The sequence below is a fragment of the Bordetella flabilis genome (assembly GCF_001676725.1).
GTDB classification, from domain to species: Bacteria; Pseudomonadota; Gammaproteobacteria; order Burkholderiales; family Burkholderiaceae_B; genus Bordetella_C; species Bordetella_C flabilis.
In genome coordinates this window covers 2341746-2455069 of the sequence record NZ_CP016172.1, presented here as the reverse complement: position 1 = coordinate 2455069, position 113324 = coordinate 2341746, and the positions used below count along the sequence as shown (strand labels likewise).

The 113324-nt window shown below is 63.5% G+C and carries 107 protein-coding genes, 4 pseudogenes and 1 other annotated feature (2 of these 112 cut by a window edge); of the genes and pseudogenes, 42 read left to right on the top strand and 69 right to left on the bottom strand.

Going from position 1 to position 113324, the window contains the following annotated elements; genetic code table 11:
- Together BAU07_RS10760 and BAU07_RS10755 are read left to right on the top strand one after the other, a co-directional pair.
- Positions 1-287, top strand: the 3' portion of a protein-coding gene (locus BAU07_RS10760) for a hypothetical protein (protein WP_157122184.1). 94 nt of this gene lie to the left of the window's left edge; 287 of the gene's 381 nt are visible here — the last part of the coding sequence; its start codon lies beyond the left edge, outside the window; it ends in the stop codon at positions 285-287.
- A 154-nt stretch (positions 288-441) separates the two neighbouring features.
- Positions 442-1008, top strand: coding sequence for a DNA-3-methyladenine glycosylase I (locus BAU07_RS10755; protein WP_066657227.1), 567 nt, complete (start codon positions 442-444; stop codon positions 1006-1008).
- A 99-nt stretch (positions 1009-1107) separates the two neighbouring features.
- Here BAU07_RS10755 and BAU07_RS10750 read toward each other — a convergent pair whose 3' ends face one another.
- From BAU07_RS10750 to BAU07_RS10715, 8 genes are all read right to left on the bottom strand, one after another.
- A complete protein-coding gene (locus tag BAU07_RS10750) occupies positions 1108-2001 on the bottom strand; it encodes a hypothetical protein (RefSeq protein WP_066657224.1) in 894 nt (297 codons plus the stop codon).
- Positions 2002-2050: 49 nt separating this feature from the next.
- Positions 2051-2959 (bottom strand): hypothetical protein, encoded by a 909-nt coding sequence (locus BAU07_RS10745; protein ID WP_066657221.1) that lies wholly within the window; start codon positions 2957-2959, stop codon positions 2051-2053.
- Positions 2960-2996: 37 nt separating this feature from the next.
- A complete protein-coding gene (locus BAU07_RS10740; protein ID WP_066657218.1) occupies positions 2997-3470 on the bottom strand; it encodes a hypothetical protein in 474 nt (157 codons plus the stop codon).
- 443 nt (positions 3471-3913) lie between these two features.
- Entirely contained in the window at positions 3914-4909 is a 996-nt protein-coding gene (gene tehA / locus BAU07_RS10735; RefSeq protein ID WP_198168895.1) for a dicarboxylate transporter/tellurite-resistance protein TehA, read from the bottom strand.
- A 113-nt stretch (positions 4910-5022) separates the two neighbouring features.
- Positions 5023-5409 (bottom strand): VOC family protein, encoded by a 387-nt coding sequence (locus BAU07_RS10730; protein ID WP_066657212.1) that lies wholly within the window; start codon positions 5407-5409, stop codon positions 5023-5025.
- A gap of 108 nt (positions 5410-5517) precedes the next feature.
- A complete protein-coding gene (locus tag BAU07_RS10725; RefSeq protein WP_066657210.1) occupies positions 5518-6342 on the bottom strand; it encodes an alpha/beta fold hydrolase in 825 nt (274 codons plus the stop codon).
- Positions 6343-6499: 157 nt separating this feature from the next.
- Positions 6500-6868 carry an ArsR/SmtB family transcription factor gene (locus BAU07_RS10720; RefSeq protein WP_066657209.1) on the bottom strand — a complete coding sequence of 123 codons (369 nt, stop codon included), beginning with the start codon at positions 6866-6868 and terminating at the stop codon, positions 6500-6502.
- A 7-nt stretch (positions 6869-6875) separates the two neighbouring features.
- The gene (locus tag BAU07_RS10715; protein WP_066657207.1) at positions 6876-7391 is read right to left on the bottom strand and encodes an SRPBCC family protein; all 516 of its coding nucleotides are present in this window, start codon (positions 7389-7391) and stop codon (positions 6876-6878) included.
- A 296-nt stretch (positions 7392-7687) separates the two neighbouring features.
- Between BAU07_RS10715 and BAU07_RS10705 the strand changes: the two genes are divergently transcribed.
- Entirely contained in the window at positions 7688-8059 is a 372-nt protein-coding gene (locus tag BAU07_RS10705; RefSeq protein ID WP_066657203.1) for a VOC family protein, read from the top strand.
- A 7-nt stretch (positions 8060-8066) separates the two neighbouring features.
- Here the strand turns inward: BAU07_RS10705 and BAU07_RS10700 are convergent, their stop codons facing one another.
- Positions 8067-10229, bottom strand: a complete 2163-nt coding sequence (locus BAU07_RS10700) for a TonB-dependent siderophore receptor (RefSeq protein ID WP_198168894.1) — start codon at positions 10227-10229, stop codon at positions 8067-8069.
- A gap of 487 nt (positions 10230-10716) precedes the next feature.
- Positions 10717-11898 carry a PepSY-associated TM helix domain-containing protein gene (locus BAU07_RS10695; RefSeq protein ID WP_084025570.1) on the bottom strand — a complete coding sequence of 394 codons (1182 nt, stop codon included), beginning with the start codon at positions 11896-11898 and terminating at the stop codon, positions 10717-10719.
- A 336-nt stretch (positions 11899-12234) separates the two neighbouring features.
- On the opposite strand from BAU07_RS10695, the gene msrB reads away from it, so the two are divergent.
- Together msrB and msrA are read left to right on the top strand one after the other, a co-directional pair.
- On the top strand, positions 12235-12684 hold the full coding sequence (gene msrB, locus BAU07_RS10690) for a peptide-methionine (R)-S-oxide reductase MsrB (protein ID WP_066657199.1): 450 nt from the start codon (positions 12235-12237) through the stop codon (positions 12682-12684).
- On the top strand, positions 12681-13184 hold the full coding sequence (gene msrA, locus BAU07_RS10685; RefSeq protein WP_066657197.1) for a peptide-methionine (S)-S-oxide reductase MsrA: 504 nt from the start codon (positions 12681-12683) through the stop codon (positions 13182-13184). The genes msrB and msrA overlap by 4 nt, the downstream gene beginning before the upstream one ends.
- 10 nt (positions 13185-13194) lie before the next feature.
- Here the strand turns inward: msrA and BAU07_RS10680 are convergent, their stop codons facing one another.
- Positions 13195-14103, bottom strand: a complete 909-nt coding sequence (locus BAU07_RS10680) for a LysR substrate-binding domain-containing protein (protein WP_084025568.1) — start codon at positions 14101-14103, stop codon at positions 13195-13197.
- Positions 14104-14170: 67 nt separating this feature from the next.
- Between BAU07_RS10680 and BAU07_RS10675 the strand changes: the two genes are divergently transcribed.
- The 3 genes from BAU07_RS10675 (at position 14171) to BAU07_RS10665 (ending at position 16269) form a co-directional block, all read left to right on the top strand.
- Positions 14171-15001, top strand: coding sequence for an NAD(P)H-dependent oxidoreductase (locus BAU07_RS10675; protein ID WP_066657187.1), 831 nt, complete (start codon positions 14171-14173; stop codon positions 14999-15001).
- A 210-nt stretch (positions 15002-15211) separates the two neighbouring features.
- Positions 15212-15823, top strand: a complete 612-nt coding sequence (locus BAU07_RS10670) for a superoxide dismutase (RefSeq protein ID WP_066657185.1) — start codon at positions 15212-15214, stop codon at positions 15821-15823.
- 95 nt (positions 15824-15918) lie between these two features.
- A complete protein-coding gene (locus BAU07_RS10665) occupies positions 15919-16269 on the top strand; it encodes a GFA family protein (RefSeq protein WP_066657183.1) in 351 nt (116 codons plus the stop codon).
- 144 nt (positions 16270-16413) lie between these two features.
- On the opposite strand, the gene bdcA is transcribed toward BAU07_RS10665, so the two are convergent.
- Entirely contained in the window at positions 16414-17130 is a 717-nt protein-coding gene (gene bdcA / locus BAU07_RS10660; protein WP_232338281.1) for an SDR family oxidoreductase, read from the bottom strand.
- A gap of 35 nt (positions 17131-17165) precedes the next feature.
- Here bdcA and BAU07_RS10655 point away from each other — a divergent pair, with 35 nt between their 5' ends.
- Entirely contained in the window at positions 17166-17846 is a 681-nt protein-coding gene (locus BAU07_RS10655) for a TetR/AcrR family transcriptional regulator (protein ID WP_232338280.1), read from the top strand.
- 70 nt (positions 17847-17916) lie between these two features.
- On the opposite strand, the gene BAU07_RS10650 is transcribed toward BAU07_RS10655, so the two are convergent.
- On the bottom strand, positions 17917-19380 hold the full coding sequence (locus BAU07_RS10650) for a catalase (protein WP_066657172.1): 1464 nt from the start codon (positions 19378-19380) through the stop codon (positions 17917-17919).
- A gap of 263 nt (positions 19381-19643) precedes the next feature.
- The gene (locus BAU07_RS10645) at positions 19644-20873 is read right to left on the bottom strand and encodes a YbfB/YjiJ family MFS transporter (RefSeq protein ID WP_066657170.1); all 1230 of its coding nucleotides are present in this window, start codon (positions 20871-20873) and stop codon (positions 19644-19646) included.
- Between the two features lie 160 nt (positions 20874-21033).
- Here BAU07_RS10645 and BAU07_RS10640 point away from each other — a divergent pair, with 160 nt between their 5' ends.
- Complete coding sequence (locus tag BAU07_RS10640) at positions 21034-21615, top strand: TetR/AcrR family transcriptional regulator (RefSeq protein ID WP_066657168.1); 582 nt, start codon at positions 21034-21036, stop codon at positions 21613-21615.
- Positions 21616-21621: 6 nt separating this feature from the next.
- On the opposite strand, the gene BAU07_RS10635 is transcribed toward BAU07_RS10640, so the two are convergent.
- Positions 21622-22518 carry a LysR family transcriptional regulator gene (locus tag BAU07_RS10635; protein ID WP_066657165.1) on the bottom strand — a complete coding sequence of 299 codons (897 nt, stop codon included), beginning with the start codon at positions 22516-22518 and terminating at the stop codon, positions 21622-21624.
- A gap of 94 nt (positions 22519-22612) precedes the next feature.
- Between BAU07_RS10635 and BAU07_RS10630 the strand changes: the two genes are divergently transcribed.
- Both BAU07_RS10630 and BAU07_RS27365 read left to right on the top strand, forming a co-directional pair.
- Complete coding sequence (locus BAU07_RS10630; RefSeq protein ID WP_066657163.1) at positions 22613-23827, top strand: MFS transporter; 1215 nt, start codon at positions 22613-22615, stop codon at positions 23825-23827.
- 595 nt (positions 23828-24422) lie between these two features.
- Positions 24423-25439 carry a hypothetical protein gene (locus BAU07_RS27365; protein WP_198168893.1) on the top strand — a complete coding sequence of 339 codons (1017 nt, stop codon included), beginning with the start codon at positions 24423-24425 and terminating at the stop codon, positions 25437-25439.
- Positions 25440-25517: 78 nt separating this feature from the next.
- Here BAU07_RS27365 and BAU07_RS10615 read toward each other — a convergent pair whose 3' ends face one another.
- Positions 25518-26417 carry a CDP-diacylglycerol diphosphatase gene (locus BAU07_RS10615; RefSeq protein WP_066657159.1) on the bottom strand — a complete coding sequence of 300 codons (900 nt, stop codon included), beginning with the start codon at positions 26415-26417 and terminating at the stop codon, positions 25518-25520.
- 174 nt (positions 26418-26591) lie between these two features.
- Positions 26592-27347: an SDR family NAD(P)-dependent oxidoreductase gene (locus tag BAU07_RS10610; RefSeq protein ID WP_066657152.1), complete on the bottom strand. Its 756-nt coding sequence runs from the start codon at positions 27345-27347 to the stop codon at positions 26592-26594.
- Positions 27348-27476: 129 nt separating this feature from the next.
- Between BAU07_RS10610 and BAU07_RS10605 the strand changes: the two genes are divergently transcribed.
- Positions 27477-28370, top strand: coding sequence for an AraC family transcriptional regulator (locus BAU07_RS10605; protein WP_066657149.1), 894 nt, complete (start codon positions 27477-27479; stop codon positions 28368-28370).
- Between the two features lie 49 nt (positions 28371-28419).
- Positions 28420-29193, top strand: coding sequence for an IclR family transcriptional regulator (locus BAU07_RS10600; protein ID WP_066657146.1), 774 nt, complete (start codon positions 28420-28422; stop codon positions 29191-29193).
- Positions 29194-29223: 30 nt separating this feature from the next.
- Here BAU07_RS10600 and BAU07_RS10595 read toward each other — a convergent pair whose 3' ends face one another.
- The 4 genes from BAU07_RS10595 to BAU07_RS10580 form a co-directional block, all read right to left on the bottom strand.
- Complete coding sequence (locus tag BAU07_RS10595) at positions 29224-30183, bottom strand: D-2-hydroxyacid dehydrogenase family protein (protein ID WP_066657143.1); 960 nt, start codon at positions 30181-30183, stop codon at positions 29224-29226.
- 33 nt (positions 30184-30216) lie between these two features.
- Positions 30217-31212, bottom strand: a complete 996-nt coding sequence (locus BAU07_RS10590) for a Bug family tripartite tricarboxylate transporter substrate binding protein (RefSeq protein WP_066657140.1) — start codon at positions 31210-31212, stop codon at positions 30217-30219.
- Positions 31213-31491: 279 nt separating this feature from the next.
- On the bottom strand, positions 31492-32358 hold the full coding sequence (locus BAU07_RS10585; RefSeq protein ID WP_066657130.1) for an SDR family oxidoreductase: 867 nt from the start codon (positions 32356-32358) through the stop codon (positions 31492-31494).
- Positions 32359-32485: 127 nt separating this feature from the next.
- Positions 32486-33721, bottom strand: a complete 1236-nt coding sequence (locus tag BAU07_RS10580) for an MFS transporter (protein ID WP_232338333.1) — start codon at positions 33719-33721, stop codon at positions 32486-32488.
- Between the two features lie 193 nt (positions 33722-33914).
- Between BAU07_RS10580 and BAU07_RS10575 the strand changes: the two genes are divergently transcribed.
- Entirely contained in the window at positions 33915-34361 is a 447-nt protein-coding gene (locus tag BAU07_RS10575; protein ID WP_066657125.1) for a winged helix-turn-helix transcriptional regulator, read from the top strand.
- Positions 34362-34394: 33 nt separating this feature from the next.
- On the opposite strand, the gene BAU07_RS10570 is transcribed toward BAU07_RS10575, so the two are convergent.
- The gene (locus BAU07_RS10570) at positions 34395-35351 is read right to left on the bottom strand and encodes a GlxA family transcriptional regulator (RefSeq protein ID WP_066657123.1); all 957 of its coding nucleotides are present in this window, start codon (positions 35349-35351) and stop codon (positions 34395-34397) included.
- Positions 35352-35524: 173 nt separating this feature from the next.
- Here BAU07_RS10570 and BAU07_RS10565 point away from each other — a divergent pair, with 173 nt between their 5' ends.
- The gene (locus BAU07_RS10565) at positions 35525-35890 is read left to right on the top strand and encodes a DUF3817 domain-containing protein (RefSeq protein WP_084026042.1); all 366 of its coding nucleotides are present in this window, start codon (positions 35525-35527) and stop codon (positions 35888-35890) included.
- 59 nt (positions 35891-35949) lie between these two features.
- Entirely contained in the window at positions 35950-36303 is a 354-nt protein-coding gene (locus BAU07_RS10560; RefSeq protein WP_472255903.1) for a CopD family protein, read from the top strand.
- Here BAU07_RS10560 and BAU07_RS10555 read toward each other — a convergent pair.
- Complete coding sequence (locus tag BAU07_RS10555) at positions 36300-37241, bottom strand: LysR substrate-binding domain-containing protein (protein ID WP_066665264.1); 942 nt, start codon at positions 37239-37241, stop codon at positions 36300-36302. The genes BAU07_RS10560 and BAU07_RS10555 overlap by 4 nt on opposite strands.
- Positions 37242-37356: 115 nt before the next feature.
- Between BAU07_RS10555 and BAU07_RS10550 the strand changes: the two genes are divergently transcribed.
- The gene (locus tag BAU07_RS10550) at positions 37357-38046 is read left to right on the top strand and encodes an FMN-dependent NADH-azoreductase (RefSeq protein ID WP_066657119.1); all 690 of its coding nucleotides are present in this window, start codon (positions 37357-37359) and stop codon (positions 38044-38046) included.
- Positions 38047-38057: 11 nt separating this feature from the next.
- Here the strand turns inward: BAU07_RS10550 and BAU07_RS10545 are convergent, their stop codons facing one another.
- Positions 38058-38906: a hypothetical protein gene (locus tag BAU07_RS10545; RefSeq protein ID WP_157122180.1), complete on the bottom strand. Its 849-nt coding sequence runs from the start codon at positions 38904-38906 to the stop codon at positions 38058-38060.
- A gap of 294 nt (positions 38907-39200) precedes the next feature.
- On the opposite strand from BAU07_RS10545, the gene BAU07_RS10540 reads away from it, so the two are divergent.
- On the top strand, positions 39201-41636 hold the full coding sequence (locus BAU07_RS10540; protein ID WP_066657114.1) for a phosphocholine-specific phospholipase C: 2436 nt from the start codon (positions 39201-39203) through the stop codon (positions 41634-41636).
- 49 nt (positions 41637-41685) lie between these two features.
- On the opposite strand, the gene BAU07_RS10535 is transcribed toward BAU07_RS10540, so the two are convergent.
- From BAU07_RS10535 to BAU07_RS10525, 3 genes are all read right to left on the bottom strand, one after another.
- Entirely contained in the window at positions 41686-42036 is a 351-nt protein-coding gene (locus BAU07_RS10535; protein ID WP_066657110.1) for a type 2 periplasmic-binding domain-containing protein, read from the bottom strand.
- Positions 42037-42273: 237 nt separating this feature from the next.
- Positions 42274-43269, bottom strand: coding sequence for a Bug family tripartite tricarboxylate transporter substrate binding protein (locus BAU07_RS10530; protein WP_066657108.1), 996 nt, complete (start codon positions 43267-43269; stop codon positions 42274-42276).
- A gap of 26 nt (positions 43270-43295) precedes the next feature.
- The gene (locus BAU07_RS10525; protein ID WP_066657106.1) at positions 43296-44099 is read right to left on the bottom strand and encodes a maleate cis-trans isomerase family protein; all 804 of its coding nucleotides are present in this window, start codon (positions 44097-44099) and stop codon (positions 43296-43298) included.
- A 181-nt stretch (positions 44100-44280) separates the two neighbouring features.
- On the opposite strand from BAU07_RS10525, the gene BAU07_RS10520 reads away from it, so the two are divergent.
- Positions 44281-44961: a GntR family transcriptional regulator gene (locus BAU07_RS10520; RefSeq protein ID WP_084026041.1), complete on the top strand. Its 681-nt coding sequence runs from the start codon at positions 44281-44283 to the stop codon at positions 44959-44961.
- Between the two features lie 97 nt (positions 44962-45058).
- Positions 45059-45949: an aminoglycoside 6-adenylyltransferase gene (locus BAU07_RS10515; RefSeq protein WP_232338279.1), complete on the top strand. Its 891-nt coding sequence runs from the start codon at positions 45059-45061 to the stop codon at positions 45947-45949.
- 210 nt (positions 45950-46159) lie between these two features.
- Here BAU07_RS10515 and BAU07_RS10510 read toward each other — a convergent pair whose 3' ends face one another.
- Positions 46160-47101: an MBL fold metallo-hydrolase gene (locus tag BAU07_RS10510; protein ID WP_066657102.1), complete on the bottom strand. Its 942-nt coding sequence runs from the start codon at positions 47099-47101 to the stop codon at positions 46160-46162.
- Between the two features lie 448 nt (positions 47102-47549).
- Entirely contained in the window at positions 47550-48020 is a 471-nt protein-coding gene (locus BAU07_RS10505) for a MarR family winged helix-turn-helix transcriptional regulator (RefSeq protein ID WP_066657100.1), read from the bottom strand.
- A gap of 145 nt (positions 48021-48165) precedes the next feature.
- On the opposite strand from BAU07_RS10505, the gene BAU07_RS10500 reads away from it, so the two are divergent.
- Positions 48166-48945, top strand: coding sequence for an alpha/beta fold hydrolase (locus tag BAU07_RS10500; protein ID WP_066657093.1), 780 nt, complete (start codon positions 48166-48168; stop codon positions 48943-48945).
- 144 nt (positions 48946-49089) lie between these two features.
- Here BAU07_RS10500 and BAU07_RS10495 read toward each other — a convergent pair whose 3' ends face one another.
- Positions 49090-49629 (bottom strand): AAA family ATPase, encoded by a 540-nt coding sequence (locus tag BAU07_RS10495; protein WP_066657091.1) that lies wholly within the window; start codon positions 49627-49629, stop codon positions 49090-49092.
- Positions 49630-49682: 53 nt separating this feature from the next.
- Here BAU07_RS10495 and BAU07_RS10490 point away from each other — a divergent pair, with 53 nt between their 5' ends.
- Both BAU07_RS10490 and BAU07_RS10485 read left to right on the top strand, forming a co-directional pair.
- Positions 49683-49949, top strand: a complete 267-nt coding sequence (locus BAU07_RS10490; protein ID WP_198168892.1) for an AAA domain-containing protein — start codon at positions 49683-49685, stop codon at positions 49947-49949.
- A 118-nt stretch (positions 49950-50067) separates the two neighbouring features.
- Positions 50068-50688 carry a TetR/AcrR family transcriptional regulator gene (locus tag BAU07_RS10485; protein ID WP_066657089.1) on the top strand — a complete coding sequence of 207 codons (621 nt, stop codon included), beginning with the start codon at positions 50068-50070 and terminating at the stop codon, positions 50686-50688.
- Between the two features lie 250 nt (positions 50689-50938).
- On the opposite strand, the gene BAU07_RS10480 is transcribed toward BAU07_RS10485, so the two are convergent.
- Both BAU07_RS10480 and BAU07_RS10475 read right to left on the bottom strand, forming a co-directional pair.
- Positions 50939-51412, bottom strand: a complete 474-nt coding sequence (locus BAU07_RS10480) for an SRPBCC family protein (protein WP_066657087.1) — start codon at positions 51410-51412, stop codon at positions 50939-50941.
- 40 nt (positions 51413-51452) lie between these two features.
- On the bottom strand, positions 51453-52319 hold the full coding sequence (locus BAU07_RS10475; protein WP_066657085.1) for an SDR family oxidoreductase: 867 nt from the start codon (positions 52317-52319) through the stop codon (positions 51453-51455).
- Positions 52320-52427: 108 nt separating this feature from the next.
- On the opposite strand from BAU07_RS10475, the pseudogene BAU07_RS10470 reads away from it, so the two are divergent.
- Positions 52428-53312 (top strand): annotated as a pseudogene (locus BAU07_RS10470) (LysR family transcriptional regulator).
- 170 nt (positions 53313-53482) lie between these two features.
- Here BAU07_RS10470 and BAU07_RS10465 read toward each other — a convergent pair.
- The 3 genes from BAU07_RS10465 to BAU07_RS10455 form a co-directional block, all read right to left on the bottom strand.
- Positions 53483-54253 (bottom strand): SDR family NAD(P)-dependent oxidoreductase, encoded by a 771-nt coding sequence (locus tag BAU07_RS10465; RefSeq protein WP_066657082.1) that lies wholly within the window; start codon positions 54251-54253, stop codon positions 53483-53485.
- A 54-nt stretch (positions 54254-54307) separates the two neighbouring features.
- The gene (locus tag BAU07_RS10460; RefSeq protein WP_066657080.1) at positions 54308-55507 is read right to left on the bottom strand and encodes an arabinose transporter; all 1200 of its coding nucleotides are present in this window, start codon (positions 55505-55507) and stop codon (positions 54308-54310) included.
- A gap of 63 nt (positions 55508-55570) precedes the next feature.
- On the bottom strand, positions 55571-56968 hold the full coding sequence (locus tag BAU07_RS10455) for an amidohydrolase family protein (protein ID WP_198168891.1): 1398 nt from the start codon (positions 56966-56968) through the stop codon (positions 55571-55573).
- An 86-nt stretch (positions 56969-57054) separates the two neighbouring features.
- Here BAU07_RS10455 and BAU07_RS10450 point away from each other — a divergent pair, with 86 nt between their 5' ends.
- Complete coding sequence (locus tag BAU07_RS10450; protein ID WP_066657076.1) at positions 57055-57966, top strand: LysR family transcriptional regulator; 912 nt, start codon at positions 57055-57057, stop codon at positions 57964-57966.
- A 55-nt stretch (positions 57967-58021) separates the two neighbouring features.
- On the opposite strand, the gene BAU07_RS10445 is transcribed toward BAU07_RS10450, so the two are convergent.
- Positions 58022-58876 (bottom strand): c-type cytochrome, encoded by an 855-nt coding sequence (locus BAU07_RS10445; RefSeq protein WP_066657074.1) that lies wholly within the window; start codon positions 58874-58876, stop codon positions 58022-58024.
- A gap of 18 nt (positions 58877-58894) precedes the next feature.
- Positions 58895-59344, bottom strand: a complete 450-nt coding sequence (locus BAU07_RS10440; RefSeq protein WP_066657072.1) for a c-type cytochrome — start codon at positions 59342-59344, stop codon at positions 58895-58897.
- Between the two features lie 244 nt (positions 59345-59588).
- On the opposite strand from BAU07_RS10440, the gene BAU07_RS10435 reads away from it, so the two are divergent.
- From BAU07_RS10435 to BAU07_RS10425, 3 genes are read left to right on the top strand one after another with little or no spacing between them, the layout of a single operon-like run.
- Entirely contained in the window at positions 59589-60572 is a 984-nt protein-coding gene (locus tag BAU07_RS10435) for a cytochrome c oxidase subunit II (RefSeq protein ID WP_084025566.1), read from the top strand.
- A complete protein-coding gene (locus tag BAU07_RS10430) occupies positions 60572-63115 on the top strand; it encodes a cytochrome c oxidase subunit I (RefSeq protein ID WP_066657066.1) in 2544 nt (847 codons plus the stop codon). The genes BAU07_RS10435 and BAU07_RS10430 overlap by 1 nt, the downstream gene beginning before the upstream one ends.
- Position 63116: 1 nt before the next feature.
- Complete coding sequence (locus tag BAU07_RS10425) at positions 63117-63458, top strand: hypothetical protein (RefSeq protein WP_066657065.1); 342 nt, start codon at positions 63117-63119, stop codon at positions 63456-63458.
- Positions 63459-63904: 446 nt separating this feature from the next.
- On the opposite strand, the gene BAU07_RS27135 is transcribed toward BAU07_RS10425, so the two are convergent.
- Positions 63905-64312 carry a hypothetical protein gene (locus tag BAU07_RS27135; RefSeq protein ID WP_157122177.1) on the bottom strand — a complete coding sequence of 136 codons (408 nt, stop codon included), beginning with the start codon at positions 64310-64312 and terminating at the stop codon, positions 63905-63907.
- 410 nt (positions 64313-64722) lie between these two features.
- Positions 64723-65208, bottom strand: a pseudogene (locus tag BAU07_RS10420) (DUF2938 domain-containing protein); the annotation flags it as partial.
- Between the two features lie 79 nt (positions 65209-65287).
- On the opposite strand from BAU07_RS10420, the gene BAU07_RS10415 reads away from it, so the two are divergent.
- Together BAU07_RS10415 and BAU07_RS10410 are read left to right on the top strand one after the other, a co-directional pair.
- Complete coding sequence (locus BAU07_RS10415; RefSeq protein ID WP_084025564.1) at positions 65288-65746, top strand: helix-turn-helix domain-containing protein; 459 nt, start codon at positions 65288-65290, stop codon at positions 65744-65746.
- Between the two features lie 158 nt (positions 65747-65904).
- Positions 65905-70635, top strand: coding sequence for an NEL-type E3 ubiquitin ligase domain-containing protein (locus BAU07_RS10410; protein WP_084025562.1), 4731 nt, complete (start codon positions 65905-65907; stop codon positions 70633-70635).
- Positions 70636-70741: 106 nt separating this feature from the next.
- Here the strand turns inward: BAU07_RS10410 and BAU07_RS10405 are convergent, their stop codons facing one another.
- The 3 genes from BAU07_RS10405 to BAU07_RS10395 all read right to left on the bottom strand — a co-directional run bounded on the left by BAU07_RS10405 (position 70742) and on the right by BAU07_RS10395 (position 72132).
- Complete coding sequence (locus BAU07_RS10405) at positions 70742-71308, bottom strand: NADPH-dependent FMN reductase (protein ID WP_066657056.1); 567 nt, start codon at positions 71306-71308, stop codon at positions 70742-70744.
- A 93-nt stretch (positions 71309-71401) separates the two neighbouring features.
- Positions 71402-71563 carry a XapX domain-containing protein gene (locus BAU07_RS10400; RefSeq protein WP_066657053.1) on the bottom strand — a complete coding sequence of 54 codons (162 nt, stop codon included), beginning with the start codon at positions 71561-71563 and terminating at the stop codon, positions 71402-71404.
- Positions 71563-72132 carry an NADPH-dependent FMN reductase gene (locus BAU07_RS10395; protein WP_066657050.1) on the bottom strand — a complete coding sequence of 190 codons (570 nt, stop codon included), beginning with the start codon at positions 72130-72132 and terminating at the stop codon, positions 71563-71565. The genes BAU07_RS10400 and BAU07_RS10395 overlap by 1 nt, the downstream gene beginning before the upstream one ends.
- A 132-nt stretch (positions 72133-72264) precedes the next feature.
- Here BAU07_RS10395 and BAU07_RS10390 point away from each other — a divergent pair, with 132 nt between their 5' ends.
- The gene (locus BAU07_RS10390; RefSeq protein WP_198168890.1) at positions 72265-73014 is read left to right on the top strand and encodes an AraC family transcriptional regulator; all 750 of its coding nucleotides are present in this window, start codon (positions 72265-72267) and stop codon (positions 73012-73014) included.
- Positions 73015-73269: 255 nt separating this feature from the next.
- A pseudogene (locus BAU07_RS10385) lies at positions 73270-73595 on the top strand (helix-turn-helix transcriptional regulator).
- Positions 73596-73899: 304 nt separating this feature from the next.
- Here BAU07_RS10385 and BAU07_RS10380 read toward each other — a convergent pair.
- From BAU07_RS10380 to BAU07_RS10370, 3 genes and pseudogenes are all read right to left on the bottom strand, one after another.
- On the bottom strand, positions 73900-74844 hold the full coding sequence (locus tag BAU07_RS10380) for a nucleotidyl transferase AbiEii/AbiGii toxin family protein (protein ID WP_066657047.1): 945 nt from the start codon (positions 74842-74844) through the stop codon (positions 73900-73902).
- Positions 74828-75649, bottom strand: coding sequence for a type IV toxin-antitoxin system AbiEi family antitoxin domain-containing protein (locus BAU07_RS10375; RefSeq protein WP_066657045.1), 822 nt, complete (start codon positions 75647-75649; stop codon positions 74828-74830). Before BAU07_RS10375 ends, BAU07_RS10380 begins: the two co-directional genes overlap by 17 nt.
- Before the next feature lie 155 nt (positions 75650-75804).
- Positions 75805-76929: pseudogene (locus BAU07_RS10370) on the bottom strand (tyrosine-type recombinase/integrase); the annotation flags it as partial.
- Between the two features lie 46 nt (positions 76930-76975).
- On the opposite strand from BAU07_RS10370, the gene BAU07_RS10365 reads away from it, so the two are divergent.
- The 6 genes from BAU07_RS10365 to BAU07_RS10345 all read left to right on the top strand — a co-directional run bounded on the left by BAU07_RS10365 (position 76976) and on the right by BAU07_RS10345 (position 80894).
- Positions 76976-77290, top strand: coding sequence for a DUF1153 domain-containing protein (locus BAU07_RS10365; RefSeq protein ID WP_066665249.1), 315 nt, complete (start codon positions 76976-76978; stop codon positions 77288-77290).
- Between the two features lie 5 nt (positions 77291-77295).
- Entirely contained in the window at positions 77296-78108 is an 813-nt protein-coding gene (locus BAU07_RS10360; protein WP_157122462.1) for an IS3 family transposase, read from the top strand.
- 112 nt (positions 78109-78220) lie between these two features.
- Complete coding sequence (locus BAU07_RS26770; RefSeq protein ID WP_232338277.1) at positions 78221-78979, top strand: quinone oxidoreductase family protein; 759 nt, start codon at positions 78221-78223, stop codon at positions 78977-78979.
- Positions 78980-79048: 69 nt separating this feature from the next.
- Positions 79049-79189 carry a zinc-binding dehydrogenase gene (locus tag BAU07_RS27530; RefSeq protein WP_232338276.1) on the top strand — a complete coding sequence of 47 codons (141 nt, stop codon included), beginning with the start codon at positions 79049-79051 and terminating at the stop codon, positions 79187-79189.
- A 75-nt stretch (positions 79190-79264) separates the two neighbouring features.
- Entirely contained in the window at positions 79265-79606 is a 342-nt protein-coding gene (locus tag BAU07_RS10355) for an antibiotic biosynthesis monooxygenase family protein (RefSeq protein WP_066665246.1), read from the top strand.
- A 47-nt stretch (positions 79607-79653) separates the two neighbouring features.
- Positions 79654-80894 (top strand): IS3 family transposase gene (locus BAU07_RS10345; protein WP_157122175.1). Its coding sequence is split into 2 segments (ribosomal slippage): positions 79654-79939 and positions 79939-80894, totalling 1242 coding nucleotides; the frame shifts between segments, so codons are not numbered across the junction.
- Positions 79938-80054, top strand: a sequence feature (AL1L pseudoknot). It overlaps the preceding gene by 117 nt.
- A gap of 667 nt (positions 80895-81561) precedes the next feature.
- Here the strand turns inward: BAU07_RS10345 and BAU07_RS26765 are convergent.
- Positions 81562-82293 carry an AraC family transcriptional regulator gene (locus BAU07_RS26765; RefSeq protein ID WP_198168888.1) on the bottom strand — a complete coding sequence of 244 codons (732 nt, stop codon included), beginning with the start codon at positions 82291-82293 and terminating at the stop codon, positions 81562-81564.
- A gap of 334 nt (positions 82294-82627) precedes the next feature.
- On the opposite strand from BAU07_RS26765, the gene BAU07_RS27790 reads away from it, so the two are divergent.
- On the top strand, positions 82628-82804 hold the full coding sequence (locus tag BAU07_RS27790; protein WP_157122174.1) for an AbiH family protein: 177 nt from the start codon (positions 82628-82630) through the stop codon (positions 82802-82804).
- 80 nt (positions 82805-82884) lie between these two features.
- Here BAU07_RS27790 and BAU07_RS10335 read toward each other — a convergent pair whose 3' ends face one another.
- Complete coding sequence (locus tag BAU07_RS10335; protein WP_066657037.1) at positions 82885-83931, bottom strand: SDR family oxidoreductase; 1047 nt, start codon at positions 83929-83931, stop codon at positions 82885-82887.
- 94 nt (positions 83932-84025) lie between these two features.
- On the opposite strand from BAU07_RS10335, the gene BAU07_RS10330 reads away from it, so the two are divergent.
- Entirely contained in the window at positions 84026-84997 is a 972-nt protein-coding gene (locus BAU07_RS10330) for an AraC family transcriptional regulator (RefSeq protein ID WP_415830271.1), read from the top strand.
- Positions 84998-85676: 679 nt separating this feature from the next.
- On the opposite strand, the gene BAU07_RS10320 is transcribed toward BAU07_RS10330, so the two are convergent.
- The 5 genes from BAU07_RS10320 to fusA all read right to left on the bottom strand — a co-directional run bounded on the left by BAU07_RS10320 (position 85677) and on the right by fusA (position 92763).
- Complete coding sequence (locus BAU07_RS10320) at positions 85677-86207, bottom strand: 2'-5' RNA ligase family protein (protein ID WP_066657028.1); 531 nt, start codon at positions 86205-86207, stop codon at positions 85677-85679.
- A 116-nt stretch (positions 86208-86323) separates the two neighbouring features.
- Positions 86324-87085: a DUF72 domain-containing protein gene (locus tag BAU07_RS10315; protein ID WP_066657027.1), complete on the bottom strand. Its 762-nt coding sequence runs from the start codon at positions 87083-87085 to the stop codon at positions 86324-86326.
- Positions 87086-87337: 252 nt separating this feature from the next.
- On the bottom strand, positions 87338-88930 hold the full coding sequence (gene guaA / locus BAU07_RS10310) for a glutamine-hydrolyzing GMP synthase (RefSeq protein WP_066657026.1): 1593 nt from the start codon (positions 88928-88930) through the stop codon (positions 87338-87340).
- Between the two features lie 101 nt (positions 88931-89031).
- Entirely contained in the window at positions 89032-90492 is a 1461-nt protein-coding gene (guaB, locus tag BAU07_RS10305; protein WP_066657025.1) for an IMP dehydrogenase, read from the bottom strand.
- A 162-nt stretch (positions 90493-90654) separates the two neighbouring features.
- Positions 90655-92763 carry an elongation factor G gene (gene fusA / locus BAU07_RS10300; RefSeq protein ID WP_066657019.1) on the bottom strand — a complete coding sequence of 703 codons (2109 nt, stop codon included), beginning with the start codon at positions 92761-92763 and terminating at the stop codon, positions 90655-90657.
- Between the two features lie 367 nt (positions 92764-93130).
- Between fusA and BAU07_RS10295 the strand changes: the two genes are divergently transcribed.
- Positions 93131-93988 carry a class I SAM-dependent methyltransferase gene (locus BAU07_RS10295; protein WP_066657017.1) on the top strand — a complete coding sequence of 286 codons (858 nt, stop codon included), beginning with the start codon at positions 93131-93133 and terminating at the stop codon, positions 93986-93988.
- 87 nt (positions 93989-94075) lie between these two features.
- On the opposite strand, the gene BAU07_RS10290 is transcribed toward BAU07_RS10295, so the two are convergent.
- The 17 genes from BAU07_RS10290 to BAU07_RS10215 form a co-directional block, all read right to left on the bottom strand.
- Positions 94076-94639 carry a DUF1415 domain-containing protein gene (locus tag BAU07_RS10290; RefSeq protein WP_066657015.1) on the bottom strand — a complete coding sequence of 188 codons (564 nt, stop codon included), beginning with the start codon at positions 94637-94639 and terminating at the stop codon, positions 94076-94078.
- 28 nt (positions 94640-94667) lie between these two features.
- Positions 94668-96140, bottom strand: coding sequence for a M20 family metallopeptidase (locus BAU07_RS10285; RefSeq protein ID WP_066657013.1), 1473 nt, complete (start codon positions 96138-96140; stop codon positions 94668-94670).
- Positions 96141-96294: 154 nt separating this feature from the next.
- A complete protein-coding gene (gene purL / locus BAU07_RS10280; protein ID WP_066657011.1) occupies positions 96295-100332 on the bottom strand; it encodes a phosphoribosylformylglycinamidine synthase in 4038 nt (1345 codons plus the stop codon).
- Positions 100333-100429: 97 nt separating this feature from the next.
- The gene (greB, locus tag BAU07_RS10275; protein ID WP_066657009.1) at positions 100430-100978 is read right to left on the bottom strand and encodes a transcription elongation factor GreB; all 549 of its coding nucleotides are present in this window, start codon (positions 100976-100978) and stop codon (positions 100430-100432) included.
- A 61-nt stretch (positions 100979-101039) separates the two neighbouring features.
- Complete coding sequence (locus BAU07_RS10270) at positions 101040-101888, bottom strand: 3',5'-nucleoside bisphosphate phosphatase (protein WP_066665243.1); 849 nt, start codon at positions 101886-101888, stop codon at positions 101040-101042.
- Between the two features lie 60 nt (positions 101889-101948).
- Positions 101949-102878: an alpha/beta fold hydrolase gene (locus tag BAU07_RS10265; protein WP_066657005.1), complete on the bottom strand. Its 930-nt coding sequence runs from the start codon at positions 102876-102878 to the stop codon at positions 101949-101951.
- 157 nt (positions 102879-103035) lie between these two features.
- Positions 103036-103485 (bottom strand): hypothetical protein, encoded by a 450-nt coding sequence (locus BAU07_RS10260; RefSeq protein WP_066657003.1) that lies wholly within the window; start codon positions 103483-103485, stop codon positions 103036-103038.
- A gap of 263 nt (positions 103486-103748) precedes the next feature.
- Positions 103749-104087: a DUF4148 domain-containing protein gene (locus BAU07_RS10255; protein ID WP_066657000.1), complete on the bottom strand. Its 339-nt coding sequence runs from the start codon at positions 104085-104087 to the stop codon at positions 103749-103751.
- Between the two features lie 328 nt (positions 104088-104415).
- A complete protein-coding gene (locus BAU07_RS10250) occupies positions 104416-106959 on the bottom strand; it encodes a DNA internalization-related competence protein ComEC/Rec2 (protein WP_066656994.1) in 2544 nt (847 codons plus the stop codon).
- Between the two features lie 186 nt (positions 106960-107145).
- Entirely contained in the window at positions 107146-107499 is a 354-nt protein-coding gene (locus BAU07_RS27120; RefSeq protein ID WP_157122172.1) for a hypothetical protein, read from the bottom strand.
- A 2-nt stretch (positions 107500-107501) separates the two neighbouring features.
- Positions 107502-108560 (bottom strand): YncE family protein, encoded by a 1059-nt coding sequence (locus BAU07_RS10245; protein ID WP_157122170.1) that lies wholly within the window; start codon positions 108558-108560, stop codon positions 107502-107504.
- Positions 108561-109115: 555 nt separating this feature from the next.
- The gene (locus BAU07_RS10240) at positions 109116-109454 is read right to left on the bottom strand and encodes a DUF4148 domain-containing protein (RefSeq protein WP_066656992.1); all 339 of its coding nucleotides are present in this window, start codon (positions 109452-109454) and stop codon (positions 109116-109118) included.
- 239 nt (positions 109455-109693) lie between these two features.
- Positions 109694-110032 (bottom strand): DUF4148 domain-containing protein, encoded by a 339-nt coding sequence (locus BAU07_RS10235; RefSeq protein WP_066656986.1) that lies wholly within the window; start codon positions 110030-110032, stop codon positions 109694-109696.
- An 833-nt stretch (positions 110033-110865) separates the two neighbouring features.
- Entirely contained in the window at positions 110866-111204 is a 339-nt protein-coding gene (locus tag BAU07_RS10230) for a DUF4148 domain-containing protein (protein WP_066656984.1), read from the bottom strand.
- Between the two features lie 240 nt (positions 111205-111444).
- A complete protein-coding gene (locus BAU07_RS10225; RefSeq protein ID WP_066656982.1) occupies positions 111445-111783 on the bottom strand; it encodes a DUF4148 domain-containing protein in 339 nt (112 codons plus the stop codon).
- Positions 111784-112101: 318 nt separating this feature from the next.
- Positions 112102-112911: a TatD family hydrolase gene (locus tag BAU07_RS10220; protein ID WP_066656979.1), complete on the bottom strand. Its 810-nt coding sequence runs from the start codon at positions 112909-112911 to the stop codon at positions 112102-112104.
- A gap of 24 nt (positions 112912-112935) precedes the next feature.
- On the bottom strand, positions 112936-113324 hold the 3' portion of the coding sequence (locus BAU07_RS10215; RefSeq protein WP_066656977.1) for an ABC transporter ATP-binding protein. It continues 286 nt past the right edge of the window; 389 of the gene's 675 nt are visible here — the last part of the coding sequence; its start codon lies off the right edge, out of view; its stop codon occupies positions 112936-112938.

Here is a 113324-nt window from a genome sequence, read left to right as displayed (position 1 = left end):
CGCACACGGACACATTGGTCCAGGAGCTGTCCGCCGTGGGGGTGAACGACACGCAGGGCACCAGGCCTTCCCGTGAAGTCGGGTCCGGCATTCCTGCCCGGCGCCCGGCGCGTTCGGTGGACGTGTCGCCCATCGAAGAATCGCCGCCGTCAAGCGGGCTGTCGCTGAAAGGAATCGCCGAATGGCTGGCACGCATCGACATGCGCTCGGATGTCGCCGTGCTCGGCGAGCTGCTCATCAACGGCCGGGACGATAAGGGACCATCCCGTCCCCCGCAAGGCCGCTGAACCTGCCTGCGCCACACGCCGGCCCCGATCGCGTCCATTGCGGACGCCATCGGCGCTTCATACGTGCCGGCTCGGGGCATGCGGACCCGGCGGCATCGCCATCACCACACGGCACTACAATCCCGTCGGTCCACACTTGCCGACGGTCCCATCGATGAATACGCCGACCCGACATCGTTGCACCTGGGCGTCCGACGACGCCTTGATGCGCGAATACCACGACCGAGAATGGGGCGTCCCCCAGCGGGACAGCCGCATGCTGTGGGAAATGCTGATGCTGGAAGGCTTCCAGGCGGGCCTTGCCTGGATCACGGTATTGCGCAAGCGCGATGCATTCCGGCTGGCCTTCGACGGCTTCGAGCCGGCCGCGGTCGCACGCTACGGTGCGGCCGATGTCGAACGGCTCATGGACAACCCCGGCATCATCCGGGCCCGCGCCAAGATCGAAGCCACCATACGAGGCGCGCAGATCTACTGCGAGATGCAGGAAAAGGGTGAATCCTTCAGCGACTTCTGCTGGTCGTTCACGGATGGCAAGGCGCTGCAAGGCGACGGCAAAAGCCGCCTGGTCAGCACCCCGTTGTCAGAGCAGATATCCAAGGCGCTGAAGGCCCGTGGATTCAAGTTCGTGGGCCCCACCATCGTCTACGCCTGGATGCAGGCCGTCGGCATTGTCAATGACCACGCCGACGATTGTTTCCGGCGACCGGAAGTCCGGTAACGCTCCGCCACGCCACCATCCGCCTGGAGTCTTTGCGCAACCGCTGCCGTATTGCCTCAATACCTGCCATCCCGGGGACAGGACAGCGGGCCGCTGGACTCAAAATGTCTGGATGATGCTGTTCACTGCAGGCATGAATCGCGCGCGATACCTGCTTTCAAGGTCGACGAATTCCTTCAGCGGCATCGACTGGACGTTGTTGCACGTTCCTGTGCCCTCGCTGCCATCCACCGACCGGGCGCCGGGGCCACTTCCGTAGTTGGTCAGGACCCAATACGCCACACACACCGCGGCTACGGTGAAGACAGCCCGCGCTGCCTGGCGGATGACCTGTATCGCATCGACCGGCGAGAAGGAATCCGAGAAATCGACAGGGGTATCGTTGGGTCCGAAGGGGGTACGTTCGTCCCAGGTTGGATTGGCGACCAGAGGACCGAGCACACCCCGATTCTCGACCCTGGCATTGATGACGATGGTGTGAGGAACGACTGTTCCATCGAATCCTGCGATGAAACCGCCGTTGGAAAAGGGAGACGCGTACAGGTTCCCCGTCACCGGGCCGTAAGTCAGCATTTCCCCTATGTTCCCGCCCGGGTCGTTCTGGCGGTTCAAGCCGTTCCTGAAGGCGTGAAGGACCAGAGGCGCGCGCCGAAAGTTCTGGTCCACGCGTATCTGAAGCAGCAGGCCATACCGGAACGATTCCATGCGCAGCGTCGCCATTGCCTCGACGGGACTTCCATAGGCGAGCAAAAAGTGCCTGTGGGTCAGGGGCATGACCATGAAGTTCAGGAACTCCTGCGCCAGGCGGTCCGATTCACGCGGCGTCAGTCGTATGTCCTGACCGCCGAAGATACCGTTCATCAGGTCCTCGGCCTGGGCCGCCGACTGGGTCGGAATGAAAATCCACGCATCGACGGCCAGGCACTTCCCGGAAAACACCACAAGCGGGACAAACAGCACGCACTGCAGGACGAATGATTGCAAACGTGACATGTCGCCTCCACCTGCGGGTCAGCAAAGCTTGTCGGGTGCTCATGGAGCACTACTCGTCTGAAAATGTATGGATGATGCCGTTCACGGCCGGCGAAAATCGCGCGCGATACCCGGCTTCAAGCCCGTCGAATTCCGTCAGCTGCATCAACGCAACGTTCGTGCACGTTCCCGTGCCGGCGCTGGCATCCTCCGGTTGACCGCCTGGCCCGCTTCCATAGTTGGTAAGCACCCAATAGGCCACACACACCGCCGCCACGGTAAAAATGTTCCTCGCCGCTTGCCGGATGACCTGGATGGCCCGCGGCGTCATGGCGGTGGGCGGATCCGAAAAATCGACAGGGGTATTGTTGGGGCCGAATGGCGTATTGGGATCCCAGGCCGGATTCTCCACCGCCGGATCAAGCACACCGCGATGCTGGATGCTGGCATTGATTACCGCGGTATGAGGAACGGTTGTTCCGTCGAATCCTGCAACAAAGCCGCCTCTGGAAATGGGCGAGGCATACAGATTCCCGAACACAGGGCCGAATTCGAGCATTCTCCTGAGGCTGCCGCTGGGATCGTTCTCCGCGGTCAGCTCCTTGCTGAACGCCCAGATGACCTGGTCGGCGACGCGAAAGTTCATATCAACACGGATTTGCAGCAGCAGGCCATACTGGAATGCCTCCCTGTTGAGGCTGCCGGTTGCCTGGCGTGGCGTCCCATACGCGAACAGGAAATGCCTGTGAGTCAGGGGGGTAACCAGGAAGTTCAGGAACTCCTGAGCCAGCAGATCCGATTCGCGCGGTGTCAGCTCTATATCCTGGCCCCCGAATATCCTGTCCATCAGGCTCTCCGCCTGGGCCGCGGACTGGGTCGGAATAAAAATCCACGCATTCACCGCCATACACTTTCCGGACAACATCACAAGCGGCACGAACAGCACGCACTGCAGAACGAAGGACTGGAAGCGCGACATATCAGGCCCCTACGGGTGCGGAAAGCCTACGGAAGTCTCATGGATACCATACCTGGATACTCTCGGCCCACCCTCCGTTGCAGTTGCCGCTCCAGTCCACCAAGGCCACCTTTTGTCCCAACGCCATGGCTTGCAGGGCCGTTGCATAGATGATTCTTCCGCTGTTGAAGTCGGTGGTCGCGTGGCTATAGAACCTGAATTGGACGGTATCGCCGTTGGACCAGCTCGGACCGGTAGGTGACAGCCATAGCAGCCAATCGTCCCATCCATTCATGGCGGGAAACATGCCGACGATATATCCCGCCATGCATGTTTGCTGGCTATCGTTCGCGGGCTGCCCAGGCCGTTGGGATGCCGGCGGCGCCGATGGCGCGGACTGGTTCGAGCGGGCGGGAGGCCCGCTGCTTACGGTCGGATGCCGGTCTTGCGGACTCGGCTGTTGGTCCGCCACGGCATCGAGCGAGGTAAGCAGCATCAGCGTGGCAAGTGCAGAAGCCTTGATAATCTTCATATCCGTTTTCCTCGTGTGGATTTCCCGGAGAGGGGCGCGACGCCCTGCCTTCCATAAGGCGGCCCATCCACTCACATATCCAGCGTTGCCTCTATCCCGGGTACGCGACCGATGGCGCTACTGGTTCGCGAGTGCGGAATAATTAGGCCTGAGGACCTTCGGCCCTGGGTGTCGTTGTTTGTAACGAGGGGAGAAGGCAAAAACGAAGAACTCCAATATGGCCAGTTGATGGCTTGCATGGACGGATCCGGGCGAACGACGGAACCGCCACACTTGCCCTGGACGCGGTCTGGCAACGGCGCTGAAGGGGCGCCGCGCGAGCGGGTCGGGACGCCGCCACGGGTGGCCATACGCAATCGGCCGCAGCGCGTGCTGCGGCCGATCGCTTCAAGGACCAGGCGAAACGTCTACTGGCCCGGCCGTCCTAGGCCAAGCTGCTTCTTTCAGGCAGCATTGGCCTTGTCGGGCGCAGCGGCCGCCGGTGGGCCGAACAGGCGCCCTTGCGCGGCGCGATGCACGGTTGCAACCGCCACCAAGCCCACCACCACATTGGCAAACACGAAAAGGATGGGGGCGAGAACGGTGACGGGCCCGTCGCTGCCCTGGACCAGCAACCGGATAGGCGCGGTCGCGAGCGCGGTGGCGCCGAAGGTAAAGGCCCAATAGGACGGCGCGAACGGTTCCTGCATGATCCACGGCAGCAAGCGCAGCAGGATCAGGCATTGCAGCAGGCCGTAGCCGAGCATCGCCTGCACGAAGAACACCGGCAACCCTTCCGGCGCCACGCTCAACAAGGTGACGGCGCCCACCACCGGCGGCGCCAGTTGGATACCGAGCGTGGGCCGCAAGGCCTTGGCCATGCCGGGCGCATTGAACATACGGGCCAACAGCACCGATTCGATGGCGAGCCAGGAAAACAATCCCGCGCCAAACGCCATTTGCCCCCAATCCCGATACCCCAGCGCGGCGGCAACCGTGCCAGCCACGAAGGTGCCGGCGACGGTCGGCAGGTAAAGCACGGGCGTGGTGCTCGTGGGCTCGCGGTCGCCATGCCACAGGCCGCCCGTGCGCCACACGGCGAAGGCCAGCGTAAACATGCTCCCCAGTAAAAACAGCCCCATGGCGACCGGCCGCGAATAAGGAACGGCCGCCGCCGCGATCAGCATGGTGGCCACGCCGGCAAGCCCGATGAAGCAGCACTGCACCGGATGCGCGGCTTCCGCCAGGGCGGCATCGCGCGCATAGAGCCACTTCATCGTGTAGAGCACGGCCAGCACCGCCCACACAATGGCGGCCAACAGCAGGATGGACTCGCCCACCACGGCGGGCAGTTGCCACGCCTGGTGGGCGGCGCGCCATGTACTGCCCAACCCGGCCAGTCCCAGCACGATACCGAAGAAACCCGCCGGCACGGCCGGCATACCCGCACGTCTTCCCATTGTCGACCCCTTTTGCATGCTGAATCGCGCCCCTTACGCGCAGGCGCATTCTGCCGGATCGAGCCGGTCCTGTCACGGCATGCAAGCGTGCCTGGTTCACCCCGTCGCGTGGGTCATTCGCCTGTCACGGGAACGTGGCAGTTGGCTTCCACCCGATATCCATCGGGGTCATATACGAAGGCCGCGTAATAGCCCGGACTGTATTCGGGACGGATGCCAGGCTTGCCGTTATCGCGGCCGCCATTGTCCAGCGCGGCGCGATAAAACGCCTGCACCTCCTCCGGAGTCTTGGCTGCGAACGACAGGTGCAGGCCCGATTCGTCGTCGGGAACGACGGGCCGGGCGGTCTTGAGCAGCCACAGTACGGGTTCGTCCGCGCCATACCACAACGCATCGGCGTCGGCGCCATGGCGCCGGTAGCCCAGGGCGCCGAGGGCACTATCGTAGAAACGGCGGCTCCGATCCAGGTCGGTCACGCCGAACGAAAGATGGTCGATCATTTCGTCTCCTCCTGAACGTGAATCGGCCGGCGGCGCGATGGAACGCGCTGCCGGCCGGGTGGTAGCGGGCACGGCATGCCGCGGGCGGCATTGTGCCCGCATCGTGGGTCAGCCCCGGATGAAGGCCAATAGATCCGGATTGATGATTTCGGGATGCGTGGTGCACATGCCGTGCGGCAGGCCCTTGTATACCTTCAGCGTCGCGTTTTTCACCAGCTTGGACGACAAGGGCGCCGAGTCCTCGAAGGGGACGATCTGGTCATCGTCGCCATGCATGACGAGGACGGGCACGTCGATCATTTTCAGGTCCTCGGTGAAGTCGGTTTCCGAGAAAGCCTTGATGCAGTCGTAATGCGCCTTGGCGCCGCCCATCATCCCCTGGCGCCACCAGTTTTCGATCACGCCCTGCGACACCTTGGCGCCGCTGCGGTTGTAGCCATAGAAGGGGCCGGCCGGCACGTCCAGGAAGAATTGCGCGCGGTTCGCGGCGAGCGCGGCCCGGAAACCGTCGAATACCTCTATCGGCAGCCCGCCGGGATTCTTTTCCGACTTCACCATGACGGGCGGCACGGCCCCGATCAGAACCGCCTTGGCCACGCGTCCTTTGCCATGGCGGGCGACATAGCGCGCCACCTCGCCTCCCCCCGTGGAATGTCCGATATGCACGGCATCGCGCAGGTCCAGCGCGGCGGCGAGTTCCGCCACATCGGCCGCATAGGTGTCCATCTCGTTGCCGTGCGCCGTCTGCGTGGAGCGCCCATGCCCGCGCCGATCATGGGCGATCACGCGGTAACCGTGGTGAAGGAAGAACAGCATCTGCGCGTCCCAGTCGTCCGCGCTCAGGGGCCAACCATGATGAAAGACGATGGGCTGCCCCGTCCCCCAGTCCTTGTAGTAGATTTCGGTGCCATCTTTCGTGGTGATCGTGGTCATCGCGAGTCCTCGGGTCGTGGTTGCAGAAGCGGCCGACTGGCCGGAGCAAGCGTATACCGGTGCCGCCATGCCGTCTATCGAACATGCGTGAAGGTCGTCCAACGGAATAGATCCGCGGCAGGCGGTCCAAGGGCGGGTCGCTTGCCTTTTCGGCGTGTCAGGAGCCGTCGTCTTCCACGTAGGCGCGCAGGCGCACCAGCGCGTCGTCCCAGCGCGCCGAGATGGCGTCCAGATAGCGTCGCGCCTCGGTCAGCCCGCTGCCTTCCAGCGCCCACAGATGCTCACGGCCGGCGCGGCGGCTGATCACCAGGCCGGCCGCCGCCAAGGCCTGCAAATGCTTGGTGATCGCCTGCCGCGATATGGACGCGTCCTCGCTCAGTCGCGCGATCGACAGCGGTCCGTCATCGCATAGCCGCGCAACGATGCGCAAGCGCGTTGCGTCGCCCAATGCCGCGAAGATGGGTGCGGCGCCCGGCGGCGGCAATGCCGGGCGGGCGCGCGAACGCCTGTTCAGGGGGGGAATCATTCCGGCTTCATTCCAGCTGTCCACCGCCCTGGCCCATCGTCATGGTCACGTACTTTTCCACCAGGCGGCATTGATGCGACCAGCCTCCCTCGTTCGCCGCGAAAGCCTGGGCCCGGCGCGCCGGCGGGATACTGTCGAAACCGCTTTCAGTGATGGTCAGGAGCGTACCTTCGGGCGCGTCCCGGAGGACGAAGCTGACCAGCGTCATGGGTTCCTGCGTATAGTCCGCGTCCGGCTCCACGGCGTAGGGATGCCAGCGGAAGGAAAACAGGTGCATCGGCTCCACCCGTTCGATAACGAACTCGAACGGCAATCCCTCGTAGGGTTTCTGTGCCGCCGCAACGGCGGCGTCCACCTGGGTCGGCGTGATGCGGCCGGTCAACCTGGCGCCGGCGGCGAACGCGCCATCGAAACGCACGCCGAACCACGCGCCGAAGCGTTCGGCCTCGCTGATCGCGCGCCACACCCGCTCGCGTGGCGCGCGCAGCAGGACTTGCTTTTCGATACGGTCTGTCTGGCTCATAGGCAACCTCCGCTTTGCCTATGCTACGGCGATTCCCTGCGAAGATGCAACCTTAAGGTTGCTTTTTAAGCGCCGAGTCTACGCCGCGATGCATCATTGATGCCTTGCGCGCCTGCCGTTATCGTGTCGTGGCCCGCGCCACGCTCGCGTACCGAGGCGTAGCCCGCATGATGCCGACGGCATTGCCGCCGTCCATACCGGGCAGGCCCTCGTGATCGCGCTGCCGCTGCACGCCGTATGCGTGCCCGTTGCCTATGGCGGGCGAAAGGTTTTCCTCAATCGCAAAGGAGCACGCCATGAACTACAACCCCGGTCGCTGGTTCGAGATCTACGTCCAGGACATGGACCGCGCCAGGCGTTTCTACGAGACTGTCCTGGACGCGACGTTCGAGAAGCTGGACGCGCCCGGCATGGAGATGTACGCGTTTCCGATGAGTATGGAAGAGCCTGGCATCGCCGGGGCACTCGTCTGCATGCCGGGGGTCCCATCGGGTGGGAACAGCACCCTGATCTATTTCGGCTGCGATGATTGTTCGGTCGAAGCCGCTCGCGTCGCCAAGGCGGGTGGACGCGTGGACAAGGAAAAGATGTCGATCGGCCAATACGGCTATATTGCCCTCGCCTACGATACCGAAGGCAATATGTTCGGCTTGCACTCCATGCAGTGACCGCACCTCACCACCGGTACGTCGCCGTGGCAAGGACGCTGCGCCGATAACCGTAATAGCAGGTCGTCGCGCTGCCGCACTGGCCAACGTATTCCTTATCGAACAGATTCGTGGCGGTCAGGGAGACATGCCAGTTGCGGTTCACGGCATAGCGCAATGCGGCATCGGCCAGCCACACCGAGGGCACCTTGAAGGTGTTGGCCGTGTCGCCCCACGTCGAACCGATGTACCGCGTTCCCACGCCCATTCCGAGGCCGCGCAGCGGTCCTCCCCGCAGGGTGTAGTCCAGCCATAGCGACCCGGTGTGGCGCGGCCGGTTGGTCGGCACCTTGTTGAGATCGGGGCCGTTGCTGCGGGTCACCTCCATATCCATATAGGTATAGGCAGCCTGGGCCTTGAACCCGTTCTCGAAATCCATGGTGGCTTCCAGCTCCACCCCTCGCGACCTGACCTCGCCCGTCTGCACCTGGTACGTAGGATGGTCTGGGTCGCTCGTCAGCACATCCTGTTGCCGCAAGTCGTAAACCGCCGCCGTGATGAAGCTGTTGCTGCCCTCCGGCTGGTACTTGACGCCGACCTCCGTCTGCTTGCCGGTGGTGGGACGGAATGCGTTGCCCGCCGCGTCGGTTCCAGCCTGCGGCTGGAAAGAAGTGGCATAGCTGACGTAGGGCGTAACGCCATGCGCTGCGTGATAAAGCAGGCCCACCCGGTAGGTGAAGTCATCCTGCTCGATCGCGGTCCGCGTCACTGTGCTTGCCTGGGTTGCGGTCAGGACGCGGGTCGACGTGGTATGCGCCCTGGCCCAGTCCTTTCGCCCGCCGGCGACGAAGGTGACAGCATCCGAGAGCTTGAGCTGGTCCTGCAGGTACACGCCCAGCTGGCGTTGTTTCTGTTCCGCGTAGGTATACGAGGCAATGGGATTGATGGAAGAACCGTAGACGGGATCGAACGGATCGATAAGGCCGAGTCCACTGCCTACCGTTCCGAAACCCTGCTTGTCGTCGAAATGCCCGTTCTGGTAGTCCAGGCCGACCAGGGCGGTATGCCGCAGCGTGCCGGTCGTGAAGTCGCCCTGCAATTGCGTATCCACGCCCAGGGTATCCAGTTGCCCGCCGGCGTCGACGGATCCGCGCCTTAGATAGCGCTGCGCGGGCGAGGACCAGCCCGAGGCGTAAACACCCGTATAGTCCAGATCGCTGTGGGTATAGCGCAGGTTCTGCCGCAAGGTGAATGTATCGTTGAAGCGGTGCTCGAAGGCATAGCCGACCGCGTATTCCTCCCGATCGAAAGTATTGAAATCGGGTTCGCCAGTGAAGAAGGATGTCGAAATACGCCGGCCGTTCACCGTCGGCACGATGGTCCCCTCGCGGGGTAGGAAGTTGATCGCCGTGCCTTGCCGGTCACGTTGATAATGCGTCAGCAACGTAAACGTGGTGTCCGCGCTGGGGCGCAGGGTGAGCGCGGGCGCGATGAATATCCGGTCGTCGTCGGCATGATTCGTCTGGGTACCGCTGTCGCGAAACAGGCCAGTCAACCGGTACAACACCTTCTGGTTGGGATCGGCCGCGCCGGAAAAATCGAAGCTGGTCTGCTTGCGATCGTCCGAACCATACTGGACATTCACTTCGCCCCGGGTATCGGCAGTGGGACGCTTGCTGACCAGATTCACCAGGCCGCCCGGCGAATTCGCGCCATACAGCACGGAGCTCGGCCCGCGCAGAATCTCTACGCGCTCCAGCCCGTATGTTTCGATGCGCGGCATCAAATAGCCGCTCGCGTAATAGTTGATGTAAAGGCCGTCCAGATACTGCCTGGCCGGAAAGCCGCGAATCACGGGTTTGTCATATCGCGCTTCGGCCACGTTGTCGCCAATGACCCCGGCCGAGTACGCGAAGGCCTCGGAAAGATTCTGGACGCCGCGATCCTCCATTTGTTGTCGGGTGATGACGGAGATCGACTGCGGTGTATCTTCCAGCGCCGTGGCCGTCTTCGTCGCCGTCACGCTGCGCCGCGCCACATATCCGTCCACGGGCCCTGTCGCGCTCTCGCCCTCGGCGGTAACCGCTACCGTGGGCAGTTGAACCGCGGCGTCCTCGGCCCGCCCAGTCTCCGGATAGCCGGCGGCCCCGGCAGCGAGCCCCGCCCACATCACCCCATGCAGGCGTGCCATGGATACCCTTTTACTTCGCCCCATATACCCCCCGGAACAGCATATCGACGCGCCCAAGCCTGGAGGCACGACATCTTACTACATGCGATTGCTAATGATAATGATTCGTAAATGCGGAATGGATTATGGGGAAAATGTGTACACAGCGCAAGAGCAAGGGCAGCAAGGCGGTAGTTGGCCGGCCTGCCAGGGGGTGCGCCCCCTGCCCTGGCGCCCGCTCCGGGCGTCTCGATCCGGCTCCGATCCGCGCCGCGGCTGCCCTATTGCCGTTCAGGGCCCGATGGGCCCCCGGGGTGGACCGCCTTCCGGCGATACCGCGCGCAGTGCAGTGCCGGCCACAAAGCGCCCGTCGTCATAACCCCCAGGGCCGCCCAGGAGAGTCCGTCCCACCAGCCGTCGCCAATAAGCGCCGCAGTGAGGCCTATGCATCCCATCGCTGCCAGCCCCATCGGCACGCCATAGACCCATAGAAAGGAACCCGGCGCAGTCATCGACCCACCCGCGCCTGGCCCGAAGCCGTCATTGCGGTCGGTGAAGCACCGCCGCTATGTGCATTCGCCGCCGATACGAGCCCACCCCGCCCGGGTGGACGTCTGCCCAGCCACAGATAGATCCCGCTGGCCAGGACCGCGATGGTGATCAGATCCAACACCGCCCACAGCAGCTTCAGCGGCATCGCACCGTAATCGCCGAAATGGAGGGGACCGGAAATCCGCAGCGCGGCGACATACCAGGGCATATCGCGTTTGCCGGCGAAGGCGCCCGTTTCGGCGTCCACCAGCACGGGTTTGATCAGGCGCGCTGTCACCGCCGCATCCCCGCGCATGAACACCGCATAATGCCGATGCCCCGCCAGCGGCGTACCGGGGTATGCCACGAACGCCGGCACCATCCCCGGCTCTTCCTGCCGCGCCAATGCCAGGGCGGCGTCCAGCGATGTGAGCGAAGCGGGCGCCGGCAGCGCCGCATGGGGCGCGATCATGGATCGCAGTTCGGTGGCCTGCCATACTCCGTATACCGGCTTGGACAGAGTCAGCAGGACGCCGGTCGCGCCAACGACGACCGCCCAGGACACCGTCCCCATGCCCAGGACGTTATGCAGGTCCAGCCACCTCAGGCGCGCGGAGCGGTCGCGCCGTACCGTACCGTATGGCAGCTTCTTCATGAGCGGCCCATAGACGACGATGCCGGAAACGATAGAGGCGATGAACAGCGCGCCCATCAGCCCCAATAGCAAGGTGCCGGCCAGGCCAGCGAACAGATCCGTATGCAGCTTCACCATGATCCGCATAAAGCCCGTTCGCAAGGGCGTGTCGCGTAACAACTCGCCGGAGCGCGCATCATAGGTAAGCAGCACTCCTCCGGCGCGCGGCGCCGTGCGCGATGACAGGGAAACGAACCATACAGGGTCCTCGTCGTCGGCGGTGACATACCGCACGGCCGTGTCCGGATGCCGCGCAAGCGCCCGGGCCAGGATATCGTCCACCCGCGCGGCACGGCTGGATTGCGGCATCTCCGCAACCTCGACTCCATTGCCCAGCCAATGGTCGATCTCATGCCCGAAAATCAGGGGAAGCCCCGTCAGGCAAAGCAGCAGCAGGAACACCATGCATACCAGGCTTGTCCACTTATGGACCCAATACCAGCCACGAAAGGTCCGGATCTTCATCTGCACGCGGCACGCAATTGACAATGAGTCGCATTCTACACAGATGGAACGGGCGTCGATATGCCCGGGCGGACCGCCACTGCCCTGCCTATGTTCCGCGCGCCACGTCTTCCGCTCACGCATGAGGGCACCGCCCCGCGCCCGACGGGACTTGGATATCCGTGGATTGGCCCCATCTGCATGCCTGTGTGAAAGCGCCCTGCGTCCGGCGGCATCCCAGTGGCCGTCATGCCGCGAAAGCGGCAGACTGATATACCGAGCCGGCGTATCGTTTGCTTCACCGCGCCGCGCTGTGGCATGCCGCGCACACCGGCCGCATATCGACAGGAGAGCACCATGAGCACGTACCGCAAAGACCCGGACGCCATCGCGAATCTCACGCCCGAGCAGTACCGCGTGACGCAGGAAAGCGCCACCGAACGCGCCGGCACCGGCGAGTATCTCGATAACAAGGAACCGGGCATCTATGTCGATATTGTTTCCGGCGAACCCTTGTTCGCCTCGTCGGACAAGTATGAGTCGGGTTGCGGCTGGCCCAGCTTTACCAAGCCTATCGAACCGGCGCACATCAACGAACTGCGCGACAGCTCTTATGGCATGATCCGCACCGAAGTGCGGTCGGTCCATGGCGACAGCCATCTGGGCCATGTTTTCCCCGACGGCCCGCCCGACCGCGGCGGCCTGCGCTACTGCATCAATTCCGCGTCGCTGCGCTTCATTCCGCGCGACAGGATGGAAGCCGAAGGCTACGGGGCTTATCTCGATCAGGTGGAGGACGTACGATGAATCAAGAACGCGCTGTGCTCGCAGGCGGCTGCTTCTGGGGCATGCAAGACCTTATCCGCGGTTTCGACGGCGTCATTTCCACCCGGGTCGGCTATACCGGGGGCGACGTGCCGAATGCCACGTATCGCAATCATGGCACCCATGCCGAAGCGATCGAAATCATTTTCGACCCGTCCCGGACCAGCTATCGGCAGATCCTGGAGTTCTTCTTCCAGATCCACGACCCCACGACCCGCAACAGGCAGGGCAACGACGTCGGCACCAGTTACCGCTCGGCTATTTACTACACGAACGAAGCGCAGAAGCGCATCGCCGAGGACACCATCGCGGACGTGGATGCCTCGGGCCTGTGGCCCGGCAAGGTAGTCACCGAAGTGGCGGCAGCCGGCCCGTTCTGGGAAGCCGAACCGGAGCACCAGGACTATCTGGAACGGATACCGAACGGCTATACCTGCCACTTCGTCCGGCCCAACTGGCGCTTGCCCAGGCGCGCGGCCTGACGAACAGCCGTCACACGGCGTCCGCGATGCAATCGCGCAACCATTGGTGCGCGGCATCGCGGTGCGACCGTTCGTGCCATAGCATGGACATCTCGTATCCGGGCACTTCCACGGGCGGCTCCACGACGCGCAACGCGTCGCTGTCGCGCACCAGGCGCGAGGGCAGCATGGCCACCAGGTCCGATTGCTCCAGAACGGCACGCACGAACAGAAAATGAGGCACGGAAAGCACGACCCGCCGCGTCATGCCGGCGGCTGCGAGCGCCTGGTCCGTAACGCCATGGAAACCGCCGCCATCCGGGGACACGATCACGTGTTCGAGTGACCCGAATTGCGCCAGGCTGGGACGCCTGGCCAAACGGGGATGCCCCGCCCTTCCCACCAGGACGTATCTTTCCTTGAACAGCGCCCGGCGGCGCAGCGCCGGGGGCGCACCCTCTGTCGTATGGAAGGCCAGGTCGATGTCCCCCTGCTCCAATTGGCGGGCAAGCAAGGGCGGCGCCAGTTCCAGAACAGCCAGCCGGGTGCCGGGCGCCGCCGATCGCAGCCGCCTCAGCGCGGGCAGCAGGACGGTGGATTCGCTGTAGTCGCTGGCGGCGGCACGCCAGGTATGGGTGGCCTGCGCCGGGACGAACGGCTCGGCGGGCGCCACCGCGCGCTCCAGCGCTTCGAGGGCCATGCGCAATGGCTCGCGCAGGGCTTCGGCCCTGGCGGTCGGCCGCATTCCCCGGGCCCCTGGCAACAGCAGGGGATCGGAAAAAATATCCCGCAGCTTGGCCAGGTGCACGCTGACCGACGGCTGGGAGAGATGCAAACGTTCGGCCGAGCGCGTCACATTGCATTCCGACAGCAGGACATCCAGCGTGACGAGGAGGTTAACGTCCAGCCTACGCAAATTAATCACGGCAATACCTGGAATATTGGTTATTCATTTCCAATATACCCGGCCGGAACCTATCCTGCTGCCATACGCAAGGAGGTGCTTCATGAACGTTCTGGTCGTCTACGCCCACCCCGAACGCCGTTCATTGAATGGTTCGCTGAAAGACTTCACCGTCCGGCATCTGCGCGACGCCGGTCATACAGTCCAGGTATCCGACCTGTATGCCATGCATTGGAAAGCGGCGCTGGACGCCGACGACTTCCCGCATAGGGATCCTGGCGCCCGGCTTGATGCTTCCCTGGACTCCAGGCACGCCTTCGAAACCGGCCGGCAGAGCCAGGACATCGCCATCGAGCAAGACAAGCTGCGTAGGGCGGATGCCGTGATCCTGGTATTCCCCTTGTGGTGGTTCTCGATGCCCGCCATCCTGAAAGGCTGGGTCGAGCGTGTCTATGCCTATGGCTTCGGCTATGGCGTGGGAGAACACTCGGACACCCGCTGGGGCGATCGCTACGGCGAAGGCATGCTGGCCGGCAAGCGCGCGATGCTGGTCGTCACCGCCGGTGGATGGGAGTCCCACTACGGCCCGCGCGGGATCAACGGCCCCATCGACCATATCCTCTTTCCGATCCAGCACGGAATCCTGTACTACCCGGGCTACGATGTCTTGCCGCCGTTCGTCGTCTACCGCACGGGCCGCATCGACGCGGCCCGCTACGCCGCCATTTGCAAGGAGCTCGGACGCCGACTCGATACGCTCCGGGATACCGCGCCCATCCCATTTCGACGGCAAAACGGCGGTGCGTATGAAATTCCTGCCCTCACGCTGAGACCGGACGTCGCCCCAGGCCAGGTGGGTTTCGCGGCCCATATCGAATCGCCCCCGCCATCCAGCGTCGTACCGGGCGAAGCAGTCGACCCCGCGGTTGCTTGAAGCTGCCGGCCCACGGCACCCTCGCCGGTCGGCGTCCGCGCGGTGTGGCGGGGACCGGCCGGGGCGGCATCCGGCCGGCACATTGCCGGGTCAAATAAAAGTGCTTATCATTTACACGGCAAGTCTCCTGCCGCCCCGTATCGGCACCGAGCCGGTACGGTTTGTGCGGCGCCCTGCACGGCACCCGTTTGCCTACCAAGGAGAATTCCCATGGCCTATACCCTGCCTCCCCTGCCATACGCCTATGACGCGCTTGAACCTCATATCGATGCGCAGACGATGGAGATCCACTACACCAAACACCACCAGACCTATATCAACAACGTGAACGCGGCGCTGGAGGGCGCGAACCTGTCCTTTCCGCCGGTCGAGGAACTGGTCGCGGACATCGACAAGCTGCCGGAGGCCGTGCGCGGTCCGGTGCGCAACAACGGCGGCGGCCACGCCAACCACAGCCTGTTCTGGACCGTCATGTCTCCCGACGGCGGCGGCGCGCCGGACGGCAAGTTGGCCGCCGCCATCGACGCCGACCTCGGCGGCATGGAGAAATTCAAGGAAGCCTTCACCAAGGCTGCCCTGACCCGCTTCGGCAGCGGATGGGCGTGGCTCAGTGTCACGCCGCAGAAGAAGCTGGTTGTCGAAAGTACCGCCAACCAGGATAGTCCCCTGATGACGGGCAATACGCCCGTGCTGGGACTCGACGTGTGGGAACACGCGTACTACCTGAAGTACCAGAATCGCCGGCCGGAATATATTGCGGCGTTCTACAATGTCGTCAATTGGCCGGAAGTCGCACGTCGTTACGAGGCGGCGATCGCCTAGGCGCAGGCACCCGCGGGATTCCGTTCGATCAAGCCCGGCGCCAGCGTGGCCGGGCTTCATCGGCCCAACTCCATAACGGATGACGAACCACAGGCATGAACTACCAGGGAAGCTGCCACTGCGGCAACGTAAAGTTCGAAGCCGAAGGCGAGATCGCCTCTGCGCTATCGTGCAATTGCTCCATGTGCCAGCGCAAGGGAATGCTGATGTGGTTCGTTTCCCGCAGTGCGATGCGCGTGCTTACGCCGGAGGAAAACGCCGGCGCCTATCTGTTCAACAAGCACGCCATCAAGCACCGTTTCTGCCTGACCTGCGGCATCCATCCCTATAGCGAAGGCACGACGCCGGCGGGCGAGCCCATGGCGGCCATCAATATCCGCTGTATCGACGGCATCGATCTGCAGGCCATTCCCGTGAATCACTTCGACGGGCGCTCCATCCGATAAGCGCCGCACGGCGTCATCCCGTGCACGCACGACGCCCGCCCCTCCGACCGTTCCACTGCGCGCCGCGCCGCTGGCGCTCTCGTCCAGCGCGGCGCGACACTCGCAGCTTCCTGGGTCTGGGCGCGGGATGCCCTGCGGCCTTCTTCAGGCGCCAAAACCCCCGTCGATGGTATGCATCGCCCCTGTAATGCCGCTGGCATGCGACCCGGACAGGTATACCACCAGGCTCGCCACATCCTGCGCCGTGCCATGCCGCTTGATCGCCATGACGCTGTGCATGTCCGCCGCCATCGGGCCGGTCGCCGGATTCATGTCGGTGTCCGTCGGTCCTGGCTGCACGACGTTGACGGTAATCCCACGCGGTCCGAAATCCCGCGCCAGGCCGCGAGCCATGCCCTGCAAGGCCGACTTGCTCATCGAATAGGCTGCCAGGCCCGGAAACGGTATCCGGTCGCCGTTCACCGATCCGATCACTATGATCCGGCCGCCCTCCGGCATGGTCCGCGCCGCTTCCACCGCGGCGTGATACGGCGCCCGCACATTGATATCGATAAGGCGGTCCACGGCATCGGGATCGATGGTCAAGGGGTCGCCGCTGACCAGCACGCCCGCGTTGAACACCAGGATATCAAGCGGGCCGGCATCGCGTACCGTGGCCAGCAATCCTTCCCGGTCGCCTGCATCGGAATAGACCGCCGTGGCGCCCGTATCGGCCGCGAGCGCCTTGGCGGCCGCCTCCGAACCCGCATAGGTAAATTGCACCTTCGCGCCTGCGCCGGTGAAGGCCGACACAATCGCCGCGCCGATACCCCGGCTGCCGCCGATGACCATTACCTTCTTGCCCATAAAATCGTTCATCATTACCTCCTTGCGAATTGTGTATCGATCACTATATATTGTTCGCCGAGGGGCATCAAGGACATTTTTTAGTGACAACTAATATTTCGCCGAAGCGCGGCCGCCCGCGCAGCTTCGATACTGAGACGGCATTGGAAATTGGCCAGCGCCTGTTCCACGCGCACGGGTATGACGCGGTCGGACTGGCCGCGCTGACCGATGCGCTGGGGATCAAGCCGCCGAGCTTCTACAAGGCCTTCGGCAGCAAAGCGGAGTTCTTCAGCCGCGTGCTGGACCGGTATACCCGATCGTCGGCAGCGGTGGCTCTGGAGGGGATACTGCGCACGCGCCGTCCGCCCAGGGACGCACTGGCGGAACTCCTTGAGCGTGCCGCACAGACGTACGCGCGCGATCCGCAATTGCGTGGCTGCCTGGTCCTGGAAGCGGCGCGAAGCGGAGGCGATGACGAGGCCGCCGCGCTTGCCCGCCGCTCGGCGGCGCAGCGGCGCGAGGAAATCCGGGCGTTCGTCGCCCTCTCCCACCCCGACATGGCGGATGCCGTCACCGACTATGTCGCCTGCACCATGTCCGGCCTGTCGGCCAGCGCGCGGGAAGGGATGACCGAAGCCAGGTTGATCACGGTCGCCAAGGCAGCCGCGGCCGGACTGGACGCCCTGCTCTCCAAACCGCCGCGCCGCGCAGGATCGGCACGGCCCGGCGCAACCGCGCGGAAAGCATAAAGGGCGGCAGGCAGCGCAAGCAGCACGGCCACGCCATGACCATCGTCAGCGTGGCCAGCTTCCGGCCCGCCTACAACGTCCCGGCGCCCAGCCGCACCAACGCGGCCGCCACCCCGGCACCGTACTCCGGATCGGCCTTGGCACAGTTGTCGATGTGACGCTGCTGGATTTCCCTGGACGCGCCGCCAACCTGCCGCGCCGTATTGTCGAACAGCGCCTGGCGCTGCGCGGCGTTCATCTTGCGGAACAGGTCGCCTGGCTGCTGGTAATGATCATCGTCGACGCGGTGGTCCCAGTGGGCCGCGGCGCCGTCGATTTCCAGCGGCGGTTCGTTCAACTGCGGCTGGTCCGTCCACACGCCCTTGCTGTTCGGCCAGTAGGATGGCGTGCCGCCCAGATTGCCGTCGGTGCGCATCGCGCCATCGCGGTGATAGCTGTGGAACGGGCACTTCGGCGCATTGACCGGAATGTGGTTGAAATTGACACCCAGGCGGTAGCGCTGGGCGTCGCCATAGGAAAACAGCCGCGCCTGCAGCATTTTGTCTGGCGAGTAGCCGACGCCCGGCACGATGTTCGCCGGCGAAAAGGCAGCCTGCTCCGTTTCGGCGAAGAAGTTCTCCGGGTTGCGGTTCAACTCGAAATAGCCCACCTCGATCAGCGGGAATTCGCCCTTGGGCCATACCTTCGTCAGGTCGAAAGGGTTGAAGCGGAACGCCTTGGCCTGGGCATCGGTCATCACCTGGATGAACAGCGTCCAGCGAGGAAAGTCGCCGCGCTCGATGCTTTCGAACAAGTCCCGTTGATGCGTCTCCCGGTCCGCACCGACCAACTCCTGCGCTTGCGCATCGGTCAGGTTCTCGACGCCCTGTTGGGTGCGGAAATGGAACTTGACCCAGGTCCGCTCGTTCGCCGCGTTGATGAAACTGTAGGTATGGCTTCCGAACCCATGCATATGTCGGAAGGTGCGCGGAATTCCGCGTTCGCTCATGACGATCGTCACCTGGTGCAGCGCTTCCGGAAGCAGCGTCCAGAAGTCCCAGTTATTTTCCGCGCTCCGCAGGCCCGTGCGCGGATCGCGCTTGATCGCGTGATTCAGGTCCGGAAAGCGCAAAGGATCGCGGAAGAAGAACACCGGCGTGTTGTTCCCCACCACATCCCAATTCCCTTCTTCCGTGTAGAACTTCAGTGCGAAGCCGCGGATATCGCGCTCGGCATCCGCCGCGCCGCGTTCGCCCGCGACGGTGGAAAATCGCGCGAACAAGGGGGTCTGCTTGCCCACCTCCGAAAAGATGCGGGCCTTGGTATAGCGGGTGATATCGTGCGTGACCGTGAACGTGCCATGCGCACCGGCGCCTTTCGCATGCATGCGGCGTTCCGGAATCACCTCCCGGTCGAAGTGCGCCAGCTTTTCGATCAGCCACACATCCTGCAGCAGCGCCGGACCGCGCGGCCCCGCGGTCTGGATATTCACGTTATCGGCGACGGGCGCGCCCGTTGCGTGAGTCAGCGTGGGCGGGGTCGTTTTATCGGTCATAAGGAACTCTAGGAAGATGAACGGGTAGCGAGGAACGGTGTAGTGCCGGCCACGCGCGGAAAGCGGCAGGACGCGGCAAACACGCCGGCATATGTGCCGGAAAGCCCGCCGGAAAACACGCCGGAAAGCCGACCGGAATATGGGCCGTTTCGCACGGCATTTTCCTCAGTCCGGTATGGGTTCGCAATAGTTGTACAACGTCAGATGCTGCCATTGACGCGCTGGACGGACGCCCGTTGCACAAAGCCATTCTCGGCCGCGCCTCAGCTTCGTACATGACGCGCGCTGCGTCCATCCCCCGCAAAGAACGCGATGAACAGCACCAGGACCAGCATTGCGGCGGCGACCAGGAACAAGAGGCGATGGTTTCCTCCGGCAAGGTTGAACAGTGCCGAAAAGGCATAGGCCGCCCCCGCCAGGGCAGCAGCGGAAATGATGCTGGCACGTGTCCATGCGATATTCTGCCGTGTCGCGTTATGGGCGACGAGATCATGCACGCATGCGAGCACGAGCGGCACCATACCCGGGGCGAATGTCCCGATGATGACGGTAAGCACGCCCAGCGCGGTGAGGTTGTCCACCATGTAGAAACCCCCGAGAACCAGCGCCATGACGAGCGAGACCAGCCGCACGGTGGCCATGGGACCCAGGCGATCGGCCAGATAGCCATACAACGGTGGGCCGGCGATCGCCCCGAGGCCATAGATGGCCCAGAACACCGAGCCCAGCCGCGTACCCTGCCCCAGTCCACGCGCGATGAAATCCACCAGGAACACCATCGGCGGAACGGCGGCAGCCGCCATCAACGCATACTGGACATATAGGCGCCTGACGTCGCTACCGAAGCGGACGGCACGGGCCGGCGTTGCGTCGCGGCTTTCCGGGTGCGCGCTCAGCCGGGTTGTGGGCCAGGCGAACCAACTGACCGCGGTCAGGACGATCGAAATAGCGCCCAGGCCGATCCACGTTTGCGCCAGGCCCCATTCCAGCAGTAGCGGAATGACAGTCCCCGACCCCGCGATGCCCAAGCCCAGTCCCAGGAATATCGCGCCGCCCGCGGCGCCTTTCCGGGCGGCTGGCACATGCGGCAGTATGGTTCCCGCGACCAGCACCATGACCACACCGCCGGCGATCCCCGACACGAAGCGCCAACTGAAATACCAGAAAAACGACAACGGCAAGGCGCACGCGAAGAAAGCGGCGGCAATCAGCACCATCATGAGGCGCAATACGTGCTCATTGGCAAGGCGGGCGGCGATGGGACGCCCGGCCAGGGCACCCAGGACGTAGCCCGCCAGATTCGCGGCACTGAGGTACACGACGCTGGACGCGGTGAACCACTGCGCGTGGATCAACTCCGGGATAAGCGGCGTAAAGGCGAAACGCGCAAGGCCTATGCTCTCCAGGCTGGCACACAGCCCGGCGAATATGTACCGCCATACGAGCATCCGGTCTATCTTTGCCGAGAGCAGCGAGGACGTATGGGAAGACATCGGATTTCCATAATGAGAAGAAGGGAGCCCGCCTCGCGGAGGCCGGCGATCAATGCTTGACACTTCTGTCAATTTTGACACTCTAGTCAAACTTGACTTGAGTGTCAATGATGGGATTCAATGGTCATTCGCATCTCCACACGTCAACATGGAGCGGGCAATGGCTGGAGTTCGCCAATTCGATGAAGGACAGGCGCTGGACAAGGCGCTGACGCTCTTTTGGCAGCAGGGTTATGCCAAGACGACGATGCAGGAGCTCGCCGCGGTAACGGGCGTGCAGCGCGGATCGCTGTACAACGCCTACGGCGACAAGGAAACCCTTTTCCTGCGTGTCTTCGATATATATCGACAGCGGTATGTCGAGCAGATGCGCCAAGCCCTGGACAAGCCGGATCTTCGCACCGCGCTGCGCGGTTTCTTCACGTTCGCGATCAAGTCGATGACAACAGGCATGCCCACGCGCGGCTGCCTGAGCACCAAGACGGCGGTGGGCACCGAAGCGCTGGAGGAACCTGTCCGTTCCGCCATCCGGGAGCTTCTGGACGAGATCGAAGCGGCGCTGTACGCGCGCCTGTCACGCGACGACGCGAAGGAACGCCTGGCGCTGGACGCGCGGCAGGCAGCCCGGATCATGGTTGCGATGACCCGAGGCCTGGTCGTGGTCGAACGGGTCTATCAGGACGAAAAACGCATGCGGGCCATGGCCGAACACTTGATCGACCTGGTGGTGCACGACCAATAGGTCCGACTACCGGACCTGCTTCAAGATCTCTGCCAGCGCTTCGGTGAAGCATGCGATGGGCTCGGCCAGCCGACCGGCGGGAGGACGATGAAGCACCCAGGCGCCCAGCCTGGGCTTGAAAGAGGCGGCATCGATAACCTGGACCTGGTCTTCCCAAGGGCTGCCGATCAGGGCGGCGGGCGTGACGACGCCGATGCCCAGTCCCCGCGCCACCAGTGACAGGCGCAGGTCGGCGGTGATCGCCTCCACCGCCACCTGAAACGGCAGGCGGGCCGATTCGAAGCGGTGCCTGATATAGGACCGGAACCCACAACCGGTCTCGTTCATGACCCATGGGAACCGGGCCAGCGCCTCGAGCGTCGCTTTGCGCGGCACCCCCAGGGACGGCGCGGCGATCAGCAGGACCGACTGCGCGCCAACGGTCTGCGCAACAAGGTCTTCGGGTGGCGCGACACTATCGGGCAGACATAATGCGGCCGCATCCACTGCGCCCTTCGACACTTCCTCCACGAGCCGCGGCGACCAAGCGGACACCACCTTGAGGGTCAGGCGGGGGTATCGGACGCGTAGCTGATCCAGCGGTTCGGACAGCGCGGCCTCCGAGAGATACGGCATCACACCCAGACGGAACTCGCCCCTGATCTCGCCGCCCGGCGTGACGCCGGCCTTCAGGTCTTCAAGCGACCGCAATACGCGGCGGCCGTGCTCATAAGCCTCCAGCCCGGCCGCGGTGGGCTTCAGCGGCTTGGACAGGCGGTCCAGCAGTACCGCATCCAACTTCTCTTCGAGGCTTTGTATGCGGCGCGTGACTCCCGGCTGCGTCAGGTGCAGTCGCGCCGATGCCGACACGATGGACCCGGTCTCGACTACGGCGACGAACGCCTCCAGATCACGGATATTCATATTGTTTCAGCATAATCATTATGAACATTATTCAATTGTAGCAATACATCCTTCCGCTCTATAAAAGGCGCCGATACACACAAACGCCGCACAAATGTCAGCCATCCAGCCTCTGCGCCGCCAAGATCGGCCGCGCGCCACGCATACCGCTCCTGTTTTCCTGTTTGCCGTCGCCACCGGAGTCATCGTCACCAACCTGTTCGCTCCACAGACCCTGGTCAACATCATCGGCTCCGACCTGGGCTTTCCTCCCGCTTGGGCCAGCCTTGTCGCAACGGCCAGTCTCATCGGGTATGCCGCCGGCCTGATCTTCCTGGTGCCTTTGGCCGACATGATGGAAAACCGTCGGCTGGTCCTGCGCATGATCGTCGCCGCCGTCCTTGCCGGGGGGACCGTGGGACTAGCTCGCAATGGCGTCGTCCTACTCGGCCTGCTGTTTCTGCTGGGTGCCGCCTGTTCGGCGATTCAGATCCTGGTTCCCCTGGCGGCCTCCATGGTGCCGGCAGAACAAAGCGGACGCGTAATCGGCAACGTCATGAGCGGTGTGCTGGTAGGCATCCTGGTTTCGCGCCCCTTGGCAAGTATCGTTGCCGGTGCATGGGGTTGGCGCAGCTTTTACGCGGCCAGCGTATGCAGCCTGTCGATGATTCTTATCGTGCTCGCCATCAGGCTGCCCAGGCGTCATCCCGCCGCTGCGGGTCGATATGGTCCTTTGCTCGCATCGCTCTGGCACCTCCTGAGGGATGAGCGGGTCCTGCGTGCGCGCGCGTTCACCGCAGCCATGTCCATGGCGAGCTTCAGCCTATTCTGGACATCCGTCGCCCTCCGGCTGGCTGCCCCACCCTTCAAACTCGACCAGTCACAGATCGCGTTGTTCGCCCTGGCTGGCGCGGGCGGCGCCGCCGCTACGCCCTTCTTCGGAAGAATGGCGGATCGCGGATGGCGCGGCATAGGGACCACGGCGGCTCACCTGGCCCAGATCCTGGCCGCGGGCCTTTGCGCCTGGGCTGGCGTGACGGTAACGGCCGGCCCGGTCATGCCACTCGTGGCGCTCACCGCGGGGGCGGTCATCCTGGATATCGGCGTAACGGGCGACCAGACACTCGGCCGTCATTCGATAAACCTGATACGGCCGGAGGCACGGGGGCGCCTCAACGGCCTGTTCGTAGGGCTGTTCTTCCTGGGCGGCTCGCTTGGCTCCGCACTTTCCAGCCCGGCCTGGGCGGTGGGCGGCTGGCCGCTTGTGTGTGCACTGGTCGCGTTGTTCGCGTTCATTGCGCTCGTCGTGGGGCGCTGGACCAAGGCATAGTGTTCAGCGGCTTGCCGAGGGTGGCCAGGGCGGCTCGACGGACTCGGACAATACCAACAACAACGGCGGCTGGGCGGTGATGGCGGAACGGCCACGGTGAACCTGACCGAGTACGGTGACGTATACACGAACGTCTCCGAAACACCGCCCCGTGCCCCTCCCCCCGACACCCCGGCGCACGGCGCTCGCAGCCGGTGTGGCAAATGGCGGGACTGCATTGCGAGGTAACGACAACTGGGAGGCGTGGACGCGTCCAACGGCGCGTTCACGGACTCCCTCAAGTCGCCTGAAGTGCTGGCGAAGATGCATCCGAGTCTGCAGCTGTTCCGCGCGGGGGGCTGCGATGCAAGGGCGGGCTACGCTGCCGACATCGGGAGTTCCCTCTTGAGCCAGACCGCCACGGCGCGATTCGCGTATCGCTTCTAAGGCGAACTTGAAGTATTGCTGCCGGCCTGACTATCATGGTGCCCGGCGGCAGCGGGAACGGCATGTGGGCCCGTCAGGCGCATCTTGCGTGCAAGGCGTCGGCTTGCCGGTCGAGCATCCGCGGGACCGGGGGCAAACTGCTATCGGATTTGGAGGTAACAGCGGCACCATGGCGCAGGGCACAAGCTTTGCCGATCCAGGGCATCGACCGGCGGCGCCCGGGATCGCGTCGTGCCCCCTTCTCCGCATCGAGCGCGCCTGGGACGAGGCGCTGTTCCAGACCGGATCCTTGCGGCCGCGCTATGGCGCCGCCGTACTGCTCACGTGGACCATGGAGCGGCCCGTCATCCGGTCAGGCGCTCCGCCCCAGGTCATCGACGCAGTATCGCGCGTTGCCACCTCCCTCGGACGGGTGGCCTTTCGCCTGTTCCATCCGGCAGACCCCGGCTTGGGCATCGCCCTGCTCCACGCTTCACGTCCCGCGCTGTCGGCCCGGATCCGTGCATGGCTTACCGGAGCCCGGCGTCCGGACATAGTGGTGGGTCGCCAGCCGGCCGCGGCTGCGGAACTGTTCGTCCAGAACTGGCAGCTCCAGGGACAGGTTGCGCTCGTCCTGCGCGATCGCGCGATCAGCGACGAAACCGTGCGCAGGCTGAGCCGCGCCAGGGATTGGAGCGGCGCCGGCTTTCCTCACGACGGGCGCCTGCTGATCGCCCCGGCCGTGGATGGAGCCGGCATCATGCTCGCCGCCGCCAGCGCGGCCGAAATGGACCACGCGCTGGGCCTGCTGCTGCAGGCCTTCGATGACACCGGCATTCCCTGGGTGGGCGACGGGCCCGACCTCGCGATGACCGACATGGATGTCGCCGTCAGCCATCATATCGACGCATCCGAGCCGGACTCCCAGGGCATGTACGAATATCACTACGAATACGACATCCATGAATTCTCGCGCTCGGGCAGGACCTACGTGGCGCGCTCCTATGTCGACGAGCCCGAGAGTGCCGCCTTTCTGTCCGTGCGGGAAGGCGGCGCAAGCCAATTGCTGCGTTCGTCCGACTTGACCCATCCCCTGCTTGTCGCGGCGGTCGACCATTTGCGCAGCGCGGGCAAAACCAGGCTGGACCGGCTGAGCGATCCCGAGGGCTATGTTCCCCTCGAGGTGCCCTTGCCGCCCCAGCGCTAGAGGGACGACCGGCAGGACGCCAGTGGCCTGCTGCCCGCGCCGCTATTTCGGGACCGCAGCGTCGGCGGACCGGCGCCGCTACTTCGAGACCGGAGCTTCCGCGGAACGGTCGGCGGTGCAAGCCAGGTCCAGCAGTTCCGCGGCGGAGCCCCAATTGCTGCCCTCCTTGCCCCGCCCATGGCGCACATCGTCATCGGCCTCGGTATCCAGGAGCACGAAGCCGGGTTGCCCCTTCGGCAAGGTCACCGCGGTCATGAAAAGCGTGTGGCGTAACATCGACCCATCCGGGGCGACGTCGCCGGCCAATGCGCGAAACGGGTCTGTGACCGACAATGACTTCTGGTCCACCAGCAAGGCGCGATATTGGTATTTCCGGTTCAACATGCGTGGCAGCCAGGTCCATTGGGTTGCGCTCAATTCGTCCATATGCCTGGACAGGACCGTGATGACCTGCGGCTGCACGCAGCCGATGTGGATGTGCAGCTGGTCCTGGCTACGCCCGTAGATGGAGTTCGCCGCGAAACCGATCCGCGCCGTCTTCGGCGGCTTGAGCAGATCGGTGACGTAATGCCGGTTCTCGTACGCGTACTGCCAATAGCTCGGTCCGTCCAGCACCCACAGACGGCTGTCCTCGATCCCGGTCACGCTCGCCGTCGGCAGCAGCAGGAACTCGTAAGGGCTGCTCGGATTGTTGTCCTTCAGGATGACGTAGCCATTGGGGACATCGACCTTGGCGCAAGGATTGCTCGCGGCGGCGCCGCCGCCACTGCCGCTATTGCCGCCGTTGCCCGGCTGGCGCGGGTCGTTCGACGCCTGGAGGCACGCCTGGACCACCTTCCACAGCACGCCGCGTTTCGCGTCCACTTTCCATGCCGGGCCAGGCCAGGGATTCGGATCCGTATCGGCATAGGCGGCTGTCCATGCCGTCGCGGTCATGGACAGTGCGAGCGCGACCAGGCCATTGCGTATTCTCATCATCCACCCCGTCGAAGGTCCGTGCCATGGCGATCCTATCGGCGAAATGCCGCAGGCATGGCGTCCCACGCCGTAATGTTTGACAACGACAATTTACCGTCCGGCGAGCGGCAAGACCGGTAGCACGGACCACCCGCTGGCAGCCCGCGCATGCGCGGCGCGCGCCCCCGCCCCGACTCAGATGCCCTGGCCGCCGGATATTTCGATGCGCTGTGCCGTGATCCAGCGGTTGTCCGACCCGAGCAAGCTGGCCACCGCCGGCCCGATATCGTCGGGCACGCCCACGCGGCCCAGCGTCGTCATGGCGGCGAACGCGTCGTTGTAGGCGGGCGTATCCCGCACCGCGCCGCCCAGGAAATCCGTCTCGATCGCGCCCGGCGCGATGGTGTTGGCGGTGATGCCGCGGCTGCCGAGTTCCTTGGCCATGTAGAGCGTAAGGGTCTCGACAGCGCCCTTGGCTGCCGAATAGGCCGAGAACCCCGGGGCTGCGACACGCGTAAGGCCGGAGGAAAAGTTCACGATGCGGCCGCCGTCGGCGAGCAGTGGCAGCAATGCCTGCGTCAGGAAGAACACACCCTTCACGTGCACATTGAACAGCCCATCGAATTGCGCCTCGGTCGTCTCGCCGAAACCGGCCATTTCCCCGTGGCCGGCGTTGTTCACCAAGTGATCGAAGGTCTCCCGGCCCCAGTTCGACTTGAGCGCCGACCGGACGCTTTGCGCGAAGGCCGGAAAGCCGGAGATATCGCCGACGTCCAGTTGCAGCGCCAGAGCCTTGCGCCCCATGGCTTCGATTTCGGCGACGACGTCTGCGGCGTGATCCGCGCCGCTCCGATAGGTAAGAATCACGTCCCCGCCATGGCGGGCGATGCTGACGGCGGTATTGCGACCCAGGCCCCGGCTGCCGCCGGTAACGATGGAAATGGTGGTCATGGTGGACTCCTTGAGGGTGAATGTTGCGGTGACCACACTATCGCCGACGGTGCGGCGGCTCCGTTGCCGGATTCTCGGTCATCCTTGCTCGTTTCTCCGATCTCGGCGCCGCTGATTTATCATCCAGGCATGGTGGACACCCTGCTTGAAACCGTACGCCGCTACGCCGACGCACATGCGGACGAACACGGCATTGCCCAGACCCCCATTCCGGGGCTGGCCCTCGTTCGCCATACGGCCCCAACCGCCCTGCAGTACGCCATCGCCAAACCGCTTGTCGCGCTGGTACTGCAGGGCAGCAAGCGCGTCACGATGGGGAAGCAGACGACGGACTTCGGCGCCGGTGAATCCCTGCTGCTCACGGCCGACGTGCCGACGGTCAGCCAGATCACGCGTGCGGACATCCGGACGCCCTATCTTTCGATCGTCGTGGATCTGGATCCGGCGGTTATCGAGGCCTTGGTCGTGGACATGGGGCCCACGCCCTTCGAGGCCGACATGCCTGTTCGGGTCGTCCCGACGGAGGCCGAAGTGGCCGACGCCGCGCTGCGCCTGCTGCGCCTTCTGGACAGGCCGGCGTCCTTGCCGGTCCTGCAGACCCAGTTGATACGCGAGCTGCATTTCTGGCTGCTTTCGGGCCGGCACGGCGGAGCCATCCGCAGCCTGGGGATCGCGGAAAGCCATGCGCACCGCATCGCATCCGCGGTGGCGCTGATACGGAGCAATTTCGCCAGGCCGCTGCGGGTGGAGCAACTGGCCGAGGCCGCGCGCATGAGCACCTCTTCGTTCCATGAGCACTTCCGTGCCATCACGTCGCTGACGCCGCTCCAGTTCCAGAAGCAGCTCAGGCTGATCGAAGCACGGCGCATGATGCTCGCGGAAGGCGCCTCCATCGGCAACGCGGCCTATACGGTTGGATACGAAAGCATCCCGCAGTTCACGCGCGAGTACCGGCGCATGTTCGGGCTGCCCCCCGCCCGGGACATGAAGGCCGCCAAGGGGCGCAGCCAGCCCGCGGCGTAGCGGCCGCGGTGTTATCCTTCCGCGTGCCGTCGTCATCCACTGTCCATACATGGTATCCAGAGAAGCTCCCCAGGCCGATACAGGAACGGTCAACCGCGTCCTACGCATCCTTTCCGCGTTCGCGGCCAAGGACCGGTGGCCCCTGAACGAATTGGCACGGGAGCTGGATCTTCCACGTGGCAGCGTGCATCGTCTGCTGAAGCTATGCCGCCCGCTTGGCTTCGTCGACCAGGATGCGGAAGGCCTCTATACCGCCGGCATCGAGCTCTACCGGGTCGCCAGCAAGCTCAGCGCGGACATGCCGATCAACCGGCTCGCCCGGCCGTTGCTGGAGGGCCTGCGCGATGCCACCGACGAAACGGCCATGCTGGTCCTGCTGTCCAGGCAGGAACTGCGCATGTTCTTCTCGGACATCGCATGGCCATCCCACCCGCTGCGATATACCGTGCCGCTTCATCAGTTGCAGCCCCTGACCTGGGGCGCGGCCGGCCAGTCGCTGCTGGCTTTCCTGGAAGAAGAAGAGATCGAACGGGCCATCGGGCAAGCCGCGACTTCACCGCTGAACGGCCGGCCGCTCGATGTGCCCGCGTTGCGCCAGACCCTCGCGCAGATCCGCCGGTCGGGCTATGCCACCAGTTACGCCGAACGCGCGCCCGACATGCATGGCCTGGCGGTCCCTTTCTTTGACAAGGGCGGGCAGGTGCGCGGGCACATCATGCTGACGATTCCGAACTTCCGCTACGATCCCGCGCACCAGGAGCGCTATCTGCAGCTCCTGCGTGAAGCCGCGGCCGAGTTGACGCGGCGCCTGGGCTGGAAATAGGTCCGCGTACTTCGAACATACTGCCGCCCGTCAATTCAGGGCATTGATCGGCTGCCCACGCTCGAATCCCAGCACCTGCTCGAACATGAGCTCGAACATGCGCTCCAGGCCGCTGCGCTCCACGTAGCCGATGTGCGGCGTAGCGACGACATTGGGCAGGGCAAGCAGCGGATCGCTACCTGGTACGGGTTCATCCTCGAACACATCCGTCGCGGCCATGCCGGGCCGCCCGTTGCGCAATGCCGAGGCCAGGGCCCCCGCTTCGATCAGGCCGGCGCGGCTGGTGTTGACGATCAACGCACTGGGTTTCATCGTAGCAAGCAGGCCGGCCGTCACGATGCCCCGCGTGGCGGGAACCAGGGGCAAATGCAGGCTGATGACGTCGGACATGGCGAAGAATTCTTCCTCCCCTGCGGCGGCCTCGTGGCCGTCCGCGATGGCGCGAGCCAGCGTCGAAGCGCGGCCCCAGACCTGGACTTTCATGCCGAAGGCCCGGCCGTACCCGGCGACCACGGCGCCGATGCGCCCGTAGCCATACACGCCCAGCGTCCGTCCCCACAACAACTGGCCCATCGCGTCGCGCGATTGCCAGTTGCCCGCCTTCAGAGCAGCCATCTCCTGCGGAATACGGCGCAGCGCCGCCAGGATCAATCCCCAGGTCAGTTCAGCGGTGGCGTAGGAAGGCTGACCCGGCACCGTGCGCGCGCACACGCGCACGCCCTGGCGCGTGCAAGCGTCCAGGTCGATATGCGGAACCGAGCCGAACTGGCTGATCAGCCTCAGGCGCGGCAATCTTTCGAGCAACGGCGCCGTGATGGCCGTACGCTCACGTATCAGCAACAGCGCTTCGGTGTCCGCCAGTCGCGACGCCAATAGATCGATATCGTCGGTGTGGTCATTCCATACCGTGACATCGTGATGCGCGATGCGCTGGAAGCCGGCGAAGGTGCGCACGACATCCTGATAGTCGTCCAGGATGGCAATTCTCATAGGGGCGTTTCCTGTCATGGATAGGGCTAGCCTTCAGTCCAGCCGCACATTGAGCGCCTGCACCTTTTCCTTGAACGAGGACGCCTCGTCCTTCAGCGACGCCGCGAACTCCGCGGGCATATCGGCGACCGTCGTGAACGCATTGGCCTGCGTGACCTGCTGTTCGAAGCGCTTGTCCCGCAGCACCGCACGCACATCGCGGGCGATCTTGGCGATGATGTCCGGCGGCGTCTGGGCCGGCGCGACCAGGGAAATCATCAGGTTCATGTCCATGTCGGGATGCCCCAGTTCCGTAAGCGTCGGCACATCCGGCAGCGCCGTCATGCGGGCGCGTCCGGTGACCGCGATGGGACGCAGGCGGCCGTTCTTGATGAAGGGTTCGACCAAAGGCAGCGGCGCCCACGTGAAATCCAGCTGCCCGCCCACCAGGTCCTGGACCGTCTGTATGGTCCCCTTGTAGGGAATGTGGTTGTATTGCGTGCCCGTCTGCAGGCCGAACCAGTTTTGCAGGATGTGCACCGGCGTGCCGACCCCGGAAGTGCCGTAGGTCACCCGGCCGGGCGCCTTGCGCGCGGTGTCCTCCAGGTCCTTCAGTGACTTGATCGCACTGTCCTGGCGAACCACCAGCACGCGCGTCCCTTCGGCGATACGGATGATCGGGGCGAAGTCGCGCATCGGCGCATAGGGCAGCTTGGCATACAGCAGCGGATTCGTCTGCAGCGCAGTCTCGGAAGACACGAAAAGGGTATAGCCGTCCGGCGCGGCCGTGGCAACGGTTTGCGCGCCGATGATCTCCGAGGCGCCCGGCCGGTTCTCCACCACCACGGATTGCTTCCAGACCTCGGTAAGCCGCTGCGCGATCGCGCGCCCGAAGATGTCGAAGATGCCGCCCGGCGAGTACGCCACCACCAGTTTCACCGGCCGCTGCGGATAAGCGGAAGCCGGCTGTGCCGTGGCCGAGCCGGCGTACAGGACGGATGCAAGGGCCAGCAGCCCCGCCCGGTAAAGAGACAATCGGATGGACTTCATTGTGTCTGCCTCGCTTTGGATGGGGAAGGCAAACGGTACGGGGTAGGCCAGCCGGTCCCGTGAGGAAGCACGGCGCGCCACATCAGTATCGATCACCGAAACATCTTATCGTTGAGCGAACTGTAGTGGGACGACAGAGGTTGTGTCAACGTGGGGATTGCACCTAGTGCAGGCGGCGCATTGGTTGGAGCGGGTCGGTCTGCGCGCCGATGATGGCGCGCAGGCGGCGGGAGCCGCGACGGATCGTGCGAGCAGCCCAGCGCGACCCGGGCCCTCGACTCAAATAATGGGCGAGCCGCCCGTCACGGCTATCGTCGCCCCGGAGATATAACTCGCTTCATCCGACGCCAGCATCACGTACGACACCGCCACCTCGACCGGCTGCCCGGGGCGCTTCATGGGCACCTGCTTGCCGAAGTTCTTCACCTTCTCCGGCGGCATGGTCGAAGGGATCAAGGGCGTCCAGATCGGCCCCGGCGCCACGCAGTTCGCCCGTATGCCCTTCTCCGCGAGCAACTGAGCCAGGCCCCCGGTGAAATTCTGGATCGCACCCTTTGTGCTCGCGTAGGCGATCAGGCCCGGATTGGGATGGTCCGCGTTGATCGAAGTCGTATTGATGATCGAGGCACCCGGCTTCATATGTTTCACCGCCGCGCGGGTGATGCGGAACATGGCTCCGATATTGGTATCGAACGTCTTGTCCCATTCCTCATCGCTGATCTCTTCGAGCGACGGATAGGTCATCTGATACGCCGCGTTGTTGACCAGTACATCCAGCCGTCCAAACTCCTGGACCGCACGCTCGACGATCTCGTTGCAGTGCGCCGGGTCGGTGATATCTCCGGCCAGCAGCACAGCCTTGCGCCCTGCTTCTTCCACCCAGCGCCCGGTCTCGCGCGCGTCCTCATCCTCGTTCAGGTACGAAATCAGCACGTCGGCGCCTTCGCGCGCGAAGGCGATGGCCACCGCCCGGCCGATGCCACTGTCACCGCCGGTAATGATGGCGGCTTTGCCGGCGAGGCGTCCCGAGCCCACGTACGATTCCTCGCCGTGGTCGGGCTGGGGGTCCATGGGCGCGGTTCGCCCGGGGGTCTGCTCTTGCTGCTGGTCGGGCATGGGCGGCGTCGGCCGTTGCGTGTCTGTCATGGCGGTCTCCAATGGCTTGCTGACGTGGCACCGCGCGCAAGGCGCGTGCGTGAATCCAACCCACAGCAACCTTCGGACCCATCGGTGTGCCTGCACAGGCCCCGCCATCGAACAGTGGCCAATTTCCTCATCCGTTGGAACATGTACCGGCGTTACGGACGGCGTGCCCGCTGCACACGCGATCGCGGTCGATGGCCTCCGCAGAAGAACCGACGCTTCGCGTGGCCCACCAGAACAGCAGCGCCAGCAGGCTGACCACCGCGCCCAGCAGGCACACGCCCTGCCAGCCGGCATGCGCGTAGGTCGCCGTGGTGCCTATCGCCCCCAGCCCGCTACCCAGCGCGTAGAACAACATATACAGGCCCACCAGCCGGCCGTGTGCCTCCGGCCGGGTACGGAAGATCATGCTCTGGTTGGTGACATGCAGCGCCTGGCCACCCAGATCCAGCAGCACGATGCCTATGACCAGCGCCCACAAGGACGCATGCATACGCGACAGCGGCCACCAGGCCAGCAACAGCAGTACAAGGGCCGCCGCGCTGGTGCGTCCACCGTAACCCCGGTCGGCCCATCGGCCGGCACGCGCGGCGGCCAGCGCGCCCACCGCGCCCACCAGGCCGAAGGCGCCGATCACGGTGTGCGAGTAGCCATAGGGCGGCGCGCTCAAGGGCAACACCAGCGCGCTCCAGAAGACGTTGAACGCCGCGAACATCAACAACGCGAGCACGCCGCGCACTTGCAGCACCCGCTCCTGGCGCAGCAGCGTCAGCATGGAGGCGAGCAGGCGGGGATAACTGAGCGGCTTGCCGGGCGCGGGCAGGACCGGAAGCCGCCGCCACAGCGGCAGCGCGATCGCCAGCATCAGCCCGGCGGCGCAGAAATACACGCCACGCCATCCGGCCAGGTCGCTGACGCCGCCGGCCACTACGCGGGCCAGCAACAGACCGATGAACACGCCGCTCTGCGCCGTCCCGACTACCCGCCCCTGCTCATGGGCCCCAGCGGCGCTGGCGGCATAGGCGATCAACCCCTGCGTCATCGCGGTACCGAGCAGGCCGACGCCCAGCATGCCTGCCAGCAACATCGCCGTGGATTGCGCCATGCCCACGCCGGCCAGCGCCGCCGCCAGTCCAAGAAGCTGCGCCGCCATCAGCCGACGGCGATGCACCAGGTCGCCCAAGGGCACCAGCAAAACCAAAGCCACCGCACAACCGGCCTGCGTGGCCGTGACGACGCCGCCGACCCACGCCTGGCTCAGGCCGAAGTCCTGCGCCACCGCATCCAGCAAGGGCTGCGCGTAGTAAACGTTGGCGACGCTCAGGCCGCTGGCAATGGCGAACAGCAGTACCAGGGCGCGCGGCATATCCGTGTGCTGCAAGGTACCGCGGTCCTGGCGCGGCGGGTCCGTGGATAGCAAGGAAGTCGTCATGATCCAGCCTCGTGCGGTGTCGATCCAGTTTCAATGTAGTTTCGAAACAAAACTGGTTGAATGCTAGACCAGCCAGTTTTAGAATGCAACCAGACAGAACCGCAGCGGCCCGCCGGCCGGATACGCCATGCCAAGCCCCAAGCCCGTGAATGACGAACCTTGTCCCGTCGCACGCTCCGTCGATGTCATCGGGGATCGGTGGGCGCTACTTATCGTCCGGGATGCCTTCGACGGCATGCGGCGCTTCGGCGACTTCCAGCGCAACCTTGGCGTGGCCCGCAATATTCTCTCGGACCGCCTGCGCAAGCTGGTGGCGGCCGGCATCCTTGAGACGCGGCCGGCCTCGGATGGCACCGCCTATCAGGAATACGCGTTGACCGCCAAGGGCGAGAATCTCTTCCCTGTCGTGGTGGCGTTGCGACAGTGGGGTGAGCGGCACATGTTCAGGCAGGGCGAGCGGCACTCCGTACTCATCGACAAGCGTACTGGCAAGCCCATCCCCCTCATGGCACCACGGACCAAGGATGGCGGCGTATTGGCGCCAGTCGCAAGCGAGGTACGGAAGGCAAGGTAACGGCTCATGGGCGGGCCCCGGCCCGCACGATACTCAGCGCCGCCCCTTGGCAGGCGTCATGCTGAAGCGGCGACGATATTCGGTTGGCGTCACACCCACCACACGACGGAACCGGGCGCGGAACGTGACCGGAGAATCGAAGCCCGACCGTGCGGCCACCCGATCGATCGACATCCTTCCTTCCTCCAGCAGCGCTTGCGCCCGTTGTACGCGGGCCAGTAGCAGGCACTGCAGCGGTGTCGTACCGGTCTGTTCCCGGAATCTTCGGGCAAAGGTCCGCGGGCTCATACCCGCCCGCGCCGCCAGGGTATCCACATTGAGCGGCTTGTCCAGGTTGGCCGTCATCCAATGGATCAGTGCTGCGAGACTGGAATCGGACGACGGAAGCTCGTGGCGGATGAACTGCGACTGGCCGCCATCCCGCGTCAACGGCGCCACGGCAAGCCGCGCCGAATGCGCCGCGACGGCTTGCCCGTGATCGCGGCGTATCAGGTGCAGGCACATGTCCAGTCCTGCCGACGCGCCAGCCGAGGTGATGATGCGGCCTTCGTCGACGAACAGCACGTCCGGCTCGACCCTGATTTTCGGATATCGCTGCGCCAGCTGCGCGGTACCCGCCCAATGCGTGGTGGCACGCCTGCCATCCAGCAGACCGGTGGCCGCGAGTACGAACGCGCCCGAGCAAATGGCCGCCAGTCTCGCACCACGTTGCCATGCGGCCCGCAATGCGGCCAACACGGGCCCCGGCATGAGCGCAGCCGCGTCCTCGATGCCGGGAATGAGCACCGTGTCGGCGCGCGAAATCGCGTCCAGCCCGAAGAAAACGCGCATCTCGAAGGCGCGCGATCGGATGGTGCGCGCCGGTCCGCAGACTTGCACCGCATACGCTGGCGCTCCGCGGGACGTGCGGGCGCGCGCGAACACCTCGCAAGCGATGCCCAAGTCGTAGGGAACGAAGTCATGCAGGGCGAGCACGGCGATCCGATGCATCGGTGAGTATCCTCCCGCGCCGCAGACTAGCAGCAAAGTTGTTTGGCAGCAAATGATCGGTTTTTGTCGTTTCTGCCACTCACGCCATGGCCAGGGGAACGGCTATTGTCGCGGCGATCATCAACCACCAGGCCGCCACGCCCCCGGGCGGCCCGTACCGGAGGACGGACCCGATGGCTGACCCGACAGCACTCCCGCAGATGGCCAGCAGGCTGGAGAGCCAGCAATTGAAGCGGCTGGAAATCCTATCGCTCATCGAAGCGACAACCCTGGTCATGCTGGTCTGCATCGCCGTGCCGCTGAAGCACGTGTTCGGCTGGCCACTTGGTTCCAGAATCATCGGCCCGGTGCACGGAATCGCCTTCATCGCCTACACCTGGACGGCGCTGCAGACCGTCTCCGGCGGTGGATGGCGCGGCCCCGAGATGGCACGGCTGTTCATTGCCGCCCTCTTGCCGTTCGCGGGGTACGTCAACATTCCCTGGCTGCGACGCAAGACGGCGGCGCTCAATGAGCGCGTAGCGCCCCCGCAATCATGAGCGTCTATCCGTATCTCGTCGCCGCGCACGTCACTGCGGTAGTGTTTCTGGTTGGCGGTATGCTCGCACACGATCGGGTGATCAGCGCGTTGACCCGCCTACCGCAACAAGGGCAAAGCAGCACGCTCATGGCCCTGCTGCGCCTCGACCGCCATGTCGTGACGCCGGCTTTGCTGCTCGCCTGGGTCTTCGGCCTATCCCTGGCGCTGTGGGCCGGCTGGCTTTCCGCGCCGTGGCTGCAGATCAAGCTGGTTATCGTTGTCGCGCTATCGGCGCTCCATGGCGTGCAGTCCGGGCGATTGCGCGGGTTCGTCCGGGAAGGCAAGCCGCCGACGCCCATCCCGGGAGCCGGCATTGCCGTCGTAGCCGCCATGCTCGCGATTGCGGTACTGGCCATCGCCAGGCCAGTCTAGGGACGCTTGCGCGCCACACGGCCATTGCGGCCTTGGCGGCCAGACTGACCCGGCTCGTTTCGCCTGGCGATCCGTATCAGCCAGTCTTCCACCAGAGAAACCATGGGTGAGACAGTTCGACGGGCCGGTTTAAGCACGTGATAGGACATGCCCCGCAGCGTGGGGCCTGCGATCACCTGCAGCAATCCCATACGCAGTTCTTCCTCCACGAGCAGCAGGCTCAGGAGCGCGACCCCCTGGCCCGCGACCGCGGCCTGGATGGCGTGGCTCTCCTCGGAATAACGGATGCCAGTGGACAGTGTGGATGGGCTGTGGCCAGCCTGGCGAGCCCAGGCCGCCCATGTCAGCTCCAGCGGCGGAGGCCGATGCCAATCGAAATGGATCAAGGGCCACTGTCCGGCGCTGTCGTTCAACGACACGGTGAGCGTCGGGCTGGCGACGGGTGCGAAGTTGTCCTCGAAGAGCAACTTGGCGGTTACCCCCTTGTAGTCGCCGTCTCCATACCGGATCGCCAGGTCCGCCGTGCCGGCATTGAGGTCGACCGGCATATTCGATGCATGGACATGCAGATCGATGTCCGGATGCTCGGCCTGGAAGGCCGCCAGCTTGGGAACCAGCCACTTGGCGGCGAAGGCCGGCGTCGTGGACAGGGTGACCGATGCGCGGGTTGGCTTGCGCACCTGTTCGATCCCGGCTGCGATCGCCTGGAAGCCGCTGCTTACGGCCGCCTGCAGTGCCTGTCCTTCACGCGTCAATTCGACCGCCCTCACCTTGCGGATGAACAAGCGGCATTCCAGGTGCTCCTCGAGCACGTGGATACGATGGCTGATCGCCGTTGGCGTTACGGCCAATTCCTCGGCCGCCATTTTGAAGCTACGCAGACGTGCCGCGGCTTCGAACGCGCGAAGCGAGCTCAGGGAAGGAAGTCTCGTCACCATGAACACATGATCTCATATCATGTGTCTGGTGAAAACATATCGTTTGATGGCCAAATATTCCACATGCAAACTCCTTATGACTGATCCAATTTCATCCATAAGGAGCCATACGACGATGACCACCCTGCTGCATATCGACGCAAGCGCCCGTCCGGGACGTTCCGACATCGCCCCGCACGGCTCACACACGCGCCGGTTGACGGCGCGCTTCCTACAGGCTTGGACGGCCTTGCATCCGGGAACAAAAGTGATTTACCGCGACGTGGGGCAGGAGCCGCCGGCGCCTGTCACGGGCCGATGGATACATGCGGCCTTTACGCCGGAACATGCGCGCGAGCCGTGGATGCGGGAGGAACTGCGCGTCAGCGATGCCCTGGTGGATGAACTGCTACAGGCCGAGATCATCGTCGCGGGGGTACCGATGTACAACTTCGGTCCCCCGGCGCAGTTCAAGGCCTACATCGACAATATCGTTCGCGCAGGCCGGACTTTCGGGTTCGACCGCAGCCGGGAAGGCGACCCGTATTGGCCATTGCTGGCGGATGCGGGTAAGCGCCTGGTCATCCTTTCCGCGCGCGGAGACTACGGGTACCAGCGCGGCGGCCGCATTGAGGACCGCAACCACGTCGAACCCTCTATTCGCACCGCATTCGCGTACATCGGCGTGACCGATGTCCACGGCGTGGCGGTCGAGTACGACGAGTTCGCGGACGCGCGGCTGGCAAATTCGATCAGGGAGGCAGAAGCCGCGGTCGATGCGCTGGTGTACCGCTTGAGCCTCGCTCCAATGGAGGCAGCATGCTGACCATCCGTCGCTCAGTCGTTGAACAGTCCGATGGCCGGCCGCAGCAGGTCCGGGTATTGCAAAACCCTCCGTCCCCCTGCCAGGAAGGACGGACACGAAGCGTCGCGCTGCGCATCCCGGAGGAGCTGAATGGCCGAGCACGATAGCATTTGCCTGACCGTGCCGGCCTCCACGTCGGAAGGCTGCATATCGGCGAGGGTCAGCGGGCGCTTGCCTAGCGTTTTCCACATGACATCGAGCATTCTGTCAGTGGCGCCTATCATGATGGGACCCCTATCGAACGTAGCCCGCGGTATCCACTCCATGGAGTATGGGGAATATTCGGCACCCATGGCGTCCTTGCGGTTGCCCGGCTCCTCGATGGGGTGAGCAAGGCCCAGCGCATGCCCGAACTCGTGAAGCAGGGTAACCAGGGCCACCGCCTGCGCCACGTCCTCGTCGCTCATGGCGCCGGAAAACATGGCTTTTACCTTCCCTGCAGCATTCGCCGACAGCGTGATCGGCGTTCCCGCATTCACATAGAGCCCGGCCTGCATATGCGTTATGGCCTCGTATCCCCGCGGGATCGCTCGGGCTACCGCATCGAATGCACTATTCGACTGACTGTCGTCGATGACGAAATTCGGCGTGGAAAGACCCGCCCAGCCTATGCTGAAGGAACAACCGTTGGGCTGCAGCTTGGCATTCCAGGTTTGAGCCGCCTGCGCCACAAGATCCCGCAAGGCAAACGAAAAGCGGCTTGCGCCGAATTGCACCACGATCTCGCCGGAGACCGTATATCTCAATGCCTTGTTGTATCGGGCGCAGGGATCATACGGCATCCTGGAGGAGAGTTGGCCACCGGGACCATCCGGGTCCATGAATAACCGCACATTCCTATACCGTGGCGGGACAGTGTCCGCGACCGCAGCCGCGACCGTGAACAGCAGCAACAGCAAGGCGCAGGCAAACCGGATTCCACAAGTCTTCACCGCTTCCCCCACCGAGGCACATGAAGCATGTGCCGAGTGTAGGCACGCGCAAGGGCCGACGCAGGGTAATTTCCTGCTGGAAAACCTTTCCGTTTTGAAATCGCCTGCCGTTACAAAACGGCGACATGCGCCGGGCTGTTCTTTTGGCCTAATTGTCGCGAACAGAACTCCAGGTAGACGAACATGGCCCAGACCGTTACGTCCCGACGTGATTTCCTGCTGAACACGACCAGGTTGGCCGCCACGGCAGCCGGCGCCACCCTGGTGCCGCCGAGTATTGCAAAGGCATACTCCATCGCCGCCCAGGGGACTTCCGGCACCCTGAACGACGTGCAGCATATCGTCATCCTGATGCAGGAGAACCGCTCTTTCGACCATTACTTCGGCAGCCTTCGGGCCGTGCGCGGGTTCGGCGATCCCCGGCCTTTCCTGATGCCCAGTGGCTACCCGGTGTGGTACCAGCCGTCCGATGCATCATTCGTTCTGCCGTTCCACCCGACGCCCCCAGCAGGTTCCAAACAAGCCAATGCGGACATTTACTACGATGGCATGGCCCATGACTGGGGCAGTACGCACGCCGCATGGAATAACGGAACATACGATGGCTGGGCAAGGGCGAAATCCGCCGGAACGATGGCCCATTTCGATGAGGGGGACCTTCCCTTCTATCATGCGCTCGGAAAACTGTTCACGGTGTGCGACAGCTATCATTGCTCGATGCTGGGGCCCACCGATCCCAACCGGCTGTACCTGTGGACCGGGTGCTGTGGGAACGTGCCTCTGTCACGGCCCCATATCGATAACGATACGTCGGGATATAACTGGACCACCTTTCCCGAACGGCTGAACGCGGCTGGGGTCTCCTGGAAGGTGTACCAGGACAAGGGACAGGGCCTGGACTCGAATGCCGGGGTGGGCGAATATGAGCGCGGCACGACCACCGACCTATGGTGGAACGGCAACTATGGCGATAACGCACTCCTCAATTTCCGCCAATACAAGAACATAAATCCCAATACCCCCCTCTACCCCGCATACAACGGCACGCAGATCGACGCGCAAGGCCGAAGCCGTCCATACGACTACGACCTGTTCAAGAACCTCAGAGACGATGTCGCCAATGGCGCGCTGCCCAGCGTTTCATGGGTCGTGGCGCCGTTTGCATATTGCGAGCACCCGTCCTGGGCGAGCAGCGGTGGCGAATGGTATGTGAGCAATGTGCTGGATGCCTTGACATCGAATCCCGATGTCTTCGCCCGTACCGTCCTGCTGATCATGTATGACGAGAACGACGGATACTTCGACCATGTTCCGCCGCCCGTCCCTCCCACGCCCGCTACCGGGTTATCCAACGTGTCGACCGTGGCCGAGTTCTATAACAATGGCCTTGCGACGGACGGCACAGCGCCCGGCGATGTTCCTTACGGCCTGGGTCCCCGCGTACCGCTCGTCGTCGTCTCCCCCTGGTCCAAGGGCGGCAAGGTCAACTCCCAGGTGTTCGACCACACATCCGTCATCAGGTTTATCGAGGCACGCTTCGGCACGCAGCAAGAGAGCAATATCTCTCCTTGGCGACGGGCGGTATGTGGCGATCTCACGTCCGCTTTCGATTTCGGTTCTCCCGACGCATCAACAGCCGCTGTCTTCTTGGCGGCGAGCAACATGAATCCATCGGCTGGATCGGTCGCACTCGCGCCACCCACGATGCAATCCCTCCCCTCGCAACCATCCGAACCCAGGCCAGCATGTCTCCTGCCTTACCGCTTCTCGATAAAGGGAAGCGTAGCCAGGCAACCGATGAAGCTGTCGCTTGGGATCGTCAACGCGGGGGCGGCGGCCGTGACTATCGTTGCCAGCTCTCCGAACTTGCCGACACCCCGACGCTACACGGTCGCCGGGCAATCCGTCGTCCAGGACGACATCGCGCTGAGTGCCAGCGGCGACTACGATGTGTCGGCCTATGGGCCCAATGGATCGCTGCACGAATTCCGGGGCAATATCGGCGCGAACGGCAACGCCGGCGCCCTCTGCGAAGTGGGTTGGTCGCTTGGCCCGACCGCCGCGAGCGTGACGATCCACCTGGACAATACCCGCGACAGCCAGGCGCATGTTTTTCAATTGACGGACAACGCTTACGGGAAAAATGCCTACGCGGAAGTCGCTGTCGCGGCAGGCGCCGCACAGGATATCCAGTGGACGACATTTTCAGGCTGGCACGACATCGCCATCCGGCTGAAGGACGACGCAAATTTCCTGCGCCGGCTCGCGGGATGTCCGCAACAGCCCCAAGCACCCTCCACTGACCCCGCGATCGGCAATACAACATTGTTCGTGCCTGCCTGTCGAATGCAGGGCACCACGCCGGATACCCTGCGATTCGATTATGTCGCGCCACCGTGGGCGCATAGCCCGAAGAACTGGATAGGGGTGTTCCGGGCAGGACAGACCCCGGGCCATGACTCCGCAGTCGCGTGGGTGTATGCACCGAAGAGTGTCGGATCGGCGTTGCTGGCGAGCCGCCCCGGGAACCCCCGGCTCGCGGCGGGCGTGTATGCCGTCTGGTATCTCTTCGATGACGGGTACAAGCCGCTCCGCGGGCCGATGCGCCTGGATATCTGACCGCCTCGCCACCGCAGCTCCACGGGACGGCTCTCTTTGCGGCAAGCGGTCAGGGATCCATGCCCGGCCCACCGTGGCAGACTTTCAGCACGGCTTCATCGGCCTGCACGCTGTAGGCAGCGACACGTGTCCTGTATGCGAGCAGGCTATCGATGACACTGCGCGAATCGGGATCCGCACTTGCGCTCGCCTCCAGCTCGATGCGCGAGGCCTCTTTCAATGCACGGACCACGGCCGGCGGAATCGGCTCCACCCGTATGCCCTGCTTTTCCCGCGCGCGCAGCGCGACGGCATTCCGGTCATGGGTGCGATAGATGGCCCGCAAGGCGCAGACCCGCGCCGACTGCCGGACGATCTGCTGCAAGTCCGCCGGCTTGCCGTGCCGGGAAGGGTCGAGCACCTCGATGCGAATGCGGCACCCGATGCCGCGCCGATCGTATCGGCAAAGGCCAGTGCCGACTCATGCAACAGCGGTAGGCCAGTGGGCCAGGATGAGCGCCTGCGCCAGACGATGGGAGCGCTGGCAGCCTGGGGCTGAAGCGCGCCACGGCTGGCCGTGCAGCGGGCAGCACGGCGGCGGCCCCTGCCAGCAGCGTGGACCGATACAGGAAAGAACGTCGTCCATCCATGTTCGTCGCTACTCCGTCACGAGGTGCTTGTCGGCGGCAAGCTTGGCCCAGCGGGCGATTTCGGCCTTGAGATAGGTATCGGCCTGCCCGGGCGTACCTCCGGCGATCTCGGTTCCCAGTTCAACCAGCTTCTTGCGTACATCCGGCGTCTGCAGCGTCTCGTTGAGCGCATTCGACAGCTTGTCGACGATGGGCTTGGGCATTCCGGCCGGGCCCATCAGCATGTACCAGGCGCCGATCTCGTAATCCGGCACGCCCGCTTCCATCACGGTGGGCACGTCGGGCAGGCTGGCCACGCGCTGGCGTGTCGTGACGGCCAGTGCGCGCAGCGTGCCGGAGCGGATCTGCTGCAACACGGTGGGCACGGTATCGAAATTCACATCCACCTGCCCGGCCATGAGGTCGGTCAGCGCCGCGCCGCTACCCTTGTAGGGAACGTGCACCATGGTCGTGCCTGTCGCCTGCTGGAACAGTTCCGCCGCGAAATGCTGCTGCGTGCCAGTACCGGAAGATGCGTAGTTCAGGCCGCCCGCCTTGCTACGCGCAAGCTCAATGAACTCGGCCAGCGTCTTTGCGGGAGACGATCGGGGCACCACGATCACCTGCGGAACGCTGCCGATCAACGTGATGGCAGTGAAGTCGCGGCTGGCGGAATAAGGCAGCTTGGGCATGATCGCCGGCACCATGGCATTGGAACTGACATGGCCGAGCAGCAGCGTGTACCCGTCCGGCCGCGCCTTGGCGACGGCCGCTGTCGCGATGGTGCCGCTGGCGCCTGCCCGGTTCTCGATGACCACGGGCTGCTTCAGCAGCTCCGCCAGCCGCGGCGCAATGTGGCGTGCGATCAGGTCCGTGCCGCCGCCGGGCGAGAAGCCGACCAGTAGGGTGATCGGCCGTGCGGGCCAGGCTTCCTGCGCCAGCACCTGGCCCGGTGCGACCAGGCCGGCCCACGCCGCCAGGCCTAGCCCGGCGGCGCGCAGCAGCATCGTTCTTCTTGTCTTCATGCTTGTCTCCTCGCCGTCGGGCGGACTCAATGGAATTCGCAGAGACTGCCGAAACCGGGGAACTGGTCCTTGATGCCCATCTTGCGCAGCGCGGACCAGTAGATCACCGGCCCCGACGCGAATACGGGCATCTTGAGCCACTTCTCGGCATCGTTCGCCACGCGGGCATAAGCCAGATTGGTGCCGAGTTGCAGGATGGCGTCGGGCTTGGCGGCCTGGCAGCGCAGCGTGGCTTCGGCGAGCTGCTCGTAGGTCTGCGACGCAACGTGGATGATGCTCTTGCACTTCAGCCCTTCCACATGCACGACCTCGAACCCGCGGGACGTGAAGTAGCTGATGGCGTTCTGCTCGATGACCGGGTAGTACGGCGTGAGCAAGGCGATCCTCTTGGCGCCGCACAGCTTGAACGCCTCTTCGGCCGACTGCGCCCCCATGGTGACCGGCACGCCCGACAGTTTCTGCAGGTGCTCCAGCAGCGCGAAGCTGCCTTTCTCCCCGCCCATGTAGCTCTGCGAGGACATGCCCAGGATGAGATGGTCGATCAGCGCTTCCTTCAGGCGGCGGACCGAGTCGTCCAGATTGGCCGCCACGTTGCGCATGATGACCGACCAGTCCTCGTTCTCGGCAATCTTCTGGTTTGGAACGTAGTAGCGGTCCACCGCATTGATGACGCCCCGTGGCCGCATGTCCATCATCTCGTTCTCGACGTTGACGTTCGGGCCGGGTGTCATCACGCCGATCACGCCCCTGGGACCCAGCGCATTGACGTAGCGTTCGGTGTCGTGGGTAGAACCTTCTATTTCCTCGATACCCTTCTGAATTGCATTCATTTTTTGCTCCTTTGAGGTAAAACGGACATGAAACCTGCTTCTTTTGACGAAAATGAATGCGTTCAATGTATGAGGTTCTTCCTGCGTACGTCAACATCTATGAATTCAAACCAGGGTTTACACCGAGAGTTTCGAGCGCTATGCCGCACTTTTATGTTGAAAATGAATGCATAATTGCGGCATGAGCAAAAACTTCGTCCATGCCTCCCTGCTCGACGGTCTGCGCGAGGTGTTCGTGCAAGGGGAAATCGCACCGGGCAGCAAGGTGCCGGAAGCGGCACTCTGCGCGCGCTTTGGCGTCTCGCGCACCCCCCTGCGCGAAGCGCTGAAAGTGCTTGCATCCGAAGGGCACGTCGAACTGCTGCCCAACCGAGGTGCGCGCGTCCGCGAGCTTTCGCTGGATGAGGTCGAGGGCTTGTTCGCCGTGGCGGGCGCCCTGGAGGCATTGGCCGGCGAACAGGCGGCAGAGCGCGTCACGGAGGCCGAATTGGCGGAGATCACGGCGCTGCATGAAGGTATGCACGCAGCTTTCCTGCGCCGCGATCGGCAGCCGTACTACGAGAACAATCGCGCCATCCACGAAGCCATCGTCCGGGCCACGCGGAACCCAGTACTCATCAGCCAATATGCGGTTGTGAATGCACGTATCCGACGCATACGCTTCCAATCCCCCATGACCGAGGATATCTGGAGCCGCGCCATGGCCGAGCACGATGGGATGCTCAACGCCTTGATGCGACGCGATGCCGCGGCGCTATCGGGCATCCTCAAGACCCATCTCAAGAACAAATGCCAAGCCATCGTCAGGGAGTTGCAGGCGCACGTCCCTGCCCCTGCCCCGCGCCGGCGGCGCGCAGGGTGACGGCGCGACGCAAGACAGCGTGTCCGCATCGCTCCAGTGCCCGGGCCCCGGCGCTATCCAGGCGAGGCGGCGGCCGGACGATAAGGAATACGTGAGGATGATGACATCGAAAGAGAATGCCTTGGCTATCGCGGAACGCGATGCAATCCTGCAGAACATCGTCTTGTGGGCACAGCGCAATTGCGCGATCCAGGCGCTGGTGCTCACGGGCTCGCTCGCCAGATCCGACGGCCTTGCCGACGCGCTATCCGACATCGACATAGAACTTATCGCGGACGATCCCCAGGTTCTCATGACCGATTCCGGTTGGCTGGGCGAGATCGGGGAGCTGGTGACCGTATTACCCTTGGACCCTTCTACCGAACAACGATGGGCCACCCGGCTTGCCATTTATTCCGGCGGCACCAAAGTCGACTACACGCTAGCCGGCCCGGCCCGCTTACGCGAGATGGCCAGCCGGCAGGAACTGGAAGCGCTGTATGAACGAGGATATCGGATTCTGCTGGACAAGGCGGGGCTCACAACGGATCTGCCGCCACCGAGCGGGCACGTCCCCACCCCGGCATTGCCTTCGAACGAGGTCTTCCGCGCAGCGGTGGAAGAGTTCTGGTTCGAAGCGTCCCATATCCCGAAGTACCTTATGCGTGGCGAACTATGGCTGGTCAAGCAACGCGATCAGACGATGAAAGCCCTGTTGCTTCAGATGCTGGAATGGCACGCGGTAGCGTCAGGCGCCGTCGACGTGTGGCACAACGGCACGCGGATGAAGCAGTGGCTCGATGAACCGACGTGGCGCGAGTTGCAGCAGGTTTTCGGGCACTTTGATGCATTGGACGCCATCAAGGCTTTCAAGGCCGCCGTCGCCCTCTACAGCAGGTTGGCGAACACCGTGGCGCGTTCTGCGGGACTTGAATACCCGGAATCCGTCGAACGCGGAATCATGTCGATCTGCAGGCCCCTGTTCGTACATTTTGAGCGCGTCACGTGAGCTCAACCGGAGTCACCGTTATGCAAGTCCCCTCCCCTTACCCGACAGGCGCAGCTTCAATGCCTGGAGCGTCGGCGCTCTCGCGTCGCCTGGTGGGGGTTGGCGGCGCGCGATGACAATCGTGAAGCTCAGCGCCGGCCAGGCATTGCTGAATGCGGCCGGACGCTGCCCGGGATTCGCCGGGCAAGGAAGCCCCCAAGCTGACAGTGGTCAGAAATCCCAGAAGACCGGTACCCAACGAAAGACGTCGCCCTCCTCGGCCACCCGGCCGACGGAGGGAAACGGCATGTGGGTAGCCACCAGCAGTCCCCCGTTGGCCGCCAATTCACGCAGAAGGCCTACGCGAACGCGGATGGCCTCTTCGGGATCGTGTTCGAAGCCGTTGTGCCACTCGGGGTGGTCGAATCCTACCGGGAATACGGCATCGCCGGCGAAGGTCAATCGATCGCCGCCTGACGCCAGGCAAACAACGCTGTGCCCGGGCGTGTGGCCGCCAGTGCGGCGAACCACCACGCCCGGCGCCACCTTTTGCTCGTCCTCGAATACCTGCAATTGGTTCTTGTACTCGCTCGCGAACCGCCTGGCGGCTGACCGGAGGACGTCCGGCACCGCCGCCGGCATGGAAGTGTGCGAAAAATCTGGAGCGGCCCAGAACTTGAGCTCCGCGGCGGCCACGTGTATCCGCACGTCCGGACGCAACTGCTCCTTCATCCCATCGACCAGCAAGCCGCCAACGTGATCCATGTGCATGTGGGTGATAACCACGTCAGTCACGGAAGCAAGGTCGATGCCCGCGGCCTTCAGTCGCTGGGGAAATTGTCCGGCGCGCGGAAAGTCCGGGTACTCCAGGCCCAGCCCGGCGTCGATCAATATGGTCCGTCCGCCGCTACGCGCCACCATCACGTTCAAGGGCCAATCGAATCCCTCGGGGGACAGGAACATGTGGTCCAGCCAGGAGGTGCGCTCGGACGGGTCGGCGTTGGTCGACATGGTCGTGGCGGGCAGTGCCAGCACCCCATCGCTGATCACCAGCACATCGATCTCGCCTATCCGCACCGCGTAACGCGACGGGACCAATTCGGCGACTGGGGGCCGAGCGGGCTGCACGCTGGGCTGTACGGCGGGCTGTACGGTGCTATCGACGCTAAACATAATGAAATCTCCAGGAAGACGGACCCGATCGCCAAGGCCTAGCCATTCGCGCGACTGGCGGCAAGTCGCCGTTCAGGCCTGCCCGGTTCTATCCGGGCGAGGACCATGATGAAGGCGGCATTCGGGGCTCTCGGGCACTGATCACGGCAGAACGCCGCATGCCCGCATCGTAGATAGCACGGGCACCAGGCGGTAGGCCTGGAAACGGGCTCACGGTGTTTCCCGATACGCACCACGCGCAATAGAAGGAGTGTCGGGCTGGAGCAGCCCGCGCGGCCTAGTGGCTGATGCGGTGCAAGGCACCGCCGATCAATAACGCGCTACGTCCATGATGCGATCGGTTGCCGCCGTGTCGGCTGGACGGCTGCGTGACTTGCGGCGTGCGTCGCATGTCGAGCGCAGGAGGCGAATCCTTCAACCTTGCGACTAGCACCACGTTGCGGCGGAACTAGGCCGGCAAGCTCCAGCCATCCAGATGCGGGTAGATCGTGTCACGGAGCTGCCTGAGCTTCTTGTTCAGTTCGGCGAGCTCCGCGGGCGACTGCTCCGATGCGGCGAGCAGGGATTCGCCCAGACATCCCGCTTTGTTGCGGAGCAGTCGCCCCTGCTCCGTCAGTGCGACAACCACCTGGCGTTCATTGTCCGGGTTCCGCGTCCGCTGGACAAAGCCCGAGGATTCCAGCCGCTTGAGCAATGGTGTCAGCGTACTGGGTTCCAACGCCAATCTCTCCGCGATCCCGCCGACAGTTTGCCCGTCATCCCGCCAGAGGACGTTCAGTACCAGATACTGGGGATAGGTCAGGCCCATCCTGTCCAGCAACGGTTTGTAGATACGCTGGATCGCAATGCCCGCCGAATAAACGGCATAGCAAAGCTGGTCATCCAATGGCGGAGGGCTGGTCACTTTCTTCTGGGTCATCGCATACCTCTTCGGGTGCCGCACAGGACTGCGCATGGCACCAATAGATATCGCGATAAATTTTATCACTTGACAGCTCACGCCGGCATCTCTACGATTTGATTATCGCGATAACTGTTATCGCGCTATCGAAGGAACAGACTCCATGAAGATGAAGGCGCTCTTGGCCACCATGGCCGCAACCGTGGGCATTGCCGCTTCCGCGCTCGCGCACTCGGCCGACCGTATCCCCCAGAATCAGGCAGTCCGTAACGTGGTACTGGTGCACGGAGCGTTCGCCGACGGCTCCGGATGGCGCGGCGTATATGATCAACTTACCGAGCGTGGATACCGAGTCACCATCGTTCAGAACCCCCTTACTTCTCTCGCCGACGATGTGGCCGCGACGAAAAGAGTCCTCGACCGCCAGCAAGGCCCGACTATTCTCGTCGGCCATTCCTATGGTGGAACGGTCATCACCGAGGGCGGCACCGATCCGAAGGTCGCCGGACTGGTCTACGTTTCCGCCTTGGCGCCGGATGTCGGCGAATCCACGGGTTCCCAGTTCAAGGATATCCCCCCTCCCCCGGAATTCGTCATCGAGACGGGGAAGGATGGCTACGGTTTCGTCAGCCTCGAGAAATTCAAGACCGGCTTTGCCGGGGATACGAGCGACGCCGACGCCGCATTCCTGCGCGACTCCCAGGTTCCGATCAACATGTCCATTTTCGAAACCAGGCTGACCCGCGCCGCTTGGAAAAGCAAGCCGAGCTGGGCGGTGATTGCCACGCAAGACAAGGCGATCGATCCCAAGCTGTTGCGGCAGACTGCCGAACGGATCGGCGCGAAGATCACCGAGGTGAAGGGCAGCCATGTGGTATTCGTCACCCAACCCAAGGCCGTCGCCGATACCATCGATCGCGCGGCGCGGAACGCTTCCCATTGACCGCCATCAGTTGCTCCAATAAGGAGGATGCAGCCCTGCGAGGCTGCATCAGCCATATGGCTTCTCCATCGGTTTAGGCTTCGCCCGCATCAATCTGCATGAAGACCCTATCAGGCGGCGCGCTGGTATTGTGACTTGCCTGCGTCACGATAGGTCGGACAATGTGCTCAGCACGAAATCCGCGCGCTCCAACACGCTGACTTTGGGCAGCAACGACACCTCATAGCCCAGCGCAGGATAGGCCTTCTGCAGTCTCTGATACTCGGTCCGTGCCGCACGGATGCCATGACGTCGCTCCCGGTCTTGTTTATAGATTTCCGGCCACGGCGGCGCGAGGAACACGCGGCGGTGATAGCGATAGCGCTGTCCAAGCATTGTAAGAAGCGGTTCGCCCGTCAGTTCCTGCAGCGCCGCTGCCGCATCCACCAGGCCCCGATCGAAGAACACCCATTGGCCGTTGCCAGCATGGGCGGTTGCGTGGTCGTGGCGCGCGGTTGCAATCACGCGACGCAGAAACGCGGCCATGTCGATCCAAGGTACGGCTTGACCGCCGGTTCGATCCTCGGCCTGAACCACACGCCGCCCGGGCTCCTCGATAACGACATGGCCTTGCCGCCGCAGTTCGGCCAGCAACGTGGATTTGCCACCGCCCGAACAGCCAGAAATTACGACGAAACGATCCATATGGTCATGTACCTTGGGGGGAATTGATCTGTCCACGTCCTGAGGGGAACTGGGTGCCTGCCGAGGGACAGGCGCTGAACGCATTGCTTGCGCTTTTGCGCGAGGATGGCGTTGAGGCCAAAGATATTTCCGTCATCACACCCTACCGGGCTGTGCAGCAGAACCTCAAGCGTCTGCTTGGCGGCAAGATAGTGTCCGGTACGACCCACACCATGCAGGGCAAGGAGGCGCCAATCGTGATCGTGGTGCTCGGCGGCAACACGGCCGGCCCGGGAGCACGCAATTGGGCCGTTTCGGAAACGCCCCATTCGGGTCGATAGATCGGTCTGCAGCTTGTTTTCTCAGGCAGCGTCGGTACTTTAGTCGCATATGGGACAGGTTGCCAACGACTTATGTATCGTTTAGTATGTTAGTAATGTAAGCTACCTGGAGTTCGACATGGCGGTAATGGGACGCCCGCGGACCTTCGACCGGGACAGGGCCGTCGAGCAAGCGATGCACATCTTCTGGCAGAACGGCTACGAATCGACGTCGTTGAACCAGTTGAAGGCAGGTATAGGGAACGGCATATCTGCGCCGAGCTTCTATGCTGCCTTCGGTTCCAAGGAGGCGCTTTTTCAAGAGTGTATGCAACGCTACCTGTCCACTTATGCGCAGGTGACGGAGTCCCTATGGGATCCGGATCTCGCTCCGCGAGATGCCGTCGAAGCCGCCCTGCGCAGTTCCGCCAGGATGCAGTGCGAGCGCGGACACCCGAAAGGCTGCATGGTCGGCTTGGGCGTAATGAGCGCTCCATCCGAAGAAAATGCAGCCGTAACTGCACCCCTGACGCGCTCGCGCACGCGGACGCGGGCAGGCATCACAGCATGCGTGCAACGAGGGATCGACAGCGGGGAACTGCGCGCCGATACCGATGCTCGTGCATTGGCCACCGTCTTCGATGCATTCCTGATGGGACTCTCCACCTTGGCACGCGACGGCGTTCGTCACGCCGTCATGGAAGCCTCTATCACTCACATCATGTCAGCGTGGGATGCCGCGAAGACCATGAAGGGGTAGCGCCAGATCACGCTGGCGCTGGCGCCGCTGCCCGCGCACAATTCCCGACGATCCCGCCATCAATCATCAGATAGCCTTTGTCGTGGGTCGCCCACAGCATGGAAAGGGCATCGGTAACCTCCCCCCGACCAGCGACATGCCCGTCAGTGTAGATGCCGGGTGTAGGGAGATAGCCTGCCCGTCGCCAGACGGTCGGATGCGCCCGGTGATCAGCAGGCCATCGGTTTATAGAACAAGCCGGACGCTCGTTTCAGATCCGGCCGTCAGCCAGCAATTCGCGGGTGCGCTTCAGCGTGGACACCAAGGCGGCCTTGTAGCCCTTGTCGCTGTCGAACTGCATCTGCTCGGCCTGCTCCTCGGGGCCGCCCGGCGCTTTGCCACGCAGGCCGAGGTAGCAATAGAAGCGGAGCTGAAGCTCGCCGGCTTCGTCCTCGAACAGTTCATTGACGATGGCGCCTTCGCGCGGGCCGGTGGCCTGGAAGAAGGTGACCTTGCTTTCCGGCTCCAGGACGATGATCTCGCGCAGATCGGCGCCGGCGATGGTCGCCTCGCGCACGAAGTGGGTGGAACTCTCCTCCACCACGTCGCAGCGGGTGCAAAGGCCTTCGGGAAGGAACAGGCGGGCGTCGCGGGCCTTTAGGACCAGTCCTTGCCATACCTGCTTCCTCGTCAGAGTGGTCTCGCCTGCCCGGTTCACCGGGACAGTGGCGGTCGAGTAGATCATGATGAAGCTCCTTGTCTTGGTGGTGGGTGTCGCGCTGCAGTCAGGCGCCGACGCCCTGGGTGGCGAATTCTCGATACGAATGAAGGGGGCGACCCAGGAGCGTGGTCAGCCGCTCGACGTCGCCGGCATCGGGGACCATTCCGTCGGTCAGGAAACGCTCGGTCATCAGCCGCATGTCGAAAGCCATCCAGCTCGGCATATATTGCCGCAGGTTCTGCTCGAATGCAGCGGTGTCCTCGCCCGGATAGGCGATCGGGCGGCCCAGCACGTCCGTCCAGATGGCTGCGACGTCCGGACCGGTCAGCGTGTCGGGACCCACGAGGTTGATCCGGACCAGCGGAAGCGGCACAGCAGACCGCTCCCGGCGCAGGAGTTCGATCGCCGCGACCTCACCTACGTCGCGCGTATCGACCATCGCCAGGCCCTTGCCGCCGATCGGCATCGGATAGACCCCGTAGCCAGTCACCACATCCTTGATCGTGAGGTCGTTGCCGATGAAATAGGCCGGACGCAGGATGGTGGCGTTGAGGCCCATCTGTTCGATCATGCGCTCGACGCCGTACTTGCCCGCGAAGTGCGGCACGTTCACGTAGCGGTCGCTGTGTATCACCGAAAGGTAGACGATCCGCTCGATGCCGGACTCGCGGGCGATGTTGAGCGCGATCAGCGCCTGGGTGTACTCATCGGCCACCACCGCGTTGAGCAAGAACAGCGTCGAGACGCCGGAGAAGGCGCTACGCAACGAGTCGACGTCGAGCAGATCGCCCTGGACGACGCCTACACCGGCCGGGAAATTGGCCTTCGAGGCATCGCGGACAAACGCACGGACATCGGCGCCACGCTTGACGAGTTGCTCGACGACCTGGCGCCCGACGGTCCCGGTTGCACCGGTTACGAGAATGGTCATGATGAAGACTCCTTATGGGTTGGGCTGGGTGTGCACAAACTGTAGGTCATTCCATATTCAAAACGAAGACCATAAAATATAGACACCTCGTCCCAAACATGAGACACAATGGATCTCAACGCCCTGGAAGATTTCCAACTGGTAGCGGCTCACGGCGGCTTTGGAAGAGCCAGCCGTGCCAGCGGCCGACCCAAGGCCACCTTGTCGCGCCGCGTGGCCGACCTCGAGGACGCGCTGGGTATACGCCTTATGGAGCGCGGCACCCGCACCCTGGAACTGACCGATGCCGGCCGATTGCTGCTGGACCGGACCGAGGGGCCGATGCGGGAGGTCGACGAAGCCGTGGCCGCGGCGCGGGATGGCCTGGCGATTCCGCGAGGCCGGCTGCGCATCGCCGCACCCGTGCTGTTCTCACAGGTGGCGCTGGGACGTCTTGCCGCCGCGTTCCGCGCGGTCTATCCCGACGTAGAGATCGAGGTCGTGGCCGAGGATCGCTTCGCCAACCTGGTCGACGAGCATTTCGATGTCGCCATCCGCATCAATCCGCGCAAGGACAGCGTACTGGTCGGCAGGTGCTTCGCCAGGGACCGGCTCGTTCTGGCCGCCTCCCCTTCCCTTCAGATGCCAAAAGGACGCCGCGACCAGCCGGTCCGGGTTCCGGCCGTGGTCATGCCGACCTAACGCGACGGAGAGGTGTGGTCGGTCCGCGATGGCCGGTTCATCGTCGAACCACAGCCTGTTCTACGGCTGTCCTCGCTCCTGACGGTCCGGGATGCCGCTGCCGCCGGTGCGGGGGTGGCCATGCTGCCGAAGTCCATCATCGGCGGCCTGCTGGAGAAAGGCGAACTGGTGTCCTGGGGCATGGCCGAAGACGAAGTCGAGCTTTGGGTCCTCCACACGTCCCGACGCTTGCAAAGCCCCAAGGTCCGGGCTTTTGTGGAGTTCATGTGCAGCCAGTACCCCGACGGATCGTTCACCGTTCCGGCCCGGTAAAGGGCCGACTGGACCGGGGCGTTGTCCGGCGCCCGCTTCGTGATCAATTGCCATGACTGGCGCCGCATCATCAGGGTCTCCGTAACCTCCCTTGAGGTCGGCAAGATGCCGAAGTTCCATGCCGATCCCAGCTACCTCGGACGGTCGGGGATATACGAAGGTTGTGCCACTCAGGACGGCAGCATGATCCCCGAGACTTCCTCACAGATATCGATCAAGCGGTCCTGCAAAGCAGGATCGCGCGCCGCCGGATTCGGCGCCATGGGCTTCAGATGGTAGAAGTACCGCCCGGTGACGTCCGCTTTCGGGTCATCGCCCGCGGCGAGCCACGCCTGGGTACGATGTGCCTGGTTCATGTCGTCGGGCGCGCCCGGCCCGCCCATTTTGGTCGGCACCCACCCCGGTTCCAGCGCATTGGAAAACACATCTGGCCATCGACGCGCGATGGCAAAGGACAGCATGGCATCGTGCAGTTTGCTTTCGGCGTAGGCTTCCGGGCCATTCCAGCGGCGCGTGCGCCAGAGGATGTCGTCCAGGTCGGACCCCGCATGGTGGTGCATGCCGGAGCTCAGATAAACCAACCGCTGGGGACGCTCGATCAACGCCGTGAGGATGTAGGCCGACAGGGTGTTGATCGCAAAGACATGCGGCAAGCCGTCGCTGGTCTCACGGCGGGCTTCACGGTAACCGACCGCGGCGTTATGGATGACGGCATCGAAGCGACCCAATGCGTTGACCTGTGCCGCGATGTCCTTGGCACCGGCGATGGTCTCCACGTCGCCGACGACCACGCCCTGTGCCTGAGGCAACGCGGCCCGTGCATCCTTCGCGCGATCAGTATTGCGGGCGTGAAGCACGACGTAATGACCTTGCTGGACCAACAACTCGGCTGCCATCAGGCCGAGGCCGGTGGAAGATCCGGAAATGAAAATGCGAGACATGATTTTTTCCCTGGATGAGTGGCGGTACGTTGCACCGTCCACAATAGTTGGAGATCAAGATTGCTGAGGACGGGACGCGGCCGCGAGCACGGCGCCGAGCAGCGCGCAGCCGGCGCCGAGCAGGTAGACGGCGGCATAGCCGAATTGCCCGGCAATGACGCCCGCCGCTGGCCCCGAGACGCCATAGGCGATGTCGAGGAAAGCCACGAAGGCTCCCATCGCGCTGCCGCGGTTGGCCGGGGGTACCCGCTTGAGCGCTTCGACGCCGAGCGCCGGAAACACCAGCGCGCAACCCAGACCCGTAACCAAGGCGCCGGCAAGCGCGGTCCATTCGTTCGGCGCGAACCAGAGCATCGCCTGGCCGACGGCTTCGACCACCAGCGACCACAGGCCGACCCGATAGCCGCCCATGCGGTCCGGCAAGTGTCCCAGCACGGCCCGCACGAAGATGAAGCCGATCCCGAAAGCGGTCATCACCAGTCCCGCATTACCCCAGTGGCGCGCCGCGAAGTACAGCGAGGCGAACGCGGTAAGGCCCGATAAGCCGACGCCTTGAAGCATCAGACCCAGGCCCTCGCGCCAGATGCGGCCAACGACACGGTAGAACGGCAACCGCGTACCACCCGGCGACAGGTAAGCGGTCGAACCCAGTGCAATCAGGGCGGCGAGCACCGGCGCCACGATGCAGGCGACCATCGCGGCCGCCAGGCCGTGGCTCTGGTACAGCCCCATGCCGACGGGCGCGCCGATCGAAAGCGCGGCGAACATCGAGATGCCGGTCCAGGACATCGACATGCCCGCGCGCTGCGGACCGACGGAGGCTATCGACCAGGACACGCAGCCTGTGACGAACTGGCTTTCGCCGAGGCCCGCGGTGAGACGGCCGGCGATAACGATGGCCAGACTGGCCCCTGGCGACAGGCCGGGCATGGCAGCGCCCAGATAGAGCAGCCCGGCGAGCGCTGAAATCGCGGCGCCTTGCAGCGCCGAACGCTTGCCTCCTTGCTGATCGGTCACCCGTCCGGCATGGCCGCGTGTGAGCACCGTCGCCAGAAACTGGATTCCAATCACCAGTCCGACGACGACGTTGCTGAATCCGAGATGGCCATGAATGAACAGCGGAATGACCGGCAGGGGCAGACCGACGGCCAGGTAGCCACAGAACAACGCGGCAATGATCCCCGGTGCCGGCCGGGACAGGTGCGCAGGTGCCGTATCGGCCGGCGCCGCCTGCTTCATGGCGAGAGCTTGCATGACAGCCTCCAATGACTGAAATAAAAAGGACGCGGCCCTGGCGTGCCGGGCCGCCCGGGTTCGTTACGCGGCGGCATTGAAAAGATCAGTGCGATAACCGCTTGCCTCGATCAGGTAGTCACGCGAGGCAGTCACCTCTGCGTCGAGCTTGGCCACATCCACGCCGATAAGCTGGCCACCGCGCTTGCGCAGCTGGCCGGCTACCATCACGGTGTCCACATCGGCGCGTTCGACCGCCTGGACGATCGTGCCGATAGCGTTGGTCACGGGAAAGACGGCCACGCCGCTGGTGCGAACCATGATGATGTCCGCCTGCTTACCAGGCGTCAGCGTGCCGATCTGGCCTTCCAGGCCAGCGGCGCGGGCGCCATTCACCGTGGCTGCCTGCAGCACCGCTTCGACGGAGATTGGCGCGGGCGTGCCAGCCTCGCCGCGGAAACGCCGATAGCGCATTGCCGAGCGCTGCTGTCCGAACAGTGCATGCATTTCACCGAACATGTCGCTGCCGAAGGCAGTATCGAGGTCAATGCCCAACGCAGGGGCCATGCCATGGTCCACTGCCAATTGGTAGGCAAAGGTTTCGTCGTCGAAACCGAACAAAGCGTCCGAGCGCGGGTTGACCGTAATGTTTACACCGGCATCAGCCAACAGTTTCCAGGTCTCCTGCGGCACCCGCGTGCAGTGATTGAAAATGTTGTGCGCGCCCAGCACACCCGGTTGGGCAAATTCGGGACCGAGCTTGGCCAGGTCGCCGATAAACTCGGTCAGGATGCGCATCTCCAGTTCGCGCGCGACCTTCCACCAGTCCAGGTTGAGCTGGCCGAACAGGCCGACCTGCACCCGACTGCTCGCTTTATTCCAGTTGTACGCCAACCGCTGCAGATCGCCGGGCAGGTGCGCTGCGGAGGCCTTCTTGTCCATGGCGGCTCCGACCATGTGCAGCGCCCGGATGCCGGAGTCTTCCAGAGCGTCGAGCGCCGCGTCGGTGTGTTCGGGGCTGCGCGAGCTGTGGCAAGCGTCGATGATCGTGGTGATGCCGGCGTCCAGCGAAGCGGCGGCCGTCAGCTTCGTGCTCAGGTACATATCCAGCGGACGGTAGTGCCTGCCCAGCTTTTCGGCGACGACGTCGATGTAGGCGAAGAGGTCGTCCACGTTGGGCATCATGCGGCGCATCACGCCGAGCCACATGTGGTGGTGCGCATCGACCAGGCCCGGCATGACGATGTGCCCGGTCGCGTCGATTACCAGGGCGTCCTCCGCCTGCAGGGCGGGTCCAACCGCTGCGACGCGGCCATCCTGCACCAGGACATCGCCCGTGGCGAGATTGGGAACCTTGGCATCCAATGTCAGGATGGTGCCGCTTTTGAAGAGGGTGCGATCTACAGTCATGGAATGCTCCTTGAAGATGAGTGGCCAGTCGGCGGCCTGATTCCCCCGGGAAATCGCAGTCCGCGTCGTCACGGTTCACACGATAGGTTGCATGCCATCTTTGATAAAGGTAGTCTCGATCAAATGATTTTTGCTAAAAATCAAAGATGGAGGGCGATATGAGTTTCGATGGCCGGCTGTTGTCGGGTATGAGCGTGTTAGCGGCGGTAGTGGAGGCCGGCAGCTTCAGTCGTGCGGGTGAAGTGCTCGGGCTGTCGGCTTCCGGGGTGAGCCGGTCGATTTCCAGATTGGAGGAAAGACTTGGCGTCCGCTTGATCGATCGGACGACGCGTACGCTGCACCTGACGAGCGAAGGTGCAAACTTGTATGAACGCGCAGCGCCGCACCTGGGAGGCATCGAAGAGGCTGCAAGCTACGTATCGGGTGCGGCCGTCACGGTGCGCGGCACACTGCGAGTCAGCCTGAACCCGATATTTGCGCGGCACGTCCTCGCGTTGAAATTGCCGCAGTTGCACGAGCGCCATCCTGGTTTGCGACTGACGGTGTTGCAGCAACCGGACGTGGGAGATCTCGTGGCCGAAGGGATCGACGTTGCGGTGCGCTTCGGGCCACAACCGCCGTCGACCATGACTTCGCGGATGTTGCTCCAGACGCGCGTTCTAACCGTGGCGTCCCCCAGGTATCTGTCGCGGCATGGCCGACCCAAGCGGCCGGAAAAGCTGGCCGATCACAACTGCATCCAGTACATCGATCCGCGAAGCGGCAAGCCGTTCCCGTGGGAGTTCCATCGCGGTCGGGAAATCCGGCCGGTGAAGACGAACGGCCATCTCACAACCACCGATGTGGACCTGATGGTTCAGGCATGCGTCAATGGCGCAGGGATCGCTCAGGTGCTCGCGCTCAGCGTTGGCCATCTGATCGCCAATGGGCAATTGGTCGAACTGTTTCCAGAGTGGCCGGACGAAACCTATCCGCTGTACGCCATCCGACCGTCTCGCAGGCTGGCGCCTGCCGCCGTTGAAGCGTTTTTGGATTTCTGCGTGGAGATTTGCCGCGAACATGCAGCGTAGTGCTACGAACTTTCGACGCCCCAGGCGCCCACCAACCGCTTATGCTGCCCGATTGCTACTTGTTATCTTTCAGCGTGTACAAGAACGCCGCGATGTCGCGCGCGTCCTGTTCCGTCACGCCCAGGTCCGGCATGGCGGATTGCGGGTCCACCTCCGTGGGATGGCGTAGCCAATGCACCATGTTCGCGGGTGTATTCGGCAAAACCCCGGCGATGTACAGACGGTCCGCCATGCCGCCCAGCGGCGGACCGACGTGACGGTCCGCGCCCACCACGCCCGGGATCGCATGGCAGGTGACGCACAGATATTGGTGCAAAGCCTCGCGCCCTGCCCCAGCGTCGCCCAGGCGCAGGTCCTGCACCGGCACGGGGCTGGTTGCGGCCGGCGGCTCCGGGTGTTGCTGCTGCCAGCCTTGATAGGCTGCGGGTGACAGGGTCGGCAGCACCTTGATGAAGGCCACCAGGTCCCAGGTCTCGGTTTCGTCGAGCCGATACTTCCAAGCGGGCATACCGGTCATCTTGATGCCGTAGCGTATGGCCCGATAGATTTCTTCCGCCGACCACTCCCGCGCGCTGGCGACCAGTGCCGACGGCGCCGGCGTCATGCCGCGCGCGAAGGGCTCCGGCGCCAGGCCTGGCGCGCCGTGGCATTGGACGCAGTGCGCGCGGAACAGCCTGAAGCCATTCACCGCCCGCCCCTCCGCGTCCAGGTCGGGCGCCATGAGGTCGCCCACGCGTGCCCGGATGGAATGCCGCGCAACGATGCCGATGATGCGGTGGGCCGGTGCGAGGTGCGGTTGCGTGGCGCTGACGTCGTACCAGCCGCTGTACACGGCGGCGGTGGCGAAGACGCCAGCGGCGGCGGCCAACGCCAAGGTGGTCAGGGCAGCGACGCGCTTCCATTTCTTCATATCGGGTCTTCCAACGCGCTATCGCAGGGTAAGTAGATAGGCCGCGATGTCCACCGCCTCTGCGTGGCTCAGGCCCACATTGGGCATGACGGTCCGGGCGTCGATCGCTGGTGGATCCTGCAACCACCGCACCAGGTTCTCGGGCGTGTTGGGAAGCACACCGCCGATATAGGCGCGACTTCCCATCGCCGCCAGCGGCGGCCCGACGCCGGACGACGGGCCGCGCACCCCCGGGATGGCATGGCAACTGACGCAGCCATGCGTCGCGATAAGTCGTTCGCCGCGGGATGGACTGGCCTGGGCCAGCGGTCTGACGTCCGGCCCCGGCCACAAGGGCGCGGACTCGCGGCCACAGGCGGGCAAAGCCGTGATCGCCACGATGCCGAACGCCAGCCGCGCGACGCGGCTGCGGGCGGCCCGGCGCGGGCCGGCGCGCCGGGCATGTGTGCCGAAGGGACATGCGGGCATCGTTATTTCTCCCTGGACTGGACGGTTACGCAAGTACTTTGCCAAGCGGGGTGCAAGCGCTTGAGCGCCGCGCGAGCGTGCAATCCTTACATGCGGCTGAAGAATCTCGCATAGCCGTCGGCGGCGCCCGCGGAGTCGGCCAAGCAACGGGCCGGCCGCGCTGTCGGTATGCCACGTGCTGAGGGCCGCGCACGTCCCACCTGCGCCGCGGCGGGTGGCTGCGCCATTCTTCCAATAAATTGCCATGTCACTTCGGGCCCTGGTTGCCGTCTTGATTGCCATGCCGTTGCCGGCAAACGCGCGCCCGCAGTCCGTCCTGGATCCTGCCGGCCCATACGCGCAGCGCGTCACGGAGATGGGGTGGGTGCTGTTCATCGGTGGCGGAGTGTTGTTCGTGTGGGTACTTGCGACCCTGGCGCTCGCGCTGTATGGGCCTCCCGGTCTGCGGGCGCGCCTCGGACAGCGCAGGATAATCGTGGTGGCCGGCATCGGCGTGCCGTCGATCATCCTAAGTGCATTGCTGGTATATGCGTTTGGAACGGCCGCATTCATGGCCCGCGCGGGGTCTCCCCCCGGCGCGCGCATCGAAGTAAAGGGAGAGATGTGGTGGTGGCGAGTGCGCTACCTGGACGCCAATGGGCAGGCGCTGTTCGAAACCGCCAACGATATCCGTATTCCCACGGGCCAGCCGGTGGATTTCACCCTGGCGTCCGACAACGTCATACACAGCTTCTGGGTACCCAACCTCGGTGGAAAGGTCGACATGATCCCGGGTCGCGTCAACCGGCTGCGCCTGCAGGCCGATGCGCCAGGGCGGTTCAGTGGCCAATGCGCGGAGTACTGCGGCGCCCAGCACGCAAGAATGCGCTTCGACGTGATGGCGGTCGACCCCGCCGAATTCGAAGCATGGCTGCAAGCGCAGCGCCGGCCCGCACCCGAACCCGCGGACACCCGGCTTTGGGCCGGCCAACAGTTGTTCATGCGGGCCTGTGCGCAGTGCCACACCGTCCGGGGCACCGCCGCAGCCGGCCGGCTCGGGCCCGACCTGACCCATATCGGCAGCCGGCTGTCGCTGGCGGCTGGCACGCTCCCCAATAACGTCGGCACGCTGGCCGGGTGGATAGCGGGCAGCCAACACATCAAGCCGGGCAACCAGATGCCTTCCTTCAATCAGCTATCGGGCGAAGGGCTGCGGGCCGTCGCGCAGTATATGGAAAGCCTGAAGTGATGCCTGCGACTTCCACCCATGACGCGAGCTCGGACGCACCTGCCCTGGCCTCCCCGGAAGAAGGCCTGGCGCAGCTCCGGCGCGTTTGGCGCCGCCCCACCGGGTGGCGCGCCCTGACCGTTGTCAACAACAACTATGTCGGCCTGCTGTATATCGGCACGGCAATGCTGTTCTTCGTGCTGGCGGGCATTCTGGCGCTGGTGATGCGCACGCAGCTGGCCGTTCCTGATAACGACTTCGTTGGGCATGCCCTGTATAACCAGCTGTTCACGATGCATGGCACGGTAATGATGTTCCTGTTCGCCGTGCCGGCCGTGGAGGCCATGGCCGTGCTGCTGCTGCCCAATATGCTGGGCGCGCGCGACCTGCCGTTTCCCCGCCTGTCCGCCTATGCCTACTGGGCATATGCGGTGGGCGGCATTGTTTTCTTCTGCAGCATATTCGCCGGCCTGGCGCCCGACGGCGGATGGTTCATGTACCCGCCGCTGACCAGCACCGCCTACTCGCCGGCGGTCAACGCGGACTTATGGCTGCTGGGAATCGGCTTCATTGAGATCTCCGCCATCGCCGGCGCCATCGAGCTTGCCGTCGGCATACTGCGCACCCGCGCGCCAGGCATGACGCTGGACAAGATGCCCATCTTCGCGTGGGTCATGCTGGTGTTCTCCGGCATGGTGATCATTGCGTTCCCGGCCGTCATCGTGGCCACCGCGCTGCTGGAACTGGAGCGCGCATTCAACTGGCCATTCTTCATCGCCACGAAAGGCGGGGATCCCCTGCTGTGGCAACACCTGTTCTGGTTTTTCGGCCATCCGGAGGTCTACATTATTTTCCTGCCTGCGGCCGGAATGGTGTCGATGATCATCCCTGCCATGACAGGCCGGCCACTGGTCGGATATCGGCTGGTCGTGCTTGCAGTTGTCGCCACCGGGTTCTTCAGCTTTGGCCTGTGGGTGCACCACATGTTCGCCACCGGCATTCCGCACTTGTCGCTGGGGTTTGCATCGGCGTCGAGCATGGCGGTGGCCGTACCCACCGGCATCCAGATATTCGCCTGGGTGGCCACCATTGCCACCGCCGCGCGGCTGCGACCCTTGAAAACGCCCATGCTGTTCATTCTTGGGTTCTTCTTCGTTTTCGTGCTCGGGGGGCTGACCGGCGTCATGGTGGCCGTGATTCCCTTCGATATGCAGGTGCATGACACTTACTTCATCGTGGCGCACCTGCACTATGTGCTGTTTGGCGGCATGGTGTTTCCGCTGTTCGCGGCCTTCTACTATTGGGCCCCCCTGGTCAGCCGGCGGGCGCTGTCGGAACGGCTTGGACGCTGGGCCTTCTGGCTGATGTTCATCGGCTTCAACGTCAGCTTCTTCCCCATGCACATCACGGGCCTGGTTGGCATGCCGCGGCGCGTGTACACCTACGCCGACAGCTACGGGTGGGGCATGCTGAACATGGTATCGACCGTTGGCGCGTACATGATCGCGGCGGGCGTGCTGGTTTTCCTCGTCGACCTGGTCCGCACTTTCCGGCCCTCGGTCAGCGGCAACGCCGGCAATGTCTGGAACGCAGGCACGCTGGAATGGCTGCCCAACGCCGAGTACGGCACGCGCAGCATTCCAACGGTGGCCAGCCGCGAGCCGCTGTGGGACCAACCTGACCTCGCCAGGGAGGTCGGCGCGGGGTTGCACTATCTGTCGGGCGCGCCCACGGGCAGGCGCAGCACACTGGTGACCAGCGCGCTGGACGCCCGCCCCCAGTACGTCCTGCAATTACCCGGCCCCGGCTGGTCGCCGCTGGTTGCCGCGCTGGGTACGGCGGGGTTCTTTCTTCTGCTGACCGTCAAAATGACGCTGCTCGCAGCGGCATGCGGGGTACTGACTGTCGTCATGATCCTGCGCTGGTTGTGGGGCAGCGAACCGGCGGGGGTCCAGGCCGTGGTGGACATCGGCGGCGGTTCGCGGCTTCCGACGCATTGCAATGGGCCCCAGTCGCACTCGTGGTGGGCGATGGTGATACTGCTCATGGTCTGCGCAAGCATTTTCGGCGCGATGGTGTTCGCCTATCTGTTTCTTTGGACCACCTCGCCGGAAGGGTGGCGGCCGGAGCAGGGACTGCCAGCCTGGCAATGGCCGCTGGCCTCGGCCGCGCTTTTTATCGGCAGCGCCACCTTGGTGGCGTATGCCGGGCGCCAATTGCGGCGCGAGCGCCACGGACCGCTGCGGTGGTGCCTGCCCGCCGCGCTCCTGCTGCTGGCGGGGGCGGTCGCGCTGGAGGGCTGGGGCCATTGGCAGACTGGCCTGCGCCCGCAGGACAGCGCCTATGCCGCCACCGTGTATGGATTGGCCGGATATCAGGCCTTGCTGACGATCACACTGTGCTTCATGGGCGCGTTCACGTTGGCGCGATCGCTGGCACGGCGCCTGGGCCCACGGCATCGAGGCAGTTTCCACAATACGTCGCTGCTATGGCACTACGTCGTGGCCCAGGGCCTGATCGCGCTGCTGATCGTCCACGGCCTGGCGAGCCAGGCGGGGGGCTAGCATGGCTGCCGGGTTCTTCAGCGCCTTCCTCGTCACGCTGGCCGGGCCTTTGATCTGGGCGGCCCACTTCCTGGTGGCGTATAGCGTCAACGGCGTCATATGCGCGCGGCCCGCATGGCAGGCCGACTGGCTGGGCATGGCGGTATCGTCCTGGATCATCTGCGCCGGCAGCGGCCTGGCACTGGTGGGTATGGCGCTGGTTCTCCACCGGAACCGCAAGCGCCTGCCCGCGCTTGGCAATCCGCGTTTCCTGCCCGGGCTGGCGACCGCCCTGACGCTGCTGTCGTCGCTCGCCGTCATCTGGCAGACCGTACCCGCGCTAATGCTGCCGGCTTGCAGATAATGCGCGCGTCGAGGGCAGAACGACTACGCGGCCTCAGGCGGGCGCTCTACTGCTCGATCCAACCGAAGCCGAACGTCGAACCTCTCATTCGGTCATCCTCAGGTCTGGTAAGCAGCGAGATCAAAGGGATGGCTGTAATCGATATAGGGCCATGCCGTCGCCTTTACCGTCTCACCGGGTCGGCCTGGCAGTCGCGCAGATTCGCAAGAAGGAATTTGTCCACATGGGAGAACAGCTCGGCGTTGGTCCTTGGTGGGGCGGATCTCCCCCACCCTTATTGAAGGGTGTGCGGGCCCTGCAGGGTGCCAATGGCCCCGTGCCTTGAGTCCATGCCGCACGCCCCGAAACCGCGAATAACCGTACCAGCCGATGTCATGTCCGCAAGCAAAAACTTGGACGAAAAAAACAGGAAACCCGTGGCCGTTCAGGTCGTGGTACGCCTGGGCCTATGGCAAGTAGATGGGAAGCTTGCCCGAAACACCGATCGGACCATGAGCATCTTGAACGATGAACACGATAGACGCCCTTCCCTTGGCACCATTGTGCTGGGCCAATGCAAATGTCCCTGGCACCGTTGTGACGGCCATGTAGCCATGGGAGATCATGTCATGCGTCACCGCCAAGGGATTCGACGTCAGCTCTACAGACGCTCCGAGCAGTAAATCCTTCTCGCCCGCGTTTACTGCCGCCGCAGAAACAATATTACCGGCACTAACGGCGCCGCTTTTGATCGGGATACTGATCGATATACCTTCGCTGTCCAGCTTTGCGTCGATAACGAGTTCGGGAACACCGCAAATTTCAGGAAGCAAAGAGCCATGGGCGTCTTGCGTAGGTGATTGTGCCGGATTCATTGACGGACCTCACGAAATTTTGGATTACGCAACACGATGGTGTCGCGTACCCAAGCTACCCTCCTGAAAGCGAGCAGTCGTTTAATTCTTCGCGATCGTTTTTTATTTTCTGCCCTTTCTTGCGAACCAGCCGCGGCCGACATCCTGTGTCTGGCAGAGATCCGAAAACCTACAAACCGTCCTTGTGCCATCATGATGGCCGGCATAGTCCTTCTCAACGCGCTCGGACTCTAGCCGATGCCGCACACCGACCGATCGTAGATTCCGACCGATGTCCCCGGAAAAGTCCCGTTCCGCCACCATGCGAGCGGTCAAGCCGACACAGTCACCTTCATGCTCCAGCCCTCGATTTCTGCGACCTCGAACGACCAGGGTAGGCCGTGCGTCGACGCCGTCGGACCCAGCCCCGAAATCCACTCAAGCGCAGCGGCCGACAGATAGAGACCACATCCAAAAATCGCGTGTGTCGCCAGACTGCGCAGGCAATTCTTCAGCGGCGTCGGCGTTCGCGATCCCGCGATGCCTGCGCCCATGGCGGGTTGCATCACGAACAGGGGAAAGACGACCGTCCCCACGCCCATGGCCAGGGCCGACCCCCACGCGGGATCGCGCAGCCAGCCAGTGCCGCAGAGGACCACCAGCACCGCGGCGAACGCGATGCCCACCGCGTAGTGGATGGCCCAGCCCAGTGCCAACTCGCCGTGTATGGACGCCGCCTTGCCGATGCTCGCGTGCGTCAATTGGCCTCGGAGCAAATGCCCGGCCCAGCGGCCGACGAGTGCGTAATTCAGCGTCGGAACGCCCAGCGCCTTCAGGACCGCGGTCCACACATCCATCACCAGGGTCGCACCGATACCGACCAGCACCACCCTTGCCACCTCGTCCACCGCCGCCATGTTCGTTCCTTGCCGTTGCCGAAATACAGATTTGCTGCCAGCATAGAAGTTGAAGTCAACTTCAAGTCAAGAGGGTGTCATGGACATTTCGGAAGTCGCCCGACGCACGGGCGTGCCGGCCTCCACGCTGCGGTTCTACGAAAAGAAAGGGCTGATCTCAGCGACCCGGAGTACCGGCGAGCGGCGACGCTTCGCGCCGGACGTGCTCGATCAATTGGGACTGATCGCGCTGGGGCAAGCCGGCGGCCTTTCGCTGGACGAGATCGGCACTATGCTGTCTACCGCCGGTGCGCCTCGGGTCGATAGGAAGCTGCTGATTGCCAAGGCCGATGAGATCGACGCCACCATCAAGCGCCTGCGCGCCATGAGCGAAGGACTGCGCCATGCCGCGGAATGCCCCGCGCCCAGCCATGCGCAGTGCCCGACTTTCCAGCGCCTGGTAAAGGTCGCCGCGGCGGCCAGATTGAAACGAAGCCATCGACAAACTCCTGGCGCCACTCACACTGCAGAACGAACAGGCAGCCGAGAATCCACCTAGCTACCAGCGAAATGATCGAACAGATCCGCAAGCCTATGGATGATGCGGCAGGCAACATCATTTCGATGAACGCTTTACCGAGCCTGGGTACTTACCGCGCGTGCATGCCGCCTTGAAATTTCCTTGTGTCGGCGGGCTCATGTGTCAGGAGACATCCCGTGGCGTTAGCCTGCTCATCCATTACCGTTCCCTTCGCCTCCCAGCAAATGCTGCGGGCCGGGGAGCATGCAGACGTGTATGACCACACCGGAATCCCATGCATTGCAAATGAGATCACGCGCCGGTTTACCGATGCGACCGAACGCAGGGTCGATCAGGGGATAGGAGCCGCCCGGTTATCCCGACGAACCGCCAGATCGACCGCATCGGATAGATCGACCGCGTCGGACATATCGACCGCCTCGGCGATCCGCAGGCGGCAGGAACTGATGTACGCCATCGGCGTCGATGTGGCCAGGCAGTTCGGATGGAACGTCAGCGATTACACAGGCTCGGAACTGGCGGCCCTGGGTGAGCAACTGATCCTGGACCACGCGCTGCATGGCGATCGCGCTGACCATGTCCGACTGCTGGCGGCCCTCGCCAAGGCCGGCAAGCAAACAGGTCCGTCAATTTCCCTGACGAACGAGGCCCCCGCAACTGCCGACGATCACGACACACTCGCGCATCAAATCAACGAATTTCTGTTCGAGGAATTTAAGCATGAATTCACCGTCTCCCATGCCGTAACGGATCTCGCCGCCGTCCGTCCGCCAAGGCGCTCTACATCGGATTCACCGGACCCAGAGTATTCGGGCCAGTTCGACGCTTACACCCGCTCAGCCACCGACAAAACCATCGCCCTGTTGAACAACTGGCTTGACTGGATCGAGGCGAAGCATGGCGTGGACTTCAAGGACGCGCGTATCGAGATCCAGGCCGCGCATCTGCAGTATTTTCCCCGTCAAATCCGACCCAACTCCAGCGTATTGACCGACTCCGGGGGTGATACGAAAAAGGAGATTCCGGCCGCCGGCTATATCGTGACCCTGGCTGGCGGCGGCCGTCCTCACCGATATTTTCTTTCAACGGCCGACGGCAGCATTCATCCCATGCCACAGGATGAGCCTCCGGCCGATTGGGCCCTCCGGCAGCAGGAAGACGTCTTCGGCATACCGGCGGCCTCGCCTGACCAGGATACGCCGGCGGGGCTGCGCACCCGCGTGGCGCTGTTTACCCTGGGTCAGGGAGAACGCGCCGATCTGCAGACCTGGCTTGCACCAGCCCTGCGGAAACGGTTCGAGCAGGAGGGCCTCGCCACTTCGACACAACGGGACGATGCGGTGTCTGGCGCGAATCCGCAGGCGCCAGGGAGTGGCGCCATCGATACGCTGCTGGATTTCATCCCATTCCGGCGGATGTTCGTCAGCATCCGCAATGGCGACTGGAAAGCGGCTTTGTTGTCCGGCGGCGTCGATATGATCACCATTGCCATCCCCATGATGGGATCCGGACTTCGGCTGGCCGCCGGCGCAACGAGGGGGCTGATCCCCGGCTCCCGCGTGATTCACCACAAGGCCGCCAAGGCGCTGGGGCGCGCGTCAAGCGCCGCGCCTTCACTATCGGAAATGCGCACCGGCATCGTGACAGCGCTGCGCTCGCTGAGTGCTCACAACGGCCTCGCGCATGGACTGCGCCCACTGGATGTCGACAGCATGGCAGCGGCCTTGCGCGCTACCCATCCCGGATTGGCCAACGATCTGCAACGACTGGCCGCGCGAAGGCGCGGAGCCGCCATGCAAGACGGTTGGTGGCGTCTCAAGCCGTCGACGCGGGTCACCGACGATGCGGAGATCGCCCCGCTGGCCCCGGTCACGGCACACGGCACGGACGACACCGTGCTGTCGCTGCTGCGTTACGGAAGCGACGCCGCGTCTGCCTATACCCGCAGCACATCCACGGGCGAACGAACCGGCATGGTGTTGCAGGCCGATCGCGACGGCTGGCTTTACGCGTCGCTACCTATCGACATCCTGGAGCGCTATCGAGTAAGCGATCCGGAGTTGCTGCGCCGGCTGGCTGCCCAACGGCCCGGCGACGACGGCGTCATTGCGTGGGACGGGGGAAACTACGCACGCATCGCCGATTCCCATGTCGAAATCGCGCGCGATCGCGCGTCCGACGTCGCGCGTCCGGCCTGGCACGTCATCGCGCCGGACGACACTCGACGCGATGTCATCATCCATCGCATCAGCTATGACCAAGAGCGGGCAATCTGGCGCCGCGCCGATGACGCCGGACTCAAGGGCGGCGGTAGCGGGTTCTCATCATATGCCCGACGGCGGGTGGAGCCCGGTGGATCCGCCAATGCAGATGGGCAGCCCGCACAAGCCGGACCTTCCGGGATGCAAGCTGCAGAAGCGTCATCGCCGGCCGGTTCCACAGCGCCGCGGCCCAAGATTCCGATGCCGCTACCAGCGATCACGCCGGACGTGCGGCAACTGCGCGAATTCCGCCAATTGCTGTTAACCCGCATCGCCAATGCGCCTTCGCGCGCGCGTGTCGAAGCCGTCCAGGAGCTGCTCGTCCGCCTACAAGAGCATCCGCGCGGCCGTGCCATCCTGCGCGCCATGCACGCCTACCATGACCTTACCGGCCATGCGCCCGATATCGTGCTGCGGGAAGGAAGCAATAGCTCGCTTGCCAGGCCATCGCTTGCACGGTCGGTGCGCAGCACGCGTTGGAACCTGGATGTAGATGCGCTCGACAGCGGTTCCCTGGACGCGGCCCTGGACGAATTGGCCGCAATCTACAACAACATGACCGGCATCCTGGATGGGATCAATCCCTTTGCCGAAGCGATGCGGAACGGTACGCTGCATGATGGCCGATCCTTGCTCAATATGAAACAGGAAGCCGCATGGGCGTACTGGATAAAACAAGATCCAACAGGCTATTCAGTCGGCCCTCCGGGGACGGTGTACACCCGGCCGCGACGCCAAATCATCATCGATAAACTGCGCCTCCAACTGCAGTCCGCCCGCTGCCATGGCGGCATCGACAGGTCCACTCTGATCGGCGTGTTGAGAAACCGCAACATCATCCAGCCCGTAGGCCTAACGCTGGATTTGTCCGAACTGCACCTGACGGCCATTCCTCCGCTGCCCATCGATGTCCATACCTTGATTGTCAACAACAACCCCATCACGGACTGGAGCCGTCTGCCGCGCAATCTGACGACGCTCAAGGCCGCGCACACCCGGAATATTTCCTTGCTCCTGCGATATCTTCCGCCGAGGCTACTGGAACTCGATCTATCCAACAATCACTTGACCTCGATTGCCGGGCACCGACTGCCACGCAGCCTCACCCATCTGACGGCGAACCACAACGCGTTCACGGAGATCCCTGACAACCTGCCCGATGGTTTGCTTTGCCTTTCGTTGGAAAACAACATGTTGACTCGGTGGCCGAAAGCGCTTCCAGGTTCTCTGCGCCAACTAAGGGTGTCGCACAACCAATTCGATCGTCTGCCGCGCAATATGCCGCCCGACCTCGAACATCTCGATCTGGCCGGAAATATTTTCTGGGATATCAGTCCGGACACCTTGCCACCCCACCTGAAGATATTGAACCTGACGAACAACGACGACTTGGGAGAACTTCCCAAGCTGCCGGAAACGCTGGAAATTCTGCGCGTAGGGCGAACCAGGTTATCGTCCCTGCCGGCGGCCCTGCCGCGCTCCCTGATGCAGTTGCATGCGCCTGGCCTCGGCCTGAATCGCTTGCCGGACAGCCTGCCGCAGGGCCTGACCGTGCTTGATTTATCGAATAACAGGTTGACCGAATTGCCTGCGCATATAACCGAACTTACGCTATGCGACATCTATCTTGACGGCAACCCGATTTCCCCCGACGGTCTCCCGGCTCGTACGCCGAACGAGTCGGGGCCGGCTTACTATCTGGCAGCCACGGCTCCGCAACCGAAGATCGACGGTTCCCGCACCATGGCGCAAGCCGTTCGGTATTGGCTGGATAAACAGGAAAGCGCTGCGGCCACGCGTTGGGAAGCCATCGGCAAGACGATGGAAGAATCGACCGGCACGAACGTCGGCTTGGTACCTTTCATACGGTTCCTGGATAAGCTGCGCGGCACTTCCCTGTATCGCCGCAAGGCAGCCCGGGCCGGTATCGCGGAATTTCTGTTGGAACTATCCAAGCCCGAACGGGAACCGCTGCTGAAAAGTACGCTGGAGATCTGCGCAGGCGCCGGTGAGAGCTGCGAAGATCGCGCCATCATGACGTGGAACGACCTGTACAAACTTCGGGTCCATGATGACATCCGCCTGGGCCGCTACCGTGATCGCCCGGCCGATGCCCTGCAAATCATGCGCGAGCTTTTCCGCCAAAGGCGACTGCAGGAGATTGCCTATCGCAAAATCGCCGAGTCTCCAGACCTCGACGACGTTGAGGTCTATCTGGCATATGTCGTCAAGTTGCGCAGGGCGCTGGAACTTTCCATAAGCCCGCCGGACATGCACTACTTTTCAATGTCCAGCGTCACCCGGGCCGATCTGGACGCCGCGGTGCAGGAAGTCAAGGCAGCAGAACGGGCGGAGTTCTACAAAGACCTGGTGGTTGACGACACCTGGAATGCGCTTATCGAACAGAATCTGGCGGCGCGATACGCGCAGGCCAAGGCCACATTGATTGAACAGGCCGACGCACCCTTGCAGGCAAAGATCCATGCCGAATTGCGTCTGCTCGGCGTGGATCCCCTTGATGCCGATGCCTATCGCAACATCGCACCCCATGTCTGGCGAGGTATGAAGTACGACATACTGGAGCCACTCACCCGCGACTACTTGACCGGGCACGACATACCCCTGCCGGTAGATACCGCCACATAGTTTCCATCGCCGTCCAAGACCTTGTAGAGCGTGGACTTAGAGTAGGCGCGGCGGTCCACAAGCCTGGCATTGCCCGTTATCCGGCGCAGAACCCTCGACGTCGATGTCACCGGCACGCCAATGCAACGAGCGCCTGCAGCCCCTGTGCCACCGCAGGTCGTTGATCGGCAAATGCCACGCTCGCATCGAGGTGGCCGGGATTCGCCTCGATTACCGACTTCGCCAACGTGAGCCCGGGCATTTCCGCTACCACGCGCATCTTGATGCCGCTTAGTACCTCGCGGAGCTGAACTGCGCACTTCCCCCCACCGTGCCCGCCATAGCTCACGATCGCAGCAGGCTTATCGCGCCATTCGCGGTAAAGATGATCGATCGCGTTCTTGAGGGCCGCGGGATAGCCCCAGTTGTACTGAGGCGTAAGGAAGACGAACGCGCTCGCCGCCGCGACCTTTGCGCTCCAAGCTTTCGTGGTATCGCACGAATAGCTCGAATGTGCGGGAACATCGGGCTCTGCGTCCATGGAAAGTTGCCAGTCACGCAGATCGATAATCTCGATCGTCGCTTCGGGGATCACTTCCGCCCCGATTCGTGCCACCCATTTCGCAATGTCAGGGCAAAGTCGACGTTTGCGAACACTGCCCATGATAATAAGAATCCGTAGGTCTTTCGGCATGTCATGTGCCCATTCTGCTCTGATTCAGGGGCGTTGCGGAGAAGGACTGCTTTACGCCCGATGAGCGCTGCGCAAACTCGTGAGTCAGTGCCGTCACGATCCGAGATAGCGGAAGAGCACGCTGCCGAGGAATACGCCGAGTGCGCCCAGTATGCCGGTCAACGTTGGCGGCGCAGGCAAAGGAAGCTTGAGCCAACTGAACAATAGGCCGACGGCAAGGCCTGCGCCGAGAGCGAGAAGATTGGTCGTAATCATTAAACCTCCGCCCGACTCTTCAACTCAGCTTGATTCAAAAAGGAGTTCAACACCATGCCGATGTGGTTGAGCGTGGCTTCGTCTGCGAGGCGTCGGCCATCGAGCTTCCGATGGATATGGGTCACCGCGATCTCCGCCAACGGAAAGAGGCGGCACAGCATGGAAGACAGCGTTTCCCGGAGTTGATACTGTGCCCGCACCCCGCCTAATGCGCCCGGCGACACGGTCGCGAACAGGACCGGCTTTTCAACAAAGCAGCTTGCAAAGGCCGGACGGGACAACCAGTCGAGCGTGTTTTTCAGGACACCGGGTATGCCATGATTGAATTCCGGCGTCACGATGATGACGGCATCAGCGCGTTCTACGGTCACTCTCGCGTTCGTCACAACGTCGGGTGAATCCCGGCCATCGTAATCCTCGTTATAGTGCGGTATTTCCCCGATATCGAGTTGGTAAAACCGGGTCTCGAGGGGCAGCAACTCTGCGATGGTCTGCAAGAGCACGTGACTATACGACTCGGCGCGCAAGCTGCCGCACACGCCGACGATATGGAGAGGTTGGGTCGTCATAGGTCCTGATCCGATCCTTGCTGTTGCGTTCATTTGAATGGCAAGATAGAGAAGTTCCTACCGGATTTCTTTCGCCAACAGGCCATTCTTGTGTGCAAGCCTGCCAAACCGCCTCATCCCCCGGATCCAGTCGTGGACGGGGAAATCGTGCAGCATTCTGCAGGCAAGACGATCGGTCGCCATGCCCACGTGGCGGGGCAATTGAGTGTGGTGCTCAAGGGATCCATGAGGATTCGCTGTGGGGACGGTTGGTGGCTGGCTCCCGCCGGACGCGGCGTCTGGATCCCCGCGGGAACGGAGCATTCCGCCAGCTACAGCGAAATGGCATCGCTGGTACTGCTCAAGATTTCCCCACATGCCGCAGCCATGCCGCTGACTGTTCGCTCAATCGCAGTATCAGACCTGCTAAGGGAGCTCTCGCTGGAGTTTGTCAGGTCCGCGCTCAGGAAACGGGAGCCGGAAGACGCGGAGCTGATGTCTGGCCTGATCCTCAGGCGAATCCGCCATGCGGAAGCGACGCCTTTTTTATTTCTGCCGTCGGGCAACGACGCACGCGTCCTGCGAGTAACAGAGTATCTGCGCAATGATCCTGCCAATACGGCATCTTTCGACGTACTGGCGAAAATGGCCGGAAGCAGTCGCCGGACGCTGTCGCGGTTATTCCTCGCCGACACAGGGATGACATTTGCTCGCTGGCGCGATCACCTTCGCATTGTCACTGCGCTCGATATGCTCGTGCGTCATGTACCGATCGTGCGGATTGCGATGGAGCTCGGCTACAGCAGCCAAAGTAGCTTCACCACCATGTTCACGCGGATTATCGGCGTTTCCCCCGGTCGCTACGTGCGGGAAATGACAGAGAGGTGCGATCACATCCAATGATGCGGCTGGGCCGCAATCATTGAGAGGCGCCCTTTGATACGACCTGCCACGACCCACGCACCACCATGACATTCCGCAAACGAGGGGTGCGAGCGAAATCTGGAAAGCCTTCCCCGCGCGCTGGAGACCTGACCTGCGCCTGAAGTCCGCAAACTGCGGCAGGCCAACGAGATACCGCGCAAGGCGTGCGCGCATTTTGCCCAGCCAGCGCAGGGACGCCTGATCCGCCTCGTTGCGAATGTGGACGATAGGCGGATGGACGCCCAGCAGAATATCGGCGTGGGGACCGAGCGGTACGCCGAGCTTCCGCAGTTCCCGAAGGGATCACCGCGCCCCTTCCGCCGCACGATCCGCCGACGTGAGCTCCACCAGATCGTGCCCTTGGCGGAAACGACCATCTACGAAATGGAGCAGCGCGGCGAGTTTCCCCGGCGCTTCCGTCTGACGCCACGCTGCGTGGTCTGGGATCTGAAGAGGTCGAAGCCTGGATTGAAGGCCGCAAGCAAGCCTCGCGATCAACGGAGGCCGACACATCGCCCGGCCCGGACGTGAGGCTGCGTCGGCACCGCCCTGTTCGATGAGCCCGCCATCTGGCGTCCACGGCGACTATCCGATATCCACCCGGACCAGTTCCGCCCCGGGCAGCACCTGTGCCATCTGAGCCGCAGCAAGCTGCGACTGCAGCATCGTGGCCCAGTGCCTCCCGGCTGAAGGCCAGCGCGACATGCCCAGGCCGACCCCAGCCCACCATGGCGTCGGCACAGTCGTTGCCGGCCAGCCGGCGCAGGATCTCATCCTGCGAATCCAGTTCAGGATTCAACGCATAGACCAGTGTGAAATCGTGAACCATCGCGATCTCTCCGTCCGCTTGTATTACCCGCTGCGTCAGCGCGCCTTGATGCGCGCCAGCACGTCCGCCAACTGCCCACGATCCGCAGCGCGTTTAGCCGCCGTGCGCTGTGCTAGGTTGTGCAGCTTGCGCCGCACGCCGGGCAGATCGGCCGCATGGGTAAGGCCGATCAACCCGAAGTCCGGCTGCTCATCCTCAACCGACTCCAGAAAGGCACGCGATGGCTCGTCCAGCCAATGCGCCACGCGTGCCAACAGACGCTCGCGGCTCTCCAACAAGGCCGTCGCTTCAATGGGCTCAGCCGTCATGCCCTTGAAGTGAGCCTCGAAGGTGGCCTCGAAATCCGCAGGTACGCGCGGCGCCAGCATTTCCCATGCTGGCTTAGGACTACAAGTCAGGTAAACGAGAAAGGTCCGCCAGAGACCAGCATCCGCCCGCTCATCGTCCAGCAGCAGGCTCACGTCGAACAGATCGCGCGGATGCTGCCGCGACAATGCCGCCGCCAGCTTTCCGGCATACAGGTCGGCGAAATCCAGCACCTGGACTTCGGCGAAGCCGAACGCCTCCTCCACCTGTGGCCGCACGACCATGGTTCGCACTGGATGGACCGTGCCGCGCATCACAGGCGTCGTCTCGATCTGCACCCGTGCACGGCCGCGACTGGCTACCAATCGCGTAACCGCCCCACCCTCGCCCGTCGAGGCCTGCACCTGCAATTGCAAAGGCCGGGCGCGCAGCGCATCGGCCAAGCTTCCGAGCGCTTCAGCGATCAGCTTCGCATCCTCGACATAGTCGTGGACGGGCAGCCAAGCCAAATCAATATCCACCGACAGGCGAGGCAGATCATGCTCAAACAAGTTAATGGCGGTACCGCCTTTGAGCGCAAAACGTGGCTCCTGGGCCAGCATCGGCAGGATCTCGACCAGCAGCCGCACACGGTCCGTATAGCGCCGATCCCATCGATCAAGCCAGGTGCTCATCGAGGTCTCCCGGCAAGGTGATCTGGTAGGTCGGATGCAGACGCCCATCGGGGACCAGCGCCCGCTTGCCCCGGCCCAGATCGACGCCATCCATCGACACGTGGGCCAGCCATGCATGCTGGTGGCGATCGGCCAGGGCCAGGAACAGCCGCTTGGCCTTGATGCTGCGGCAGTGACGCAGCAGCAAGTCGACGCGCTTCGGGCGCAGCGTGGTCATGGCCTGCATCAGCGCATCGGCCTCGTAGACCCCCGCCGCATCCGATACGCCATCGCACAGCTCCAGCATGGCCCGCTCGGGGGTCGAGCAGACCAAGGCATCGACACCAGATGCAGCGGAATGCCAGGCGAAGCCCGCCTCGGATAGCGCCTTCTCGGAAGCTTCCGCAGTGAAGGACACGGCCGGCAGATCGAACGGCCCTTTGCCCTGGTACTCGAAGCGCTGCTCCATGGACAGCTTGCCGACCCAGCCCGGCGGAGGCGTCGGTCCGTAAAGCGTGATCGTCCCGGCATCGCCCAGACGCAAGTAGTGCTCGTGCCCTTGCAAGGCCAGCGCAAAGCGTCCCCCGACATGCAGCGGCATGCCCTCCGCGACCTGCAGGCTGCGGACCACCCCATCCCATTGCAGCCGCCCGCCGGCGCGCATGTACACGCCACGCGCCGGCGACACCAGCCAGCCGCTGCCGACATAGCGCGCGACCAGGCTGTTGGAGTAGTCATGCGCGCGCAGCCAGCGGCTGGACACCAGGCGCGTATCGCCCAGTTCGGCCAGCAATCGGTTCAATTTTCCTGGATTTTGAGCACCCATAGTGCCCAAAATATCATTTTTATAAACCTCCGCCAAGGACCATAAGTTTGAAACTTCAGTAAAAAGATCATCCAGAGTGATCTTTTTCGGACAAATGCAAACCCCGGTCTGCACCCCAGAAGTGGTTCCAGTTAAGGTCATCATGCGCTCCTCTCTCACAAAGCCGGGCTGAGCACCGGGACCGACACGTCCTCCGGCACCAGCTTCGGCACATGCGTGCGTCCATCGATCCACGCCTCCACCATGTCGGCCCACTCCTGGAGCATGTGCCGCCGCGGCCCGGCGTACTCGGCCTTGTTGTAGACCGAGCGCGAAGACCTGCTCCCCTCCTCGTGCGCCAGGCACTTCTCGATCCAGTCCCCGTTGAAGCCGACCTCGTTGAGCAGCGTGGACGCGGTACGCCGCAGGTCATGCACCGTGAATGGCTCTAGCGGCAATCCGGCGTCCTTCGCGCGTGAACCAATGAGCTGGGTCACCCGATTGAGCGTTGCATGCGACATGCACCGGTCGGGGTCATAGCGCGACGGCAGCACGAATCGCGAGCCCGCTGCGCAGGTGTGCAAGGCCACGAAGATGTCCATCGCCTGCCGCGACAGATAGACCACATGCGGCTTGCGCCCCTTCATTCGTACCTTCGGGATCGTCCAGGTGGCGCTCTCGAAATCCACCTCGTTCCAGGTGGCCTCGACCAGTTCGCTATTGCGCACCATCGTCAGCAGAATCAGGCGCAAGGCCAACCGGATGGTCGGATAGGACGCGATGGTCTCCAGTTGGTGGAAGGCCAACCGGATCTCGGCCGGCGAGAGCGCCCGGTCCTTGGGAACGAAGGTCGCGATCGAAGCCGCCTTCACGTCGTCGGCTGGGTTGGCAAGTCGCTCGCCATGCAGGATGGCGAAGGCATAGACCTGCTTCACGATGTCGCGGACGTGGATAGCCGTGGCCGGTGCGCCGCGCGCCTTCACCTTGTTGCACAGCGCCCGCAGGTCGTCGGGGGTGACTTCCTTCAGCTTCCGGTTCTGGAAGACCGGCAGGATGTCACGGTCGATGATGTGCTTGCGCATCGCCCATGTGCTGTCGGCCATGCGGGCATCGGCCAGCCAGCGTTCCGTCATCTCGCCGAAGGTCCTGGCGGCCGGCAGCCTCCGTTTGGCCCGCCGCTTCTCCAGCGCCGGGGAAAGGCCCTGATCGACCGAGCGCTTGGCGTCGAGCAGCCGCTCGCGTGCCATAGCCAGCGACATGCCGGCCGGCCCGTACCGTCCGAGCGTGAGCGTCTCGCTGTATTGACCCAGTGAAAACCTGCTCACTTCATAATTGAGGAAGTTGACGATGAGCACGAAGATGGAAGACGACATCAAGCGTTGGACCGCCAAGCGCAAGAGCGCCCTGGTGCTGGACATTATTCAGGGTAAAACGACGGTTGCCGAAGCCAGCAAGACGTACGATCTGTCGCCCTCGGAGATCGAGCAATGGGTCGATGACGGCAAGCGCGGCATGGAAAACGCCCTGAGGGCCAATCCGCAGGATGTCCGAGAGCAATACGAGCGTCAACTGAAGGATCTTCAAGAAGCGTACGGCGAGGCGATGTTGGAGCTGCGTGCCAGAAAAAAATTGCAGTCCCTGCTGGGCGAGGACGAGAAGTGATCGAGATGATCCGCCAGGGACTACAAGCCGACGGCATTACCGTCTCGATCGCCAAGCTGTGCCGCTGGTTCGAGGTGCCGCGCCGCACGGTGTACTACAAGCCGGTTAAGTCGGCGCCGAAGATCGATCCCAAATTCGCTGCGCCGATCAAGGCGATGATCGAGGAGTCGCCGTCGTTTGGCTACCGGACGGTTGCGCACCTATTAGGGTTCAACAAGAACACCGTACAACGTGTGTTCCAGTTAATGGGCTGGCAGGTCCGCAAGCGGCCGATCGGCTTCAGGCCACGCATCCAGGCCCTGCCATCGGTGGCGACAATGCCCAACGAGCGCTGGTCCACGGATTTGTGCCGAGTGTGGGCCGGTCGGGACGGCTGGGCGACGCTCGCACTGGTGATCGATTGCCATACGCGCGAGTTACTTGGCTGGCATCTGTCGCGAAGTGGCAAGGCATGCACCGCGGGCAGCGCCCTGGAACATGCCCTGATCGCCCGCTTCGGAACGCTAGGTCGCGTGCCGACGCCGTTCTTGCTCCGATCGGACAACGGACTGGTCTTCACCTCGCGCTGCTACACCGCGCTCGTACGCAGCTACGGCTTGCGCCAGGAGTTCATCACGCCGCATTGCCCTCAGCAGAACGGTATGGTCGAACGGGTAATCCGCACGCTCAAGGAGCAATGTGTACATCGCCACCGCTTTGAGACCATCCAGCACGCCAGCCGTGTGATTGGTGACTGGATACGCTTTTACAACCATCGGCGCCCGCACCAAGCGCTTGGAATGAAGACACCGGCTGAGGCGTTTGCATTAGCCGCTTAACCTGAGCACGTTTCGCTGGGTCAATACAGCGGTGCGCACCGCGGCCGGCTGGCGGATCAGCTCGATCGTTCCCATCGCGGCACAGTAATCGTCGAATCCAAGGAGAATGATAATGAAGGCTGCCGTGTATTATGGAAATGGATCGCCGAATGTGTTCCGCTATGAAACGGTTGATGAACCGGCATGTGGTCCTGACGACGTACTGATAGAGATACAAGCCATCTCCATAGAAGGAGGCGATCTAATCAATCGAGAAATTCGTCCTCTGGTACGTATTCCGCACATTGTCGGCTATCAGTGCGCAGGGATAGTCAAGGCGATCGGGGAGAACGTACGCGATCGCCAGCCGGGAGACCGTGTTGTAGCAGTTCTTTCATGGGGATCGCACGCACAAAGAGTGGCGACGCCAGCCGCGGATACATGGCTGATTCCCCACTCCCTCGATATGACTATCGCCGCCGCCGTACCTGTCGCGTGGGGCACTGCACACGAGTGCCTTTTTGGCGCAGGCGATTTAGTCAGCGGACAGTCGGTACTGATTCATTCAGGAGCAGGTGCATTAGGATTGGCCGCGATCCAACTGGCCCATCGTGCCGGAGCTATCGTGTATGCCACCGCGTCAGATGACGCACGCCTTTCGCGTCTGAAGTCCTATGGCATGACGGCCGGAATAAATTACGTCACAAATGATTTTGTGAAAGAGGTCGCGGCACTGACGGATGGCCGAGGTGTAGACCTTATTCTCGACAGCGTCGCCGGAAGTACCCTGGTGCGTGGAGTGCAGGCGTTGGCATATAGAGGGCGGATTATTACGGTTGGAGTTTCTGGCCGAAATCAGGACAAGCTCGACCCGGTAAGCCTTTGGCGGTGAAATCAGAGCCTTCATGGCGTCTTCTTTCCTACGCTGTTGGACTCCGAGCACGTTCGTACTCATGCAAACGTGCATAGTTTATTGGAGCGTGTTGCGACGGGGGAGCTGAAAGTTGTAATTGATAAGAAATTTCCATTGCAAGAAGCCCAAGCCGCACACGCCTACGTGATGTCCAGACAGGCCTTTGGCCGGGTAATTATGTACCCGTGAACGGATGCAGCATAGCTAGTTCATTGGACAAACCCGCGCCACGTTGTATAGAAACCTTAAATGGAGAAAATCTACATGACCACGATTACCGAAAATACCGAATTCGTTACTCTTATTAATGTATTCACGGTCGAGCCAGCGAATCAACAGGAGCTCGTCAACCTGCTTGCACGTGCCACCGATACATCTGTGCGCCACGTACCAGGCTTCATTTCCGCCGCTCTTCATAGTAGCGTCGATGGCACGAAAGTGACCATGTACGCGCAATGGCAAAGCGCCGAACACTATCGAGCAATGCGTTCGAACCCGGTCGCGTCACCGTACCTGGAGCAGGCGCTCGCCATAGCGAAGTTCGATCCAGGGATGTACAACGTGGTGAAGATCTTTTCCCCGACGTCGGGACCCAACGGTGGCTGAATCGCCCCGGGTTTTGCGGAGGCTCCGACTCTTGAGAGAATGGAGCCATGAGCAAGAACAACGCGAACAAATTTTCCCCTGAAGTGCGCGAGCGTGCCGTGCGGCTGGTGCAGGGGCACCGCGGCGAGTATCCGTCGCTGTGGGTGGCAGTCGAATCCATCGCGCCGAAGATTGGCTGCTCGGCGCAGACGTTGCTGAACTGGGTCAAACGCCACGAAGTCGACAGCAGACAGCGCGAAGGCGTCACGACCAGCGAGCGGGAGCGGATCAAGGAGCTGGAGCGGGAGAACCGTGAACTGCGCCGTGCCAATGACATCCTGCGCACAGCCAGCGCTTTTTTCGCGCAGGCGAAGCTCGACCGCAAGTTGAAGTCGTGAAGGCCTATATCGACCGGCACCGCGAGGTCTACGGGGTCGAGCCGATCTGCAAGGTGTTGCAGGTTGCCCCGTCGGCCTATCGGCGTCATGCCGCGCGGCTGCGTGATCCGTCACGGCGCAGCGACCGCGCCCGGCGCGACGAGCAACTCAAGGCCCATGTCCAGCGGGTTTGGCAGGAGAACCACCGGGTCTACGGCGCCGACAAGGTCTGGCGGCAACTGAACCGCGAAGGCGTGGCAGTGGCCCGCTGCACAGTCGAGCGCCTGATGCGAGCCCAAGGACTGCAAGGCGTACGGCGTGGCAAGCAACTGCGAACGACCATTGCCGATGACGCAGCAGGCCGCCCGCTGGATTGGGTCAACCGACAATTCCGGGCCAACCGTCCGAACCAACTCTGGGTCTCGGACTTCACCTACGTCTCGACCTGGCAGGGTTGGCTGTACGTGGCTTTCGTCATCGACGTCTACGCCCGACGCATCGTCGGCTGGCGCGTGAGCAAGTCCATGACCAACGACTTCGTGCTCGACGCGCTGGAGCAAGCCTTGTATGCCCGCCAACCCGGCAATGACGGTTCTCGGACCCACCACTCCGACAGGGGGTCGCAATACGTCAGCATCCGCTATAGCGAACGCCTGGCAGAAGCCGGCATCGAGCCTTCGGTGGGCAGCCGCGGCGACAGTTACGACAACGCCCTGGCCGAGACCATCAACGGCCTGTACAAGGCTGAATTGATACACCGCCGTGCACCCTGGAAAACCAGAGAATCCGTCGAACTGGCCACCCTGGAATGGGTCGCCTGGTTCAACCATAAACGCCTGCATTCCTCCATCGGCTATATCCCGCCGGCCGAGGCTGAGGCAAACTACTATAACCAACTCGGTAAGACCGCCGACGAGGCCCTTTTACTTTAACCAAACAGCCTCCGTGATACCCGGGGCGATTCAGAGTTTCCCCCGGTCGCTACCTGCGCGACATGACAGAGAGGTCCGATCACATCCGATGATGCGGCTGGGGGCTCAAATCATTGAGAGGAGCCCTTCAAGACGGCCCGCCAAGACCCACGCGTCACCATGCCGTTCCGCAAACGAAGGGTTGCGAGCGAAATCTGGAAGGCCTTCCCCGCGCGCTGGAGATCTGGCCTGCGCCTGACTCACCGATCCGGAGAGAAGGAAGAGCTATGCGAGCATGCCGCCGCTGCGGCTGCGCCTGCGCGGTGATTGCAGCGCCCGTCCGACACGAGAACGATTTCCGACAGGGCGCGCCCCAACCTTGGGTATAGTGGATCGCGCCGTGGCGGTGGTGGTAGCAAATGCAAGCGTCAGACTGCACCGCCCCCCGGATTTGTCGGAGGCTCCAGCTTCTGAGACGGAGGAGCCTGTATGAGCAAGACGACCAACAAGTTTCGCACCTGAAGTGCGCAAGCTGCGGCAGGCCAACGAGATACCGCGCAAGGCGTGCGCATGTTTTGCCCAGGCGGAGCCCGACCGTCCATTCAAGCGATGATCAACCCATAGCCTCCGGAAAATGCCGGGGGTTCAGCCTTATCGCCGCCCTACTCAGATGGTCGGCCGTTCTCGGTTACCGGCGATCCGTGGAAGGAGCTTCATCTCTTCGGCGCGGCTGTATTGCCGAGGTGAACAGCCCATGACCCGCTTGAAGGCCACGCCGAAGGCGCTCTCGGACTCGTAGCCGAGGCCGCCGCAATGGCGGGAATCGTGTCTTTGGAATTTGCGAGCCTCTCACCGGCGAGCAGCATGCGCAGCGTGTCAGGTAGTCCATCGCCGAGAGCCCCACCGTCTCCTTGAACTTCAGAGCAAAGGTTGTCCTCGACACGCCGACAGTCCGGGCCAGTTCCTGCAGGGTCCAGCGACGTCCCGGATCGGCATGCATGTGATCGATCGCCCTGCGCATCTGCTTTTCGGCCAGGGCGAAGAGTTTTCCCACATGCCCCTCCGACCCCTCCCTCAGATTCAGCCGCAGCGCCTCGACGAGCATGAGATGGGCGAGATGCTCCGCCACCAGGCTGCTGCCGGGCTGTGGATCGCGCAGCTCCTGGCGCAGGCGCTCGAGGAGCCAGCGCAGGGACGCCTGATCCACCTCCTTGCGAATGTGGACGATCGTAGGAAGAACGCCCAGCAGAATATCGGCGTGGTCGCCGACCAAGGTGAAACGGCTACCGGCAAAGAAGAGGTCTCCACCGCCATTGCAGCGGGCAACGCCGCCACGCCGCGCGGGTGCAAAGACGGCGGTGGCATCGCTCGACGGCAAGGCCAGATCGCTCGCAAGCCGGAACGCCCTCCCTTTGGGCATGTTGCACAGCGCCCGCAGGTCGTCGCGGGTGACTTCCCTCAGCGCTTGCAGCTGAGGCGTGTGTCAGCGACAGAAGAGCCACCTACGCGGTCTACATTTTCAGGCCTATCGTCGATAAGGATGCATCTTAGGTCGCCGCCGCCCATCTGGATACAAGCACGCTTTATGTCTTACGATGCTATCCCGCCGAGGGCCTTTGCGGCCCGCTAAAGCAGCTCAGGATGGCATCCGCGACACGCTGCGAGAAACCCTGCGGCCTCGAACACGCGATTCTCACCTTGGATAACGTAGAAAGCATTGCAGAACAACTGCGCCTCCATCGGCGCCTCAACCAATGGCGAGCCCTTTCGCCCTGCCTACCAAACTCTATGTCATCGGTAACGGTTTCGATCCATGGCATGGGATTCGGTCGAGCTATGCGCAGTTCAAGGAGCGAAACCGTGCATGTGCTGGGTCATTCCTTCTCGGATGTGGAACGCCCCTACGTTCAGGCATTGCTAAAGATGCCTAGTGTTGCTTCCGCTCATTGGCATGTTGCCTACCGTTCCAAGCGGGAGCAACTTACGAAGTATGATCGCCTGCGCTGGTGCGTTAGCCGCCCCCTCTTGGCTGGCGAAGCAAACCAAGCCGAATCAGGCTCTCGGCTGTAGCAACGATTGCTTCTTCGCTCGAATGCGGTGCCCAGCCGAGCAGGCGGATGGCCTTTTCACTTGTGGCATTCATGCTCCTGCCGAGCAGTGTGGCGATGCCTCTCAATCCGGGGTTTCCCCGTGCCGCAAGGCGTACCAGCCAATTGGGAAGTTCTCGCGTCGGCACCTTCCTGGCCGCCGGGCCCATGCGACGGCGCAACACCTTCGCAACCTCGCTCAGCCACAGGCTTTCGCCAGCGATGGCGAGAAAGCGTTCGCCCCTGGCAGCAGGATGCGTCATGGCTTGCACATGCAGATCCGCCACGTCCCGCACATCGACAAAGCCGCAATTGACCTTGGGGCATCCCCACTGGCCATCCAGCATGGTCGTTACTGTCCGGATGGAGTGCGAATAGTCAGGGCCGAGTACCGGACCAAGCACCGCCGTCGGATTGACGGCAGATAGTTCAAGTTCGCCGCCTTCGCGCGCGATGAAGTCCCAGGCCGCGCGCTCGGAAAGGGTTTTCGATTTCTGATACGGCCAGATGTTGTTGCCTGTCAGGTCGCTCCAGTCGGTCTCGTCGAACGGCCGATCCAGCTGCGGATGTCCGGCGCAGATCGCCCCGAAAGCAGAGGTGAGCACCACGCGCTTGACCCCGGCATCCCTCGCGGCGCGCAGCACCCGCAAATTGCCGTCAACGGCGGGCCTGATCCAATCCTCCTCGCGGACCTGGCCGCCCGACGGCGTTGGCGAAGCGCCGTGCAGTACATAGGTGCATCCGGCGGTCGCTTCCGCCCAGCCGCGGTCGACGCCCAGATCGGCGGTGACGAACGACAGGCGATCCCCCGGCTCGGCGCCACCCGTCTTGAGGTTGGATCGCACTTCCGCTTCCCGCGCCAGCGAACGAACGGTAGTCCGCACGCTGTATCCCTCGCGGAGCAAGGCGAGAATGCAGTGCTGCGCGATGAATCCGGTTCCGCCGGTCACGAGTACCCGCTTTTTATTCATGCCAATTTCCTGGTAGGTCAATTCAACAGGTTAGACAGGAATACCCGCACCGTGAATAATCAAAAGTGTGATTTACTTTCGCAATAGTGCGGATATGAGCGTCGACCCTTTTTCCGACATCCTCAAGGTCACGAGCGCCGAATCGCTCGTGACCGGCGGCTTCACCGCAGGCGGCCGATGGGCTGTCCGTTTCCCTGCCCCGGACAAGATCAAGTTCTTTGCGGTCGTGAAGGGCCGTTGCTGGGTTCAAATCGACGGCGAGGCTGCGCCGATCCACTTCGATACCGGAGATGTCGGCCTTCTGGCGGCGAAGCGATCTTTCGTGCTCGCTAGCGACCTGGAGGTCGCGCCTGTCGAGGCGATGAGGCTGTTTTCCGGTGCCGGCAGGACAACGACGCAACTGGGAGACGGTGCCGACTTCGGCCATATCGGCGGCCACGTTCTACTCGATCCGGCCAGCGGGCAGCTATTGGCGGGCGTTTTGCCGCCGTGGATACACGTGCCGGCAGCCTCGCCGCAGGCGACAGCCTTCCGCTGGCTGCTCGACCAACTGGTTGAAGAACAAGCCAGCGAACAGCCCGGCACGCAGCTCGCATCCACGCAACTCGCCCAGCTCCTTTTTATCCAGATCCTCCGTGCCCACCTGAAAACGTCCCCCCCAATGCCGGCCGGATGGCTGCGAGCGCTCGGCGATCCACGAATCGCGCCCGCCCTCCGGTTGATGCATGGTGATCCCGCACGCGCTTGGCATCTCGACGAACTTGCCAAGGCATGTGCGATGTCCCGCACGACGTTTGCTTTCCATTTCCGAACGACCGCAGGCGTCGCCCCCCTGACCTATCTCACAGAATGGCGCATGCGCCTTGCCGAACGCGCCCTGCGTGACGAACAAAGCCCGATAGCGGTGATCGCCCAAGCGCTCGGGTACACCTCCGAAAGTGCGTTCAGCACCGCCTTCAAGCGCGTAACCGGCAACTCCCCCAGGGCATATCGGATTGCCTTGCGAGTGTCCGAATGCGGTATAGCTGCGGCTGGTGAAGACCAAACCATTGTCCGAGCGCAATAGAAACGGCGCCGGCACCCGGCCCAGCGTACCGAACCGGGGGATCAGGGCATGCTCCAAGGCGCTGCCAGCCGTGCAGGCCTTGCCGCTGCGCGACAGGTGCCAGCCCAGCAACTCCCGGCTATGGCAGTCCATCACCAGGGTCAACGTGGCCAGCCGTCGCGGCCCGCCCAGATTCGGCACAGATCAGTCGACCAGTGTCAGTGCATCGTCGCACCGATGGAAGGGCCTGGATGCGAGGCCTAAAGCCTATGCGCCGTTTGCGGACCTTCCAGCTCATCAGTTGGAACACGCGTTGCACGGCGTTCTTGTTGAACCCCAACAGGTCGGCAACCGTCCGGTACCCAAACGACGGTGATTCTTCAATCATCGCCTTGATCGGCGCAACGAACTTGGGATCAACCTTGGGCGTGGACTTCACCAGCTTGTAGTACACATGGATGACGCGCACCGTGTCACCGGCGTGTAACCGCACGAGCGTGTCGATGCTGAAATATCTCGATCCTCCTGCGTCCCATCGATCGCCTCCTGCAAGCTGTCAAAAGCTTGGAAAGGTTAGCCGGGTCGGGGTTGGGCTCGAGACACCTCGGCAGCCTCAGGCGGCCGATATATGCCGACTATCTCTCGGTTGGCCGGTATATGCCGATTGCGCCGTGGCCAGATTCGCACCACCCGCCGCCTGCTAGCCAGTCAACCGCCACGTGCGCAGCACCTCATGGCGTGACAACCCGATATGGCTCTTCACAAGGGCGAATTCCGCAGCACGAAACTCGACCGGCGCGATCGGGGTTCGCGCCAAGCGGTGCCGCGAGTCATAGCATAGGGTCATGTGTGGCTCGTAGGCACGCGGCACAGCGAAGCCCCGGTCGGCCATTGCGCAGCCCAGCACGGTGCGCAGCTTGCGTACGTCGTCCAGGCCTTCGGCGCCCAGCAGCACGAGCGGACCATTGGGCGCCGAAAACGTCATGGCCGAATCGAAGTGCGCCACGACGGCAGGAAAGCTGACCGTGTCGGCCGCACGACAGGCCTCGTCCACCAAGGTGTCGGCCGCGTCGTGTCCAACCAGATCAAGGGTGATGTGCAAACGCCCCGGATCCATCCCCTTGGCCGAAACACCATGGATGGAGAACAGTTGCTCGGCGAACGTATAAATGCGCCGCGAGTCCTCGACAGTCGGCCGCAACGCGAAAAACCAGCTGTGCCGCGGTGGCACGGCGGGCTTGCCCGTTTGCCGGGGATTCGTTGGCTGCGTCAGCTGCGTTGGCGGTCGCCAAACAGTCTTGTTGAGTCACCCTTGCTCCCGCTCGATCATCAACGAGCCACCTGAAATCAAAGCATTATTCCCAGCTTACGCATTAAGGTCAAAGCGTTGGGCACGGCCGCCCCGCGCGCCGTGTTATCGAAAATGCACCAGACTTCCCTGCCCTCTTCGTGTGCCTCACGGATCCGCGACGCGACGGCTTCGATAAAAGCGTCATCGTAAGCCGAGTAATAGACATCGGGCGCCCCGTGCAAGCGGATGTAGAACATTGCCTGGTCACCCAAGGGTTGCGCGCCGGCGATGGGCGATGGGTGCGCCCGGACGCAGGCGATTCCGGCCTTACGCAACACGTCGGCGCCTTGCGGCGTGAACCAACTGACATGGCGCGGCTCGCATGCGACCGGCACGGGTGTGTACTTGCGCAGCAAAGAGAAGAAACTTTTCGCCTGGTCTACTTCGAGTGCCAGACTGGGAGGCAGTTGGAGCAGGATGCACCCCAACTTGTCTTCCAGGGCCGCCACTTCTCCCAGGAATGCGAGTAAAGGCGCTTTACATTGCTGCAAACGCAGCTGATGGGTGATCGTGCGAGGCACCTTTACACTGAAGCGGAACGTACCCGGCACACTGCTGGCCCAGCGGGCATAGGTCTTTGGGTGGTGCGGCCGATAGAAAGATGAATTGATTTCCACGCATGGATATACGCGAGCGTATCGCTCCAGGTGGCTTTCCCCCGACGAAAAAAGACTCGATACCTGCGATGGAATCGACCAGCCGGCGCACCCCACTTGAATGGCGGGCGCGGCGCGGGCGGTGCAGCCAGGCTTGTTCATGACGCATTCCACAGCGCTGCGCCCGCGTCTATCGGCACATCAAGCCAAACTTGCGCGGGACAAGGGGTTGAGGCGGCTGTTGCGGGTAAGGCCTTGGCCGTTTACCCACAACATTATCAAGGCCGGCAACTAAGCCGGGCCGGATCAACAGCTTCCAGCGCCCGGGAAGCCAAGCGTGACAGCCGCCGATCTTCCTTCGCCACGTTGACACAGTTTTTCGATAACTGGCGATAGTCGCTGCCGGACGTCAGATCACTCCCACTCAATCGTCGCAGGCGGCTTGCTGCTCACGTCATACACCACGCGATTGATCCCGCGCACTTCATTGATAATCCGCGAGCTCACCTTCGCCAACAGCGGATACGGCAGCGGCGCCCAATCCGCCGTCATGAAATCCGACGTCTGCACAGCCCGCAAGGCGACAACATAGTCATACGTACGCCCATCTCCCATCACTCCCACGCTCTTCACCGGCAGGAACACCGCGAAAGCCTGCGAGGTCAGGTCATACCAGGACTTCCCGCTCAGGGGATCCAGCGTGCTGCGCAATTCCTCGATGAAAATCGCATCGGCGCGCCGCAGCAGGTCCGCATACTCGGTCTTCACTTCACCCAGTATCCGCACGCCCAGCCCAGGCCCGGGGAACGGATGGCGATACACCATGCCAGGCGGCAGGCCCAGCGCGACGCCCAGTTCGCGCACTTCATCCTTGAACAGCTCGCGCAGGGGCTCCAGCAGCTTCAGGTTCAGGGTTTCCGGCAGGCCGCCGACGTTGTGGTGCGACTTGATGGCAACCGCCTTGCCGGTCTTGGCGCCGGCGGATTCGATCACGTCCGGATAAATCGTGCCCTGCGCCAGCCATTTGGCGGCCTTGAGCTTGCCGGCCTCGGCCTGGAACACTTCCACGAACTCGCGACCGATGATCTTGCGCTTGGCTTCGGGGTCGGAGACGCCCGCCAGCTTGCCCATGAACTGTTCGCTGGCGTCGATGTGCAGAATCTTGACGCCCATGTTTTCCGCGAAGGTCTGCATGACCTGCTTGCCCTCGTCCAGGCGCAGCAGGCCATGGTCGACGAACACGCAGGTCAACTGGTCGCCGATGGCCTTGTGGATCAGGGCCGCGGCGACGGAGGAGTCGACGCCCCCGGACAAGCCCAGGATGACTTCATCGCTGCCGACCTGTTCCCGTATGCGGGCCACCGCCTCGGATACGTAGTCGGGCATGTTCCAGTCGCCCTTGCAGGCGCAGATCTCGTGGACGAAGCGTTCCAGCAGCGCCTTGCCCTGGACGGTATGCGTGACCTCGGGATGGAACTGCAGGCCGTAGAAGCCGCGCGCCTCGTCGGCCATGCCGGCGATCGGGCAAGACGGCGTGGAGGCCATGAGCTTGAAACCGGGCGGTAGCTCCGTAACTTTGTCGCCATGGCTCATCCAGACCTTCAGCATGCCGTGGCCTTCGGGCGTGGTGAAGTCCTGGATGTCCTTCAGCAAGCGCGTATGGCCATGCGCGCGCACCTCGGCATAGCCGAACTCGCGATGGTCCGACCATGCGACCTTGCCACCGAGTTGTTGCGCCATGCTTTGCATGCCGTAGCAGATGCCCAGCACCGGCACACCGACTTCGAAGACGGCATGCGGTACGCGCAGGGAATCTTCCGCGTAGGCGGATGCGTGGCTGCCCGACAGGATGATGCCTTTCAAGCCCTGCGTGATCTGTTCGCGCACAAAGTCGTCGCCGACGTCGCCGGGATGGATCTCGCAATACACGCCTGCTTCGCGCACGCGTCGTGCGATCAGCTGGGTGACCTGTGAACCGTAATCGAGGATCAGAATGCGCTGGTGCATGGTTGGCTCTGGGTGGCGGGCATCGCCCGTTAAATAAAAGCGCACCGGCGGGAAGTTTTCTTCCCCCGGTGCGCGTATGGCTGCATGGCGATCGCCGTCGATCAGTCGGCGCGGTAGTTCGGCGCTTCCTTGGTGATCTGCACGTCATGGACGTGCGATTCGCGGAAACCTGCGGACGTGATCTGCACGAACTGTGTCTTGGTGCGCATCTCGTCGATGTTGGCGCAACCGCAATAGCCCATGGACGCGCGCACCCCGCCGGCCAACTGGTAAATGATCTGGAGGACGCTGCCCTTGTAGGGGACGCGTCCTTCGATGCCTTCGGGCACCAGCTTGTCCGCGTTATTGGCGGGATCCTGGAAATAGCGGTCGGCGGAGCCTTCCGCCATGGCGCCCAGGCTGCCCATGCCACGGTACGACTTGTAGGAACGCCCCTGGAACAGGACGACTTCGCCCGGGGCTTCTTCCGTACCGGCGAACATGCCGCCCATCATGCAGGCAAAGGCGCCCGCGGCAATGGCTTTGGCGACGTCACCGGAATAACGGATGCCGCCGTCGGCAATGAGCGGTACGCCCGTGCCTTCGAGGGCCTTGGCCACATCCGAGATGGCCGTGATCTGCGGCACGCCTACCCCGGCCACCACACGAGTCGTGCAGATGGAGCCGGGACCGATGCCGACCTTGACGCCATCCGCGCCGTGCTCGACGAGCGCACGGGCCGCGTCGGCGGTGGCGATGTTGCCGCCGATAACGTCGACCTTGGGATAGTTCTTCTTGACCCAGCGCACGCCCTCGAGGACGCCGGCCGAGTGGCCGTGCGCGGTGTCGACGATGATGACATCGACGCCGGCGGCGACAAGCTTCTCGACCCGCTCTTCCGTGCCGGCGCCCACGCCGACCGCGGCGCCCACGCGCAACTGGCCCTGGGCATCCTTGTTGGCCTGCGGGTGCGCGGTGTTCTTGACGATGTCCTTGACGGTGGCCAGGCCGCGCAGCTCGAAGCGGTCATTGACGATAAGCACGCGCTCCAGGCGGTGCTTGTGCATCAGGTGCTGCGCCTCGTCCAGGGTGGCGCCTTCGCGCATGGTGACCAGGCGTTCCTGCGGCGTCATGATGTTGCGCAGGGGCTCGTCCAGGCGCGACTCGAATCGCAGGTCGCGGTTGGTGACGATACCGACGACCTTGCGCCCTTCCACCACCGGCAGGCCCGAAATCCCATGCTGGCGTTGCAGTGCGATGGCGTCGCGTACCTTCATCTGCGGCGTGACGGTAATCGGATCGATGACGATGCCGAATTCGTGACGCTTGACCCGCGCGACTTCCTTGGCCTGCTCATCGGCCGTCAGGTTCTTGTGGATGATGCCGATCCCACCCTCTTGCGCCATGGCGATCGCCAGGCGCGACTCCGTCACGGTGTCCATGGCGGCGGACACGAGCGGGATATTCAGGGTGATGTTGCGGCTGAGGCGGGTGACCAGCGAGGTGTCGCGCGGCAACACCTGGGAGAACGCGGGCACCAACAGAACGTCGTCGAAGGTGAGCGCGGTTTGGATGAGACGCATGGGAAACTCCGGGCGCAAAGCAAGATTATACGCGTTTCGGCGCGTTTTACTAGGGGTAAACCTTGATACTGCGAGGCCCGCGGGCAGATCAAAACAGGGGCGGCCGCTTCAGCGGCCGCCCCTGTCTACCCCTTCCTGCGCAGGCCCGTGGCCCGGATCCGCCTACTTCGCCGTCTTCGCGGCCATTACCTCGTCGGCGATCTGGCGCGGCACTTCCGCATAGTGCTTGAACTCCATGGTGTACGTGGCGCGGCCCTGCGTGAGCGAACGCAGCGACGTCGAATAGCCGAACATTTCGGAGAGAGGCACCTCGGCGCGCACAATCTTGCCACCGCCGCCCGCAATGTCGTCCATCCCCTGGACCATGCCGCGGCGAGATGACAGATCCCCCATGACGTTGCCCATGAAGTCCTCCGGCGTTTCGACCTCGACGTGCATCATGGGCTCCAGCAGCACGGGCTTGGCCCGCCGCATGGCTTCCTTGAACGCCATGGAACCGGCCATGCGGAAGGCGTTTTCGTTGGAGTCCACGTCGTGGTAGGAACCGAAGGTCAGGGTGACCTTGACATCGACGACCGGATAGCCGGCCAGGATGCCGGACTTCAGGGTGTCCTGGATGCCCTTGTCCACCGCGGGAATGTATTCGCGCGGGATGACGCCGCCCTTGATGGCATCGACGAACTCGTAGCCCTTGCCTGCCTCGTTCGGCTCCAGCGTGATGACGGCGTGGCCGTACTGGCCTCGGCCACCCGACTGCTTGACGAACTTGCCCTCGACATCGCTTGCCTTGGCGCGCACGGTCTCACGATACGCGACCTGGGGCTTGCCTACGGTGGCCTCCACCCCGAATTCGCGCTTCATGCGGTCGATCAGGATTTCCAGGTGCAGCTCACCCATGCCGGAAATGATGGTCTGGCCAGACTCTTCATCGGTGTGCACCCGGAAGGACGGGTCTTCCTGCGCCAGGCGATTCAGGGCCACCCCCATCTTCTCCTGGTCGACCTGGGTCTTGGGCTCGACGGCCTGGGAAATGACCGGCTCGGGGAAAATCATTCTTTCCAGGACGATGGGCTGCGAGACGTCGCACAGGGTATCGCCGGTGGTGACGTCCTTCAGGCCCACCGCAGCGGCAATGTCGCCGGCGCGCACTTCCTTGATCTCCTTGCGCTCGTTGGCGTGCATCTGCAGGATGCGGCCCAGGCGCTCCTTCTTGCCTTTGCTGGAGACGAAGATCGTATCGCCGGAGTTGACCACGCCGGAGTACACCCGGAAGAAAACCAGTTGGCCGACGAAGGGGTCGGTCATGATCTTGAAGGCCAGCGCGGAGAATTTTTCGTCGTCGGCGGGATGACGCTCGACTTCCTTGTCCTGTTCGTCGTGGCCCATGATGGCGGGTACGTCGACCGGCGACGGCAGGTAGTCGATGACGGCGTCCAGCATGGCCTGCACGCCTTTGTTCTTGAAGGCGCTGCCACACAGCATGGGGACGATCTCGTTGGCGATGGTCCGCGTGCGCAGCCCCTTCTTGATTTCTTCCTCGGTCAGGGTTTCGCCGCCCAGGTATTTGTCCAGCAGTTCTTCATTGGCCTCGGCCGCGGCCTCCACCATTTTGTCGTGCCATTCCTGCGCCAGCTCGCGCAACTCGGCCGGGATGTCGACGTATTGGAAGGTCAGGCCCTGGTCGGCCTCATTCCAGATGATGGCCTGCATCTTGACCAGGTCGATGACGCCCTGGAAGTGGTCTTCGGCGCCGACAGGTATCTGCACGGGCACCGCGACGCCTTTGAGACGTTCGCCGATCTGGCGCTGCACGCGGAAGAAATCCGCGCCGACGCGGTCCATCTTGTTGACGAAGGCGATACGGGGAACGCCGTACTTGTTGGCCTGGCGCCAGACCGTTTCGGACTGCGGCTGTACGCCGCCGACGGAGTCATAGACCATGCAGGCGCCATCGAGCACCCGCATGGAGCGTTCGACTTCGATGGTAAAGTCCACGTGGCCCGGGGTATCGATGATGTTGATGCGGTGCTCGGGGTAGTTGCCGGCCATGCCGCGCCAGAAGGCGGTGGTGGCGGCCGACGTGATGGTAATGCCGCGTTCCTGCTCCTGCTCCATCCAGTCCATGGTCGCAGCGCCGTCGTGCACTTCGCCGATTTTGTGGTTCACCCCGGTATAGAAAAGAATGCGCTCGGTGGTCGTCGTCTTGCCGGCGTCGATGTGCGCGCTGATACCGATGTTGCGGTAGTTTTCGATAGGGGTCTTGCGAGGCACGATGGTTCTCCAAGGATGGGCCGTCCCGGCGCAGCGCGGGGGACCGGCATCGGCGGCGCACGACGCGCACGCGCGGATATCCGCCCGCTATCTTCGCCTTGCGCTGGGCAAAGCGCAAGCGACGGCAAGCTGAACCAATTGAGGCGGGACCAGGAATTTTCAAGATCCCGTCCCTGATTTTTTGAAGGCCTGTCGAAGCTGGCGGAACGGCGGCAAGGCCTGCACCGGCGGAAGCGCCGGACAAGTACCGTGGTGGCGGCCGCGGCAGCGCCGCGCCAGCAGGGTCCGCCCGGATGCAAGTAGAATGGCCCCTCCGGCAGGCGCCTCGGCCCCTTCGCCGGACGCGCCATCACCTCGCTGTCCTCCCATGTCCAACACGCAAGAAATCCGTCCCGGCCAATCCATTGAGCTGCTCAAGGAACTGCACATCCTGACGCGCGACGGCAAGATGAACCAGGACAGCCGGCGCAAGCTCAAACAGGTCTACCACCTCTTCCAGTTCATCGAGCCGCTGCTCAAGAGCCTGAAGGAGGACGGCCGCGACATACGCCTGGTGGACCATGGCGCCGGCAAGTCATACCTCGGCTTCATCCTGTACGACCTGTTCTTCAAGGATCTGGGGGATGGTTCGCATATCTTCGGCATCGAGACCCGGGAAGCCCTCGTACAGCATTCGCTCGAACTGGCGCAACGGCTGGGCTTCGCCGAGGGCATGAGTTTTCTGAACCTGTCCGTGGCGGAAGCGATCGACGCGGAGGAACTGCCGGCGGCCGTGGACATCGTTACCGCCCTGCATGCCTGCGATACGGCTACCGATGACGCGATCCGTTTCGCCCTGCGCAAGCAGGCGCGCTACATCGTGGTCGTGCCTTGCTGCCAGGCGGAGGTGGCAGCCGCATTGCGCCGGAACAAGCGCAAAGTGATGGGCGATCCCTTGTCGGAGATCTGGCGCCATCCCTTGCACACGCGCGAGTTCGGCAGCCAGGTGACGAATGTGCTGCGCTGCCTGCAACTGGAGGCGCACGGCTACCAGGTCAGCGTGACGGAACTCGTCGGCTGGGAACACTCGATGAAAAACGAGTTGATCATCGCGCAGTACAAGAACCTCCCACGCCGCCGCGCGGCGGAACGGCTCGAGGCCATGCTCGGCCGCATTGGACTCGACGAATTACGAACGCGCTTCTTCGCCCCCGAAGCGGATACCGCGATGGCCGTGGAAGATTGACTCCACACGACTTTCGCCGCGATTCACCGGACACCCGGTGGCGCCGGCGCCCGGCGTTCCCCGCACACACAGGTCCTTCCGCGCGCGTCAAGCGGACGAGTCGGTAAACAGCCTGCGCCATCCCGCCTGCCCCAGCCGCCGCAGCGTTTCCTGGTTGCGCTCGTAGATGCCTTCCGGATCGGGATACGCCTGGATGGCGCGCGCGATGCTGTCTTCACGCAGCAGATGCAGGATGGGATACGGCGACCGGTTGGTGTAGTTCTCGATATCGTCCGGTTCGCTATCGGCAAACTGGTATTCCGGATGGAAGCTGGCGATCTGGAAGACGCCGCGCAGCCGCAAGCGCTTGATGGAGCGGTCTGCCAGCGCCAGGAAGTCGTTGTATGTCTGGAAGTCCTGCAAAGCCATGGGCAGGATCAGCAAGGTCGTATCCAACCGTGCCGCATCCGCGTCCGCCAGCAGGCGCAATTCGGATTCCAGGTCCGCGACGACCCCCAGCGGGTCGGTCGCGTCGCTGACGGCATAGCGGATCTGGCCCTTGACGTGCACGCTCTTGGCAAAAGGGCACAGGTTCAAGCCTATGACGGCCCGAGTAAGCCACGCCTGAGTGGCGGTGATGGCCTGCCGGGCAATTTCCCCGTCCGTGATCATGGCCGACGCTCCGGCAGCGTGCCCGGCCTTACGCCGCCGGCATCGCCGCGATGGTTTGGGCGACGGCGGCCGTCAATTTCTTGCCGTAGGGAACGTGCAGGAATTCGTTGGGACCGTGGGCATTCGACTTGGGACCGAGCACCCCGCACACCATGAACTGCGCCTTGGGGAAACCTTGCTGCAAGGTATTCATCAGCGGGATCGTGCCGCCCTGCCCGATATAGCCGCAGGGCGCGCCGTAATACTGCTGCGAGGCGGCGTCCAGGGCGGCGGTCAGCCAGGGCTGGGTGGCCGGCGCATTCCAGCCGGTCGCCTGGCCTTCGCTAGGCTTGAACAAGACCTTGGCGTTGTACGGTGCGTCGCCCTCCAGCAGGGTTTTCAGTTCCTGCGCGGCCACGACGGCATCGACCAAAGGCGGCAACCGCAGCGACAGCTTGAACGCGGTGCGGGGACGCAGGACGTTACCCGCGTTGGAAAGCGGCGGCAGCCCATCCGCGCCGGTAACCGACAAGGTCGGGCGCCAGGTACGATTCAGCAGCGCCTCTTCCGGCTCGGTGGTCATGGGCAGCACGAAGCCGCCGTCCGCACCACAGCTCCAGGGAAAACGCCGCCACACTTCATCACCCAGGATCTTCGCCGTGGCGCGCACCTGCTCGATGCGCTCGGCCGGGATCTCGCAATGGAAGCTTTGCGGCAGCAGCCGGCCGGTTGCGCTGTCCTCCAGACGGTCGAGCAAATGGCGCAGGATACGGAAGCTGGACGGAACCACGCCGCTGGAGTCACCGGAATGCACGCCTTCGTCCAGGACCTGCACTTCCAAAGTTCCGGACACCATGCCGCGCAACGACGTGGTCATCCATAGCTGGTCGTAGTTGCCAGCGCCGGAATCCAGGCACACCACCAAGGCGACGTTGCCCAGGCGATGCCGCAGGGCGTCGACATAAGGCAGCAGGTCGTAGCTGCCGGACTCCTCGCAAGTTTCGACGATACCGACGCAGCGAGGCCGCGGGATGCCCTGCTTGTCCAGGGCCAGGATCGCCGTCAGGGAAGCATAGATGGCGTAGCCGTCGTCGGCGCCGCCTCGGCCGTAAAGCTTGCCGTCCTCGTACTTGGGCGTCCAGGGTCCCAGGCCGGGCCGCCAGCCGGAAAACTCCGGTTGCTTGTCCAGGTGGCCATACAAGAGCACGGTGTCGCCGTTATCGCTGCGCGTGGACGGCGCATCGAAGAAGATGACCGGCGTGCGCCCCGGCAGGCGCACCACTTCCAGCGTCAGGCCGCCGACCTTCTGCGCCTCCACCCATTGGGCCGCGTCGCGCACCACCCGGTCGATATAGGCGTTGGCCTCCCATTCGGCATCGAAAGCCGGGCTCTTGGCCGGGATGGCGATGTAATCGGTCAATGCCGGCAGTATCTCCTGATCCCATTTCTGGTCGACGTAGGCCTGCAGCACCTGCGGATCCAGGGGACCGGGAAGCGCGGATTCTGGGACACGAGCGTTCATGGAGATTCCTTGGTGCCGGCGGAAAACGTTATTGTAGGACGCCCGCCGCACGCCCACCATCCCGGCGCACCGACCCGGCGCGCGTTTCAGCCAGGTGTCATGACAGAAACGGCGCCATCACGAGACGGCAACGGAATGGCGTACTGCAAGCGCCCTACTTCATCCAGGCGCGCGCATTGCGGAACGCGCGCATCCAGGGGCTGAAGGCGCCGCCGCTGTCACGATCACCCCACTTTTCCGGCGCCCAGGACATCATCACGTTGCGCGTGACGCGCTCCGGATGCGGCATGATGGCGGTGAAGCGCCCGTCCGCCGTGGTGACGGCCGCGATGCCGTCCGGGCTGCCGTTCGGGTTGAACGGATAGGTTTCGGTTGCCGTGCCGCGATGGTCGACATAGCGCACTGCCGCGATGACCTGCGACGGGTCGCCCTGCCGCGCGAAATTTGCATAGCCCTCGCCATGCGCGACGGCCACCGGCACGCGGGTGCCCTGCATGCCGGCGAAGAAAATGGATGGCGTATCGGCGATCTGGACCAGCGCCAGGCGCGCTTCGTACTTCTCGGAAACGTTGCGCGTAAAGCGCGGCCAGGCCTGGGCACCCGGGATCATGCTCGCCAAGGCGGCGAACATCTGCGCGCCATTGCAGACGCCCAGCCCGAAGGTGTCGGGGCGCGCAAAGAAGGCGGCGAAACGATCGGCCAGTTGGCTGTTGAAGCGGATGGTACGGGCCCAGCCTTCGCCAGCGCCCAGTACATCGCCGTAGCTGAACCCGCCAACGGCGACCATGCCGTGCATCCCTTGCAGGTCCGCACGGCCGGCCAGCAGGTCCGTCATGTGCACGTCCACCGCCTCGAAGCCTGCGGTGTCGAACGCCCAGGCCATCTCGACCTGGCTGTTGCACCCCTGCTCCCGCAGGATCGCCACCCGCGGCCGCTTGCCGGTGGCGATGTAAGGCGCCGCCACATCTTCCTGCGGATCGAAGGTCACGACGGGGGACAGGCCCGGGTCCGCCTTGTCCGCCCATGTATCGAGCTCGGCCTGGGCGCAGGCGGGGTTGTCCCGGCGCGCCATGATGCGGTAGCTGACTTCGCTCCATGCGCGGCCCAGTTCGGCACGCGGCTGGCTCCAGATTTTGCGGCCGTCGCGGTAGAACTCGACGTCGTCGCTATCGTTCAATCCGCCGATCACATGGGCAAACTTGGACAATCCCGCGCCGCGCAACACCTGCATGACGGCATCGCGCTGCGCCGCCGGCACCTGGATGACGGCGCCCGCCTCTTCCGAGAACAGTGCCTTCAAGGTCAATTCCTCCCGCTGCACGGCCACCTGATCCGGGCGGATTTTGTAGTCTCCCCAATCGGCCGAATTGGCGTCGAAGGTCAGCATGTCCAGGTTGACCGAGACACCGGTGTGCCCGGCGAACGCCATTTCGCAGATCGTGGCGAACAGGCCCCCATCGGAACGATCGTGGTAGGCCAGCAGCGTGCCGGCTTCGGCCAGCGTACGAATGGTGATGAAGAATGCGCGCAGGTCCTGCGGCACGTCGATGTCGGGGACCGTGGTGCCCACCTGGTTGTAGGCCTGTGCCAGGATCGATCCACCCATGCGATGCTGACCGCGACCCAGGTCGACCAGTATGAGCACGCTGTCGCCCGCATCGGTGCGCAACTGCGGCGTCAGGCTGCGTCGCGCGTCGGCGACGGGGGCAAAAGCGGTCACGATCAAGGACACCGGGGCCACGACCTGGCGCTGCTCGCCGTCCTGCGCCCAGGAGGTCCTCATGGACAAGGAATCCTTGCCCACGGGAATCGACAAGCCCACCGCCTGGCATAGCGTACTGACTGCCGACACGGTGTCGTACAGGGCCGCATCCTGCCCCGCCACGCCGCAGGCGGCCATCCAGTTGGCCGACAGCTTGATGTGTTCGACCTGCTGCACATCGGCCGCCGCCAGATTCGTCAGCGCTTCGGCGACCGCCATGCGGCCGGAAGCCGGCGCGTCGATCATCGCGATCGGCGTGCGTTCACCCATGGCCATGGCTTCGCCACGGAAACCTTCGTAGTCGGCCAGCGTCACCGCGCAATCGGCCACGGGAACCTGCCACGGTCCGACCATCTGGTCGCGCGCCGACAGGCCGCCCACGGTGCGATCGCCAATGGTAATCAGGAAGGACTTGTTGGCGACGGTGGGATGGCGCAGCACGCGGTAGGCCGCTTCGGTGAGGTCTATGCCGGCCAGGTCCAGCGGCTCGGCCGCACCGGGCAGGCGCTTCACGTCGCGCGTCATGCGGGGGGGCTTGCCCAGGATCACGTCGATCGGCACGTCGACCGGCCGCACCGGGCCAGCCGCTTCGCCCGGGACGTCGAGGCCAGGCAGCCCTTCGCCCTGCACCACACGCAGTTGGCGCTCTTCCGTCGCCACGCCGACCACCGCATAAGGGCAGCGTTCGCGGCGGGCGATAGCGTCGAAGCGCGCCAGGTCGTCCGGCATGACGGCCAGGACATAGCGCTCCTGCGATTCGTTGCTCCAGATCTCGGCCGGCGACATGCCGGATTCCTCCACCGGCACACGCTTGAGATCGAAAACCGCGCCGCGCCCGGCATCGTTCACCAGCTCGGGAAAGGCATTGGACAGGCCGCCTGCGCCGACGTCATGGATGGCCAGGATGGGGTTGTCCTCGCCTTGCTGCCAGCAGCGGTCGATCACTTCCTGCGCGCGCCGCTCGATTTCCGGATTGCCGCGCTGGACCGAATCGAAGTCCAGGTCCGCGCTGTTGCTGCCCACGCCCATGCTGGAGGCGGCGCCGCCGCCCATGCCGATACGCAGGCCCGGACCGCCCAGTTGGATCAGCAAGGCGCCAGGCGGGATTCTTTCCTTATGCGTCAGGCCCGCGTCGATGCTGCCCAGCCCACCCGCGATCATGATGGGCTTGTGGTAGCCCCAGCGCGTACCGCCTGCGGTCTGCTCGAATGCGCGGAAATAACCCAGCAGGTTCGGCCGTCCGAACTCGTTGTTGAAGGCGGCGCCGCCGATCGGCCCGTCGATCATGATGGACAGCGGCGTGGCGATGCGGTCGGGCAAGCCGTGATGATCGGCTTCCCACGGTTGCGGCGCGTCGTCGAAGCGCAGGTGCGACACGGTGAACCCCGTGAGTCCCGCCTTGGGCTTGGAGCCGCGCCCGGTGGCGCCTTCGTCACGGATCTCGCCGCCGGCACCGGTGGATGCCCCTGGGAAGGGCGCGATGGCAGTGGGGTGATTATGGGTCTCCACCTTCATCAAGGTATGGACCGTCGCGTCGCGGCGCTTGTAGGTCAGGGCGTCGTTCCCGGCCCCCGCCACCCCTGCATGGAAACGCTGCGCCGGCCCGCCTTCCATGATGGCGGCGTTGTCGGAATATGCGACAACCGTGCCGCCCGGCTGCGCGGCATGCGTGGCCCGGATCATCCCGAACAGCGTCTGGTCCTGCGGCTGCCCGTCGATGACCCACTGGGCATTGAAAATCTTGTGCCGGCAGTGCTCGCTGTTGGCCTGCGCGAACATCATCAGTTCGACATCCGTCGGATCGCGCTCCAGGCGGGCGAAGGCCTCGGCCAGATAGTCGATCTCGTCGTCGGACAGGGCCAGGCCCAGGCTGGTATTGGCCTCGGCCAGCGCCCCGCGGCCCTGGGCCAGCACGGGCACCGTACGCATCGGCCTGCCTTCCACCGGCGCGAAAAGCGCCTGGCCTTCGAAGTCCGCGTCCACCACGGTTTCGGTCATGCGGTCATGCAGGCAATCCGCCGCGCGCGCCAGCATGGCGTCGTCGAAGGACTTGGCGCCCAACAAGCCGCGCTCGGGCACCAGCAGGTAGCGGACGCCCCGCTCGACCCGCCGCACGTCGGCAAAGCCGCAGTTGCGGGCGATATCGGTGGCCTTGCTCGCCCAGGGCGAAATCGTGCCCAGGCGCGGGATGACGCGCAGCACCAGGGCCTTGGCGGGTTCGGCGCCCTCGTACGGAGCGCCGTAGTCCAGCAGTTCCGCCAGACGGCGCTGGTCTTCCGGGGCCAGCGCCGCATCGCACAGCACGAAATGCTCGTAACGGGCCGAGATATCGGCCACCGGCAGCCCCGCCTGCTTCAGTTGGGCGAGCAGGCGCTCGCGGCGGAAAGTAGACAGGACGGAGGAACCGGGAAGGTACTGAACGATGGACACGATGGGCGCCGTAGGGAGGAGGGCAAAAACGGAATTTTACCTGCTACGGCGCACTTGACTGCGAGGACGGATCGAGCGGCCCGGCGTGGCCCGCCGCTCAGGGATAGCGGACCTCGAGTATCTCCAGGGTCTCAACGCCCCCAGGGGTGCGCAAGGTCACCGTATCGCCTTCGCGTGACTTGATCAGCGCCCGCGCCACGGGGGAAATCCAGCTGATCTTGCCGGCCAGTGGCTCGGCTTCGTCCACGCCGACGATGGTCACCTGATGTTCTTCGCCGGCGCTGTCCAGGTAAAGCACGGTGGCCCCGAAGAACACCTGGTCGCGATTGGGCTGTGCGGCGGGATCGACCACCTCGGCGATGTCGAGCCTGCGCGTCAGAAAGCGCATGCGGCGGTCGATCTCGCGCAAGCGCTTCTTGCCGTAGAGGTAATCGCCGTTCTCGGATCGGTCGCCGTTGGACGCCGCCCACGAAACGACCTGCACGACGGCGGGGCGCTCGACGTTCATCAGTTGCGTCAGCTCGTCGCGCAGCCGCCCGTAGCCTTCCGGCGTGATGTAGTTGCGGGTACCGGGCGGCAAGGCCTGCGCATGGGGAATATCGTCGTCTTCGTCCTGTTCGGACTCTTTCACAAAGGCTTTGTTCATAACGTGACTCGGATGGGAACCGCGGGAAGTGCCGCCGCAGCACGTGCAGGCGGCGCCCCGGTCAGAACCAGTCGTGCCAGACGGGCCGCAGATCGGCCGGCAAGGGAGGCAGCCGCCCCAGATCGACACGGCTTTCGCTGGGGCTGTGGAAGTCCGAACCGCGCGAAGCGAGAAAGCCGTGCTCGCGCGCGACGTCGGCATAACGCCGGCACTCCTCCGACGTATGGCTGCCGGTCGTGACTTCGATCCCTTCCCCGCCCAGCGCCTTGAACTCGTCGAACAAGGCGGAAAACTGTATGCGCGTGTATTTGTATCGCCCGGGATGGGCGATGACGGCGCGCCCGCCCGCCTCGTGTATCCAGCCGACCGCCTCGGCCAAGGTGGCCCACTGGATCGCCACCTGCCCGGGCCGGTCGTCACCCAGGTATTTGGTAAAGACGGTCTGCACATCCGGGCAGAAGCCCGCTTCCACCAGATAGCGAGCGAAATGGGTGCGGCTGATGAGCTCCGGGTTTCCGGCGAAAGGCAAGGCGCCCTCGAAGGCGCCGGGCATACCCATGTCGGCCAGACGCTCTCCTATCCGGCGAGCACGATCCGCCCGCCCGGCACGCGTACGGCGCAACCCTTCGCGCAACACGGCATGCTCCGCATCGAAGCCCAGCCCCACGATATGCACGGTCTGGGCGGCCCAGGTAACGGAGATCTCAACACCGGTCACGAAGCGCAGCCCGACATCCGCGGCTGCGGCGGCCGCCTCGGCCAACCCGCTTACTTCATCGTGGTCGGTAAGCGCCCAGACGTCCACGCCGTTCGCGCGCGCGCGCGCCGCCACATCGGCGGGCGACAACACGCCGTCGGAAACGGTGGAATGGCAATGCAAATCGACGTTGGAATATCGGGGAATGGGCATGGGCCTATTGTAGGCCGAGTAGGCCGAGTAGGCCGACACGCCGGCACCGCCACCTCGTCGTCACCCCGCACCCAGCAGGAACCCGGCCACGGGCTCGACTTGCGCCTCGCTCATAAGCGTAGGCGCATGGCCGACGTCCGGCACTTCTACCAGGCGCGCCCGCGGATTCCGGCGAGTCATCTCCTGGGCCGAGGCGCTGCTCAGCAGATCCGAGCGGGCGCCTCGCATCAGCAGGATGGGACAATCGATCGCCTCGTACGACTGCCATAGAAGCTGCTCTCCAGCCGCCAGCGTCCCATCATCCTGCACCGCAAAGGGCGCAGCCAAGCCCAGGTCGTAGTGCTTGACCCAGCGCTCGCCCCGCTGCCTGAAAACGTGCCGCGCAAGATCGCGCCACTGCTCATCCGTATGGACGCCGAAGTCGGCGGACACCTGGCGCAAATACATCACCGCGTCCTCGAAGCTGCTGAACTCCAGCTCCTGGCCCACGTATTGCCCGATACGAGCCAGCGCGGCGGACTGCAAGCGCGGCCCGACATCGTTCAGCACCAGCTTGTCGACACGCAAGGCCGTATCGGGCAGTCGGGCGGCGCCGCGGCTCTGTACAGCGCGCATACGCGTGGACAACACCGCGGAACCGGCCAGGACGATGCCGATCAGGCCGCCCATCGACGAGCCCACCCAGTGCAGCGTGCGCGGCCGCAGCCGGGCGATCAGGGACACCATATCGCCGACATATTGCGGAACGGTATAAAACGCGGGGTTTAGCAACCAGTCCGAAGCGCCGCGCCCCACCACGTCCGGGCACACGACGCGGTATTCGCCCGCCAAGCGCTGGGCCAGGGTGTCGAAGTCCCGCCCGGTGCGGGTCAGGCCATGCACGCAGAGCAGGACGCGGTCGTTATCGGGATCGCCCCACTCCCAGTACGCCATACGGTGCAGGCCTGCGGGGCTCGCGCAGGTAACGTAGTCGAGACGCGGGTTCGGCATGGGGACTCCAACAATGCACCTGATACGGGACGGGCCGGCGCGGCCTATCTTATAGCAGGTCCATGGCAATCTCCCTTTTCCCGCGGCGCTCAGGAGTCGCGACGCCATGCGGTCATGACGAACCGCCGGCCCCATAGCCTGAGCTCGGGGTGGCCATCTATTGCCGAGTCATATCAATAGCCACTTCTAGCATCGCCGAAAAATAGTAGTTTGAATCCTTGCGATGCGTCATGGTCACAAGGTATATCTCGCCCAAAGGCTTGATGCCGTAGCCCACAACTGCGTCGGCGAATGTGCCAGGCGCCGTTTTAGTCGCATAGTGCCCCTGGTCTATCATCGACTGGGTCACGGTTCCCGCGAAGTCTTGCAACTGCAGAGGCACCACGTCCTTGAGCGTTGCGTCCACGCTGTTGGCAACCCCACACATGAAAGAGTCGCCCACCTGGGCATGCGCGGTGTGGGATGCCGATGGATCCCTTAGCAGCAAGTCGATATATATCCCATTCTCGTCTGCCCGTACGCTGATCGTGCTGGCTCCCAGTACGGGCGCGGGGTAGACAACGGGCTGCAAGTTCTGGCTGGCGCCTTGAGTGTTGTGCTCGCTCATGCATCGTCTCCAGATGGGTGAGGTGCAACACCGGAACGGATAACCGGTATCCCATAAGCGAACACTAGTCTGGAACGACGGCGCGAGCGTTTAGGTTACCGCCGCCCATTTTGAAATGACGTCCAGTCTGTGATAGCCCTATCTACGCCCTGCTTCGGGCAGCTCATGCATCGGCGGCCGCTCATGGCGGCCGTTGGCGGTAGTTTCCCTAAAGGGCCGCTACCGTCGCGCGCCACGTGGCGGTCCTGCGCGCGCCTTATCGGTCAGACGCCCTGGAACGGCTGATTGTCAGGATCACCGAAGGCGACGTCATGGCCTGTGCCGGAATGGTCGATGCCGGCTTCCACCTGTGCGCGGCTGACGCCGCTATCGGCCTGGGCGACAAAAGGCTGGTTGTCGACATCCTGATTGCCCGTCACGCCGGCCGCACGAGCCTGTTGCAGTTCGGCGACGACTTGCGCGCGGCTCAGGCCGGTGTCTGCCTGGCCGTACACGCCCTGGAAAGGCACGTTGTCGGAATCGCCACGCGGCGTGCCGGCTTGTGCGGCGCCGATGGCGGCGAAAGAAAGGATCAATGCGGTGGCAATGGATGCGGTCTTCATGGCAATACTCCTAGATCTTGATTACGTTGAACGGGTCCTTACCGCGGAGCCTGTGGAATCGATTGGAGCCGCGGCTTTCTTCCCCCGATGCGTTGCATTGTGCGCCGCAACTAACTAGGGATAAACCCTAGGTAGCGGAATTCATTGTTCCAACAGCGCCAGTAATCCACCCACCAACCGCAAATTTCAATCGGAATCAACATCATCACAGTGTGAGTCCCCGAGGTGCCGGTCCAGGAGCCAGGCAGGGGGTTGCATCGCGCGGCCCCCTTCCGGGCCTTTACGGTGCTTCCCCGACAGCGCTTGCGCGCCACGGCGACGCGTCTCGCTAGGGGGCAGGCGGAGCATGCCAATAGCGGCGTGCACGCTCGCGCTGCACCCCCACGGCCAGTCCGGCTGCCGCCGATTGCGCGATGACGGCCCCATGTTGGTCAGTGCGCCAGAACGTCGTGCCCGCGCGACGCCAGCGCCGTTGCACAGAAGAGGCGGGATGTTTGAAGCGATTGGCGTACCCCACCTGGGCAACGACATGCCGAGCCGCGGCCGCCCGCACCAGGACCTCGCTGGATGACGTGGCGGATCCGTGATGCGGCGCGATCACGACATCGACGGGCGATGGCAAGGCCCCTGCGAAGGTACGCTCCTCGGCAATGCCGACGTCTCCCGGCAACAATGCGGCGTGATAGCGCCCCATCACCAGCAGGACGCAACCGCCAGCATTCGACTGACCTTTGCCGCCGCGAGTCACCCCGCTGTGGCGCGCGGCCTGCCGCCGTGGCGCCGGAGCGCCAAGCGTGGATCCGGTTTTTGCACCGCCGTCGTCCTGCCAGGTCGGGGCAACCGCTGGTGGATGCAGGAAGCGGAAACCCACGCCGTCCACGTCCCAGGACTGGCCCGCCTCGCAGCGCCTCGAGACGCCAGGGCTGGGTGGAGGACGTTCCTGGCCACGCATGTTGGCATCGCGCCGCAGCCGGGACTCCACATCGAACGGGGCATATGCCACGTCCACCGGTATCGCGCGCAACAGGCTGTCCAGGCCACCCGCATGGTCCTGGTCGCCGTGCGAGACGACCAAGGTGTCGATGCGGCGGACGCCACGGGCACGCAGGTACGGCCATACGACTCGCTGCGCGCCATCGCTGCCGTTCCGGTGCATCGGCCCCGCATCGAAGACCAGCGTCCGGGTCGCCGTTTCGACGACGACACCCCCGCCCTGCCCCACATCCAGGACGGTCATTCGCCACGCGCCTTCGTCCGGGCGCGCGGGTCGCCAGCACAGGGCGGGCAAAAGCAGCAGCCACGCCCAGCGGCGCGAGGCCATGCCGGGTGGCTGCAAGGCCCACCCCAGGCCACCGAACGCCAAGGCCAACAGCACGGACGGTGCCGCCGCCACGTCCCACACGGCCCAGTTCCGCTCGGCCAACCACGCCGCCCAACGCATCGCCCATCCGAATGCATCGTGTGCCACCCCGCCAGCGAACGCTGCCCAATCGTGGGCATAGGGAATTGCGCAAAGGGCCGCGCAGAGCAACGCCAACGGCGTCACCACGAAACTGACCAATGGAATGGCCACCGCATTGGCGATCGGCGAGGCCAGCGAGACCTGCTGTGTCAGGAACGCCAGCAGCGGCGTCAAACTCAGCGTTACGACACATTGGAGGCGTCCGGCATGAGAAAGGCGCCGCCAGGCTGCGCGCCAGAAGCCATCGTCCGCCTGCGGGCGCAGCTGTGCGGCACGGCTCCAGGCCAGTACCGCGGCCACCGCACCGAAGGACAGCCAGAATCCCGGCGCCATCGTGGCCCATGGATCGAATGCGATCACCACTGTCGCGGTGAGCAGCAAGGTGCCCGATGTCGAGAGCCGCACGCGCGCCAACGCCGCGGTTCCGGCCACGGCCAACGTGAAAAATGTGCGGCGCGCGGGGATACCCCAACCCGCCAATAGGCAATAGCAAAACGCTACGCCCAGCGCGGCGAGAATCCCGGCCAATTGGGCCGGCCACAGCTCGGCCAGACCGCTCCCACGCCAGCGAAGGCGGCGCCATAGCCAGGACACCACGGTGCCGGCGAAGCCGGCGACGAGCGTGACATGCAGCCCGCTGATAGACACCAGGTGGGTGATCCCGGTCGCATTGAACACGCGCCAGTCGTCACGCGCCACGGCCGCCTGGTCGCCCAACGCCAGCGCGATCACCACCGCGCCGTACCGCGCCTGGCCCAGCGCCCGTTCCATGCCTTTGCGCAACATATGGCGGACGCGATGCACCGCGATGAAGCCGGGACGCCAGCCTTCGTCATCGAGCAGTTTCGGTCTGCCTCGAACGGCGCCCGTGGCGCGGATGTTGTTGCGGAACATGCGGGCCTCGCCATCCGCGGCGTGGGGATTCTGCAAAGCGTGCGGGCGCTTCAGCACCACGGCCATACGCCATCGTTGACCGGGGATCACGGCTGCGGGAATGCCCCCGCCTCTTTCCATCGGTATAGGCCAGGAAACATGGATACGGGTCGGCACGCCGGCCCGGTCGGCGTCCATGACGTCGGCATCGAAACGGATAGCATCCGGGGCGTACTGCGCCAGCGAGGCCACGCGCAGCGTGATACGCGAGACCTGGTTCTCAAGACTCGCGGATAAGGCATCATCCAGCCGCGCCTGCCCCCGCTCAATGGCATAGCCGGCTCCAACGCATGCGGCGCCAATACAGCACGTGACCCCGGCCAACGCCCTGGCGGGCGGGCGCCAGTGGACAATGAGCAGCCACAGCGCAGCTGTCGCGAGCAGGACCACGCGGCCGGGAGCGGCAGGCAAATCTGCAAGGGTCTGGACTGCTGCCGCCCCCACGATGAATGCCGCCATGGCCAGCCGAGCCCTCATACCGTCCTCCCTAGGCCTGCCTATGCTATCGACGGGGAGCCCACGGCGTCGGACGGGAGAGAGGAAAACAACACGGCGTATGCCGGTTGCGGCACCGGCGGAACCATGGCGTCCAATGCAACGGCCCCGCTCGCGCGGGGCCGCATTACGACATCAACGGTATGTCAGGACCTGGCCAGGATATCTCTAGGAAACATTGAAACGCACGGTGCACCTCGACGTTTCAACGCTACCTACAAATTGTCGCGCGACCGCAGCATACGTGCCGCTCGAAAGCAGCGATCCCGTCAGGACCCAATGTCCTGTTTCGTCGCACGCCGTAGGTGGGAAAACGAGGTGACGCGGACGGTCCTCCGGGATGACTTGCAGGCGCACCATGGCGCCTGGCTGGCCCGTTCCCGTGAAACGCACCTTGCCCGCAGGCACGGACTCGTTCGGTTTCGGCAAATCAATGCGTACCTCATCGAGCCTTGGCTGAAGCGGGAGAACGGTGCCGTCGATGCCGCTCGTTGTATAGACGGTATGTGTTTTCTGATCCACCGCTATCCATTTGGTAGATCTCCTACCGACACCGATCCGTCCACCTTGCCAATATCCGCCCGGAAGATCACCACCCTTCCGCGCCGTTGAGCCGATTCGTCCGAACCGGCTACGTACAGGATCTGAAATCCCTCATCGACCGCCATGGCCGCCATATTCAACCCACCGTGGTCGATCGCGCCTATGTCGACGGTATTGGTAGGAGTGAACAGGGTCGTGATCTTCCTGTCGTTATTCGAGATATACAAATAGCGGTTGACCTTATCCAGCACCATGACGGAAGGCGCGTAACCGACTGCGATCGGATCGACTTCGGGATCCGGTGAATTCGTACTTATCGGGATGACATATCCCGCGTTCGACGAATCGCTGACAACATAGAGCACATAAAGCGTGTCATTGGCCTCGTCGATCTCGATGTCCTGAGGATTGACCGAAAGCACGATAGGTGAGTCGGGAGTCTGCTGGCCGCTCTTTGGATCGATGATATATATTTTTCCTCCATAATAATCCGCCACGTACAGCAGATCTTGCTTCTGATTCAGGACGATATTTTGCGTAGCGGCGCGCGGGGAGCCTCCTTCCACGCTGACCGGCGTGCCGGCCTCATTCGTACGTGTGTCGATGGGCATAACGTAACCATCGAAACTCAAGGTATATAGCGTATGCGTCCTTTTATTCAGCACCGCCAGCTCGGGGCTATGGGCCAGCTGGATGGGGTCTCCGGGCGTACGTGTCCTGGTATTGATCGGAAGAACATTCGAGCCGTCGCTGTTGCAGACGTAGGCAGTATTGTTGTCTTCGTCCACAAGAACTCCCCACGGCGCGGATCCGGCCGCAATGGGATTTCCCGGTATCAAGTGCATCGTTTTCTGTGACGGCTGGTCGATTTCAGTCGATGGATTCGGCATAAAAACCTCATGGCGTGGTTTTGACTGGTAAGCCTCTGGACCTGCCAGTGCAACGGGGGTCCATACCGCGAGACAGCGCCCGATGGCCAAACGCAGACCGCCAAGGAAGCCATGCGGCTTCCATTGATACAGCGGCATCAGTCCAGCCATTTCCCTTCACCGGCCCAGCTCACGGCCGGCAGCCTTGCATGGGGAGATTTCGCTCAAGCCCCCGCGAACGCGGCAATCTACGGGAGGAACAGTAGATCACCCGGCCGTGCGAGCGCCTTTTAAGCAGACGCATATTGTTTTGAAGTGCGGCGCGAAGCTGTGCGCGGCCTCCACCGATGGGAATCGCCGCAAGTCCCCGGCATGGCGAAAAGGGAAACGCCAAGACACAAATGCAATGGCCCCGCTTACGCGGGGCCGGGGTACTGCATCGAGAGGACTGCCACAGCATCCCCGCCTCTCGCCGGGGCAACCATGCCGATAGCAAACCGGCATGGCCAGGACTTCCTGGTGGTATCGCATACGACCGCCGGTACAACGAGGCAGCGGCGACGGGCGGCACGACAACAACGACAACAACAACAACAACAACAACAACAACAACGGCTTCTACTGCAACTGCATTGTGTCCCGGCCGCTACGATGGCATAGCGTCCCGGCAACTGACTGTAGCGGCGTGCTGTGCGGCGCAGGGCGACTCAGCACGCCATGCTTCATTTACACGCCTTGGAACGGCTGGTTGTTGATGTCGCCGAACGCGATATCGACGCCACCGTTGGACTGGTCGATGCCCGAGGCAACTTGCGCGCGGGTCACGCCGCTATCGGCTTGCGCCACGAAGGGCTGGTTGTCGATGTCGGCGTTACCGGTCAGGCCCGCGACGCGAGCCTGTTGCAGCTCGGCGATCACCTGGTCACGGCTCGCGCCGGTGTCGGCTTGCCCGTAGACGCCTTGGAACGGCGTGTTGTTCGAATCGCCTCGGGGGGTCGCGGCTTGCGCAGCGCCGATGGCGGCGAAGGAAAGAATCAAAGCGGAAGCGATGGTCTTGGCATTCATGGCAGTACTCCTTAGTCCTGTTTAGTGACGGGCCGGGCCGCGCGGTAGATAAGTTGGGAAGGGTCGCGTGGTCCGTTGCTGTTCCCGATGTGTTGCATTCTGCGCCCTCTGAACCTAGGGATAAACCCGTATCCGCGGAAATCATCATTCCAAATATTCAGGTAATCCATCTACATCTACAGAATTACCTATGGAATTGATTTCTTCACATCATGGAGGTCCAGGCGGCGCTAGGCGGCTCAAACGCCTTGGAAGGGTTGGTTGTTCACGTCGCCGAAGGCAAGGCTGCTGGTCGTATTGCCGCTGTCGATGTCCGCGCGGATCTGCGCACGGCTCGCGCCGTTGTCGGCTTGCGCAGTGAAGGGCGCGTTGTTGATTTCAACGTTGCTCGTCAGGCCGGCGGTGCGCGCCTGTTGCAGCTCCACGATCACCTGGGCGCGGGTCGCGCCGGTGTCGGCTTGGCCGTAAACGCCCTGGAACGGCACGTTGTTCGAATCACCCCGCGGAGTCGCGGCTTGTGCGGCGCCGATGGTGGCGAAGGAAAGAATAAAAGCGGAAGCGATGGTCTTGGCATTCATGGCAGTACTCCTAGTCCTGGTTAAGTTGACGGGCCGGACAACGCGGTAAGTCGAGATGGGAAGGTTTGCGTTGTCCGTTGCTGTTCCCGATGAAACGCATTCTGCGCCGCGCTGGACTAGGGATAAACCCGCAGAACTGGATATCACTTTTTCAAGAATCCAAACAATCGTTTGGCGAAAGCAGCGTCATCCATGGCCCATACGTTGCAACCCCCGCGCGTTGCCCCACCCCGTGCGACGACGAGGAATTGGCTGCAGTGCGAGATACTGATTTCCGCTCGGAAAGGAAGGACCCGGACGCCGATTTGTCATCGTGACCAATATCGAGCCCCAAAGTAGCCACGCGCGTGCTGCAAACGGCCAGGACCGAGCGCGCGACGGCACAGGGACCGTCGGGCGGAAACGGCTCGGCCCAAACGCAACGGCCCCGCTTGCGCGGGGCCGAGGTACTGCATCGAGAGGACTGCCACAGCATCCCCGCCTCTCGCCGGGGCAACCATGCGCGGGGCGAATCCGCATGGCCAGGACTTCCTGGTCGTATCGTTGCGGCTGCCGTCGATACTATCCGACAGCAGCGGCACGCTTCGCCACAACGACAATGACCGCGAAAGCTACAACAGAAACTAGCGCTGCATCCCGCCAGTAATGCAGCGGGCGCAGCGACGATTACAACAACGACTACAGCTACGACAATAACGATAGATACAGCTACTGCGAGAACTACAACTACAACTACAACTACAACTGCAGCTACTACGACTACAAACGCGGGGTTGAAACTATCCCAGCGCGGGCGCAGGGGGACCGCTCAGTGCGATCACACCGCGCTGCACTCACACGCCTTGGAACGGCTGGTTGTCGATGTCGCCGAACGCGATGTCGACGCCACCGTTGGATTGGTCGATGCCCGAGGCGACTTGCGCGCGGGTCACGCCGCTATCGGCTTGCGCCACGAAGGGCTGGTTGTCGATGTCGGCGTTGCCGGTCAGGCCCGCGACGCGAGCCTGTTGCAGCTCGGCGATCACCTGGTCACGGCTCGCGCCGGTATCGGCTTGCCCGTAGACGCCTTGGAACGGCGTGTTGTCGGAATCACCGCGGGGCGTGCCGGCTTGGGCGGCGCCGATGGCGGCAAAGGAAAGAATCAAAGCGGAAGCGATGGTCTTGGCATTCATGGCAGTACTCCTTAGTCCTGTTTAGTGACGGGCCGGGCCGCGCGGTAGATAAATTGGGAAGGGTCGCGTGGTCCGTTGCTGTTCCCGATGTGTTGCATTCTGCGCCGTCTGGACCTAGGGATAAACCCGTATTCACGGAAATCATCATTCCAAATATTCAGGTAATCCATCTACATCTACAGAATTACCTCTGGAATCGATTTCTTCACATGATGGAGGTCCAGGCGGCGCTGAGGTGGCTCAAACACCTTGGAAGGGTTGGTTGTTCACGTCGCCGAAAGCAAGGCTGGTCGTCGTGTTGCCACGATCGATGTCGGCGCGAATCTGCGCGCGGCTCACACCGCTGTCGGCTTGCGCGGTGAAGGGCGTGTTGTTGATTTCGCTGTTGCCCGTCAGGCCGGCGGTGCGCGCTTGTTGCAGCTCGGCGATCACCTGGGCGCGGCTGCTGCCCGCGTCGGCCTGGCCATAGACGCCTTGGAACGGCACGTTATCCGAGTCGCCGCGGGGGGTGGCGGCTTGAGCGGCGCCGATGGCGGCGAAGGAAAGAACAAAAGCGGAAGCGATGGTCTTGGCATTCATGGTCGTACTCCTAGTCCTGGTTAAGTTGGCGGGTCAGACAGTGCGGTAAGTCCAGATCGGAAGGTTTGCGCTGTCTGTTGCTGTTCCCGATGAAACGCATTCTGCGCCGCACAGGACTAGGGATAAACCCTTGGAATTGGATATCACTTTTTCGTTGATTCGACTAATCGCCGGAACAATGAAGAATTAGTCAATCAATGCGATAAGTGCGAACTATCGCAACGGGCAAAGCCGCCCGCGATGCGGCGCATCACCGTTTATCGGCAATCGGCGGATCGGGGGAGGTCGAACCAACCCTACATCGTTGGGTCCGAAAGTTCAGGTGACGATGGGCGCCAGGCGCGGCAACACCCGCAGGGCCGTAGCGGCGGTCGCAGCGGCAACCGCCATGGAGTCCATGCCCCGCAGTTCCGCCAGGGCTTGCGCTACCCCGGCCACCTGGGCAGGCGTATTGCGCCGTTCCGGCGGATGCAGCCACGCCGGCGGAATATCCGGCGCGTCGGTCTCAAGTACCAGGTTCTCCAAGCCCCACTGCTGCGCGTGGCGCCGGATCTGCAAAGATCTGGGGAAAGTCATGGCGCCTCCGATACCCAAGGCGCATCCTTGCTCTATGAATGCCCGAGCCTGTTGCTCGCTGCCATTGAAGGCATGGGCAATGCCGCCTCGCAGGCCAGGATGACGTCGCAGGTATTTCAGCACAATGTCCTGCGAGCGCCTGACATGCAGCAGCACCGGCAAGCCGAACTCCACCGCAAGATCAAGCTGGGCGGCATAGAACCGTTCCTGCTTGTCGCGCGCCGCGCCGCTCGCAATATCCTTGACGAAGAAGTCCAGGCCGATTTCGCCGATGGCGACGAAGCGGGGATCATCCATCGCCGCTTCCACCGCCGCGCGTAGCGCCGCCAGATCATCGTCCCAGGCGGGACCGACGAACAACGGGTGTATCCCGAGGGCATAGGCGCCGCCCGGCATAGCGTGCGCCAGATCGCGGACCACCTGGAAATTGCCGCGCCCGACAGCGGGAATGACGATGGCCCGCACACCTGCCGAGACGGCTTGGGCGACCACGTGGCTGCGGTCCTGGTCGAACTCCTGCGCGTCCAGATGGCAATGGGTGTCGATCAGCATGAGGACTCCAAAGGCCCGCCGCCGCTACACCAGTCGGCCCTGCTCCATGGCGAGTTGCCGGTCCGCGCGGCTGGCCAATTCACGATCGTGGGTAACAATAGCAAAGGCCGTACCCGATTCCTTGTTCACCTGCGTCAGCAATTCGAACATGCTGTGCGCCGTCCCCCGATCGAGATTCCCCGTAGGCTCATCCGCCAGCACGCAAACGGGCCGCGTCACCAGGGCGCGCGCAAGGGCGACCCGCTGTCGTTCGCCGCCCGATAGCTGGCCAGGGAAATGCAGCGCCCGCGCCGCGAGTCCCACTTGTTCGAGCACGGTTTGCGCCTGCGCGCGCGCCGCGTCGCGGTCCATGCGCCGCACGATCAACGGCATGGCCACGTTGTCCAGCGCGGAAAACTCCGCGAGCAGGTGAT

Bases quoted from the DNA above. Each gene is read 5' to 3' on its own strand.
- BAU07_RS10540 (WP_066657114.1), top strand. From the start codon at position 39,201: ATGGCCCAGACCGTTACGTCCCGACGTGATTTCCTGCTGAACACGACC.
- BAU07_RS10290 (WP_066657015.1), bottom strand. From the start codon at position 94,639: ATGATCACGGACGGGGAAATTGCCCGGCAGGCCATCACCGCCACTCAG.
- BAU07_RS10595 (WP_066657143.1), bottom strand. From the start codon at position 30,183: ATGAGAATTGCCATCCTGGACGACTATCAGGATGTCGTGCGCACCTTC.
- BAU07_RS10550 (WP_066657119.1), top strand. From the start codon at position 37,357: ATGACCACCCTGCTGCATATCGACGCAAGCGCCCGTCCGGGACGTTCC.
- BAU07_RS10495 (WP_066657091.1), bottom strand. From the start codon at position 49,629: ATGGATCGTTTCGTCGTAATTTCTGGCTGTTCGGGCGGTGGCAAATCC.
- BAU07_RS10395 (WP_066657050.1), bottom strand. From the start codon at position 72,132: ATGACGACCCAACCTCTCCATATCGTCGGCGTGTGCGGCAGCTTGCGC.
- BAU07_RS10355 (WP_066665246.1), top strand. From the start codon at position 79,265: ATGACCACGATTACCGAAAATACCGAATTCGTTACTCTTATTAATGTA.
- BAU07_RS10335 (WP_066657037.1), bottom strand. From the start codon at position 83,931: ATGAATAAAAAGCGGGTACTCGTGACCGGCGGAACCGGATTCATCGCG.
- BAU07_RS10255 (WP_066657000.1), bottom strand. From the start codon at position 104,087: ATGAAGACCGCATCCATTGCCACCGCATTGATCCTTTCTTTCGCCGCC.
- BAU07_RS10755 (WP_066657227.1), top strand. From the start codon at position 442: ATGAATACGCCGACCCGACATCGTTGCACCTGGGCGTCCGACGACGCC.
- BAU07_RS10700 (WP_198168894.1), bottom strand. From the start codon at position 10,229: ATGGCACGCCTGCATGGGGTGATGTGGGCGGGGCTCGCTGCCGGGGCC.
- BAU07_RS10645 (WP_066657170.1), bottom strand. From the start codon at position 20,873: ATGTCTTCCCATACGTCCTCGCTGCTCTCGGCAAAGATAGACCGGATG.
- BAU07_RS10580 (WP_232338333.1), bottom strand. From the start codon at position 33,721: ATGCCGCGCGCCCTGGTACTGCTGTTCGCCATTGCCAGCGGCCTGAGC.
- BAU07_RS10585 (WP_066657130.1), bottom strand. From the start codon at position 32,358: ATGACAGACACGCAACGGCCGACGCCGCCCATGCCCGACCAGCAGCAA.
- BAU07_RS10285 (WP_066657013.1), bottom strand. From the start codon at position 96,140: ATGAACGCTCGTGTCCCAGAATCCGCGCTTCCCGGTCCCCTGGATCCG.
- msrB (WP_066657199.1), top strand. From the start codon at position 12,235: ATGAGCACGTACCGCAAAGACCCGGACGCCATCGCGAATCTCACGCCC.
- bdcA (WP_232338281.1), bottom strand. From the start codon at position 17,130: ATGATGAACGATTTTATGGGCAAGAAGGTAATGGTCATCGGCGGCAGC.
- BAU07_RS10230 (WP_066656984.1), bottom strand. From the start codon at position 111,204: ATGAATGCCAAGACCATCGCTTCCGCTTTGATTCTTTCCTTTGCCGCC.
- BAU07_RS10500 (WP_066657093.1), top strand. From the start codon at position 48,166: ATGAAGATGAAGGCGCTCTTGGCCACCATGGCCGCAACCGTGGGCATT.
- BAU07_RS10430 (WP_066657066.1), top strand. From the start codon at position 60,572: ATGCCTGCGACTTCCACCCATGACGCGAGCTCGGACGCACCTGCCCTG.
- BAU07_RS10515 (WP_232338279.1), top strand. From the start codon at position 45,059: ATGATGACATCGAAAGAGAATGCCTTGGCTATCGCGGAACGCGATGCA.
- BAU07_RS10315 (WP_066657027.1), bottom strand. From the start codon at position 87,085: ATGAACAAGCCTGGCTGCACCGCCCGCGCCGCGCCCGCCATTCAAGTG.
- BAU07_RS10465 (WP_066657082.1), bottom strand. From the start codon at position 54,253: ATGTCTCGCATTTTCATTTCCGGATCTTCCACCGGCCTCGGCCTGATG.
- BAU07_RS10610 (WP_066657152.1), bottom strand. From the start codon at position 27,347: ATGACCACCATTTCCATCGTTACCGGCGGCAGCCGGGGCCTGGGTCGC.
- BAU07_RS10590 (WP_066657140.1), bottom strand. From the start codon at position 31,212: ATGAAGTCCATCCGATTGTCTCTTTACCGGGCGGGGCTGCTGGCCCTT.
- BAU07_RS10425 (WP_066657065.1), top strand. From the start codon at position 63,117: ATGGCTGCCGGGTTCTTCAGCGCCTTCCTCGTCACGCTGGCCGGGCCT.
- BAU07_RS10545 (WP_157122180.1), bottom strand. From the start codon at position 38,906: ATGGACCCGGATGGTCCCGGTGGCCAACTCTCCTCCAGGATGCCGTAT.
- BAU07_RS10220 (WP_066656979.1), bottom strand. From the start codon at position 112,911: ATGCTGATCGACACCCATTGCCATCTGGACGCGCAGGAGTTCGACCAG.
- BAU07_RS10560 (WP_472255903.1), top strand. From the start codon at position 35,950: ATGCTCGCACACGATCGGGTGATCAGCGCGTTGACCCGCCTACCGCAA.
- BAU07_RS10415 (WP_084025564.1), top strand. From the start codon at position 65,288: ATGGACATTTCGGAAGTCGCCCGACGCACGGGCGTGCCGGCCTCCACG.
- guaA (WP_066657026.1), bottom strand. From the start codon at position 88,930: ATGCACCAGCGCATTCTGATCCTCGATTACGGTTCACAGGTCACCCAG.
- BAU07_RS10450 (WP_066657076.1), top strand. From the start codon at position 57,055: ATGAGTTTCGATGGCCGGCTGTTGTCGGGTATGAGCGTGTTAGCGGCG.
- BAU07_RS10375 (WP_066657045.1), bottom strand. From the start codon at position 75,649: ATGGGTGCTCAAAATCCAGGAAAATTGAACCGATTGCTGGCCGAACTG.
- BAU07_RS10745 (WP_066657221.1), bottom strand. From the start codon at position 2,959: ATGTCGCGCTTCCAGTCCTTCGTTCTGCAGTGCGTGCTGTTCGTGCCG.
- msrA (WP_066657197.1), top strand. From the start codon at position 12,681: ATGAATCAAGAACGCGCTGTGCTCGCAGGCGGCTGCTTCTGGGGCATG.
- BAU07_RS10640 (WP_066657168.1), top strand. From the start codon at position 21,034: ATGGCTGGAGTTCGCCAATTCGATGAAGGACAGGCGCTGGACAAGGCG.
- BAU07_RS10715 (WP_066657207.1), bottom strand. From the start codon at position 7,391: ATGAGCCAGACAGACCGTATCGAAAAGCAAGTCCTGCTGCGCGCGCCA.
- BAU07_RS10525 (WP_066657106.1), bottom strand. From the start codon at position 44,099: ATGAATGCAATTCAGAAGGGTATCGAGGAAATAGAAGGTTCTACCCAC.
- BAU07_RS27790 (WP_157122174.1), top strand. From the start codon at position 82,628: ATGGCGAGCCCTTTCGCCCTGCCTACCAAACTCTATGTCATCGGTAAC.
- BAU07_RS10670 (WP_066657185.1), top strand. From the start codon at position 15,212: ATGGCCTATACCCTGCCTCCCCTGCCATACGCCTATGACGCGCTTGAA.
- BAU07_RS10330 (WP_415830271.1), top strand. From the start codon at position 84,026: ATGAGCGTCGACCCTTTTTCCGACATCCTCAAGGTCACGAGCGCCGAA.
- BAU07_RS10365 (WP_066665249.1), top strand. From the start codon at position 76,976: ATGAGCACGAAGATGGAAGACGACATCAAGCGTTGGACCGCCAAGCGC.
- BAU07_RS10750 (WP_066657224.1), bottom strand. From the start codon at position 2,001: ATGTCACGTTTGCAATCATTCGTCCTGCAGTGCGTGCTGTTTGTCCCG.
- BAU07_RS10405 (WP_066657056.1), bottom strand. From the start codon at position 71,308: ATGCCGAAAGACCTACGGATTCTTATTATCATGGGCAGTGTTCGCAAA.
- BAU07_RS10270 (WP_066665243.1), bottom strand. From the start codon at position 101,888: ATGCCCATTCCCCGATATTCCAACGTCGATTTGCATTGCCATTCCACC.
- BAU07_RS10265 (WP_066657005.1), bottom strand. From the start codon at position 102,878: ATGCCGAACCCGCGTCTCGACTACGTTACCTGCGCGAGCCCCGCAGGC.
- BAU07_RS10605 (WP_066657149.1), top strand. From the start codon at position 27,477: ATGGTGGACACCCTGCTTGAAACCGTACGCCGCTACGCCGACGCACAT.
- BAU07_RS10245 (WP_157122170.1), bottom strand. From the start codon at position 108,560: ATGGCTGGACTGATGCCGCTGTATCAATGGAAGCCGCATGGCTTCCTT.
- BAU07_RS10665 (WP_066657183.1), top strand. From the start codon at position 15,919: ATGAACTACCAGGGAAGCTGCCACTGCGGCAACGTAAAGTTCGAAGCC.
- BAU07_RS10575 (WP_066657125.1), top strand. From the start codon at position 33,915: ATGCCAAGCCCCAAGCCCGTGAATGACGAACCTTGTCCCGTCGCACGC.
- BAU07_RS10460 (WP_066657080.1), bottom strand. From the start codon at position 55,507: ATGCAAGCTCTCGCCATGAAGCAGGCGGCGCCGGCCGATACGGCACCT.
- BAU07_RS10485 (WP_066657089.1), top strand. From the start codon at position 50,068: ATGGCGGTAATGGGACGCCCGCGGACCTTCGACCGGGACAGGGCCGTC.
- BAU07_RS10730 (WP_066657212.1), bottom strand. From the start codon at position 5,409: ATGATCGACCATCTTTCGTTCGGCGTGACCGACCTGGATCGGAGCCGC.
- BAU07_RS10675 (WP_066657187.1), top strand. From the start codon at position 14,171: ATGAACGTTCTGGTCGTCTACGCCCACCCCGAACGCCGTTCATTGAAT.
- BAU07_RS10520 (WP_084026041.1), top strand. From the start codon at position 44,281: ATGAGCAAAAACTTCGTCCATGCCTCCCTGCTCGACGGTCTGCGCGAG.
- BAU07_RS10600 (WP_066657146.1), top strand. From the start codon at position 28,420: ATGGTATCCAGAGAAGCTCCCCAGGCCGATACAGGAACGGTCAACCGC.
- BAU07_RS10705 (WP_066657203.1), top strand. From the start codon at position 7,688: ATGAACTACAACCCCGGTCGCTGGTTCGAGATCTACGTCCAGGACATG.
- BAU07_RS10240 (WP_066656992.1), bottom strand. From the start codon at position 109,454: ATGAATGCCAAGACCATCGCTTCCGCTTTGATTCTTTCCTTCGCCGCC.
- BAU07_RS10740 (WP_066657218.1), bottom strand. From the start codon at position 3,470: ATGAAGATTATCAAGGCTTCTGCACTTGCCACGCTGATGCTGCTTACC.
- BAU07_RS10570 (WP_066657123.1), bottom strand. From the start codon at position 35,351: ATGCATCGGATCGCCGTGCTCGCCCTGCATGACTTCGTTCCCTACGAC.
- BAU07_RS10250 (WP_066656994.1), bottom strand. From the start codon at position 106,959: ATGAGGGCTCGGCTGGCCATGGCGGCATTCATCGTGGGGGCGGCAGCA.
- BAU07_RS10650 (WP_066657172.1), bottom strand. From the start codon at position 19,380: ATGACCGATAAAACGACCCCGCCCACGCTGACTCACGCAACGGGCGCG.
- greB (WP_066657009.1), bottom strand. From the start codon at position 100,978: ATGAACAAAGCCTTTGTGAAAGAGTCCGAACAGGACGAAGACGACGAT.
- BAU07_RS26765 (WP_198168888.1), bottom strand. From the start codon at position 82,293: ATGCCCAAAGGGAGGGCGTTCCGGCTTGCGAGCGATCTGGCCTTGCCG.
- BAU07_RS10435 (WP_084025566.1), top strand. From the start codon at position 59,589: ATGTCACTTCGGGCCCTGGTTGCCGTCTTGATTGCCATGCCGTTGCCG.
- BAU07_RS10530 (WP_066657108.1), bottom strand. From the start codon at position 43,269: ATGAAGACAAGAAGAACGATGCTGCTGCGCGCCGCCGGGCTAGGCCTG.
- guaB (WP_066657025.1), bottom strand. From the start codon at position 90,492: ATGCGTCTCATCCAAACCGCGCTCACCTTCGACGACGTTCTGTTGGTG.
- BAU07_RS10225 (WP_066656982.1), bottom strand. From the start codon at position 111,783: ATGAATGCCAAGACCATCGCTTCCGCTTTTGTTCTTTCCTTCGCCGCC.
- BAU07_RS10480 (WP_066657087.1), bottom strand. From the start codon at position 51,412: ATGATCTACTCGACCGCCACTGTCCCGGTGAACCGGGCAGGCGAGACC.
- BAU07_RS10360 (WP_157122462.1), top strand. From the start codon at position 77,296: ATGATCCGCCAGGGACTACAAGCCGACGGCATTACCGTCTCGATCGCC.
- BAU07_RS10510 (WP_066657102.1), bottom strand. From the start codon at position 47,101: ATGTTTAGCGTCGATAGCACCGTACAGCCCGCCGTACAGCCCAGCGTG.
- BAU07_RS10615 (WP_066657159.1), bottom strand. From the start codon at position 26,417: ATGATGAGAATACGCAATGGCCTGGTCGCGCTCGCACTGTCCATGACC.
- BAU07_RS10630 (WP_066657163.1), top strand. From the start codon at position 22,613: ATGTCAGCCATCCAGCCTCTGCGCCGCCAAGATCGGCCGCGCGCCACG.
- BAU07_RS10400 (WP_066657053.1), bottom strand. From the start codon at position 71,563: ATGATTACGACCAATCTTCTCGCTCTCGGCGCAGGCCTTGCCGTCGGC.
- BAU07_RS10475 (WP_066657085.1), bottom strand. From the start codon at position 52,319: ATGACCATTCTCGTAACCGGTGCAACCGGGACCGTCGGGCGCCAGGTC.
- BAU07_RS10295 (WP_066657017.1), top strand. From the start codon at position 93,131: ATGTCCAACACGCAAGAAATCCGTCCCGGCCAATCCATTGAGCTGCTC.
- tehA (WP_198168895.1), bottom strand. From the start codon at position 4,909: ATGGGAAGACGTGCGGGTATGCCGGCCGTGCCGGCGGGTTTCTTCGGT.
- BAU07_RS10555 (WP_066665264.1), bottom strand. From the start codon at position 37,241: ATGGTGACGAGACTTCCTTCCCTGAGCTCGCTTCGCGCGTTCGAAGCC.
- BAU07_RS10445 (WP_066657074.1), bottom strand. From the start codon at position 58,876: ATGAAGAAATGGAAGCGCGTCGCTGCCCTGACCACCTTGGCGTTGGCC.
- BAU07_RS27135 (WP_157122177.1), bottom strand. From the start codon at position 64,312: ATGAATCCGGCACAATCACCTACGCAAGACGCCCATGGCTCTTTGCTT.
- BAU07_RS10725 (WP_066657210.1), bottom strand. From the start codon at position 6,342: ATGACCACGATCACCACGAAAGATGGCACCGAAATCTACTACAAGGAC.
- BAU07_RS27365 (WP_198168893.1), top strand. From the start codon at position 24,423: ATGGCGCAGGGCACAAGCTTTGCCGATCCAGGGCATCGACCGGCGGCG.
- BAU07_RS10440 (WP_066657072.1), bottom strand. From the start codon at position 59,344: ATGCCCGCATGTCCCTTCGGCACACATGCCCGGCGCGCCGGCCCGCGC.
- BAU07_RS10720 (WP_066657209.1), bottom strand. From the start codon at position 6,868: ATGATTCCCCCCCTGAACAGGCGTTCGCGCGCCCGCCCGGCATTGCCG.
- BAU07_RS10565 (WP_084026042.1), top strand. From the start codon at position 35,525: ATGGCTGACCCGACAGCACTCCCGCAGATGGCCAGCAGGCTGGAGAGC.
- BAU07_RS10260 (WP_066657003.1), bottom strand. From the start codon at position 103,485: ATGAGCGAGCACAACACTCAAGGCGCCAGCCAGAACTTGCAGCCCGTT.
- BAU07_RS10505 (WP_066657100.1), bottom strand. From the start codon at position 48,020: ATGACCCAGAAGAAAGTGACCAGCCCTCCGCCATTGGATGACCAGCTT.
- BAU07_RS10635 (WP_066657165.1), bottom strand. From the start codon at position 22,518: ATGAATATCCGTGATCTGGAGGCGTTCGTCGCCGTAGTCGAGACCGGG.
- BAU07_RS10380 (WP_066657047.1), bottom strand. From the start codon at position 74,844: ATGAGCACCTGGCTTGATCGATGGGATCGGCGCTATACGGACCGTGTG.
- BAU07_RS26770 (WP_232338277.1), top strand. From the start codon at position 78,221: ATGAAGGCTGCCGTGTATTATGGAAATGGATCGCCGAATGTGTTCCGC.
- BAU07_RS10235 (WP_066656986.1), bottom strand. From the start codon at position 110,032: ATGAATGCCAAGACCATCGCTTCCGCTTTTATTCTTTCCTTCGCCACC.
- BAU07_RS10695 (WP_084025570.1), bottom strand. From the start codon at position 11,898: ATGAAGATCCGGACCTTTCGTGGCTGGTATTGGGTCCATAAGTGGACA.